Raw genomic sequence first — 111,491 nt, 5'->3', positions numbered from 1 at the left:
TGGGGGGGTGGTGGTGGTGCTCGGGGGGCGGGGGGGACCCCGCGTGGTGTTCCGGGGCGGGCCGCCGCCCGGGGCCGGGGCCGGGGACTTGGCGGGGGGGGGCCCCCCCGGGCCCCCCCCGCCCCTTACCCGTGCGTGCGGGATGTTCAGCCCTCGGCCGACATGCGGCGACGGCGGTTGGCGAGCACCAGGGCGGCGCCCGCGGCGAGCGCGGAGGCGCTGCCGGCCGCGAGCCAGGCGTTCTCGGCGTCGTCGGCGCCCGTGCTCGCGAGCCGGCCGGACCCGCCCGCCACGGTCAGGTTGCTGTTGCTGCCGCCCGTGCTCGTGCCGGTGCCGGTGCTCGTACCCGTCCCCGTGCCCGTCGTTACGACCTGGGTCGTGCCGGTGCCGGTGCCGGTTCCTGTACCCGTACCCGTGCCGGTCCCCGTGCCCGACTCCTCGGCGGCCTTGTCCTTCGCCCGTGCCTCGTGCTGGCCGGTCTTCAGGAACGCGGCGCGGTCCGTGGCCGTCCCCTTGAGCGCGGCGAGGGCGGCCTTCTTCAGCTCCGGTCCGGGGGTTCCGTTCAGCATCGAGGAGATCAGCACCTCGTTGTCCGTGTCGCGCAGCGCGTGCTGGGTGTTCTTCACGAACTCCCGCAGCTCGGCGTGGGACGGGTGCCCGTCGAGGAGCGCCTCGACGGCCGCCTTCAGGCCCGGTCCGGCATCGCGCAGCATCCGCGCGAGCTCGACGCGGTCGTCGCTCGCGCGGACCGAGTGCTGGCCCACCGCGACGAACTGGCGCACCTGTTCCGGCGTCCCGTCGCGCAGCAGCTTCACGACGGCCTCGCGGATGCCCCGGCCCGCGCCGTTCAGCATCCGGAACAGCTCCACCTGGTCGTCCTCGTACCGGGCCGTGTGCTGCCCGGTCGTCAGGAACTCCTTCAGCGCGGCGTGGGTGTTCGCCCGCAGGGCCTTCTCGGCCTCGCGCTTCACGGCGACACCGCCGGTGCTGTGGAGCTGGGCGACCCGGACCCGGTCGTCGGTGAACTGCTCCTTCTGCCAGATGACCTCGAGGAAGCGCCGCATGTCCGCGGCGGTCCCGTCAAGGGCCTTCTGCGCCGCCTCGCGCACACCCGGACCGCTGGCCGGGTCGGCCAGGATCGCCTTGATCGCGGCCCGGTCCTTCGCCGCCTGCTCGTCGTCCCCGGACTTCCCGTCCGCGGCCTTGCCGGTCCCGGTCCGGTCGGCACCGGTCTTGTCGGTGTCGGCCTTCGGGGTCTCGGCCTTCGGGGCGTCGGGCGCCTGGTCGGGCGCGGTCGGTCCCGACGGCGTGGCCGGTGACACGGCGTCGGCGGCGAAGGCGGGGGAGGAGAGCAGGACGGCCGGGGCCATCGCGGCGGCGGCGGCGACCGACGCGATCCGGGTCAGCTTCACAGGTCATCCATTCTTCACGGCGTCGATGATCTTTTAAATGATCTTCAATCATCGAGAAGAATAGAACGATCATCGGCCGCCAAAGCCTCGATTTTCAGTCGGAATCAGACACTGTGGCGGGAATCTCCACGGTCACGCCCTCCTCTGACGACCGGCGGGCCGCCTCCAGTACGTCGAGGCAGTTCGCGGCCTCGTGCGCCGTCACCGGCGCGGGCCCGCCCGTGCGCAGCGCGGCCGCCACCGCCGCGTAGTACGCCGGGTAGTCGCCCTGCTCGGTCGGAACCGGGATCCCGCCGCCGGTCAGCGGGGACTCGCCGGAGCCGAGGACTCCCCACAGGTGCGGGGGCTCCTCGCCCCAGGGCAGGTCCCCGTCCGGCCGCAGCCCCTCGCGCAGGGCGCCCTCCTGCGGGTCCAGGCCGTACTTCACGTAGCCGGCCCGCGAACCCAGGACGCGGAACCGCGGTCCGAGCTGGGCGGTGGTCGCGCTGACGTAGAGGTGGGAGCGGACCCCGTTCGCGTGCGTGATCGCGATGAACGTGTCGTCGTCGGTCTCGGCGCCCGGGCGGCGCAGGTCGGCCTCCGCGTAGACCCGTACGGCCGGGCCGAACAGCACCAGCGCCTGGTCCACGACGTGACTGCCGAGGTCGTACAGCAGCCCGCCGATCTCCTCCGGGGCGCCCGACTCGCGCCAGCCGCCCTTCAGCTGCGGGCGCCAGCGCTCGAAACGGGACTCGAAGCGCTGGACCTCGCCGAGTTCGCCGTCGGCGACGAGGCGGCGCACGGTGAGGAAGTCGTTGTCCCAGCGGCGGTTCTGGAAGACGGAGAGGAAGGTGCCGCTGCGGTCCGCGAGGGCGGCGAGCGTGCGGGCCTCGGCGGCGGTGGCGGCGAGCGGCTTGTCCACGACCACCGGGATACCGGCTTCGAGGGCGGTGGTGGCGAGCGGGACGTGCGTCCGGTTGGGGGAGGCGATCACGACCAGGTCGAGGTCCCGGTCCCACAGCTCGGCGGCGGTGGCGGCGATGTGCACGTCGGCGAACTCCGCGCGGGCCTGGGCCTGCCGGGCCGGGTCGGAGGTGACGACGGTGTCGAGGGCGAGCCCGTCCGTGGCGGCCACGAGGGGGGCGTGGAAGACGGAGCCGGCGAGTCCGTAGCCGATGAGGCCGACGCGGAGGGGGGTGGAGGGGGCGGGGGTGCTCATGGTGACCACTTTGGCGACAGTGTTGCCAAAGTGCAAGGAGGGTGGACAATGGGCGAGTGAACAGGGGTAGCGGGGAGAGTCGTGGCGGGGTGAACCTGCCGGCGCTGCGCGGGTACAACGAGGCGCTGCTGCTGGACCTGCTGCGCGGCGCCGGCCCGGCGGGCCTGGGCCGCGCCGAACTCGCGGCCCGTACGGGGCTCACCCCGCAGGCCGTCAGCAAGATCACGGCCCGGCTCGGCGCGGACGGGCTGGTCGTCGAGGCCGGCCGCGCGGCGTCCACCGGCGGCAAGCCGCGCACCCTGCTCCGGCTGGTGCCGGGTGCGCGTCACGCCGTCGGCGTGCACCTGGACCGCGACGAGCTCCGGGCGGTACGGGTGGACCTGGCGGGCCGCGTAGTCGCCGAGAGCGGTGGCCCGCTGGACTTCGGGGCCGGCCCGGAGGCGGCGGTGGAGGCGGTCGTACGGGCGGTCGCGAGGGTCGGAGATCCGACCGGGCTGCCGCTCCTGGGCGTCGGCGTGGCCGCACCGGGGCCGCTCGATCACCGGGCCGGGGCGATGGGGCGGGTGACGGGGTTCCCGAGCTGGAAGGGCTTCCCGCTGCGGGGGGTGCTGGAGGGGCGGCTGGGCCTGCCGGTGCTGCTGGACAAGGACACGAACGCGGGTGCGGCCGCGGCCGCCGGGGCGTGGCTCTGGGCCGCCTGGCCGGATGAGGATGCGGATCCGGATGCGTATACGGGGCGGGGCGCGGATGCCGGGCCGGATGCCGCTGCGGCCGTGGCTGCGGGCCCGTATGCCGGTGGCGGGTCCCGCACCTGCGTGTACCTGCACGTAGGGACCGGGCTCGGCGCGGGGTTGTGGCTGGGCGGCGGGGTCTACCGGGGTGCCCGCTCGGCGGCGGGGGAGTTCGGCCACCAGGTGCTCCTGCTGGACGGCCCGCCGTGCCGGTGCGGGGCGCGGGGCTGCGTGGAGGTGCTGTGCCTGGGGGCGGTGGCCCGAGGTGATCTTTCCGAGGCGGCACGGATCCTGGGCGAGGGTGCGGCCAACTTGGTCGCGCTGCTGGACGTGGACCGTGTGCTGCTCGGCGGGCGAGTGGTGGAGGCGGCACCGGAGGTCTTCGTGGCCGGGGTCGGGGCCGTTCTCGCGGCCCGCGCGCTGGATCCGGCCCGGCCGGTGGTCGCCCTGGCGGGGGCGGGTGTGGCGGAGGGGGCGGCGGAGCTGGCGCTGGCGCCGTTGTTCGGGCGTGCGGGGTGAGTGAGGCGGGGTGAGGGGTGCAGGGCGTGGGGTGCGGGGTACGGGGTACGGGGCGAGGGGTACGGCGCCACGCCGTTGCCCGGGGCCGGGCCCCGGCTCCTCGAACGGCGGTGAGGGATTTGACCTCATCCACCATTCGGGCGTAAACCGGAACAACTCAGGCGTGGCTCTCGGTGAGGGGTCGCGCGGGGGTGGCAGGGTGCGGGCAGTGCCGGGGTGATTGTCACCTCGTCCGATCATCGTCCCGTCCGGCGAGCAGCGAAGGTCTTCCATGCGACTGCGCAAAGCCCTTGCCCTCACCGCAGCCCTCTCCGCCGCGCTGGTCGCCACCACCGCGCCCACCGCCGGAGCCGACATCGGCGCAGGGGGCGGACGCCCCGCGCCCGCGCTGCCCTCGCGCGCGCAGGCCACCTGCGGCGACGGGAAGAGCACCGCCTTCCCCATCGGGGCGCGGATCCGCGGCGGCCCGGCCGTGTACCGCACCGGTGCCGGGCCGCAGACCTGGTACCTGGACCTGACCAACACCACCAACTCCGAGTGCACGGCCATCCACCCGATCGTCGTCTTCACGGACAAGGCCCGCGTCCTGCGCCCCGCGCACCTGCGCATGGAGTTCGACGCCCCGGGCGGCACCTTCCCCGTCAGCCTGGAGAGCAGCGACCGCGACGAGATCATCGCCATTTTCGACGGCGGCGACGCCTTCCCCGGCTTCACCGTCGGCCCCGGCGGCTCCCTGACCGTCAAGGTGGGCCTCTCCTTCGCCCCCGACGCGCCCGTCGGCGAGGTCGTCGCCGACGCCGCCCTCGTCCAGCGCAAGGGTGACGACGGCGACTGGATCGGCGAGGCGGGCGGCTACCGGTTCTCGGTCGAGGGGCCGGAGGATCCCGTCGAGGCGGGCTCCCTCGCCCACACAGGCCCGCGCGAGTGGGCGTACGGGACGGGTGCCGTGGCCGCGCTCGCCACCGGTGGCGGCCTGCTGCTGGGGGCCCGCCGACTGCGCCGTTCCGCACGCTGAACCGTCCGCAGACCGTCCGCAGGCCGCACGCTGAACCGTCCGCAGGCCGTCCGCAGGCCGTCCGCAGACCGTCCGCAGGACGGCCGCGTCCCGCTCGCACCACGGTGCGGCCTCGAACGCACCGCGCAGGGCTCGCCGTCCGTCAGCCGCCCGTGAATCGTCCGCGAATTCGTCCGTGAATCGTCCGCGCGCCGTCCGCGCCCCCGTCACCTCGCGGCGCCGGGCGCCCCGCATAGAGTCCCACCGTGGAAGAACAGACCCAGCGGCACCGCCCCGGCTCACCCGTGCGTTCCGGCATTCCCGAGCACGGCCGCATCCCCAAGTACTACGCCGTCAAGGCCCGCATCGCCGAGCTCCTCGACGAGCTCGGCGAGGGCGGCGCGCTGCCCACCGAGCGCGATCTCGCCGAGCGGTACGAGGTGTCCCGCGAGACCGTCCGCCAAGCCCTGCGCGAGCTGCTGCTGGAGGGCCGGCTGCGCCGCTCCGGCCGCGGGACCGTCGTCGCCGGCCCCAAGCTGGAGCAGCCGCTCTCCCTCGCCAGCTACACCGAGGGCGTGCGCCGCCAGGGCCGCCGTCCGGGCCGTCATCTCATCGGCCTGGAGCAGTTCCCCTGTCCGCCCGACGTCGCCCCCGGCATCGGGGCCGAGCCCGGGGAGCCCGTCTGGCACCTGGAGCGGGTCCTGCTCGCCGACGACGAGCGCGTCGGCCTGGAGAGCACGTACATCCGGGTGGCCCGGGTCCCTCGCCTGGACAGCGACTTCCAGCCGGACTCCTCCTTCTACGCCTACCTCCGCGACAGCCTCGGCATCTCCTTCGGCGAGGCCGACGAGAAGCTGGAGACGGTTCTGGCGACCCCGCGCGAAGCCCTGCTGATCGGCACCCCGCCCGCTCTTCCCATGCTGCTCATCCACCGCTTCTCGCGGGACCAGGACGGCCGGCCGCTGGAACGGGTGCGTTCGCTCTACCGTGGTGACCGGTTCAGCTTCACGACCCGCCTGCGGGCCGAATAGTCCAGGAGCTATCGGTCTGTAGCGGGCAGAACGGGACGCATTTTCATCACAGAAAGATAACGGGTCTAGTCCAAGTGTCGGGGGCTGTTCACCGGGTCGTCGCCGGACCGATCCTCCCGGGTCACGGACCCGACCCACCGTTGGCGGCGTGAGAGTCATAGTCGTCGGAGGCGGCGTGGTCGGCACCATGCACGCCTGGCAAGCAGTCGAACGCGGCCACGAGGTCGTCCAGATCGAGCGAGAAGCGGAGGCCCGCGGCGCGTCCCTGCGTAATTTCGGCCAGATCTGGGTCAGCGGACGGGCCGGGGGAGAAGAGCTCGACACCGCCCTGCGGGCCCGCGAGCTCTGGGAACGCATAGGCGCGGAGGTGCCCGGCCTGGGCTTCCGCGCCAACGGCTCCCTCACTCCCGTCCGCACCCCCCGCGAACTCGCGGTCGCCGAGGCGGCCCTGGCCCGCCCGGATGCCGCCGCCCGCGGCTACAAGCTGCTCACTGCGGCCGAGGCACGGGAGATCAACCCGGCCCTGCGCGGCGCGTTCGAGGCCGCACTGTGGTGCGAGCGGGACGCGGCCGTCGAGCCGCGCACCGCGCAGCTCCACCTCCGGGAGGCCCTGCGCACCCGCGCCGCCGGCCGCTACACCTTCCTCGCCGACCGCGAGGTCCGCGAGGTGGCCGGCCTCGGGTCCGGACCCGGAGGCGGCCTCGGAGGCGGACCCGGAGTTGGCCTCGGAGGTGGCTTCGGAGCAGGACCCGGAGCCGGCCTCGGGTCCGGCACCGCAGCCGTCCGCGACGACCACGGCGACGTCCACCGCGCCGACACGGTGGTCCTGGCCACCGGCGCCTGGCTGTCCGGCCTGGTCCGCGAACTGGTTCCCGACCTGCCCGTGCGCCGCGTCCGCCTCCAGATGATGCAGACCGACCCGCTCGGCGAGCCGCTGACCACCTCGGTCGCGGACGCCGACAGCTTCCGCTACTACCCCGCCTACAAGTCCCCCGCGCTCGACACCCTCAACGCCGAACAGGCGCAGGCGCCGATCGCCGCCGAGCACAAGATGCAACTGCTGATGGTCCAGCGCCGAGACGGCGGACTGACCATCGGCGACACCCACGAGTACGAGCACCCCTTCGCCTTCGACACCCTCGAAGACCCCTACGAGCACGTCGCCGCCGTGGCCGAATCCTTCCTCGGCCGCCCGCTGCCGAGGATCCGCCACCGCTGGGCGGGCGTGTACGCGCAGTGCACCGACACCACCCGCGTCGTCCACCGCCAGCAGGTGGCCGACGGCGTCTGGCTGGTGACCGGACCCGGCGGGCGCGGCATGACCTGCTCGCCCGCCATAGCCGAGACCACCGCGAACGAACTGGGCTGGTAAGTCAGATGAGCGATATCACGCACGAAACCGACGTCACCCGGCGCAAGTTGGTCGTCCTCGACATGGCCGGCACCACCGTCGCCGACGGCGGCCTCGTCGAGCGCGCCTTCGAGCGGGCCGCCGAGCGCCTCGGTGTCGAGCCCGGCACCCCCGACCACGCCGAGAAGCTCCGGTACGTCCTCGACACCATGGGCGAGTCCAAGATCTCGGTCTTCCGCCACCTCTTCGGTACGGAGGAACTCGCCCGGCGCGCCAACTCCGCCTTCGAGGAGGCCTACGGAACCCTCGTCGACGGCGGTCTCGTCACCCCGCTCCCCGGCGCCCGCGCCGCGATCGAGCAGCTCCGCGCCGACGGCCGCACCGTCGTCCTGACCACCGGCTTCGCCCGGGTCACCCAGGACGCCATCCTCGACGCCCTCGGCTGGCAGGACCTCGCCGACCTCACCCTCTGCCCCGCCGACGCGGGCGGCCGCGGCCGCCCGTACCCGGACATGGTGCTGACCGCTTTCCTGCGCACCGGCGCCGCGGCCGACGTACGCGACGTCGTGGTCGCGGGCGACACCGCCTACGACATGCTCAGCGGCCGCCGCGCCGGCGCCGGGACCGTGGCGGGCGTCCTCACCGGAGCCCACGACCGCGCGGCGCTCACGCGAAACGGCGCGACCCACGTCCTGGCCTCCGTCGCCGAACTCCCCGACCTCCTCGCCCTCCCCACCCCGCTCGTGGAGTCGCCGTGAGCGGTATCCGTTTCGACGGGGTCAGCGTCGCCTACGGCGGCAACACCGTCCTGGACTCCCTCGACCTGACCGTCGAACCCGGCGAGGTGATGGCCCTGCTCGGCCCCTCCGGTTCCGGCAAGACCACGGCCCTGCGCGCCGTCGCCGGTTTCGTACGGCCCGTCGCGGGCCGGGTACTGATCGGGGGCCGGGACGTCACCGCGCTCCCGCCCCACAAGCGCGGCATCGGCATGGTCGTCCAGCAGTACGCGCTCTTCCCGCACATGCGGGTCGAGGACAACGTCGCCTTCGGCCTCAAGGCCCAGAAGGCCCCCAGGGCCGAGATCCCCGGCCGGGTCGCCGAGGCCCTCGAACTCACCGGCATGGCCGCCTACGCGCGGCGCCACCCCCGCGAGCTCTCCGGCGGCCAGCAGCAGCGCGTGGCCATCGCCCGCGCCCTCGCCATCCGCCCCGGGGTGCTCCTGCTCGACGAACCGCTGTCCGCACTCGACGCGCAGCTGCGCTCCGGGATGCTCACCGAGCTGGCCCGGCTGCACCGCGAACTGCCCGGCGTATCGATTCTGTACGTCACCCACGACCAGGTGGAGGCGCTCACGCTGGCCGACCGGATCGCCGTCATGGACCAGGCCCGGCTGCGGGACTGCGGGACCCCGCAGGAGCTGTACCGGGCCCCGCGCACCGAGTTCACCGCCTCGTTCGTCGGCAACGCGAACCTGCTGCCGGTGACGGTCGCCGAGAGCGGCGCGGTCTTCGAGGGCCGGACGCTGACCCTCGACCGCGGGCGCGCGGCGCCGGGCTCGACGGCGACCCTGTGCGTACGGCCGCACCTGCTCGGCCTCGGCACCGGACCCAACGCGCTGAGCGGCACCATCGCCGAGGTCCAGTGGCGCGGCTCGACGCACCGGCTGTACGTGGACGTCGGCGGCCACCGCGTGAAGGCGGACCTCCCCGAGCTGCGGGAGACGCCCGCGCTGGGGGACCGGGTCACGCTGCACTTCGAGCCGCGGGACGCCGTGCTGCTGGCCGCTGGGGTGTCGGATGGCTGAGGCCACGCGGCGGGCGGCCGTGCCGGCTCAGGACCGGGGCTCCGCCCCGGACCCCGCGCCTCAAACGCCGGCGAGGCGGGATGGGTCCCCGGCGGGGCTGGAAGGTTCCCCGGTGGGGCAAGGGGGTCTGAGGGTGCCGCGCGGCGTATGGGTCCTGCCGCCCGTCGCCGTGCTCGCGCTCGTGTTCCTGTATCCGCTCGCGCTGGTCGTCCAGCAGTCGCTCAGCCCCGAGGACGGTGGCGGTGCCTTCGACGCGTACGCCTCCGTCTTCGCCTCGCAGAGCTTCCGCGAGGCCCTCGGGACCACCGTCTGGCTGGCCGTCGGTGCGACAGCCGGCTGCCTCGTACTCGGCTTCACACTCGCGCTGATCATCGCCTTCGTGCCCTTCCCCGGGGCCCGCGCCGTCGCCAAGTTCATCGATGTCTTCCTCTCCTTCCCCTCCTTCCTCATCACCCTCGCCCTCCTCTTCGTCTACGGAACGGTCGGCATGGCCAACGGCCTCGTCACCGACCTCACCGGCGCCGCCGAGGGGCCCTTCCACTTCCTCACCACCCCCTGGGGCGTCCTGCTCGCGGAGATCACGTACTTCACGCCCTTCGTGATGCGCCCGCTGCTCGCCGCCTTCTCCCAGCTGGACACCGCCCAGCTGGAGGTCGCCGCCGGCCTCGGCGCCCGGCCCGCCCGGATCGTCCGGCAGGTGATCCTGCCCGAGGCCCTCCCGGCCCTCGCCGCGGGCGGCAGCCTCGTCCTGGTCATGTGCCTGAACGAGTTCGGGATCGTCCTGTTCACCGGCGCCAAGGACGTCACGACCCTCCCGATGCTCATCTACGGCAAGGCCATCCTCGAGTCCGACTACGCGGCCGCCTGCGTGGTCGCCGTCGTCAACATCGCGATATCCGTCGGCCTGTTCGGCCTCTACCGGGTGGTGGGCAAGCGTGCTGGTGCATAGCAAGAGCGGCCGCTGGGCCGCCTGGGGCCTCTTCGGCCTCCTCTTCCTGCCGCTGTTCGCCCTGCCCCTGCTCGTCGTGGTCGCGGCCTCCTTCGCCACCCACTGGTCCGGGGCCTTCCCCTCCGGCCCCACCACCGAGAACTACGCGGCCGCCGTGCGCGGCGAATCCCTCCAGGCCCTGACCACCAGCCTGGTCACCGCCCTCGCCGCCAGCCTCCTCGCGCTCGCCGTCGGCACCTGGGCCGCGCTGGCCGCCGCCACGCTGAGGAAGCGGGCGAAGCGAATCCTGGACGCGCTGTTCATGCTGCCCGTCGCCGTGCCGTCCGTGGTCGTCGGCCTCGCCGTGCTCGTCGCCTTCAGCCGGCCCCCGGTCCTGCTGAACGGCACCAGCTCGATCGTCATCCTGGCGCACACGATCCTTGTCACGGCGTTCGCCCACCAGTCGGTCTCGGCGGCGATCGTACGGCTCGACCCCGCGTACGAGCAGGCGGCCGCCTCCCTGGGCGCCCGTCCCGCGTACGTCCTGTGGCGGGTCAGACTCCCTCTCCTGCTGCCGTCCCTCACGGCCGCGGCCGGTCTCTGCTTCGCCCTGTCCATGGGCGAGCTGAGCGCCACGATGATGCTCTACCCGCCGGACTGGATGCCCCTCCCGGTCCGCATCTTCACCGCCACCGACCGCGGTTCGCTCTACGGCGGCTCCGCCGTCGCCGTGGTCCTGATGGCCACCACCCTGCTGGTCCTCCTGGCCGTCTCCCGCGTCCGCACCAGGGCCTCCTACCGCTGAACCACCTGAACCACCTGATCCACCTGATCCACCTGAACCACCCTCCCCGTCCGACTCCTTCTCCGACTCCCTTTCCCCGTAAGGAAGTTCCATGACCGGCAAGAGACTCCTCCGCACCGCCACCGTCGTCACCGGCGGCCTCGCCCTCGCCTCCTCCCTCACCGCCTGCGGCGGCGGCTCCTCCGCCGCCGACTCCGAGGGCGGCGAGAAGGTCGTCACCGTCTACAGCGCCGACGGCCTCAAGAGCGAGAAGGGCGACGGCTGGTACGACAAGGTCTTCGCCGACTTCACCAAGAAGACCGGCATCGAGGTCAAGTACGTCGAGGGCGGCTCCGGCGAGATGGTGCAGCGCGCCGTCCGCGAGAAGACCAACACCCAGGCCGACGTACTGATCACCCTGCCGCCCTTCATCCAGCAGGCCGACGGCAAGGGCCTGCTCCAGCCCTACAAGCCGCAGGGCTCCGAGAAGGTCAACGGCGCGGACAAGGCCGCCGACGGCAAGTGGACCTCGGTCGTCAAGAACTACTTCGGCTTCGTCTACAACAAGAAGGAGCTCGCCGAGGCCCCCAAGACCTGGGAGGAGCTGCTGGACGCCAAGTACAAGGGCAAGCTGCAGTACTCCACCCCGGGTGTCGCGGGCGACGGCACCGCCGTGCTCATCAAGTCGATGCACGACTTCGGCGGCCAGGAGCCGGCGATGGAGTACCTGAAGAAGCTCCAGGCCAACAACGTCGGCCCGTCCTCCTCCACCAGCAAGCTGGCGCCCAAGACCGACAAGGGCGAGCTGCTCGTGGCCAACGGCGACGTCCAGATGAACTTCGCGCAGTCCAAGTCCATGCCGAACCTGGGCATCTGGTTTCCGGCGAAGGAGGGCGGCAAGCCCACCAGCTTCGCCCTGCCGTACGCGGCCGGCCTGGTCGACAAGGCCCCGCACACCGAGAACGGCAAGAAGCTCCTCGACTTCCTGCTCAGCGAGGAGGCCCAGCAGCTGGTCAGCGGAGTCGGCGGCGGCTTCCCGGCGCGCACCGACGTCAAGCCGACCGACGCCAACGCCGTGGAACTCACCAAGCTCATGACGGGCGTGGAGATCTTCGAGCCGAACTGGGCCGACATCGACAAGAACCTCACCGGCTACGTCGACGCGTGGAAGTCGGCAACCGGAAGCTGACCGGTTACTTCCTGGCCACCCCCGACCGGCAGAGTGACCTTTATATAACGGGTCTGGACCGAAGACCGCACCTTCGGTCCGGACCCGGCGCACACCGACACATACCGGAACGCACACCGGAACGCACACCGGAACGCACGCCGAAGGTCGAATCTCCCCCGCTCCTTTCGCCGCTCACTTGCTCCCAGGAGGAGTACGTGTCCCCTGTCCTGCCCAGACGTCGTGCCATCGCCGCGACCGCCGTCACCTCCGCCCTGATCGCCGTCGTCGCGGCCACCCCCGCCACCCCCGCCGGCGCCGCCGGCGCGGCGGCCAACACCGACAAGGTCCTCGTCATCGGCATCGACGGCGCGGTCCTGGACCGCGTCAAGGCCGCCAACGCGCCTCACCTGAACGGCCTGATGGCCCAGGGCCTGACCGCCCGCAGCACCCTCTACGCGAGCCCGATGGCCGCCACCTCCTCGGGCCCCGGCTGGTCCACCATCGCCACCGGGGTCTGGCCCGACAAGCACGGCGTGAAGGACAACTCCTTCACCGGCAAGAACTACGCCGCCTACCCGGACTTCCTGACCCGCATCGAGAACGCCAAGCCGGCGCTCAACACGTACGCGGCCGCCGACTGGGAGCCCATCACCTCCACCGACCAGAACGGCCCGATCTTCTCCCCGAAGGTCGACAAGCGCCTCTCCCTCAAGGGTGACCGGGACGGCTACCGCACCGAGGATCCGAAGGTCGCCGCGGCCGCCGCCGCCGAACTGCGCGACCAGAACCCGGACGCCGCCTTCGTCTACCTCGGCGAGATCGACGCGGCCGGCCACTCCTACGGCGCGGCCAGCCAGCAGTACCTCGACACCGTCGCCCGCGTCGACACCCTGGTCGGCCAGCTGCTCACCGCCGTCAAGAACCGCCCGACGTACGCCCAGGAGAACTGGAAGATCCTGGTCACCACCGACCACGGCCACACCGACTCCGGCGGCCACGGCGGCTCGACCATCCAGGAGCGCGGCACCTTCGTCATCGCCAAGGGCGCGGGCATCCCGGCCGGCTCCGTACGCGCCGACGTGAAGCTGGCCGACGTCGCCGCCATCGCGCTCGCCCAGGTCGGCGTCAGCGGCTCCGGCCTCGACGGCGTCCCGCTGAACGCCCCGGACGACGACCCCTTCGACACCCTGCGCCCGAACCTCCAGGCCCGGGTGGACGAGACGGGCATCCCGGCCGGGGTGAAGGGCTTCACGCACACCCCGCCCGCCGGCTGGTCCGTCGACAACTCCAGGATGGGCACGGGCGGTGTCACCGAGTGGGCCGGCTGGGCCTTCGCGACCGACGAGTTCTGGAGCCAGTCGCAGCGCGACCAGTGGCGCGAGCTGAACGTCCGCTCCCGTGACGTCTTCGCCGTCGCCGACTCCGACGAGTGGGACGACAAGAGCCACACCGGCACCTTCGACTCCACCCTCGTCACCCCCAAGTGGGCGGTCAGCGGCGGCAGCACGCGGAATCTGACCTTCCAGACGCACTACCGCCACGAGGCCGGCCAGACCGCCCAGGTCCTGGTCTCCTACAACGGCGCCGCCCCGGCCGTGGTGAAGACCTACACCGCCGACGCCCTCGCCAAGTCCGAGTCCCTCGCCCTCCAGGTCCCTGCAGGCGCCACCGACGTCCAGGTCCGCTTCCGCTACAGCGGCAACAACAACTGGTTCTGGACCGTCGACAACGTCCGCCTGGGCTGATTTCCTGGGCGGTCTCCTGGACTGATCGCCCCGCCCCGCGGTCCGGGTCCGGGCTGTGGACGGCAAGGACGTCCACAGCCCGGCCCCGATAGGGTGGTACAGACCAGAGTTCGCAGGTCACCGAGAGCGGAGAACAATCCAGTGGCAGAGCGCAAGCCGATCGAATCCTGGCTCACCGACATGGACGGGGTCCTCATCCACGAGGGCACCCCGATCCCCGGCGCCGATGCCTTCATCAAGCGGCTGCGCGAGTCCGGCAAGCCCTTCCTGGTGCTGACCAACAACTCGATCTACACCCCCCGCGACCTCCAGGCCCGCCTGAGCCGCATGGGGCTGCAGGTCCCCGTCGAGAACATCTGGACCTCGGCGCTGGCCACCGCGAAGTTCCTCGACGACCAGCGTCCGGGCGGCACGGCGTACGTCATCGGCGAGGCCGGCCTGACCACCGCCCTCCACGACATCGGCTACATCCTGACCGACCACGAGCCCGACTACGTGGTCCTGGGCGAGACCCGGACGTACAGCTTCGAGGCGATGACCAAGGCGGTCCGCCTGATCAACGCGGGTGCGCGCTTCATCTGCACCAACCCCGACGAGACCGGCCCCTCCACCGAGGGCCCGCTCCCGGCCACCGGCGCCGTCGCCGCGCTGATCACCAAGGCGACCGGCAAGAAGCCGTACTTCGCCGGCAAGCCGAACCCGCTGATGATGCGTACCGGCCTGAACGCCATCGGCGCGCACTCGGAGACCAGTGCGATGATCGGCGACCGGATGGACACCGACGTGCTGGCCGGTCTGGAGGCGGGCATGCAGACCTTCCTCGTCCTCACCGGCCTGACCACCGAGCAGGACACCGAGAAGTTCCCGTTCCGCCCGACCAAGACGGTCGCCTCGATCGCGGACCTGGTCGACCTGGTCTGACGCGTACGCCGTACCGCGCACCGCGCACCGCGCACGCGCATGCCGCGTACCCGCCTACGGCCGAACGGGCGTACCGCGTTTGGGGCGTACGGCCGACACGTACGGCGCCGCTCCGGATGCGCGGCGGCGCGCCGCGCGTGAATCTCCTTGTCGAGGAGGTTCACCATGCGCAGTGTTCCGATCGCTGTCCGCACCACCGCGATGGCCGTCGCCCTGGCGGCATTCTCGGCGGTGACCGCGCCGATCGCCCTCGCGGGCGAGGAGGACCGCAGTGACCGCGGAGACCGCGGCAGCGTCACGGTCGACCCGAACCCGGCTCACCCCGGAGCGCAGGTCAAGCTGCGCGTCCAGGGCTGTGACGGCACCCGCGGAGCCGCCAAGTCCGCCGTCTTCGTGTCGGACGTCGACCTGTACGGCCGGGACGGCGGCCGCAGCCCGCTCTACGGCGACGCGATGATCAGCTCGCACGCCTCGCCGGGCTGGCACTCCGTCCGGGTGACGTGCGACGGCCACGACAAGGTCAGCGGTTCCGTCCAGATCTCCGCGTACCGCCCGTCCCACCACGCCACACCCGTCTGGCCGGTGCACGCGGGCGGCGGCGGCATGTCCGCCGAACTCGCGGCGGAGTCGGCCAAGAAGGCCCACGGCGCCGACGGACCGGGGCTGCCGCACACGGTGATCGGCGCCGTCCTCGCCGCGGTCGCCACCCTGGCCGTCGCGGGCCGGGCGCTGGCCCTGCGCCGCCGCCGCGGGGAGTGAGGCCGGTGCGTGCCGGTGAGGGCCGGTGCGTGCCGGTGAGTGCCGGTGAGTGCCGGTGAGTGAGGACAAGGCCTCCGCCGGCGGCCGGCTGCTGACCTTCGCCGCCTGGGCGGTGCTGGTGCTCGGCCTGTGGCTGTGGGGCCACCAGCTCACCGTGGCGCCGGCCCCGCCCGCCGGTCAGGCCGGCGGGACGGTGGGTCCGGGGCTGCCGGCCGCGCACGCCCCGCTCGCCGCGGCCCCGCCCCAGCGCGTCGACGTGCCGTCCATAGGCATCCAGGCCCCGGTGATCTCCCGGGACCTGGACAAGGACGGGGCGATCGAGCCGCCCCCGTACGACCGGCCGGGCACGGTGGGCTGGTGGGGCCGGGGCACCCAGCCGGGGACGGCCGGGACGGCGCTGATGGTGGGGCACGTGGACACCCGGTCCAAGCCGGCGGTGTTCTACGGCCTGAGCTCCGCGCAGCCGGGCGACAAGGTGCGGGTGGTGCGGACGGACGGCTCGGTCGCCGAGTTCACGGTCGAGGACGTACGGGTCTACGAGCGCGCGGTCTTCGACGCGCACAAGGCCTACGGCCAGCGGGTCCGGGGCCGCGCCGAGCTGAGGCTGGTGACCTGTGGGGGCTCGTACGACAAGGCGGCCAAGGAGTACACGGCGAACGTGGTGGTCTCCGCCTACCTGACGGGCGTGGGAGCCCGCCCGGGCGCGCCGGGTACCGCGGCCTGAGCGGCCGCGCCGCAGGCGGGAAACGAAGAAGCCCCTCGCAGCTTTCGCTGTGAGGGGCTTCTTCCGTCTGTGCGCCGCCAGGGACTCGAACCCCGGACCCGCTGATTAAGAGTCAGCTGCTCTAACCAACTGAGCTAGCGGCGCTTGGTGACAGAGAAAACTCTACCCCACCTCCGGGGGTGCCCGTGACCAGGCCACGCCCACCTTGTCCGATTAGCCCATGTTTGAGGGGTTTATCGTGCACCATATGTCTGCGCGTGCCGCATCTGATGCTTCATCAGCTGTGGCTCCGGCCGACCGGTGGACGAGTGGACGAGCAGGGGAGTGGACGGAACCGCATGACGATGCAGCCTCCGACGCATGTGCAGATGCCGATGCCCGGTTTCGAGGAGTACGAGCCCGCGGGCGACTGCGTGTGCCGGGGCTGTGCCCAGCGCCGCCGCGCCCTCGCCCGCGCGCGGGCCATACCGCTCCGGGACGGGGGGCACCCGGCCGCACGCGGCGCCCGCCGGGCGCTGGTGCTGGCCACCGCCGCGGGAGTGGTCCTGGGCGGCAGCAGTACGACCGCGGCGGCCGTGACCACCCCGGCCCCGGGGTCGGTGGCCCTGGACGACCCGGGCTCCCCGCAGGGCGGCCGGACCCCGCTGCACGGCCCGCAGGGCGGGCCGGTGGGGAAGCCCGGCGCTCCGGCCAGGCCCGGCGCGGTGCGGCGGATCGACCGCGCGACGATCATCAACCGGGCGAAGCTGTGGCTGGACGCGCAGGTCCCGTACAGCATGTCCGAGTACTGGATGGACGGGTACCGGCAGGACTGCTCGGGCTACGTCTCCATGGTCTGGAACCTCGGGTCGAACGAATGGACCGGCAGCCTCGACAAGTTCGCCACCAAGATCACACAGGATGAGCTGCTGCCGGGGGACATGCTCCTCTTCCACAACCCGGCGGACCCCAACAACGGCTCGCACGTGGTCATCTTCGGCGGCTGGGTCGACTCGACGCACACGCACTACGTCGCCTACGAGCAGACGCGCCCGAACACGCGGAAGCTGGCCACGCCCTACGGGTACTGGAGCAACCCGACGAAGTACGTCCCGTACCGGTTCAACGGGGTGCCGGCCGGCATCCTGCCGGAGGCTCCGGACGTCCCGGACGCTCCGGCCGCTCCGGGCGCCCAGCCGCCGGCGGGCGCCAAGCCGGGGGACGCGACGGTCTTCCCGGGCGCGGACAAGTTCGGCCCCGGCGTCACCAACGACTACGTGGCCCAGCTCGGCCGGATGCTGATCGACCGCGGCGCGTACCGGTTCTACCCCAAGGGCGTGGCCGACCGGACGTGGAGCGACCACGACAAGCTCGCCACCGCGGCCTTCCAGCGCGCACAGGGCTGGACGGGCGCGGACGCCGACGGCATTCCGGGCACCCACACCTGGAAGCTGCTGGTCGAGAAGCAGGGCAAGAACATCCCGCCGACGGTGGCGGGCGCGCCGGGGCCGGGCGGGGTACGGGCCTACCCGGGCGCCGCGGTGTTCCGCCCGGGCCGGTCGCACGAGGCCATCAGGGCCCTCGGCCGTCAGCTGGTGAAGAAGGGCTTCGGCAAGTACTACACAACCGGTCCGGGCCTGCGCTGGAGCGAGGCCGACCGCCGCAACGTCGAGGCCTTCCAGCGTGCGCAGGGCTGGACCGGCGCATCGGCCAACGGCTACCCGGGCCCGGAAACCTGGCGCCGGCTGTTCGCATGACGGAGGTAACGATGTTCCCCACGCGCACCACCTCGACGACGGGCACCCTCCGAGTGCCGCCGCTGGCCGCCCCGGTGGCGGTCCGGGCTGCGGATCCCGCCCCTGCCCCTTCCCCTGCCCCCGCGCCCGCGCCTGCCCCCGCAGTCCTGCCGGCAGCCCACCCGGTGTGGGCCGCGGAGCCGGTGCCCCTGCCGGAGCCGGTGCGCGCGGCCGTCGCCGTCGCGGCGCCGCGCGAGGCCGCCCCGCCGAGCCCGCCGCCCGCCCTGGTCGGCAGCCCCGCCGCGCCGGAGCACGCCCTCGCCGCCGAGACCTCGTTCGGCTGGGCCGCGGCGCGGGCCGCCCGCCCGGCTCCCGAGCTGCCGCACGGGTGGGAGGTGCCGGCGGCCCGGGCCCATCCGTACGACGAGGCGGACCAGGGCGCCGCGGCCATCCCGCACCCGCAGGACGCGGAGGCTCCCGCCGGGGTGGCCACCCTGCGCCTGCGGACTGCCCAGGCCGAAGCCCAGGCCGAAGCCGAGGCCGACACCCAAGCCGAAGCCGCGGCCGAATTCGAGCCCGTAGCCGCACTCGAAGCGGAAGCGGAAGCGGAAGTCGAAGCCGTGCCCGAAGCGCCGGCCGAGGCCGAGGCCAAGCGCGCGCCCGAGCCCGAGCCCGTCACCGCTCCCGAACCCATGGACGCGGCGGCGCCGCCGCACTCCGGCATCCCCGGGCCCGGACCCGGATCCGTCGAGATCGTCGCCCAGGCGGTGGCCCGCGGCCTGGACGAGGGCGGCGCCGCGCCGGACCTCCCGCGCCCCGGAGCCCACCGGGGCACCTCGGTCACCGAGGTGCCGGTGCACCTCCCGTTCCGCGCTACGCAGCAGCTCCCGGCGGTACCCGCACCCGCACCCGCGCCCACCGCATCCGCCGCCCGTGCCCTGCGCCCCGCCCCCGGCCGCCGGGTCCCCCGTGGCGACGACCGGCTCCGGGAGCACCGCGGCCCGGTGCTGCCCGGCTGGGTCGGCGTGGCCGTCGGCGGGCTCGCCCTCGCCGGCTGCACGGCCGTGCTCTGGCGGGCCGGGGTCGTCCCCGCCGCCTTCGTGGCCGCCTTCGGCGCGACCCCCCGCGCCTACCACGGCCTGCGCGCGACCCACTGGCCGCCGCTCGCCTTCCTCGGGATCGTCGCCCTCGTGTCGCTCGGCGGACTCGGCCGGGCCCGCACCGGCCACGCCTGGGTGCTCACCCTCTTCGGCCGCTACCGCGGCACGGTCCGGCGTACCGGCCTGACCTGGGTGAGTCCCCTGCTCCTGCGCCGCCGGGTCGACGTCCGCCTGCGCCACTGGCGCAGCGACCCGATGCCCGCCGTGGACTCGGGCGGCCTCGCCCTCCAGGTCGTCGTCCAGGTCGTCTGGCAGGTCAGGGACACCGCGCGCGCCACCCTCGCCGTCGAGGACCACACGGAGTACCTCGCCGAGCAGGTCGAATCGGCGATGGCCCGCGTGCTGTCGCAGCTGCCCGCCGACGCCTTCCACGAGGACGCCCCGACCCTGCGCGACGCCGAGGCCGTCGGTGACGCGCTGACCCGGATGCTGGCGGCCGAGACCGAGGCGGTCGGGATCGAGGTGTTCTCGGCCCAGCCGACCCGGATCGAGTACGCGGCCGAGGTGGCCGAGGCCATGCGCCGCCGCCGCGTCGCGGCGATCGACGCCAAGCACCGGGACACCGTGCTGACCTCGGTCGTGGACGCCGTCGACGACACCGTCCACCGGCTGACCTCGCGCGGGCTGGTCGAGCTCGACGACTACGAGCGCAAGGCGCTGGTGAAGGACCTCACGGTCGCCTTCTACACGGGCCGCTCCGAGTAACGGGCGACAGGGGGAGTTCAGGAGAGTTCAGCAGAGTTCAGCGGTACGGGAGCGGGTGGCCGGAAGTTACCGGACCACCCGTTTTCCCATTGGTATGGACATGGCCAACTCTCGTCAATAGTCTGGGACTTGGTCTAGACCTAATCCCCACACGCGCGCGCTCTCGCCGAACTCCCCCCACGTTCAAGGAGCATCATGCGTCCCATCCGCATGCCCAAACGGGCCGGCGTCGCCGCGCTCGGCCTCGGCCTCGTCGCCGGAATCACCCTCGTCAGCGCCCCCGCCGCCAGCGGTCACGGCTACACCGACACCCCGATCAGCCGCCAGAAGCTCTGCGCCAACCGGACCGTCTCCGACTGCGGCGCGATCCAGTGGGAGCCGCAGAGCGTCGAGGGCTTCAAGGGGTTCCCGGCCGCCGGTCCCGCCGACGGGAAGATATGTTCCGGCGGACTCTCCCAGTTCTCCGAGCTCGACAACCCGCGCGGTGGCGCCTGGCCCACCACCAAGGTGACCAGCGGGCAGGGCTACTCCTTCCGGTGGCAGTTCACCGCCAACCACTCCACCACCGACTTCAAGTACTACGTCACGAAGAACGGCTGGACCGGCACCAAGGCACTCACCCGCGCCGACCTCGAACCCCAGCCCTTCCTCACGGTCGCCTACAACGGCGCCCGCCCCGCCATGACCACCGTCCACCAGGGCGCCATGCCGAGCGGCAAGACGGGCCGGCACCTGATCCTGGCCGTCTGGACCGTCAACGACACCCCGATGGCCTTCTACGCCTGCTCCGACGTTCAGTTCTGACGTATCGTCAGCTACCCTCCGGCGGCATGCGGACGACGACTGCACCCGAAACCGTCGCGGAGCTCATAGCGCGCCACTGGGGCGACCACCGGCCCGGGCTGAAACACGAGAACGGTGTCCTCACCCACCACCGGACCGCCCAGGAGGCCGCCGCGCGCGCCGCGCTCCTCGTCGATCTCATGCCTCCGGGGGCCGAGCCGCACCTCGGGGTCCTGCTCGACAACACCCCCGAGTTCCCGTTCTGGCTCGGCGCGGCGGCCCTCGCCGGGGCCGCCGTCGCCGGGATCAACCCCACCCGGCGCGGCCCCGAGCTGGCCCGCGACATCCTGCACACCGACTGCCGGATCCTGATCACCGAGCGCGCCCACCTGCCGCTGCTGCGCGGCCTCGACCTGCCCGGCGTACGCGTCCTGGTCACCGGCACCGAGGAGTACGAGGCCCTGCTCGCCCCCTACGCCGCCGCCAAGCCAGGCGAAGCCGCGCTGCGGGCCCCCGCACCCGACTCCCGCCTCCTCCTCTACTTCACCTCCGGCTCCACCGGCGCCCCCAAGGCCGCCATCTGCAGCCAGGGCCGGCTCGCGGCCGCCGGAGCCGCGCTGGCCCGCCGGTTCACCGTCACCCCGGACGACGTCCACTACATCTGCATGCCGCTCTTCCACGGCAACGCCGTCATCGCCGACTGGCTGCCGGCGCTCGTCGCCGGGGCCCCGGTGGCGCTGCGCCGCCGGTTCTCGGCCTCCGCGTTCCTGGACGACGTACGGGCGTACGGGGCCACGTACTTCACCTACGTCGGGCGGGCGGTCCAGTACCTCCTGGCCACCGAACCCCGCCCCGACGACCGCGCCCACACCCTGCGCCTCGGCTTCGGCACCGAGGCCGGGGCGGTGGACGCGGCCCGCTTCGCCGAACGGTTCGGGGTCCGGCTGGTGGAGGGCTACGGGGCCACCGAGGGCGGCGCCTCCGTCATGGGGGCACCTCCCAGCGGTAGCTGGGGGAGCACCCCGGACACCCCGCCGGGCGCCCTGGGCCGGGCGGGCGCGGGCGACGACCTGGCGGTGATCGACCCGGCCACCGGCGCGGAATGCCCGCCCGCGGTCCTCGCCCCGGACGGCCGCCTGCTCAACGGCTCGGCGGCGATCGGCGAACTGGTCAACCGCGGCCGCAGCCTGTTCGAGGGCTACTGGCGCAACCCGGACGCGGAGGCCGACCGCACCCGCGACGGCTGGTACTGGACGGGAGACCTCTTCTTCCGCGACGACGCGGGCTTCCTCTACTTCGCGGGCCGCACCGACGACCGGCTCCGCGTCGACAGCGAGAACCTCGCCGCGGCGTTGATCGAGAACATCCTGGCCCGCTGGACGGACGCGGCGGCGGTCGCCGTCTACGCCGTCCCGGACGAGGTGGCGGGGGACCAGGTCATGGCGGCCCTCGCGCTCCGCGAGGGCGCGGCCTTCGACCCGTCCGCCTTCGAGACCTTCCTCTCCCTCCAGCCGGACCTGGGCACGAAGATGGCCCCGCGCTACGTCCGCATCGTCGGGGCCATGCCGACCACGGCGACGAACAAGATCCACCGCGTCTCCCTCCGCCGCGATGGCTTCCGCTGCGAAGACCCCGTCTGGCACCGATCCCCGGCCGGGGGCTACGCCCGCCTGAACGCCCCGGCGCTGACCACCCTGCTCGCCGCATACGAAGCCCAAGGCCGTACGGACCTCCTGACCCCGTGACTCCCGCGCCTCAATCGCCGGCGGGGCTATTTTTCAGCCCCGCCGGCGATTGAGGCGCGGGCCGGGCCGGGCCGGGCCGGGCCCGGGGTGGGGCTGGGCATACCCGCGGACGCCCCCTGGGGTCATGGTCCGAGCGGGTGGCCCGCGGCTAGCGTTCCCGCATGGACGATCACCCCCGCACCCCCTGGGACGCCCTGGCCCGCGGCCGGTACCTGCGTTCCGCCTGGCCCCTGGCGGGCCGCCGGGTACCTCGCCGGGAGCGCCCTCACCGGGATCCCCGTGTGCCATCGAGGACCGCGATCCGGTCGGCCAATCCGGTCAGCCCGGACCCGGCGGCCGGATCCGCGCCGGGGTCCTGCTGCGCGAAGGGCTCGTCGGCCTGCTGACGCGGTTCGGCCACCGGGTGGCGGCCGCCGTCGGGGACGCGGACGGGCTCCGCGGCGCCGTGGCCGTCCACACCCCGGACATCGTCGTGACCGACGTGTGGTGTCCGAGGCGGCCGTCGGCAAACACGTCGGGAACATCCTGGGAAAGCTCGACCTGCCGCCCGCCGAGGACACCCACCGCCGGGTCCTGGCGGTCCTCGCGTACCTCCGCGGCTAATGGTTTTGAGCACCCCTGAGGACCAGGTAGTATTTTCTCTGTCAGCAGGCGCCGCTAGCTCAGTTGGTTAGAGCAGCTGACTCTTAATCAGCGGGTCCGGGGTTCGAGTCCCTGGCGGCGCACCTGTCCTTCGGGCGGTTTCCGGTTTCACCGGGAACCGCCCGAAGTGTTTTCCGGGCCCACTGGGTGTTTTCCGGGCCCACTGGCGCGCCCGCCGCTCCCACCACCCGCCCGTCCTAGAGCGTGAGCGACAGCAGCAGCGGTGCGGCCTTCCGGTTCAAGGTGTCCGCCGCGGCCCGCAGCCGGTGCGCGTGCTCGACCGGCATCGACAGGGCCAGACAGCCCACCGAGGCCCCGGCCGTGATCGGGACCGCCGCGCAGACCGTGCCCACGGCGTATTCCTGCAGGTCCAGCATGGGCACGGTGGCGGGCTGGGCGTCCAGCTTGGAGAACAGGATCCGCTCGTTCACGATCGTCTTCGACGTGAGCCGGGCGATCTTGTGCCGGGACAGGTGGTCGCGCCGCCCGTTCAGGTCGAGCTGCGTCAGCAGACACTTGCCGACCGCACTGGCGTGCGCGGCGGAGCGGAAGTCGACCCACTCGTGCACCTTCGGGGTGCGGGGACTGTCCGCGAACTGCGTGATCCTGACCTCGCCGTCCACGTACCGGCTGATGTAGACGGCCGCGCCGACCGAGTCGCGCAGCCGGTCCAGGGTCTCCTGGAGCTTGTCGGTGAGCGCCTGCTGCCGGTCGATGCCGGAGCCGAGCAGGACGAGGGAATCCCCTATGGCGTAAGCACCGTCGGACACCTGCAGGACATATCCCTCCCGGCGCAGCATGAGCAGCATCGGAGCGAGATGGGCTGCGGGCAGGCCGGTCTCACGCGCGATCTGCACGTCCGTCACACCGCCGGTGTGACGTGCGATCGTTTCGAGTACGCGTAGTGCGTACTGCACCGAGTGGAACGGCGCGGTCGGCTCGGGCTTCAGCGCCACGGTTTCCCCCTAGCAGGTTGTTACCGCTTGCCCTACCACGATAGCCATCAAGAGGGCCATGTGGAGCGCCTGTTGGAGAGATTGCTGGCTCAAAGATGTCTGTCTGCCTGGATCTACTCCGCTGGCATATGCCAGAGTCATGTCCATCACTCAGTGTCGCAGGGAATGCCCGGCGGCCGCCCACGGTTCGAGTTCTTCGTACGGTGTCGCACTGATGCCGTACGCCACAGGACAGCGAAACGGGAGCGGCGATGAGTGACGCAGGGGACGACGCACAGGGCGGCGCGAGCGGCGGCGGCGAGGCGAACCGGAACGCGCACGGGCACCCCGGCCGGAACACGAACGGGATCCGCGCCACCGCGCCGGGCCGGGCGACCGTACCGCTCTCCGTCCTGGACCTCGTCACCGTCGGCGCGGGCAGCACCGCCCACGCCTCCCTCCGTACGAGCGTCGAGATCGCCCGCCTCGCCGAGTCCCGCGGCTACCACCGCCACTGGGTCGCCGAGCACCACTCCATGCCCGGCGTCGCCAGCTCCTCGCCCGCCGTGATCCTGGCCCACCTCGCCGCGCACACCTCCCGCATCCGGCTCGGTTCCGGCGGGGTCATGCTGCCCAACCACGCCCCGCTGGCCGTCGCCGAGCAGTTCGGCACCCTGGAGGCGCTCGCCCCGGGCCGGATCGACCTCGGACTCGGCCGCGCCCCCGGCACCGACGGCCGCACCGCCGCCGCGCTGCGTGGACCCGGGCGCCTCGACGAGGCCGCCGACGAGTTCCCCCGGCAGCTCGCGGAGCTCACCCGCTTCCTCGACGACGACTTCCCCGACGGGCATCCGTACGCCCGCGTGCACGCCGTACCGGGCCCGGTCCAGGGCCCCGCCGGCCGGCCGCCGCTGTGGCTGCTCGGCTCCTCCGGCTTCAGCGCCCGCCTCGCCGGCGAGCTCGGCCTCCCCTTCGCCTACGCCCACCACTTCTCGGCGGCCGGCACCCTGCCCGCGCTCGACCTCTACCGCCAGAGCTTCCGCCCCTCCGCCGTCCTCGACGCCCCCTACGCCGTCATCGGGGTCTCCGCCCTCGCCGCCGACACCGACGAGGCGGCCCGCGCCCAGGTGCTCACGGGCGCGCTGTCGATGCTGCGCCTGCGCACCGGACGGCCCGGCCTGATCCCGACGCCCGAGGAGGCGGCGGCGTACGCGTTCTCCCCGCTGGAGCGGGAGTTCGTCGACGGCTGGCTCGCGAACGTCGTCCACGGCACCCCCGACGAGGTCCGCACCGGGCTGGACGACCTGGCGAAGCGGACGGGCGCGGACGAGCTGATGCTGACCACCAACGCCCACAGCGGGGCGGCCCGGTTGCGCTCGTACGAGCTCATCGCGGATGTGTACGGCATGCCGGTGGAGGCGCCCGCCGCCGATTGACCGTGTGCGAACGGCGTTTGGCTGGTTTGTTGCCGAAACCTTGCGCGGAGCTGCCTGAAGGCAGCCTTAAACCGCTCGTCACCCGGGGTGGCGAGCGGTTTCTGATGTGCGCTCAAGTCTCTGACTTGGGGAAATAGCGCCTGAGTGGTCTAGTCCTTCTTTGGTCCGAACCATTGACGTGGGGGTGGAGTGATCGCTATCACTTCTCTCACCCGAACCGCTTGATCTCCCCTCCCACCCCCACGGAGACAGCTCATGCACATCCGTAAACCTCTCATCGCTGCCGCCGCCACGGCCGCGCTGGCCGCCGGAGCGCTGGCCTCCTTCGCGGGACTCGGCACCGCCCAGGCCGCCGACGCCTCGGCCGGCGCCGCGGCGGGCGGCGTCCGTATCGCCTACTACGACCAGTGGAGCGTGTACGGCAACGCCTTCTACCCCAAGCACCTCGACACCCGCGGCATAGCGGGCAAGCTGGACGTCATCAACTACTCGTTCGGCAACATCCACCCCACCAACCTCACCTGTTTCGAGGCGAACAAGGCGGCGGGTGACGACAACAACCCCAACGCCGGTGACGGCGCGGGCGATTCGTACGCCGACTACCAGAAGTCGTTCAGTGCGGCCGACAGTGTCAGCGGAGTCGCCGACAAGTGGGACCAGCCGATCGTCGGCGTCTTCAACCAGTTCAAGCAGCTGAAGGCCAAGTACCCCCACCTGAAGATCAACATCTCGCTGGGCGGCTGGACCTACTCCAAGTACTTCAGCGACGCGGCGAAGACCGACGCCTCCCGCAAGAAGCTGGTCTCCTCCTGCATCGACCAGTACATCAAGGGCAACCTCCCGGTCGAGGGCGGCTACGGCGGCCAGGGCGTCGCCGCCGGCATCTTCGACGGCATCGACATCGACTGGGAGTACCCGGGCTCGTCCGGCGGCCACCTCGGCAACCACTACGCCCCCGAGGACAAGCAGAACTTCACGCTCCTGCTCAAGGAGTTCCGCGAGCAGCTCGACGCCTACGGCCAGGCCAACGGCGGCAAGAAGTACCTGCTGACCTCGGCCCTCCCGGCCGGCCAGGACAAGATCAAGTACATCGAGACGGACAAGATCGGCGCGTACCTCGACTACGCGAACATCATGACGTACGACATGCACGGCGCCTGGGACAGCGACGGCCCCACGTACCACCAGTCCCCGCTCTACTCCCCGGCGGGCGACCCGACCGACCCGATCGCGCCGGGCACCCAGAAGTACAGCATCGACAACGCCATCGACTCCTGGATCGACGGCAACCCGGCCTACGGGATCACCGGCGGCTTCCCCGCCGGCAAGCTGACGCTGGGCTACGAGTTCTACTACCGCGGCTGGAAGGGCGTCCCCGCCGGGGCGAACAACGGCCTCGCCCAGTCCGCGACCGGCGCCTCGGGCGCCCGGCCCACCAGCCAGCAGGCCGGCATCGCCAACTACAAGGAGCTCGGCGGCCTCGTCGACAACCCGGCGACCACCTTCTGGGACGACCAGGCCAAGGCCTCGTACTTCTACAAGGACGGCGAGTTCTTCACCGGCCTGAACCAGAAGTCGATCCAGGCCCGGGTCGACTACGGCAAGCAGCGCGGCCTGGCCGGCGCGATGATGTACTCCCTGCTCGGCCTGGACAACAACACCACGCTGCTCAACCAGATCTCGGACGCCCTCGGCGGCGCCACGGTCCCGCCGACCACCCCGCCGACGACGCCTCCGACCACCCCGCCCACGACCCCGCCGACCACGCCCCCGACCACCCCGCCGACGGGCTGCGGCTCGACCCCGGCGTACGTCGCGGGCACGGTCTACACGGCCGGCAACGAGGTCGCGCACAACGGCCGCAAGTACAAGGCCCAGTGGTGGACGCAGAACGAGACCCCGGGCACCACGGGTGAGTGGGGCGTCTGGAAGGACCTCGGCGCCTGCTGATCTCCCCCCACCCCGCGCCGAGCGACACCCCGCCCCGCACCCACTCTCCCGGGTGCGGGGCGGAGGTGTGTGACACGGTTGCGGGATTCTGGACATCGCTCCGTGTCGGTATCGCTACGCTCGGCCACAAGCTCGTTCTCCGCTTGGGGGTGCCGTCTCATGGCTCAGATCCGTGACATCGATCCCAGTGCCTCGCCGCTGGACTACTACAGCTACGAGCTGCGCCGGCTGAGAGAAGAGGCGGGCCTGAAGCAGGCGCAGCTGGGCGCGATCATCTTCTGCACGGGCTCCCTGATCGGCATGATCGAGAACGGCAAGCGGGTGCCGACCCGGGACTTCTCCGAACGGGTGGATGCGGCGCTCGGCACGGACGGACACTTCTCCCGCCTGGTGGGTCTGGTCCTGCGGAGCGTCCTGCCGACGTGGTTCCAGGCATACGCGGAGATGGAGGCCCGGGCGACGTTCATCTCCACGTTCCAGGCGCAGGTGGTCTATGGGCTACTGCAGACGGAGGCGTATGCGAAAGCCCTGGTGAGCGTGGAGTTTCCCGACCGGGCTGACGAGATCGCGGCGGCTCGAATGGAACGTCAGCGCATCCTGATGCGTGAGGAGCCGCCGGTGCTGCTGGTGGTGCTGGACGAGGCGCTGCTGCACCGGAAGGTCGGCGGCCGTGAAGTCATGCGCGACCAGCTGGCCCACCTGCTGAGCTTTGCCGACAGGCCATGGGTGCAGATTCAGGTGATGCCCTTCTCGGCTGGTGAACACACCGGAATGACAGGATCGTTCACCCTCCTTCGGTTCGACGGCGATCCCGACCTCTTCTACACGGAGAGCTACGACTCAGGCCATATGACGGCCAATCCGAAAGTGATCAAGGAACGCTCTGTCGGATACGCTCGCTTGCAAGCCGAAGCCCTTTCGCCAGCGGCCTCGGCCCTTCTAATCGCGCGCGTAATGGAGGAACGGTATGGGCACCAATCTGAACCTGACGGCCGTGCCGTGGCGTAAGTCGTCCTACAGCAGCACCAACGGTGGCGAATGCGTCGAGTGCGCCCCGCTCGGCTCCGCCGCCTGGCACAAGGCCTCGTACAGCGGAACCACCGGAGGAGGCGGCAAGGTCGCCGTGCGGGACTCCAAGAACCCCGACGGGCCGGTCTTCACGGTCACGGCAGCGGCGTTCGCCGCCTTCGTCCGGAGTCTCTGACCGTCAGAGCCAGCCCTGCTGGGCCGCCTTGAGGCCGGCTTCGAAGCGGCTCGTGGCGTGGAGGCGTTCCATGAGGGCGGACATCTGGCGTCTGACGGTGCGCATCGACACCCCGAGGCGCTTCGCGGCGGCCTCGTCGGTCATGCCGGAGGCCAAGAGCTTCAGTAGTTCGAGTTCGGTCGCGGTGGGGCGGGTGTCGCTGGGGCGGGGGCGGTCGGCTCCGAGGGGTACGGCGGCCGCCCACGTCTGCTCGAACAGGTTGGTCAGGGAGGCCACGATTCCGGGCGCGCTCGTGCACAGGGCGCCCAGACGGGAATGGTCGGGGTCGATCGGGACCACCGCCACGGCCCGGTCGAATATCAGGAGGCGGGGCGGCAGGAGCGGGCTGGTCCGCACCTGGCCGCCCTGTTCGGTCAGCCACCGCGCGTAGGCCAGCGTCGTCGGATCGTTGCGGGCGCTGTCCTGGTAGACCGAGCGCATCTCGATGCCGCGGGCCAGCGCGCGCCGGTCCAGCGGCCGGGAGGCCTCCAGGCTCGCCTCGGAGAGCGCGCCGCCCGGCAGGATCGCCAGACATTCCCGGGACAGTGCATGGGCGAGCTGCTCCAGCCGGCCCTGGATGGCGTCCATCCCCACGAGCCGTTCCGCGCCGTCGACCTCGGTGTTCGGGCTGAGTTCCGCGAATTCCGATACCACCTGCGCCGCGGCCGCCTTGCTGCGGGCCAGCTCCTGCTGCTGCCGGGCCAGTTCCTCCTCCTGGCGGCGCAGCAGCAGCTCCAGGCCCAGTTCGGGTCTCACCGCGCGCAGCCCGCCCGGGCAGTCCCGTGACGGTCTGAGCAGGTCGAGGTCTACGAGCCGGTCCAGGCCCTCGCGGACCTGGGTCTCGGTGAGGCCTAGTCGGCCACTCAGCTCGGCGACCCCTCCTGAAGGGTCGGCCAGCATGCCCCGGTACACGGCTTCCACGTCGGCCCCGAGGCCCAGTGTTTGCAGCAAGTCCCAGCCTCCCAGCAGCAGTTGGGCAGCACGGGTGAGCGCCGCCGGGCTGATCGTAGGCGAAGTCTGTCACCAAGGTGCCAGGCCCGTTGGTGACAGCCGCAACCTCTTCTTCACGGGTCCTGACCCCAGCAACATGGTGTTCACCGGGACGGCGGGGACGGAAGTCCCCGGCTCAGGCCAGAGCCGCAAGGACGATCCGGATCAGCGCGCAGCACACCGCACCGAACGCATCGCATCCGGCTTCCGACCTGGGGGAGAAACATGTCCCGCATCGCCCGCTCTGCCGCTGTCGCCGCCGTCTTCGCCGCCCTCTGCGCCGGCGCCGTCACCACCGCCTCGGCGACGGCCCCCGCCGAGAACCACCGCATCAGCGCCTCCGCCGACGGCAGCATCAACTGGGACACGGCGCCCGCCTCCGCCCGGGACAGCATCAACTGGGACTAGCGGGCATGCGCGTCGTCCGAGCCTCGCTCTCAGGGCCTACCGACCATCCGGACCAGGAGGGCGTGCTCGCGCTCGTTTCCGACCTGATCTGGGCCCACACCCCCGCCGCGCACGGCCTCGAACACCTGCGGGCCAAAGCCGCCCGCGACGGCGTGGACGTCTACCTCTTCCTGCGAGCCGCTTCCGAAGCCGCGGCCCTCACCCAGGCCCACGCCATCCTCGACGGCGCCCGGGCCCCGCTGCGGGCGCACGGCTACCGCACCACCGACCCGCACCGTGACCGTTCCTCAGGAGAACGCAGTGACCACCACCCTCCGCCAGGCTGCCCGTAAGAGCGCGGTAGCCGCCCTCACCACCGCCCTCGGCGCCGGCCTGCTCACCGCCGCGGCTGTCGCGACCGCCCCGGCCGCCGAGGCCGCGACCACGTGCAGCGGGACCGCCTCGATCTACGGGGTCCTTCCCGACGGCCGGCTCACCTTCAGCACCATCACCCCGGCCACCGGCGCGTTGAAGAAGGTGCGGGTCGGAGCGGCCCTGGGGTTCGAGCCCAAGGCGATGGCCACCCTCAACTTCAACACGGTGCTGGTGACCTCGACGACGGGCGCGCTCTACCGCCTCGACGTCCTCACCAATAACGAGTCCCTCGTCCTGGAACGCCCGCCCGTCAAGATCTTCGACAGCGGCTGGACCCACGACAAGCTCACCTACGACGGACACGGACACCTGTACGGCACGGCGGGCGGGCTCCTCCTCCAGTACCTGGTATCCCAGCCCAAGCCGACCGGCTCGGCGCACATCGGCCAGCGCAAGGAGATAGGCAGCGGCTTCGTCCTGAAGACGCTCACGGCCGCCGGAGACGACCGCCTCCTCGCCACCACGTCGGCCGGCGCGCTCTACTCCTACAAGATCAGCAGCGACGGCACTTGGGACCGCGACGACCTCAAGACCTCCGGCTGGTCCGGCTTCGACCAGGTCGTATCGCCCGGTGGGGGCCTCTACTACGGCCGGATCGAAGCCACGGGCGCCATGTACTGGTACAAGGACGCCGATCCGGCCGACGGCAGCGGCAGCGACATCGCCTACCACAACGACACCCCCGTCAACACCGGCGGCTGGACGCAGCAGCTGCTCTCCGCCCAGCCGGCGACCTTCAGCTGCACCACCACCGCGGACCCGCTCGACGGCACCGACATACCCGCCGTGAAGGCGGCCGGCCGCGACCTGATGAACAAGCACGACGGCGGCGCCTGGAACAGCACCACCCAGTGGAACTGCCTGGAGCAGCTCTGGGACCGGGAGAGCGGCTGGCGCTACTGGGCCGACAACCCGAACTCCACGGCCTACGGCATCCCCCAGGCCCTGCCCGGTTCCAAGATGGACGCCTTCGGCGATGACTGGCGCACCAACCCGGTCACCCAGATCAAGTGGGGCCTGTCCTACATCGACGGCCGGTACGACACGCCCTGCGGCGCCTGGACCCACTTCCTGAACAACAACTGGTACTGAGCGGCCCCCGAGTCACGCCCGCTCTCCCGTACTCCCTCCCCTCACCTCCCCGGCCCGACGCGCGTACGTCAGGGCTGCCCAGAATCCGGAGACACCCATGTTCTCGTCGTCCCTCAAGCGCCGCTTCGCCGCCACCCTGGCCGTCTCTGCCACCACCCTCGGCATGGTCACTTTCACCTCGGCGCCGGCTCAGGCCGCCGCGATCTGCGGCGGCAACGTGTCGATCTACGGCACCCTCCCCGACGGACGCCTCACCTACACGGCGATAGCCCCCAACACCGGCGACCGCGTCAAGACCCTGATCGGCGCGAACCTCGGCTTCACGCCCAAGGCGATGGCCACCCTCAACTTCAACACCGTCCTCGTGACGTCGACGGCCGGCGAGCTGTACCGCGTCGACATCCAGACCAACGACAGCGCCCTCGCCCTGGCCGGTGTCACCAAGATCTGGGACAGCGGCTGGACCTTCGACAAGCTGACCTACGACGGCGCCGGCCACCTCTACGGCACGGTCGCCGGTCAGCTCCACCGCTACAACGTCTCCCAGGCCAAGCCCAGCGGGCCCGCCCACATCGCCAAGCACGCGGTGATCGACACGGGCTTCGTCCTCAAGACGCTCGCCGCCGCGGGCGACGACGTCCTCATCGCCAGTACGGCCGACGGCCGGCTGCTCTCCTACCAGATCAACGGCGTCGGGGACTGGGAGAGCTCGGAGCTCAAGAGCTCCGGCTGGTCGGCGGTCGACAACCTGGTCTCGCCCGGCGGCGGCCTCTACTACGGCCGCACGAACGGCGGGATGTACTGGTACCACGATGCCGACCCCACCGACGGCAAGGGCGACGACATCGCCTACCACCCCGCCGACCCGGTCGACGCGAGCGGCTGGACCCAGAGCCTGCTCTCCGCCTTCGCCAACGACTGCACCTACCAGCCGCCGGCGCCCCCACCCCCACCCCCTCCACCAAGGGCGGGCAGATCGCCCGCAGCGAGATCATGAGCCGTGCCGTGAACTGGCTGAACCGCGACATCCCCTACAACCAGGGCGCCTACGCGTCCGACCCGGACGGCGACCACACCTACCGCACCGACTGCTCGGGCTTCGTCTCCATGGCCTGGCACGCCAGTACCAGCTACACGACCCAGAGCCTGCCAGGCATCGCCGCAACCATCTCCAAGTCCGACCTCCAGCCCGGCGACGCGCTGAACACCCTGGACGGGCACGTGGTGCTCTTCGAGAGGTGGGTCGACAAGGCGGCCGGGAAGTTCTCGTACATCCACGAGGCCAACACCAACGACGACATGATGCGCGGTCAGGACTACCTCAACGGCGGCAGTGACGGCCGCATCGCCGGCCACGCCGCCTCGGGCTACGTCGCCCTGCGCTACGACCAGGTCGTCAACGGATAGCCCGGCCGGACCGGACGTCCACGAGGAGGCCGGACCGCCCATCGGGCGGCCCGGCCATCTTGTCGTCAGACTTCGAACTGGCCGACCGTGATGAAGTGCCGAAGCTCCTCCGGGGTGCCGTTCAGCGCCTTCTCGGCCGCCGCGTACAGGGCCGGGCTGATGCCGGGGCGGGTCAGGATCCGCACGACGGCGACACGGTCGTCCTCCGCCTGCGCGAGCCGCAGGCCGGTCTTCAGGAAGGCGGTGCGGTCCGCCGGGGTGCCGTCGAGGGCCTTGTTCGCCTCGCGCTTGACGCCCTTTCCGGTGGCCGGGTTGGTGTGCAGGATCCGCAGGATGGCGACCTTGTTGTCGTCGTCCTGGGCCTTGGCGTAGCCGGTGGTCAGGAACGCCACGCGGTCGGCGGGGGTGCCGTCCAGGGCCTTGTTGGCCTCGCGGGTCACGCTCTTGCCCGGCTTGCCGAACAGGATCCGGAGGATGGTGACCTTGTTGTCGTCGTCCTGGGCCTTGGCGTAGCCGGTGGTCAGGAACGCCACGCGGTCCTCGGGGGTGCCGCTGAGGGCGGCGTTGGCCTCGCGGATCACGGACTTGCCGCTCGCCGGGTCCGCCAGGATCTTGGCGATGGCGGCGGCGTTCTCCGTGTCGGAACCCAGCGCCGCGCCGGCCGGCGCGGTGACCGACGCCTTGACCGGCGCGGCGGCGGCCGAGCCGGCCGCGAGGGCCGGGGTGGCGAGCAGCAGGGCCGGAGCGAGGGCGCCGGCGGTCAGGGCGAGCGCGGTACGGGTGAGCTTCATGGTGGTTTCCCCCACAGATCAAGGAACTTGGTCAAGAACCTTTGGCCTGAGGATCGTTACAGGGGGGTTTGGGGCTGTCCAATGATGAAAGATCCCCTAGAAGCCCGCGGAACGGCCAAGCGGAACGGCTAGCAGGGGTGTTCCGCACCCGGCTTGGTGCCGATCATCTCGGCGATCCGTTCCGGGGCCACCGCCCGGGAGTAGAGCCAGCCCTGGCCCGTGTCGCAGCCCACGCGCCGCAGCCGTGCCGCCTGTCCGGCGGTCTCCACGCATTCCGCGGTCACCGTCAGGCCGAGCCGGTGCGCGAGCTGGACCAGGGCCTCGACGATCGTCTCGTCGGCCGGGTTCGGGTGCGTGCCCTCCTCGTAGCGGAATCCGCGCACGAAGGAACCGTCCAGTTTCAGAACTGATACAGGAAGTCTGCTGAGGTAGGCGAGGTTCGAGTAGCCGGTGCCGAAATCGTCGATCGCGATCCGCACGCCCATGTCGCTGAGCGCCTGAAGGGCCTGGAGGGGGCGCCCGGCCGAGCCCATCACCGCGGACTCGGTCAGTTCCAGCTGCAGCAGCTGTGGGGCGAGGCCCGTCTCGGCCAGGATCTCCGCGACGTCGCCGACCAGATCCGAGTCCCAGACCTGCCGGACGGCGACGTTCACCGACACGAAGACGGGGGAGTCGCTGGGCTGTTCGATCTGCCAGCGGCGGGCCTGCCGGCAGGCGGTCCGCAGGACCCACTGGCCCAACTGGACGATGGACCCGTCCTCTTCGGCGATTCCGATGAACCGATTCGGCGTGAGCGTGCCGAACTGCGGGTGGTTCCAGCGCACCAGGGCCTCGACCCCGCGCACCGCGCCGCTCTCCAGGTCCACCAGGGGCTGGTACTCCAGCTCGAACTCCCCCCGTTCCACGGCCGGCCGGAGCGTGGAGGAGAGTGCCTGGCGGGTCATCCGGTGCGCGTTGCGCTCCGGGTCGAACAGCGTCCAGCGGGCCTTGCCGTCCGCCTTGGCCCAGTACAGGGTCGTGTCGGCGGCCTGCATCAGGCCGGTCGCCGAGGTGCCGTCCGCCGCCCGCTCCACGACCCCGATCGAGGCGGAGACGGACAGCCGCTGCCCGGCCAGGTCGAAAGGTTCCTGTACGGCGGCCAGGACGCTCCGGGCCAGGTCCGCGAGCTGTTCGGTGCCGGTGGAGTCCTCGACCAGCAGGGCGAACTCGTCGCCGCCGAGGCGCGCGACCAGGTGCCCGCCCGTGCGCCCGTAGCCGGACTGGTCGGCGCACTGGGTGAGCCGGGCGGCGACGGCGGTCAGCAGCCGGTCGCCGACCCGGTGGCCGAGGGTGTCGTTGACGGCCTTGAACCCGTCGAGGTCCAGGTAGCACAGCCCGATCCGGCCGGTGCCGCCGCCGTGTTCGTACGAGGCGGCCTCCAGGGCGGAGGAGAGCCGCTCGAAGAACAGGGCGCGGTTCGGCAGGCGCGTGACCGGGTCGTGCATCTGGAGGTGGCGCAGGCGGGCCTGGAGGTCGCGGCGGTCGCTGATGTCGGCCACCGACAGCAGGACGTCCGCGGTGCCGGGGACGGGTCCGAGCGTGACCTCGGTCCAGAGCGAGTGCCCGTCGGGGTGCTTGAGGCGGCGGGTGCAGCGCAGCCGGGCCTGCCGGCCGCGGAGCACCTCCTGGTACGCGGCCCAGGTGCGGGCCTCCGCGGCCAGGTCGACCAGGTCGGCGGCGGACCGGTGGACGAGCGCGTGCGGTTCGCTCCCGAGCAGCCCGGCGAAGGCCTGGTTGGCGGCGACCACGTAGCCCTCGCGGTCGACGACGGCCATGGCGAGGTGGGCCGCGTTGAAGGCGGCCCGGTAGTCGCGCAGGTCGGAGTCGGCGCGGTACGACGACGCCGGCGCGGCCTGGGTGGCCGATGCCGACGGCACTGCCGGCACTGCCGGGTGACGCTCCGTAATGGCCGATCGGAAGCTGTCGGCCGCCGAACCGGTTCCTTCTGAGGTTCCGCTCACCGTTGGCTCCCGCAATGTTCGTGAGTGTCCGCGCAGGAAAGTGTGCCGATCATAGAGGCTGCCGGGAGGCTCTATCCAGCGGCGCCACCGGTTGAGACGGTTCAGTTCGGCGTGATGACGGATCGGCGGCGAAAGTCCGGGCGATCGTTTCTGCGCGGCTCTGAGCGTGCGGGGGCCCCTGCTGATCTCAGGTGATCGGTCGTGACGTTCTGTAGGCAGAGGCGTGAAGTTCGAGGGTCACCGACTTGCCGTATCACTCACTCGTGTGGGGCAGTGAAACAGGGCATTAGTAAGACAATCGCCTCAAGGTGGATGAACAGGCACGAATCCACCACCGGAGGTCGATGTGGCGCGACAGCAGACACCCGGGGGAGTGGAACGCTCCCGCATCCGAAGTACCGCCGCGGCGCTCACCTCCCTGACGGCGCTCGCCGCCATGTCGCTCGTCGCCGGCCCCGCGGTGGCCGACCCGGGATCCGCGCCCTGCGCGCTGACCCGCACCTCGGCGCACCACTCCCTCGGCCTGGACACCTGGAACGGCGCCTACCCCAAACCCGAGCGCACGCTCAACGCCGTCATGGTCTTCCTCTCCTTCCCCGACCACCGCAGCGCCCTGAAGGCCGAAGAGATCGTCGGCGACTACTTCCCCGCCACCAGCGACTTCTTCGAGCAGGCCTCGTACGGGCGGTTCCGGCTGGTCCCGCACCCGCAGAAGCGGTGGATCCAGATGCCCAAGCCGTCCACCGCGTACGGGATAAAGCGGGACTGGGCCGCCGGTGACCGGGCTGCCTACCTGCGGGACGCGGTCACCACCGCGGACGCCCAGGTGGACTTCCGCAAGTACGACGTCGTCTACTTCGTCGCCGACCCGGACGCGCCCGGCGTGGACTCCGACGCCACGAAGGTCGTCAACTTCGAGAACCCGATCGTCGCGGACGGCACGGAACTGCGGCGGATCGTCACCGTCTTCGAGCGCCATCCGCCGGACCGGAACGTGCTGGCCCACGAGACCGGGCACGTCTTCGACCTGCCCGACCTCTACCACCGGCCCACGGACGGCAAGGGCGACTGGGACACGTACGTCGGGGACTGGGACGTCATGGGCAGCCAGTTCGGCATGGCCCCGGACCTCTTCGCCTGGCACAAGTGGAAGCTGGGCTGGCTGGACGCCTCCCAGGTCGACTGCGTGCAGTCGGGCTCCTCGCTGCACACCCTGCAGCCGCTGGCCCAGGCCCCGCCGAGCGGCGGAACGGGCGGCACCCGGCTCGCGGTGATCCGTACGGGCCGCGGCAGCGCGATCGCCGTCGAGGCGCGGGGCTCCGCCGGCAACGACGGGGACACCTGCACGGAGGGCGTCCTGGTCTACCGGGTGCGCAACGAGGCCTCGTCGGGCGGCGGCCCGATCGAGGTGCTGGACGCGCACCCGTCGACGGAGGCGTGCTGGGACCGCTCGGTGTACCCGCCGCTGGCGGACGCGCCGCTGGAGGTGGGCGAGACGTACACCGTGCCGGGGGAGCGGATCACCATCGAGGTGGCGGACCGCACCCGGTCCGGCGCGTACACGGTGAAGATCACGACGTGACCGCCGGGCGCGCCGCGGGGCGGACCGCGGCGCGCCCGGCCGGACAACGAAGAAGGCCCCCACTCGCGTGGGGGCCTTCTTTCGTCTGTGCGCCGCCAGGGACTCGAACCCCGGACCCGCTGATTAAGAGTCAGCTGCTCTAACCAACTGAGCTAGCGGCGCTTGCTGACGAGGAAGACATTAGCAGGAGGATCGGCGGAACGAAAAATCGATATCCCCAGGTCCGGTCGGTGCGGGGCTCCGGGCCGCCCGTACGAAGGCCCAGAGCAGGGCCTCAGGCCCGGGAAGCCAGGGCTCACGCGCGTCGGGGGCCACGAGCCACCGGGACTGCCCGGGCGTGGCGGCCAGCGGCGGCACGGTGACGGCGTCGCCGCGGCCGTGGCACAGCGGCGCCGGGGCGGTGCGGGAGCCTCCCCACTCCTCCCACGCCAGCAGGGCGGGCAGCCGGTGCGCGGTGCCGGGGGCGGCGAAGAGCAGCATCCGGCCGCGGTGCACGGCGACCGGCCCGGACCCGGGACCTTCGGCCCAGAGCAGGTCGAGGATGCGGCGCCCGAGGACGAGCGGGACGTTGACGACGTCGAAGGGATCGCCGCAGGGCAGCGTGGCGGGCAGCCCCGGCCGCGCCTCCCACACCGCGAGGGTGCGCCGGGGGTGGGCGGCCGCGGAGGTGAGCCAGGCGGCGCCCTGGGGGGTGACGTGGGTGGCGGGTGCGGTGCGGGTGTGCTCGCCGCGCGCGTGGAGGGCGGTGCAGCCGGGAGCCTTCGTCAGCGTCGTCATATGCCACTGTCTACCCGCCGTAGCGAACCAGTATCCGCGAGTTACCGAAATCGGGGACGGCGGGGCTCCCGCCGGAGTATGGTGCGCTCCTCGTACGCCGGGAGGGGCCGGATTTCCGGCCCCTCCCGGCGTTCACGGGGTACCCGCGCCGCGCTGGAGGGTCTCGCCGAATTCGATCATCTTGCGGGCGTAGTCCTCGGTCCATTCCGCCTGCTCGGCGATCAGGGCCGGTGAGAGCCGGTCGAACCGGCGGGGATCCGCCAGCTGGGCCGCCGCCAGGGCCTGGAACTCCACCGCCCGCTCCTGCGCGGCCCGGAAGGCCAGCGTCAGCTCGGTCGCACGGGCCAGCAGCTCCCGCGGGTCCTCGATCGACTCCAGGTCGAAGAAGTGCTCCGGGTCCGCCACGGACTCGGAGGGCTCGAAGAGCAGAGGCGCCGGCCGCAGCCGCCGCTCGGTCCGCTCGGGCTCTGCCATGCGTGTCCTCCTGCTGCGCGTGCGAAGTGATTCCGGGCCACCGTCCATTGTCCAACGGCACGCAAGACCCCTGCGCGATGGGCTGGAACACCCGTACGGCCGATGGGATGCACGAGCAGATCGACAGGCTCAGTGACGAGGGAGTCGCACGGGCGATCGGCCGGCGCCGGCATCTGCACCGCAATCCCGGGCTTCCCCACCGCGAGGCGGGCACCGCCCGGCTCGTCGCCGGGTGGTGGAGGCGGGCGGCACCCTCGGCTACGACGACGTCTCGGAGCCGGTCTCCCGCTTCGGCGGGCTCTACGCGATGCCCGGCGTCCAGGACACCGCCCTGGACCCGGCGACCGGCGAGCCCGTCGCGGTGCCGGGCGGGCGGGGGCTGGTGGGCCCACCAGCCCGCCTTCCACGCCGACGACGACACGCTGCTCACCGGCGTACGGCTGCACGCGCACGCCGCGTACGACCACCTGGTGGGGAGTCAGCTCACACCGTGACGGCCTCGGCGGCGCGCCGCGCCGCCAGTTCGGCCACGTCGTCCAGGACCCCGGCGAGCTCGCCCGCGAGCGTTTCCGGGGCCTGGAAGCCCTCGGGGCCGAGCAGCTTGGGGATGCCCGGGATCGCGACGGAGCGCTCGGCGGGCAGCATGCCGAGGCGGGTGAGGACCGGCAGCAGCATCTCGGCGGCCGGGGCGCCGCCGGTCGGGCCGGCGCTGTAGCTGACGATGCCGACCGGCTTGCCCTTCCACTCGTTGTAGAGGAAGTCGATGGCGTTCTTGAAGGGGGCGGTGAAGCCGCCGTTGTACATCGGCAGGACGAAGAGGAAGGCGTCGGCCGAGTCGACCAGGGCGCTCCAGTCGCGGGTGTGCTGGTGCGCGTAGTTGCCGGTGGAGGCGTATTCGGGCTCGTCGAGGAAGGGCAGGGCGATCTCGGCGAGGTCGACGGGGGTGACGTCGAAGCCGCCCCGCTCGCGGGCCTGCTCGGTGACCCAGCGGGCGAGGGGGCGGCCGGCGGAGGTGGGGCGGGTGGCGGCGGAGATGACGTGCAGGCGGGTCATGGTGAGTACTTCCGGTTCGATGCGGTTGTTGATGTGTCACCTAATGAAACCCGGGATCTGAATGACGTGTCAACCAGATAAGTGATGTGTCACCGACCTGGCTAGAGTGGCGGACATGACCCCCGCACCGGAGCCCGGGCCCCGCTGGCTCACCGAGGCCGAACAGGACGCCTGGTACGCGTGGCGGCGGATGTTCCCGCTGGTCAACGCCGAGATCGCGCGCGACCTCACGCAGGACAGCGGACTGTCCGAGGCCGACTACGACGTCCTGTCGGTACTCGGCTCCACGAACGGCCACCGTATGCGCATCAGCGCCCTGGCCGAGCTGATGCGCTGGTCCCGCAGCCGGCTGTCCCATCAGCTCACCCGCATGGAGCAGCGCGGCGCCGTCCGCCGCGAGGAGGTGGCCACCGACGGCCGGGGGGCGGAGGTGGTCCTCACCGACGCCGGCGTCACCATGATCACGGAGGCGGCCCCGCTCCACGTGGAGTCCGTCCGCCGCCACCTGATCGACGCGCTGACGCCGGAGCAGCTGCGCACGCTGGCCGAGGTCGGCGAGGTGCTCCGCGAACGGCTGGGCGCCCGGCGGAAGGCGTGACCGTCCGGAGACTGGGCCGATGTTCACGGCATCCGCGACCCGGGGCGGCGCCTCGGGTCGCGGCCTCGACCGGATGGGGCAGCGCTGTCCGGGTGCAGTGGAAGAGCCCCGTCACGTCGACCCGGGTCATCGGTGAGGTGCGACCCCTGCTCGCCGGGCGAGGATGCACCATCAGCCCTGGAGTGCGGCTACGGACCCTGGACGAATGTGCGCGATCCTTCGACCGGAAGTCGCCGGCGATCCATGCGGGGTGCGGTATCAGTGCGGCGCGCTGAGGTAACGCTCCAAGCCCACTACTTCGATTCTTTCGAAGACGATGGGACTGATTGCTGCGGAGATTGCACCACCGATTGCCCCGAGAACAGCCACGGTCGACTCATCCATGCCCGGAATGTCGCGGAGACCTGCGTATGCGCCGAGAACTGCGCCAACCATCACCTGTGGTCGGGGGTCGCCTTGCTCGACGATGTCCGCGAGCGCCACCGCGAGGGCGCTGGCGCCGGCCCGCTGCTTGATCTTGGTTGACTGCTCCGTGACATCGGCACCCTCGAAGGCGAGGCGACCGAGCTCACGCAGGTCCTTTACCTCCTCCTGGGTAAGGCCGACAGTGGTCAGCCGCAGGAGGTGATAGTGAAGCCTCTGTTGTTGGACGTCGCTGTGGATGAAGCTGCGCACGAAGCCGAATTGTGCACCGGCCTCACGGGAAACGTCCTCGGAAATGGTCATGGACGTTCGCCACCCTTTCGTCAATTGCTCAGGAGCGCCGGGTCGTATCGGCGCTGTCTTGCGCACTGCTGGACGGGATACGGAAGCCGGCGCCGTCGGCCGAGGGGCTGACGGCCAAGCAGGGGGTGTTTCCGGGACACCGTGAGCCGCGGGTGTCGCCTCAGGCGGTGATGCGGTCCAGGGCGGCGTCGCCCGACTCGCCCTTGTATGACAGCAGGTACGACACATCGCTCACCTGGACGGGGGCGAACGAGGTCCACCCCGGCGTCCACTCCTGACGCCGGGTTTCCGTGAGTTTCATGCCAGGAGAGTCTCACTTTGAGTGCATTCGGGATCAAGCGACCGAATGGGCGGATCTCCGAACCCACCCTCCCAGCCGGGCGGACCGGCACGGCCAGGGTCCGTCGCCGAACTCCAGGGCGACGCAACCGGCGACCGCTGGGAGGCACCACGGCCCGGGCGCTCAGTCCCGGCTACGCCGCGGATGCTCCTGGACGAAGTGACCGGGCCCTGAGGGCCTTCCCTAAGGCCGCCACGGGACGCGGTGCTCGGCCAGATGGGCGAGGACCGAGTGGTTCGCTTCCCAACCATCTGGGAATTTGACCGTTACGCCCAGTTGGACCGGTTCTGTTGAGGGATGGTCGTCCAGCAGCTCCGCTATGCCCGCCCGGGCCACCACCACGCACGCGTGCCGGTGCCGGGAGGCCAGCACGCACAGGCGGCCCGTCTCCAGGTGGAAGGCCGTCGCGTCCGGACGGCCCGACAGCGGGTGGAGCACCACCGTGAGGTCGTACTCGCGGCCCTGGAGCCGGTTCGCCGTGTCCACCGTGACCCCCGTGACCCCGAGCGAGGCCAGCGCCGCGCGGACCGCGGCCGCCTGGTCGCGGTGCGCCGTGCCCACCGCGATCCGGTCCGCCGTCAGCGGCGCCGGATCGGGAGACTGCTCGTCCGAGGTCACCGCCCCGCGGTCCAGGGCCCGGCGGACCACCAGGGCCACCGCCCGCACCGCCTCCGGGTCCGTGCGCGGGGTGTGCCGCGCCGGCAGCTCCAGCAGGCCCCAGCCCGCCTCGGCCGCCTCGTCCAGCACCCGGTCCGGGCCCGACCCGTCCGAGGGCACCCCGTACGACAGCCGCCGCTCGCCCGGGCCCGTACCGCTGCGGAACTGCGTGTACGGGTAGAAGGCGCGGGAGACCAGCGGCGCCGCCGTCGCCGGGAGCCGCCAGGACACCGGCAGCCGGTGCTGCGGCAGTTGCGGGTTGTGCGCGAGCAGGGTGCTCACCGCCGAGGCGGAGGGGTCGTAGGACAGGCCCGCCCACTGTTCCGCGCCGACCACGCTGAACGGGTCCAACTGCCCCGGATCGCCCACGAACAGCGCCCGCTCGAACAGCCCGGCCACGGCCAGCAGCGCGTCCGAGCGCATCTGGTACGCCTCGTCGACGATGGCGTGCTGCCAGGGCTCCACGTCCTTGACGAAGGCCCACTTGGCCGCCGTGGAGATGGTGATCGGCAGCTCCGCCAGGTCCTTAGGCTTGGCCGACAGGGTCACCGAGGGCAGCTCGCGCAGCGCCGGGTCGTAGGCGTCCCCGTCACTGCTGTGCAGCCGGCCCACCTTCAGCTCCGGGTCCTTGTCGGCGAGACGCAGCACCAGGTCGTCGACCTGCGCGTTGGTCTGCGCCACCACCATCAGGCGGCGTCCGGCAGCGGCCAGCTCCCGGGCCGCGCGGACCACGAGCGTGGACTTGCCGGCTCCGGGCGGGGAGTCGACGACCACGCCCCGCTCGGTCCCGTGCAGGGTGTCGGCCAGGATCGCGGCGGTCGCCCGGGCGGCCGCCGCGCCCGGGTCGAAGGGGGCGGTCGTGGTCACAGCAGGTCCTCGTCGGTCACGGAGTCGGGCAGGGGAAGGGCGCCCGCCGATCCCGGCGGGCCACCGTGCGTCCACGGGGTCTGCTCGGGCTCCGGGAGTTTCGGGCCGCCGCGCGCGTCGTGCTCGAAGAGCGTCCAGCAGAGCTGATCGCCCTTCTCCGGGACCGTCCCCGGCTCGGGGTCCCGGCCGCGGCCCATCTTGTCCAGGAGACGCAGCACCAGCCGCCCGTCCTCCTCGAAGCGGACGAACTGCGCGCTCTGCGGGCGCCCGTCCAGCGAGCGGAACACCTTCCCGCCGCCCTCATCGGCGAGCTGCGGCCGGTCCTCCGTCACCACGGTCACCAGCGGGCGCGGACTCGGCCGCTTCGACTCCGTCCACTCCATCACCACCTCGGTGACCTCACCGGCGAAGGCCTCGCCCGTCAGCCGACGGCCCGCCATCACCAGGGGGTCGTCCAAGGCCTCCTGGGCGTCGAGCCGCACCTGTTCGGTCTCCCGCGTGGCCAGCTTCTGGGCCGCCGTCACCGCGTCGTCGCGGCGCGGCTGCGGCGGCTCGCCCGCCCGTACGCGGTCCCGGTGGCCGGTGTAGGACCAGCGGTCGCGCGTCCAGCGTTCCTCCGCGCGCTCGCCCGGCGGCAGGGCGCGCAGCAGGTCGATCGCCTCCCAGGTCTTCCACCAGGTGCCCGACAGCTGGGATTCGACCAGCCGGTGCACCTCCTGCTCGGCCGCCCGGACAGGGCGGTCGTCGTCGCCGGGGCCGGCCGCGAGGGCCGTGCGCGCGGCGTCGTAGCGGGCGATGGAGGGAGCCAGCAGCTTGTTGTCGAAAGCCGGGTCGGTGGCCGGACCGGCGGGCGGGCACAGCAGCTGGCCGTCCTTGTCACGGCCCAGCTCGGCCCGGTGGGCCTCCTCGGCGCCCGACCGGCCCGCGGGCGGATCGATCCAGCCCAGGAGCGCGCCCAGGTGCTGGTCCTCCAGATTGCTCTGGCCGGTGGCCCAGTGCCGGGACAGCAGGTCGGTGGCCGACAGCAGCATCGAGGAGCCGGGCACCCGCGCGCGCTCGGCGAGGTGGGTGAACCAGCGGCCGAGCATCGGTACCTGCGAGGGCGCCGGATACGGATTGTCCGGGTCCTCCTCGGCGGTGCGCCGGAACCGCATCGAGCGCCCCAGCAGCCGTACGTACTCGATGCCCGCCCGGCTCGGCACGATCAGCTGCGGCGCGTCCACGCACAGCTCGGTCTCGACCTTGACCCGCTTGCCCGTCTCCGGGTCGGTCTCGCTGCGTTCGGCCGGCTCCACGACGTCCGCGTACGCGTCGATGTGGGCTAGCGCCTGCACGGCGAGGTCCGCGAGGAAGGCCCAGCGCCGGTCGCGGTCGCGCGGCTGGGGTATCACGAACACCCGCGGCTCGTGGCGGTCGGTGCCGACCATGGCGCCGAGCGGGGCGCCCGCCTCACCGGCCGTGGTCAGCGGCACGAAGACCATCGGGCGCTCGCTCAGGTGGCGGTGCCGCACGGTCGCGAGCGGCTGGGCGCGGCCCGCGCGTACGGCCTCCAGCCGGGCCAGGGTGCTCAGCAGGGGCATGCGGGGGTCTCCGGGACGTGGTGCGGCGGACGGGCGGCGGCCAGTTCCAGGGCCTCGGCGCGCAGCCGGGCGGCGCGGTGCAGCGCGGCGGCGGTCGGATCCTCGGCGCAGCCGGCCCCGGCGGCCGCCGCGAGGGCGGCCTCGACCGTGGTCAGCGCGCCCAGCTCACCCCGTACCGACCGGCCCAGCGCGGTGACCTGGTCGGCGGCGCGGGCCCGGTCACGGCAGTGGAAGGCGAGCTCGCAGGCGGCCAGGCACTCGGGGGCGTAGGCGGCGTCGACCGCCGACACCGCCAGGGCGAGCTCCTCGGCGGTCCGCGTCGCCGGGTCGAAGCTGAGGCCCTCGGGCAGGGCGGCGGCCAGCTCCTCGACGCGGGTCAGCCGGTCCAGCTGGCGGCGGGTCACGGAGCGCTCGCGGCGGATGTCGACGGGGGAGGCGGTGGGCAGGTTGGAGAAGTCCTTGGGGCAGACCAGCAGCACGGTGTGCCCGACCTCGGCGCCGGGCAGTTTCGCGGCGGTCTTCTCCAGGGCCAGGACGTAGACGGCGGCCTGCCGGGCGGCGGCGCCCACCTTCGCGGCGTCGGCGGCGCCGTCGATCATCGGGAACGACTTGATCTCCACGACCGTCCAGCGGCCGTCGGGGTGGACGACGACGGCGTCGGGCTCCAGGTAGGCGGGGGAGCCGGCCACCTCCAGCGCGAGCATCGGGTGGTCCAGCAGTGTCCAGGCCCCGCTGTCCAGGCCGGCGGCGGTCGCCTCGCGCAGGGCGAGCGCGGTCCGGGCGGCGCGGCCCTCGGGACCGGCGGCGGTCAGGTCGGGGACGCGGGCCCCGGCCCCGGGGGACCCGGGGGGCTCGGCGGCGGGCGCGAGGTGCGCGTGCACCAGCCGCAGCAGCTCGGCCCCGCCGTCGCCCTTGACCTTGGCCTCGAAGGAGTTCCCGCGGACTATGGCGAACTGCGACTGCCCGAAGGAGGCGGGGGAGCCGAGCGCCGAGGCGAGGGCGGTCTTGTCCACACCGGCGCCGTCGAGCAGGGCGCGTCTGCCGCAGCCGGGATTGGCGGCGAGGGCCGCCAGTGCCCGGGCGTCGAGCGGACGGGGCGGCACGGCGGGGCCGCGCAGACCGGCGAGCCGCTGCCGCAGAGTCGTCGGCTGCGCGGGGCTGCTGGGCGGGTAGGAGCTCACCCGCGGAAGTGTCCCATCCGCCACTGACAATCGTGGACCTAGTGCGGAAACCGGCCGTGGGAGCGGGTGATGGATGATGGACGGACCTCGAACGAACCGGGAGAATTCACATGGCCCCCCGCATCCTGCTGGCCCGCCACGGCCAGACGGCGTGGTCCCAGCTCGGCAAGCACACCGGACGCACGGACGTGCCGATGCTGGAGGAGGGCAAGCTGGGCGCGAAGCTGCTCGGCGAGCGGCTGGCCCGTGACCCGTGGCGGGGGCTGCCGGGCGTGGAGGTCCGCACCAGCCCGCTGGTGCGCGCGAGCGAGAGCTGCGACCTGGCGGGCTTCGGCGCCCGGGCCGAGCCGTGGGACGCGCTGATGGAGTGGGACTACGGCGACTACGAGGGCATGACCCCGGCCGAGATCCAGGCCGTCCGGCCGGGCTGGCTGATCTGGCGCGACGGGGTCCCGGGCGGTGAGTCCGTGGCGGACGTCGCGGCCCGCGCGGACGAGGTGGTCGCCTGGGCCCGCTCGGCGGAGCGCGACGTCCTGGTCTTCGCGCACGGCCACATCCTGCGGACGCTGGCCGCGCGCTGGCTGGGCTTCGAAGCCTCCTTCGGAGCCCGCATCCGGCTGGAGCCGACCTCCCTCTCGGTCCTGGGCTGGGCCTACGGAGCGCCGGCGCTGGAACGCTGGAACGACACGGGTCACCTCGCGTAGCGGCGCGGGCCCTGCCGGCTGCCCTGCGGGCGGCTCGGCGGTATGCGGCTCGGGCCGTCTGCCGGGTGCTGCCCGGACCCGCGCCTCAAGCGCCGGCGGGGCTGAAGGTGCGGGTCCGTGCCTCGGTGGGTGGCGGGTTTGTCGGCAAGGCGTCGGGGTGGGGTGCCGTGGCGGGGTGTCTCCTCGGCTCGGCGCGTGCGGGTTTGTCTCGGCTGTGCGCGGTGGTTGCGCGCTCGTCCTGCGGGGACACCCCGCCCCGTCCCCCCGCCCCTCGGGCCGTCTCTGTCGGAGCCCTGCCGTGGGGCGGGGACACGCAGGAGGGTCCCCGCAGGACGAGGCGCGACCGCGGCCGTCTGGCCGTGACAAGCCCGCGCGCGCCGAGCCGAGGAGACCCTCGTGCGGGGTACCGACCCACACCACCAAGCCCCGCCGGCGATTGAGGCGCCCCACCCGGGCAGGGGAGCCGCCGTCGAGCCTCGTCAAACGGCCGCGTGGCGGGTCAGGAAGGACCCGACCCTGGGGCTGCGCTGGTGGGGGACGAGGGTGCCGGCCGTTTCCGAGAGCATCGACCGGACCCGCGTCGACTGGACCTCCGCCAGGAGGTCCAGCACGCGGCCCCCCGCCCACGCGGCCTCGTCCGGGGCACCCGCGCGGGCCAGGTCGCCGGCCAGTTCGGCGGTGTAGAGGGCCACGTTCCGGGCGAAGTGCGGGTCCTGGAGGTCGGCGGCGCGCCGCGCGTGCCGGGCCGCGCGGGCGTGCTCGCCGAGGGCCGACCAGCAGCGCGCCTTCAGGAACTCCAGCTCCGCCTGCCCGAAGAACGACATCCACTCGGGGTCGGCGTCCGACTCGCCGCGGGAGAACTCCGTGTGCGCCCGGGTCAGCGCCTCCTCGCAGGCCTTGCGGTCGGCCAGCCCCGCCCAGCCGCCCGCCTCCCGCAGTGCGAGCAGGGACAGCAGCCGCGGGGAACCGAGGGAGCGGGCGGCGCGGCGGCCCGCCTGGGCGGCCCGTACCGCCTCGCGGGAGCGGCCGCAATCCCGGGCCAGGAAGGCCATGTTGCTGAAGGCGTGCGCCTCCAGGCCCGCGTCCCGCGCGACCCGGGCCGTCGCCAGGGCCTCCGCGTAGTGCGAGCGGGCGTCGTCGAAGCGGCCCGAGTCGTGGGCCAGCCAGCCGACGGAGACGGCCAGTTCACCGGCGCCCGAGTGCAGCCGGTCCTCGGTGGACTGCCGGGTGGCTCCCGCGTCGAGCAGCGCGTAGGCGGTGCGCAGGGGTTCGGCGGCCCGCCGGTACAGGGCGTCGGCGCCGTGCCGGTCGTCCAGCAGGCGGATCTGGCGTACCGCGTCCTCGACGGCGGCGGCCTCGGACTCGCCGGCGCGGGAGGGGAGCCGGCGGGTGTCGCCGAGCAGGGTGAGGCTGAGCGTCGCGGCCGCCACGGTCGCGGAGCCGCCCGCCATGAACGCGCGACGCAGCACGTCGCTCTCCTTGGCACTGGAAGGGGAACGGTGGAAGGGGACGGAGAGGGGATCGCGCTGGGCCGAGCGCCCACGGACGCTCTCGCGGGGGGAGAAGCCCAGATCGGCCAGGGCGCGGCCGGGGAACATGTGGAGGAAGACCCGCTCGTAGGCGTAGTTGGGGCAGCGGATCTCGCCGGACTCGACCCGGCCGATGTAGCGCGCGTCGCAGGAAACCGTTTCTCCGATCTCCTTCGCGGCTCGGCGTACCAGGGCCGCGAACTCGGCCGGGGAGTGCTGCCCGCGCAGCCGCCGGAACGTGGAGTTGGGTGAGTGGGGGGACGCCGCCATGGACGTGACCTCTCTGGCAAGGAACGCAGCACCGGTGCTGTGACTGGGGGTCCGGCGCGCATGAACGTACCGCCAGCGAGGGGGTGTTCATGCGATGTTTAGCTACAAAACGGATATCTCACCCGCGATCCGCCATGAACTGCCATCCTTTGCGGCGTCTTGCCACCGCACCCGTTGACGTTCCCGTGCGTTGAACCCATGCGGATACGGATCGAGGAGGGGTTCCCTTGTTGGAGGGCGGCATGGAGAGCACTGGAACGAATACCGCGTCCGAGCCCGGCGCGGCCCCGGACCTGGACCTGGTGACCGTTCCCACCCGGCAGGGGCTGGAGGCGGTGGACATCATCCGCCGCGCCGCCAGCCAGGCCGGCGGGGTCGGGCCCGTCCTGCACGACGGATCCGGCGACACCCTCGGCTTCCTCGTGCCGTCCGGCACGGCCGACGCGTGGGACCTGCCGGGCAGCGCGTGTACGCAGACCAACGGGCGCGGCATGCGCTTCGGCGACGCCGCCTCGCCCGCCGCGGGCGCCACCGGCTGGCTGCTCCCGCCGGAGGCCGTCGGGCCGGTCACCGATCCGGAGGTGCTGCGGGCGGCGCTCGGCGAGGCGGCCCGGCTGATCGAGGCCGCGGACAACTGCCGCTGACCCGTCACCCCGCTGACCGGTGACAATGGGGTGGTGGCAGGCAAGGACAGGAACAAGGGCAAGCAGCGCGGACGCGGCAGCGCCGAGGCGGTCGTCGGTCAGGTGGACGGCGGCCGGGCGGAGCTGGAGCCGGACCGGGAGCGGGCCGGCGCCTGGACCCTGCTGATCGACGGGGCCCCGCAGTCGCACGTGGACCTGAACGATCCCGGGTACCTGGACTTCGCGTACCAGCGGCGGATCGGCCACCTGATCGACCTCGTCGCGCCCGCCCGGCAGCCCCTGAACGTGGTGCACCTGGGCGGCGGCGCCTTCACCCTCGCCCGCTACACCGCCGCCTCCCGCCCCCGCTCCACCCAGCAGGTCGTGGAGATCGACGCCGCCCTGGTGGCCTTCGTACGGGAGCACCTGCCGCTGGACCCCCAGGCGCGGGTGCGGGTCCGGGCGGTGGACGCGCGGGCGGGCCTGGCCAAGGTCCCGGACGGCTGGGCGGACCTGGTGATCGCGGACGTGTTCAGCGGGGCGCGTACCCCGGCGCACCTGACGAGCACCGAGTTCCTGGACGACGTACGCCGTGCCCTCGCGCCCACCGGGTGGTACGTGGCCAATCTGGCGGACGGTCCGCCGCTGACCCATCTGCGGAGCCAGATCGCGACGGCCGCGTCCCGGTTCACGGAGCTGGCGCTGGCCGCCGATCCGGTGGTGTGGCGGGGGAAACGGTTCGGCAACGCCGTCCTGGTGGCGGCCGACCGCGAGCTGCCCGTCGCGGAATTCACCCGCCGGGTCGCGAGCGACCCGCACCCGGGCCGGGTCGAGCACGGCCGCGCCCTGGCCGACTTCGCGGGCGGCGCGGCCCCGGTCGCGGACGCCTCCGCGGTGGCCTCGCCGCAACCGCCGCCCTCCGTCTTCCGCTAGACCGTCTCTTTCGCGACCGGCACCGGGCCCGGACCGGGGGCCGCGGGGTGGCCGCCACCGGAGCCGTGGTGTTCGGCGAGCAGCCGCTTGCGATGGCGGCTGCGGCGGACGGCGGACGGCGGACGGCGGACGGCGGTGACGAGGGCGAGGACCTCCTGGATGGTGCGCGCGGTCGGACCCCGCTTGATGAGACGGCCGTTCGGTGTCCGTCTCGGCACCAGCGCCTCCGCCCAGTAGGCCGGCGCCAGGCGGCCGAGGCCGGCGACCGGGTGGCCGGCGAGTTGCTCCCACGTCACGGAGTCGAGGCCCGCCGAGGCGGCGGCCACGGCGTACAACACGCGCTCGGTGATCCCTCGCGGAGAGGGGAGCCGTACGGTGTGGGCCGGGATCCGAAGGGGTCCCGGCCGTTCCCGACCGGGCCGGGGCGGTCTCGGCGGCCGCCTCAGGGGTCGACGATCTCGACCATCGGCGGGTGGTCGTGCCAGGTGCAGAAGACCGACACCTCGCGGCCGTCCTTGGTGAAGGTGACCCGGATCCAGAAGTCCTGCTTCCACACCTGCATCCGCCAGTCGGCCGCCGGGGTCGCCGAGACCAGCTCCGCGGAGGACGCGCCCAGGGAGAAGACGACCCGGCCGCCGGACACGGGATAGGCCTGCACCTTGCCCGCGTCCTGGCCCTCCGTCCGCTGGTACGGGCCGGGGGTGGCCGACGGCTGCGGGGACTTCTCCGGGGAGGCCCCGGCGGTCGGCGACGCTTCCGGGGCGGGCGACTCCGAGGGCGACGGGGACGCGGACTCCGAGGGGGACGGGGACGGCTGCGCGCTGTGCGTCGACGAGGACAGCGGATGGCCGGTCAGGGGTACCGCGAGCGGCGGATCGTAGGCCGTTCCCGACATGACGGTGTGCACGCCCCACCACGACAGCGTCACCGCCGCGCCGGTCGCCAGCATCCAGGCCATGGCATGAAGAAGTCCTCGTCGCATCAAGGCACATACTGCACCACCCGCCACAAGAGTGGCCCGACACCCCGCTGAGTCGCCCGGATGGACTACGGTGCGGGCCATGGCAAGTGTGCTCGTGGTCGAGGACGACCAGTTCGTACGTTCCGCCCTCATCCGGCACCTGACCGAGGCCTCGCACACCGTGCGGAGCGTCGGCACGGCCCTGGAGGCCCTGCGCGAGGTCGCGCACCACCGCTTCGACGTGGTCATCCTCGACCTCGGACTGCCCGACCTGGACGGGTCCGAGGCGCTCAAGATGCTGCGCGGCATCACCGACGTACCTGTGATCATCGCCACCGCGCGCGACGACGAGGCGGAGATCGTCCGGCTGCTCAACGACGGCGCCGACGACTACCTGACCAAACCTTTCTCCGTGGAGCACCTCTCCGCCCGGATGTCCGCCGTCCTGCGCCGCGCCCGGGCCGCCGCCGGCGCCGAACCGCCCTCGCGCGTCCTGCGCGTCGGCGGGCTCGCCATCGACCCGCTGCGCCGCCAGGCCGAGCTGGACGGGGCCGTACTGGACCTCACCCGCCGGGAGTTCGACCTGCTGGCCTTCCTCGCCGGCCGGCCCGGGGTGGTCGTGGCCCGGCGCGAACTGCTCGCCGAGGTCTGGCAGCAGTCGTACGGGGACGACCAGACCATCGACGTCCACCTGTCCTGGCTGCGCCGCAAACTCGGCGAGACCGCCGCCCGGCCGCGCTACCTGCACACGCTGCGGGGGGTCGGGGTCAAGCTGGAGCCGCCCCGGTGAGCGCGCGATGAGATGGGCGCTCGTCAAGGTGTGCCTCGCGGTCACGGCCATGGTGGTCGTGGCCTTCGCCGTGCCGCTGGGCCTCGTCGTCCAGGAGATGGCCAGCGACCGGGCCTTCTCCAACGCCGAGCGGCAGGCCGCCAGCATCGGGCCGACGCTGTCCATCACCACCGACCCCGTGCAGCTGCGCAAGGCCGTGGAGTCCACCCAGATGGGCGCCGCCCGGCGGATGGCCGTCCACGTGCCCGCGATCGGCGACAGCCCGCCGGTGGACATCGGCCGGGGCCGGGCCGGGGAGCGCGCCGTCGCGGAGACCCGGCGGATGGGACGGGGCACGACCGCCTCGGTGGCGGGCGGCGGCTCGGCGCTGCTCCAGCCGACGGCGCTCGGTTCCGGGGACATCGCCGTGGTGGAGATCTTCGTACCGGAGAGCGAGGTCAGCAACGGCGTCGCGACCGCCTGGCTGGTGCTCGCGGGCGTCGGGCTGGCCCTGATCATCGGCTCGGTCGGGGTCGCCGACCGGCTCGGCGCCCGGCTGGTCCGGCCCGCCGAACGGCTCGCGGACGCCGCCCACCAGCTCGGTGAGGGCAGGCTCGGCGCCCGGGTGCCCGAGGACGGGCCGAAGGAACTCCGCTCGGCGGCCGCCGCGTTCAACGCGATGGCGGACCAGGTCGTCGAACTCCTCGCCAACGAGCGGGAACTGGCCGCCGACCTCTCGCACCGGCTGCGGACCCCGCTGACGGTGCTGCGGCTCAACACGGCCTCGCTCGGCGACGGTCCGGCGGCCGAACAGACCCGGGCCGCCGTGGAGCAGCTGGAGCGCGAGGTCGACACGATCATCCGTACCGCCCGGGAGCAGCGCCCGGCCACCGGCCCGGGGGCCGGGGCGGGCGCGGGCTGCGACGCCTCCGAGGTCATCCGCGACCGGATGGCCTTCTGGTCGGCGCTCGCGGAGGACGAGGGCCGCGAGGTGCGACTCGCGGGCGTGGACCGTACGGTACGGATCCCCGCGGCGCGGCCCGAACTCGCCGCCGCCCTCGACGCCATGCTCGGCAACGTCTTCCGGCACACCCCCGAGGGCACCCCCTTCGCGGTGGACGTCCACGACGCGGGCGACGCCGTCATCGTGCTGGTCTCGGACGCGGGTCCCGGCATCTCCGACCCGGACGCGGCCCTGCGCCGCGGCAACGACGGCGGCCGCGACGGCTCGACGGGCCTCGGCCTGGACATCGTTCGGCGGGTCGCGGAGTCGACCGGCGGCGACGTACGGCTTGGGCGCTCGGTGCTCGGCGGGACCGAGGTCCGGGTCTGGATCGGCCTGGACGGCCGGAGCCTCGGCGGTCCCGGCACGGGACGGACCGGGCGCGGCCGACGCGGCAACCGACGTAACCGGGGGCGCGCCTCGCAGGCGTGATGCCACCGCCTCGGTACGGTCCGCGGCATGGACACCCTGATCTTCGGCGGGCTCCTCGCCACGCTGATCGCCCTGTACCGGGGCGCGTCCCGGATGGTCGTGCTCGGCACGTGGTGGGCGGTGCTGATCGCCGTCACCCTGCTGACGGCACACCACATCACCAGCGGCCTCGCCCTGAAGCTGAGCTACTGACCGTGGCCGCGACGATGCACAGCCTCGTGCCGGACGCCCCGCCGGAGAACGGCCTGCTGAGCCGGGTCCAGTACTGGTTCGCCTGCTTCTTCGCCCTCGGCTGGTCGGCAGTCGTCTGCGCCGGTCTGTACCACCAGTTCGGCCGGGGGGACATCCCGTGCCCGCTGTGCGTCGCGCAGCGGATGTTCATGCTGCTGGCCGCCCTGGGCGCGGCGTACATCATCCGCTCGGCGCTGATCAGCGGCACCGTGACGGGTCGCGTCTACATGACGGGCTGGGGGCTGTCCCTGGTCGCGGCGATCGGGGGCTCCTTCGCGTCCTGGCGGCAGACCATGCTGCACATCCTGCCCGGGGCCAAGGGGTACGGGAGCGAGGTGCTCGGCCTGCACCTGTACGTATGGGCGTGGATCCTCTTCCAGCTGTCGGTGGTCGCCATCGGTGTCGCCCTGGCCTTCGCCCATGTGACGGCCGACCGCGCCGTCCCGGCGGTCCGTCCGGGGGCGCTGCGCACGGCGGGCATGTGCGCGCTGTGGTTCCTGGGCATGGTCATCGCCGTGAACCTGCTGGCGGTCTTCCTGGAGGAGGGCTTCCACTGGTTCCTTCCGGACGCCCCGAACCGGTACCGGTTCTTCTACGATGTCGGGATCCTGGGCTGACCGGTCCCGGGATGGGCCGGGGCGGCCCGGCCTCCGTTCGACGAATGGATCTCCGCAATGCGCTACGCAGTCCTCGGCACCGGGATCGTCGGCCGTACGGTGGCCGCCCGGCTCGACGGCCTGGGCCACCAGGTGGTCATCGGCACCCGGGATCCGGAAGCCACCCTCGGCCGCTCCGAGTACGCGCAGTGGCAGGAGGCCCACCCCACCGTCGGACTGGCCGCGTTCGCGCAGGCGGCGCGGGACGGCGAGACCCTGGTCAACGCCACCGGCGGGCAGGCCAGTATCGCCGCCCTGACGGAGGCGGACGCCGCCCACCTCGACGGCAAGGTCCTCATCGACATCGCGAACCCGCTGGACTTCTCGGGGGGCTTCCCGCCGGTCCTGGACCCGGTCAACGACGACAGCCTGGCCGAGCTGATCCAGCGCACCTTCCCGCGGCTGCGGGTGGTCAAGACGCTGAACACGATGAACTGCCAGATCATGGTGGACCCGGCGCGGGTCGCCGGCGAGCACCACGTCTTCCTCTCGGGCGAGGACGCGGACGCCAAGAAGTCCGTGCGCGAACTCCTGTACGCCTTCGGGTGGCCGGAAGCGAGTGTCCTCGACCTCGGGGGCATCGAGACGGCCCGGGGCACCGAGATGCTGCTGCCCGTCTGGCTCCGCCTGATGGGTGCGCTCGGCCACGCGGACTTCAACTTCCACATCCAGGGCGCCTGAGGCCCGCCCCGGACGGGGGCGCACATGTTGCCGTGCCTCCGACCCCGGCCGAGGGTGGGCGTGACGGAAGGAGCCAGGCATGAGAGTCATGCTCAGGGCGCACATGGACACGGCCGCCACCAACGAGGGCATCAAGACCGGCGCGCTGCCCCAGGCCATCAAGACCCTGATGGAGAAGGTGAAGCCGGAGGCGGCCTACTTCGGCCTGCACGAGGGCGTGCGCTCCTGCTGGATCGTCTTCGACCTGCAGGACAGCGCGCAGATGCCGCCGCTGATGGAGGACCTGTTCCTGCAGTTCAACGCCGAGATCGAGGTCGCTCCGGTGATGAACGCCGAGGACCTGGCGAGGGGCCTGGCGGCGATGGGAACCGCGCCCTGACCGGCTGACTGGCTGACCGGCTGACCTGCTCCTGACCGCTACTGGACGCTGAAGCCGTGCGGGTGGGACGGGTCTCCGGGGCAGGCGAAGACGTTGAGCTTGCCGTGGTTGCCGACGACCACCCCGGTCGGGTTCCGCGGCCCGTCCTCCAGCGGGATCCAGCTCCGGGTGTCCGCGTGCCATTCGTTCGTCGCGACGGTCAGCAGCAGCTCCATCGGGCACCCGCAGCCCTCGCAGTCCATGGTCCCGGGCCCGGTGAGGTTCCAGGCAGGGTGCCCGCCGGCCTTCCAGCCCGGGGCGAGGGACAGGTCGCTCTGGTAGCTCGGCAGCCAGGCCTCCCCGCCGCCCTCCTCCCGGCTCTCCTCCGCCGCCTCCTGGGCCTCGTAGACGGCCTCCTCCTGGGCGTCCTCCCACTCCTCGACCGCCGCGCCCAGCTCCCCGGTGAGCAGCTCGATGTACGGGTATTCGGTGACCTGCTCCGGGTGCAGCACGCACGGCTCGGGCACGTACCCGGAGAAGCCGACGGCCGCCGGCGCCGGCTGCTCCGCCGCCACCGCGCGGACCTCCGCCGCCCGCCGCCACCGCAGGTGCGTGTACATGCCGGAGCCGGTGGGCCCGTGGGCGTCGAAGGGGCACCAGAACACCTGGAGCAGATCGCAGCCGTCCGGGCCGGCCGGCAGGTCCGGCACGTCCCGGGCGTGGAGCTGGGCCAGGGCGAGCAGCGGCAGCGGTCCCGGTTCCGGGGCGCGCCGGTGCGGGCTCGCGCACACCGGCCACGGCTCGTCGGCGGGCCACAGCAGCGGCCCTCCTACGTGGCTGTCGTGCGGCCCGGGCGTGCCCGGGCGCGGGTGCAGCCGGGTCGCGGTACGGCGGTGGGCGGCCAGGCCGGGGAAGAGGGACTCCACGTCCAGGGGGCGCGGGGGCGTGGTGCGGGTCGGTCCGTCGGCTGGGTGCATCGTCATCTCCGGTGGCGGGGCCCTCAGATGAGGGAGTCGATCCAGCGTTCCAGGCGCTGGGCCTCGGTGGTCATGAGGTCCGGGTCGCGGAAGGTGTTGGTGAGCAGGGAGATGCCCTGGTAGGCGGCGATCAGGGCGACGGCGAGTTCGCGGGCGTCGGCCCGGCCCATCTCCGCGAACTGCCGCTCGGCCCAGTCGAGCAGGACCCGCATGACCTCCGCGATCGAACGGTCGAGGCCGTCGGCGCGCTTGTCGAGTTCCGAGGCGAGGGTGCCGGTGGGGCAGCCGTACCGGGTGGTGAGCTCGCGCTGCTGGACCCAGCCGGACAGCAGGGCCTTCAACCGCTCCTCAGGGGTGGGGAGTTCGTCGAGGGCGGTGATCAGGCCCCGGAGGGTCTGGGCGTGCGCGTCGATCGCGGCCTCGACGAGCTCGTCCTTGGTCTTGAAGTAGTAGTAGACGTTGCCCACCGGGACCTCGGCCGCCTGGGCGATGTCCGCGAGCGTGGTCTGGGCGACGCCTTGCGCGTGGAGGACCTGCGCCGCGGCGGCCGCCAGCCGCTCCCGCTTGCCGGACGTCCGCCGGACCTTCTTTGAGTCAGTCACCTGACTGACTCTAGACGAGTGATCGGGAAGGGGCTATGGTCCTCATTAAGTCAGCCGACTAACTCACAAGGGGGATCGTCATGATCGTAGTGACCGGTGCGACCGGGAACGTGGGCCAGGAACTCGTACGGATCCTCACCGAGGGCGGCGAGCGCGTGACCGCCGTCTCCCGGCGGCCCGCGCACATGCCCGAAGGGGTCCGTCACCACCAGGGCGACCTCGCCGAGCCGCAGGGCCTCGGCCCCGCGCTCGAAGGGGCCGGCGCGCTGTTCCTGCTCGTCGCCGGCGAGGACCCGCAGGGCATCCTGCACCGCGCCGCGGCCGCCGGGATCCGCCGGGTCGTCCTGCTCTCGTCCCAGGGCGTCGGAACCCGCCCCGAGGTGTACGCCCACCCCGCACGGTTCGAGGACGCCGTCCGCCGCAGCGGCCTGGAGTGGACGATCCTGCGCTCCGGCGGCCTCAACTCCAACGCCTACGCCTGGGCCGAGAGCATCCGAACGCGGCGCACGGCCGCCGCGCCCTTCGGCGACGTCGGGCTCCCGACCGTCGACCCGGCGGACATCGCCGAGGTCGCGGCCGCCGTCCTGCGCGAGCCGGGCCACGCGGGCCGGACCTACGAGCTCACCGGGCCCGCCCCGGTCACCCCGAGGGAGCGGGCCGAGGCGATCGGCGCGGCCCTGGGCGAGCCCGTCCGCTTCGTCGAGCAGACCCGGGAGGAGGCCCGCGCCCAGATGCTGACCTTCATGCCCGAACCGGTCGTGGAGGGCACCCTCGGGATCCTCGGGGAACCCCTGCCCGCCGAACTGGAGCCGAGCCCCGCCGTACGGCAGATCCTCGGCCGGGCGCCCCGCCCGTTCGCGGACTGGGCGGCCCGCTCGGCCCCGGCCTTCCGCTAGGAGGCTTCGTCTAGAACCCCTCGTCCCCGTAGGTGAGGAAGCTCCCCTTCCGGGCCAGACGGGCGTACCAGTGGGCGCTGGAGCGGGGGGTGCGGGCCTGGGTCTCGTAGTCGACCTGCACGATGCCGAAGCGCTTGCTGTACCCGTAGGACCACTCGAAGTTGTCCATCAGCGACCAGAGGAAATAGCCCTCCACCGGGGCGCCGTCCGCCAGGGCGCGGTGGACTGAGGCGAGGTGGGCCTCCAGGTAGCCGATGCGCTGGGGGTCGTGCAGGTCCGGGGCGTACGCCGCGCCGTTCTCGGTGACCAGAAGCGGCAGCCCGGGCGCCTCGCGGGTGAAGCGCATCAGCAGGTCGTAGAGGCCGGTGGGGTCGATCGACCAGCCCATGTCGGTCCGCTCGCCCGGGGGTTGGTGGAAGGCGACCGACTCCGCCGCGGGCCAGGGGGAGTGCGTCGCCGCCCCGTGCCCGTCGGCGCGCGGGCCGTTCCCGCCGGGGGCGGCCGAGACCACCGCCGGGGTGTAGTAGTTCACCCCGAGGAAGCCCAGCGGCTGGTGGATCAGCGCCTCGTCGCCGTGGCGGACGAAGGACCAGTCGGTCACCGCGGCGGTGTCCGCGAGCAGGTCCTGCGGGTAGGCCCCGTGCAGCAGCGGGCCGGTGAAGACCCGGTTGGCCAGGGCGTCGATCCGGCGGGCCGCGTCCAGGTCGGCCGCCGAGCCGGTCAGCGGCCGTACCGCGCTGGGGTTGAGCGCGATACCGGCCCTGGCCCGGGCCGGCAGGGCCGCGGCGGCCAGTCCGTGGGCCAGATTGAGGTGGTGGGCGGCGCGCAGCGCGTCGGCGGGGGAGGTGCGGCCGGGGGCGTGGACCCCTGAGGCGTAGCCGAGGAAGGCGCTGCACCAGGGCTCGTTGAGGGTGGTCCAGAGCTCCACCCGGTCGGCGAGCGCCGCCGTGACCTGCCCGGCGTACCGGGCGAAGGCATAGGCCGTCTCCCGCTCGGGCCAGCCGCCCGCGCTCTCCAGCTCCTGCGGCAGGTCCCAGTGGTACAGGGTCACGCAGGGCCGGATCCCGTACGAGAGCAGCTCGTCGACCAGCGCGTCGTAGAAGCCGATCCCGCCGGCGAGGACCCGCGGCCAGGACACCGAGAACCGGTAGGCGCCGAGCCCGAGCGAGGCCATCAGCCGGACGTCCTCCCGCCACAGCCGGTGGTGGTCGACGGCCACGTCGCCCGTGTCACCGCCGTGCACCTTGCCCGGCGTACGGCAGAAGGTGTCCCAGATGGACGGTCCGCGCAGGGTCGCGGCGCCCTCGATCTGGAAGGCCGCCGTGGCCGTGCCCCACAGGAACCCGTCGGGGAAGCGCAGTTCCCGCGCGCCGCCGTCCGGGTCCGTGTCCGGGGCCGTGTTCGTGTTCGTCGGGAGTTGGGTCATCCCTTCACCGCTCCTTGCATGATGCCGCCGACGATCTGCCGGCCGAAGACGAGGAACACCAGCAGCAGCGGGAGCGTGCCCAGCAGCGCGCCCGCCATGATCACCGACTGGTCGGGGATGTAGCCCCGGCCCAGCCCGGTCAGGGCCACCTGCACCGTCGGGCTGCCGTTCTGGGTCAGCGCGACGATCGGCCAGAAGAAGTCGTTCCAGGCCATGACGAAGGTCAGCATCCCCAGCACCGCCATGGCGGGCCGGGCGGCGGGGAACACCACGTGCCACAGGACCCGCAGCGAACTCGCCCCGTCCGTGCGTGCCGCCTCCACCAGCTCCATCGGCAGCGCGTGCACCAGGTACTGGCGCATGAAGAACACCCCGAAGGCGCCCACCAGGGTCGGCAGGATCACCGCCTGCAGCCGGTCGGTCCACGACAGCTTCGCGATCAGCATGTAGAGCGGCACCACGCTCAGCTGCGGCGGGATCAGCATCGTCCCGATCACCAGCGCCAGCAGCGGCCGGCTGCCGCGGAAGCGGAGCTTGGCGAAGGCGAAGCCGGCGAGCGTGGAGAAGAACACGGTGCCCGCGGCGACCGTGCCCGCCACGATCACCGTGTTCAGCAGGGCCGTCCCCATGTTGGCGTCGGTCCACGCGACCTGGAGGTTGCGCCCCAGGTTCCCGCCGAACCAGAACGGCGGCGGGGTCTGGGCCAGACGCGTATTGCTCCGGGACGCCGCGATCGCCGTCCACACGAGCGGGAAGAGCGAGCCGGCCGTGAACAGGGCGAGCACCACGTACGTGAGCCGGCCCGCGCGCAGTGACCTCATCGGGAGTCCTTCCGTCCGCGCAGCAGCCGCGCCGCCCCGGCGATCAGCAGCAGGATCAGGAACATCGCCCACGCGATCGCCGAGGCCCGCCCGAGGTGCAGGTTCACCCAGCCCTGCTCGTACAGGTACAGCCCGAGCGTCTGGAACTGGTGGTCCGAGCCGCCCGTCGCGCCCGCCCCGCCGTTGAACAGCAGCGGCTCGCCGAACAGCTGGGTGGCCCCGATCGTCGACACCACACAGGTGAAGAAGATCGTCGGCCGCAGCGAGGGCACCGTGACGTGGAGGAACTGCTGGAAGCGCGAGGCGCCGTCCAGCGCGGCGGACTCGTACAGCTCGCCCGGCACGGCCTGCATGGCCGCCAGGTAGATCAGCGCGTTGTAGCCGGTCCACCGCCAGATCACGATGGTGGAGACGGCGAGCTGGGAGGCGAAGGTGCCGTTCTGCCAGTCGACCGCCTCGAAACCCACCGCCGAAAGCGCCCAGTTGACCATCCCGTAGTCCCGGCCGAAGAGCAGGACGAAGACGAGGGTGGCCGCCGCCACCGAGGTCGCGTACGGGGTGAGCACCGCGACCCGGAAGAACGCCGAGCCCCGCAGCCGGTAGTTGAGGAGGTGGGCCAGGCCCAGCGCGATCGCCAGCTGCGGCACCGTGGACAGCAGCCCGATGGTCACCGTGTTGCGCAGCGCGTTCCAGAAGAACTCGTCGTCCCACAGCCGGGTGAAGTTCCGCAGCCCCACCCACGTCATGCTGCCGGGATCGGTCAGCTCCACCTGGTGCAGCGCCGCCCAGCCCGTGTAGAGCAGCGGGAACAGCCCGAAGGCGGCGAAGAAGAGGAAGAAGGGCGCCACGAAGGCGTACGGGCTGAAGCGCAGGTCCCAGCGGTAGCGGCGCGAGCGCCACACCTGGCCCGGCCGGCCCCGGCCGCCCCCCTCCGCCGCCGGCCGCTCCGGGCCGACGGCGGAGGGGGACAGCACAGCCGTCTCGTCCGTCACCGGTACCTCACTGGTCCAGGGCGTTGTCGATCGCCTTCACCGCGGCCTCCCAGCCCTCCTGCGGGCTGCGGCCCTTCTGGTCGACCTGGAGCATCCCGATGTCGGCCAGGTTCTGCGCGATCACCAGGTCCTTCGGGCCGACCACGGTCACCGGCACGCCCTCGGCGGCCTTCGCGAAGATCTCGCCGATCGGGGCGCCGCCGAAGTACGCGTGCTGTGCGCCCGACACGGCCGGCAGCTTGTACGCGGCGCTCGCGCTCGGGAAGCTGCCCCGCTTCTCGAAGAGCTTCGCCTGCTGCGCCGGAGCCGTCAGCCAGGCCGCCAGCTTCGCCGCCGCCTCGGCGCGCTTGCCCGCCTTCGGCACCACCAGGAAGGACCCGCCCCAGTTGCTGGGCTTCGGCGCCTGCGCCACGTCCCACTTGTCCTTGCCCGCCGGGCCCGCCTTGTCCTGGATGTAGCCGAGCATCCAGGCCGGGCAGGAGACCGTGGCGAAGGAGCCGTTGGAGAAGCCCTGGTCCCAGGCCGGGGTGAACTGCTGCAGCTTGGCGCTCAGCCCGTCGGTGGCGAAGGAGGCCGCCAGGTCGAAGGCGCCGCGCACCGCCGGGTTGGTCTTGTAGACGACCTTGCCCTGGTCGTCGTAGAAGCGCTGCGCGCTGCTCCCGGTCACCGCCGCCATCACGCCCGACGCCGAGTCCACGAAGGCCTTCCCCTCGCCGGCCTTCGCCTTGTACGTCCGGCCCGTCTCCAGGTACTTGTTCCAGTCGCCCGCCCACAGGGCCCCGACCGCCGTCCGGTCGGTGGGCAGCCCGGCCGCCTCGAAGAGGTCCTTGCGGTAGCAGATGCCCTGCGGGCCGATGTCCGTGCCGAGGCCGACCGTGGCCCCGCCCTTGGCCGCGCTCGCCGTGCCCTGGGCCCACTTCCAGGGCAGGTACGCGGCCTTGTCCACGCCGGGGGCCTTGGCCAGGTCCACCAGCTTGTCGGCCTGGGTCGCGGTGATCTCGGCGATGTTGTTGACCTCGACGGCCTGGATGTCGGCGAGCCCGCTGCCCGTGCCCAGGTGGGTGAGGAGCTGGGGGTAGTAGTTCTCGTTCCGCTCGATGGAGGTCTGCTCGATGCGGATCCCGGGATTCTGCGCCATGTACTCGTCGTAGAGCCCGGCCTCCTGGAGCCCGAAGGCCCCGAAGACGCCGACGGTGAGGGTGGTCTGTGCGGCGCCGCCGGACGTGCCGGTGGCGGGGGCGCCCTGGTCGGGGCTCTCGTCGGGGTCCTGCGCGCACCCCGCGAGCAGCAGGGCCGCGGTTCCGGCCGCGGCGACGGTCGTGACGAGAGTTCTTCGGACGCGGGCTCGGGCTCGGACGCGCATGTGCTTCCTCCCAGAAGGACGAAACGTGCCAGGTGTCGTGTGACACAGTGTGGGAGCGCTCCCACAGTCGTCAAGAGGTAGATTCACAACCGGGAGGAAGTCATGAACTGGCACGGGCGCAGTGGGGGACGACCGACCCTGGAGGAGGTCGCGGCGCGCGCCGGAGTCGGGCGCGGCACGGCCTCCCGGGTGATCAACGGATCCTCCAAGGTCAGCGAGCACACCAGGGTCGCCGTCGAGGCGGCCGTGGCCGAGCTGGGGTACGTACCGAACCGCGCCGCGCGCGCCCTCGCGGCCAACCGCACCGACGCCATAGCCCTGGTGATCCCCGAGCCCGAGGCCCGCTTCTTCGCCGAGCCCTACTTCTCCGAAGTGGTCCGCGGGGTCGGCGCCGAGCTCGCCGACACCGAGGTCCAGCTCGTCCTCACCCTGGCGGGCAGCGACCGCGAGCGCCGCCGGCTCGCCCAGTACCTGTCCGGGCACCGCGTCGACGGGGTGCTGCTGGTCTCCGTCCACGCCGGGGACCCGCTGCCGGAGCTGCTGGCCGAGCTCGGCATCCCGACGGTGATCAGCGGCCGCCGTTCCGCCGACGAGACCCTGCCCTGCGTGGACTCCGACAACCTGGCGGGCGCGGCCGAAGCCGTACGCCACCTCCTCGACCGGGGCCGCCGCACGATCGCCACGATCACCGGACCGCTGGACGTGTACGGGGCCCAGTGCCGCCTCGACGGCTACCGGCAGGCCCTGGCCGCCGCCGGACACCCCGCCGACGAGCTGCTGATCGCGGTCGGCGACTTCACCGAGGAGGGCGGCCGGCGGGCCATGCGCGCACTGCTGGAGCGCCACCCCGGGCTCGACGCGGTCTTTGCCGCCTCGGACGTCATGGCGGCGGGCGCCCGGCGGGAGCTGCGCGCGGCCGGCCGCCGGATCCCGCGGGACGTGGCGCTGGTCGGCTTCGACGACTCGGTGGTGGCCCGGCACATGGACCCGCCGCTGACCAGCGTCCGGCAGCCGATCGAGGAGATGGGCCGGACCATGACGCGGATGCTGCTGGGGCGGATCGCGGGGGAGACGGGCGAGGCGGCCGCCGTGCTGCCGAACCGGCTGGTGGTCCGGGAGTCGTCCTGACGGCTCCGGCCGGGCGGAAGGCCCCGACCGGGCGGAAGCCCTGGTCATGCAGAAGGCCTGGTCATGCAGAAGGCCCCGGTCCGCTTTCGCGAACCGGGGCCTTCCCACAGGGTGAGTGACGGGACTTGAACCCGCGGCCACCTGGACCACAACCAGGTGCTCTACCAACTGAGCTACACCCACCATGTCCGGTCGGAAAACCGACCGGCCGAAGAAAAGGGTACAGGGTCCGGGAGGGTGCTCGCTCCCCCCTTTCCCTGCGCCCGCCTCCGGAGGGGCCCGGCCTGAGCTACGCGCCCGGCACGACGTGTTTGGCGGCGATGCTGCGGGCCGTGTCCGAGTCGGGCCCGGGCTGCGGTACGAAGACCGCCTCCCGGTAGTAGCGCAGCTCGGTGATGGAGTCCTTGATGTCCGCCAGCGCCCGGTGGTTGCCGTTCTTCGGCGGGCTGTTGAAGTACGCCCGCGGGTACCAGCGGCGCGCCAGCTCCTTGACCGAGGACACGTCCACGATCCGGTAGTGCAGGTAGCTCTCCAGCGCGGCCATGTCGCGCAGCAGGAAGCCGCGGTCGGTGCCGACCGAGTTTCCGCAGAGCGGTGCCTTGCGGGGCTCCTTCACGTGCTCCCGCACGTACGCCAGGACCTGCGCCTCGGCATCCGTGAGGGTGGTTCCGCCGGCCAGCTCGTCGAGCAGGCCGGAGGCGGTGTGCATCTCGCGCACCACGTCGGGCATGGTCTCCAGCGCGGCGTCCGGCGGGCGGATCACGATGTCCACGCCTTCGCCGAGCACGTTGAGCTCCGAGTCGGTGACCAGTGCGGCCACCTCGATAAGTGCGTCGTCCGTCAACGAGAGCCCGGTCATCTCGCAGTCGATCCACACCATGCGATCGTTCATGTGTCCCACCTTATGCGGTCCCCCGGGGCGCGGACCGCATATGCGGAAGGTCCCCCATCGGCGGTGGCCGATGGAGGACCCTCGTGCGTCGTACTCAGTTCGAGGTCAGGCGTGTTCCCGCATGACCCGGCCCGGGGCGTACAGCTCCGTCACCGTGGGACCCGACGCGGCCAGGGCCGCCGCCGCCCGGTGGGGCTGCGGAGTGCGCTGGTGCGGAACCGGACCCGCGTTGATCTCGGCCACCTGTGCCACGTCGGCCTGCGGCCGGCGTGCCCGGTAGGCGGAGCGGTAGGCGGCCGGGGAGGACCCCAGCTGCCGCCGGAAGTGACCCCGCAGGGCGACCGGCGAGCGGAACCCGCAGCGTCCGGCGACCTCGTCGACCGAGTAGTCGGAGGTCTCCAGCAGCCGCTGTGCCTGGAGCACCCGCTGGGTGATCAGCCACTGGAGCGGAGCGCTGCCGGTGAGCGAGCGGAACCGCCGGTCGAAGGTGCGCCTGCTCATGTAGGCGCGGGCGGCCAGCGTCTCCACGTCGAACTGCTCGTGGAGGTGTTCCAGTGCCCAGGCGACGACCTCGGCCAGCGGGTCGGCGCCGATCTCCTCCGGCAGTGACCGGTCGAGATAGCGTTCCTGGCCGCCGGTGCGGCGCGGTGGCACGACGAGCCTGCGGGCCAGGGCCCCGGCCGCCTCGCTGCCGTGGTCCGTGCGCACGATGTGCAGGCACAGGTCGATTCCGGCCGCCGTGCCGGCGGACGTGAGCACGTCGCCGTCGTCGACGAACAGTTCGCGCGGATCGACATGGACGGACGGGTACCGCTTGGCCAGCGTCGGCGCGTACATCCAGTGCGTCGTCGCGGGCCGGCCGTCCAGCAGACCGGCGGCGGCGAGCACGAAGGCTCCCGTGCACAGTCCGACGATCCGGGCCCCCTCCTCGTGCGCCAGACGCAGTGCGTCGAGCGCCTCCGGCGGCGGCGGTGAAGTGATGGAGCGCCAGGCGGGAACGACGACCGTTCCTGCCCGGGCGATCGCCTCCAACCCGTACGGCGCGGTCAGTTCGAGCCCGCCGGTGGTCCTGAGCGGACCGTCCTCACCGGCGCACACGAGCAATCGATAGCGTGGAACTCCCGCGTCCTGCCGGTCAATGCCGAACACGGAAAGTGGAATGGAGCTCTCGAAGATCGGTCCGCCGCTGAAGAGCAGCACCGCGACGATCTCCCTGCGGCGACGCCCCGCGAGCTTCCGGCCGGCGTCTGCTGTGACGACGGCGGTGGAATCCTGGCTCATGGCGCTAAGCCCCCCTTGGGTGTCGCGACTCCTTGGTCTGGTCGCACCTGCACGTTTCCCCTCGGCCTTGCACGTGGATCCCCCGCCGTAAATACATGATCGAATCTACTGCGTCCCGTGGTGTCGGCGTGACAAGTTCAGCACGCAGCGCTATGTCGACTTCTCAACTTGGCGAAAAGCATTCGATCAGTAAGCGTTCCACTCCGCTACCCGAACAGGAAGCGCGCTCCCCGGCCATGGCCAGTACCTGTAGGGCCAGAACGCCCCCCGCGGTCTGTCGTCGCTGGTGGTGAGGGGGGCGGGGGGACATTCCGGCAAGGAGGGCACCCTGCCGGGAAGTTGGCTGAAAACATGCGTGTGTGGGTGTGCGAATGAGTCAGTCCTGCGGGGAGACCGGGCCGGAGCCCCGGCAACCGCGGCGCATCCCGGCGCCGGTGCGCGAGTGCCGGCCGCGGTGCGCGGGCGGAAGATGCACCTCCACGGGCACCCGGGCCGCAGCCCTCCGGGTCTTCTCCGAGTGGCGCAGCAGGACCCGGCACGCGGCCGTGACGGCGAGCAGGCCGAGGGTCGCGACGGCGGCCCCGCCGAAGGAGGTTCCGTAGACGACGAGGACCACGGGGACGAGCAGGCAGCTGAAGGCCGCCCAGCGCACGACGTCACCCGCGGGGTCGTCGTGCGGGTGTCCGGCGGAACGCACGGACGGGTGAAGGGCCGACCCGGGGGACGGGGTGAAGTGCGGGGCGGGGTCGGCGTTCTGGAGGGACCGGACGGACTGCGTCGGCTGAGCTGGCTGGACGGGGTGAACCGGATGACCGGGCACGGCGTGCTCCCTGCGGGCTCTTACCTGAAGGTCGGACGCATGTCCCAACGCCCGGCGGCTGGCTCGGTCACTGCGCCAACGGGTGGCGCCTGCCTGGCTCGTCACTGGCTGTAGGGGACAGCGGCCATTGCCAAGGCGCGCTCGCTCCGGCATGCTCCCTGGGACGCTCTCCAAGGGCGGCATGCCCTGTGCAGGACAGGAGTGTCGCCGTACCCTGGTGGGTATGGGCTTGGGAAGATGCTTCCCGGACAGAGCTCCGTCACACTGCGTCGCCGATTTCGCCCCCTGTTGCTTCCTCCAAGGACCTCTTCGCCGAGATACCCATGGCCGGTCACGAATTCTCCGAACCCGCGGACCGCAAGCGCAAACGCGTCGTCGACCCCGCGTCGGCCGCCGATCTGCGCGCGGTGGAACAGACACGCGTGCACTGCGATCCGGCCTTCCGGCACGGGGTCGTTGTGGGATTCGACGGATCCACCTCCAGTGAGCGCGCGCTCGCCTATGCGATCGGCATGGCCCGTCGCTCCGGATCCGGTCTGATCATCGTCCATGTCGCGAACCGCCTGCCCACCACGGTGTGGGCCGGCTGCGAGCCGCCCGTCTTCGTCGACGTGCCGGACCACCGCACCGAGGTGCTCGGGCTGGAGCTCGCCTGCGCGGACTATCTGGCCGAAGTGCCGTGGATCCTGGTCGAGCGCGGTGGTGACATCTGCCATGAGCTGGAGGAGGTCGGCCGGGAGTATTCGGCCGACGCCATCGTGGTCGGGTCCACACACGGGATCGTGGGCCGGATCTTCGGATCGGTCGCCGGCCGGCTGGCCAAGCGCGCACAGCGACCGGTCGTTGTCATTCCGTGACCGCTTGTTAAGTCGCTTGTGCGGTTGTGCCCTCGTGTAAAGGGTAGATAAATGCTGCTGGGACGCAGCAAACAACTGCAGATCGAAGGGAGCCCGCCGTGGACAATGGTGTCTCTGCGGGAAGCACGGCCTCGACTTCGACCCTCGGGAACATCGCCCTGGGTCTCACCCTTCTCGCATTCGGTATCGGCCACACCGGTGTCATCGACGGCGTGTCCGCTGCCAACTCCGTGTCGCTCGCGATGTACGTAGGCGGCGCGGCCCTGTTCCTCCTCGGTCTCCTGGAGTACCGCGGCGGCAACGGGTTCAACGGCACCGCGTTCGCGGGCCTCGGCATCTTCTGGTTCACGTGGGCCAAGGGCGCGGGCGGTTCGGTCTCCGACGAAGCCGCCGGAACGTTTCTTGTCCTGTTCGCGATGCTCGCGCTGACCCTCACGGTCGCCGCCGCGAGCGGTCTGTTCAGCCAGGGCGTCTACGCCCTGCTGACCCTGTCGCTGCTCCTGCTCGCCACAGGCGCGTTCGTGGACAACGGCACGCTCGCGAAGGCGGGCGGCTGGGTCGCCGCCGTCTCCGGACTGCTGGCCTGGTACGGCGCCACCGCGGCGCTGGCGCACTGGCCGATGGCCTTCGGCAGGGCCCGCAGCGGCGGCGCGGTCGCCGCGAGCTGACCGCCACCCCGCCATACGGCTCCCCGGACCGTCCGGGGGGCCGTACGCGTGTGCGCCGGGGAACGGCGCCCGCCCGTCAGGCCTCGAAGCGGCGCCGGGAGGCCTCGATGTCACCGAGGAAACGGTGGGTCCAGTCGCACAGTCCGTCGATCGTCACGCGCAGCACCCGGCCCGGCTCGGTGAGGGTGTACTCGACCCTTGGCGGAACGACGGGGTGCACCGTGCGCTCCACCAGGCCGTTGCGTTCCAGCATGCGCAGGTTCTGGGTGAGCATCTTGTGGCTGATGCCCCCGATCCCGTCACGCAGCTCGCCGAAGCGCAGGGTCCGTTCGCCCAGGGCCTCGATGATCAGGAGCGCCCATTTGTTGGCGATGTCCGAGAAGATCTCCCGCGCCAGGGAGTCGGCGCGCCTCAGGTCGGCCTCGTCGGGCGAACCCGTGAACTGCTTGGTCACCATTAGGTTCCCCAGTCACCGAAAAGTGCGTTCTTCCATGTCAGCGCACACTCTCCTACGGTGCCCGAGTAACCACAAGAGAGCACCGGAGGCAGGAACATGGCCATTACCCTCGTGAACCCGACCAGCTTGCCGACGGTCGACGCCTACCGGCAGGTGTCGGTCGCGACCGGGTCGAAGCTGGTCTTCGTGGCCGGGCAGGTCGCCTGGGACGCCGGCGGAGCCACCGTCGGCGAGCGCGACCTCGCCGCTCAGGTCGAGCGGTGTTACCTCAACGTCGCCGACGCGCTGGCCGCGGCCGGGGCTTCCTTCGGCGACGTGGCGAAACTGACCGTGTACGTCGTCGACTGGACCCCCGACAAGATGCCGCTGCTGGTGCAGGGGATCGCGCGTGCCGCCGCGAAGCTGGGGTTCACCCCGGTTCCGCCGGCCACGCTCGTCGGCGTCGCGGCACTGGACGTCCCCGAGCATCTGGTCGAGGTCGAAGCCACCGCCGTCGTCGACTGAACGGCCCGCCCCGGGCCGGACCCCCGCGGACGGCCGGTCGCCCGCTCCGGCGGGGAACGGGGACGCCCCCGGGACCGTGGGTCCCGGGGGCGTCCGCGTGCGGCGAGGGGGCGATTACTCGACGGTGACCGACTTCGCCAGGTTGCGCGGCTTGTCGATGTCCCGGCCCATGGCCAGGGCCGTGTGGTACGCCAGCAGCTGGAGCGGGATGCCCATGAGGATCGGGTCCAGCTCGTCCTCGTTCTTCGGGACCAGGATGGTGTGGTCCGCCTTCTCCTGCTCGCGGTGGGCGACCGCGAGGATCCGGCCGCTGCGGGCCTTGATCTCCTCCAGCGCCGCGCGGTTCTTCTCCAGCAGGTCGTCGTCCGGGACGATCGCGACCGTCGGCAGCGAGGGCTCGATCAGCGCCAGCGGACCGTGCTTGAGCTCGGAGGCCGGGTAGGCCTCGGCGTGGATGTAGGAGATCTCCTTCAGCTTGAGGGAGGCTTCCAGCGCCACCGGGTAGCCGCGCACCCGGCCGATGAACATCATCGACTTGGCCTCGGCGAACTCGGCCGCCAGCTTCTTGATGTCCTCTTCGCCGTCGAGGATCTCCTGGATCTGCGCGGGCAGCTTGCGCAGGCCCTCGATGATCCGCTTGCCGTCGGTGACCGAGAGGTCCCGGATGCGGCCCAGGTGCACGGCGAGCAGCGCGAAGGCCACGACCGTGTTGGTGAAGCACTTGGTGGAGACGACGCAGACCTCGGGGCCGGCGTGCACGTACACGCCGCCGTCGGCCTCGCGGGCGATCGCGGAACCGACCACGTTGACCACGCCGAGGACGCGGGCGCCCTTGCGCTTGAGCTCCTGCACCGCCGCGAGGACGTCGTACGTCTCACCGGACTGGGAGACCGCGATGTAGAGGGTGTCGGGGTCCACGACCGGGTTGCGGTAGCGGAACTCGGAGGCCGGCTCGGCGTCCGCGGGGATCCGGGCCATGCCCTCGATGAGGCCGGCGCCGATGAGGCCCGCGTGGTAAGAGGTGCCGCAGCCCAGGATCTTGACCCGGCGGATGCCGCGCGCCTCGCGCGGGTCCAGGTTCAGGCCGCCCAGGTGCACGGTGTTGAAGCGGTCGTCGATCCGGCCGCGCAGCACGCGGTCGACCGCGTCGGGCTGCTCGGAGATCTCCTTGTGCATGTAGGTGTCGTGACCGCCCATGTCGTACGAGGCGGCCTCCCACTCCACGGTCTCCGGGGTGGCGTTGGTCGTCGTGCCGGAGGTCGTGTAGGTGCGGAAGTCGTCGGCCTTGATGGTGGCCATCTCGCCGTCGCCGAGGGTGACGACCTGGCGGGTGTGGGCGACCAGCGCGGCGACGTCCGAGGCGACGAACATCTCCTTCTCGCCGATGCCGAGGACCACGGGGGAGCCGTTGCGGGCGACGACGATGCGGTCGGCGAAGTCGGCGTGCATGACGGCGATGCCGTAGGTGCCGTCGATGACCTTGAGCGCCTCGCGGACCTTCTCCTCCAGGGAGTCGGCCTCGGAGCGGGCGATCAGGTGGACGATGACCTCGGTGTCGGTGTCCGAGACGAAGACGACGCCTTCGGCCTCGAGCTTGGCGCGCAGCTCGGAGCAGTTGTCGACGATGCCGTTGTGGACGACCGCGACCTTGTTCTCGGGGTCCAGGTGCGGGTGGGAGTTGATGTCGCTCGGGGCGCCGTGCGTGGCCCAGCGGGTGTGGGCGATGCCGGTGGTGCCGGCGAAGCGCTTGGGAACGCGGGACTCCAGCTCGCGGACGCGGCCCTTGGCCTTGACGACCTTCAGGGCCGGGGTCTTCGGGGTGTTGACCACGATGCCCGCGGAGTCGTATCCGCGGTACTCCAGCCGCTGCAGGCCTTCCAGCAGCAGCGGTGCCACGTCACGCTTGCCGATGTAACCGACGATTCCACACATACGGTTCTGCCCCTCCTGAAGTTCGGTTCTGTACTCGTCCGGGGCCGCGTGCGGCGGCCGCCGGCTCAGCCGTAGACGATGCGGCGCAACTGCCGGAGCGAGAGCTCCGGCGGCGCCACGGCGCGGTGCGGCAGCTCGGCCGCGATCCGCTCGAAGATCTCCGCGTTCACCGCTCCGCCGGACTGCAGTTCCCGGTGGCGGCGGCGGACGAATTCCTCGGTCGTCTCGTCGAAGTAGGCGAGCACGTCCAGTACCACCCGGGCTGCCTCACCGCGCTGCAGCGCGGTGCTGCGCACCAGGTGGTCGACGAGGTCGTCATGCGACGGGCGGCGATCGAGCACTCGTAGATATTGGCGGCTAACAGCGATGAACGCAAAGATCCTGCCCGATTTCGGGCAGGATCCCTCTGGTCTGGACCAGCGAGACGTTCGGTGTGCCCTCCTTCGGATGATTTCCGCCCGTCCTGGATTCACTCACCGGACGGGACGGCCCGCTTGGCCTATACCTGTGCGCATGAGAGTCCTGCGACGCACGCTCGGCGCCCTCCTCGCCTTCGCCGCGGCCCCGGCCCTGGTCACGGCCTGCACCTCCGCCCACGGTGACGACGCCAGACCCGGGGACGACCCGCCGGTGGCCCTCGCCCCCTTCGAACGGCTGCTGCCCGCGCCCGTCTCCGCGCGCGCCGAAGGCCCCGGGTACTCCTTCGGCGCGGGCACGGTCATCCGTACCGGCCGGGGCCCGGACGAGGAGGTCCGCCGGGTGGGCGAGCTCCTCGCCGAGCAGCTGCGCGGCCCGAGCGGGCTGCCCCTGCCGGTGGTCGACGGGGCTCAGGGGGACGGGATCCGGCTCAGGATCGACCAGGGGGCGCAGGGGGTGGGCGACGAGGGGTACCGGCTGGAGTCCGGCCCGACCGGGGTCACCCTCACCGCGCGGACGCCGGCCGGGCTCTTCCACGCGGGGCAGACGCTGCTCCAGCTGCTGCCGGTGGTGGGTCCGGGCACGGTGCCGGGCGGGACGGTCACCGACCGGCCGCGCTTCGCGTACCGGGGGGCCATGGTCGACATCGCGCGCCACCACTTCTCGGTGGACCAGGTGAAGAGGTACGTGGACCAGCTCGCCCAGTACAAGGTCAACACCCTGCACCTGCACCTGACCGACGACCAGGGGTGGCGTCTCGCGATCGACTCCTGGCCGCGGCTGGCGGAGTACGGGGGCGGCAGCGAGGTCGGTGGCGGGCCCGGCGGCCACTGGACGAAGGACGAGTACCGGGAGCTGGTGGCGTACGCGGGGCAGCGGTACGTGGACGTGGTCCCCGAGATCGACATGCCGGGGCACGTGAACGCGGTGCTCGCCTCCTACGCCGAGCTGAACTGCGACGGGAAGGCCCCGGAGCGGTACACCGGCGTCAAGGTGGGCTTCAGCTCACTGTGCGTGGCCAAGGAGCGGACGTACGAGTTCATCGACGAGGTCCTCGGCGAGCTGGCGGAGCTGACCCCGGGCCGCTACCTGCACATCGGCGGAGACGAGGCGAACGCGACGCCGGCGGCGGACTACGCGGCCTTCATGGACCGGGCGCAGACGGTGGTGGGGCGGTACGGCAAGACGGTGGTGGCCTGGCACCAGCTGGCGGCGGCCCGCCCGGCCCGGGGCGCGGTGCTCCAGTACTGGGGCCACGACAGGACCGCGGCCGCGGACAAGGCGGCCGTGGCGGCGGCGGCGAAGGCGGGGCACCCGCTGATCCTGTCGCCGGCGGACCGGCTGTATCTGGACATGAAGTACGACCCGGCGACGAAGCCGGGCCTGGCCTGGGCGGGGTACGTCCCGGTGCAGCGCGCCTACTCCTGGGACCCGGGGGCGTACCTGGCCGGGGTCCCCGAGTCGGCGGTGCTGGGCGTGGAGGCCCCGCTGTGGACGGAGACCGTCGCGACGCGCGGCGACTGGGAGCTGATGGCCTTCCCGCGGGTGCTGGGCCTGGCCGAACTGGGCTGGTCGCCGGCGGCCGCGCTCGACTGGACCTCCTACAGCCGCCGCCTGGCCGCGCAGGCGCCCCGGCTGGACGCGCAGGGCATCGGCTTCTTCCGGGCGCCGGACGTCCCCTGGCAGTGACCGGTGGGGGACGGGGTCAGGGACCCGAGCAGCTGGTGGCGGCCCCGCCGGCCCCGTCGGCCGCCGAACCGGCCTCTATGTCGAAACCGGCACCGGTGGCGAATTCCAGGCCGAGGTCGCGCCCGTAGAGCTCCGTGAATTCTCGTGCGCTGACGAATTCGAGGGTGAGCTGCTTCGCCTGTCCGTCCTCGCCCTTGGTGAAGCACGATCCCATCAACTCGTAACCCGCCACCGGTTCGGGCTCGAACCGCCAGCCGTCGGCCTCGGCAGCCTTGCGGTAGTGGTCGAGGACCTCTTGGCGGGTGCCGGGGTACGTGTAGATGCGCCCGGCGGACAGCCAGGCGTCGCCGCTGTCGTCCGCGCACTCGGAGTGGACCCCGTCGAAGCTGCGGGGGGCACTCGCGCCGGGCGGCGGCGAGGCGAGCAGGGGCAGCGACTCCAGCTCCTTCATCCGCGCCTCCGTCCCTTCGCAGGTGGTGAACGGCGACAGGAAGGAACAGCCGGACAGCCCCCCGGCGACGAGCGCGGCCGACAGGAGCACGGCGGCCGTACGGCCGGGGCGGATCCGGAACGGCATACGGGCTCCCAGACGTTCGGGCCGCGTGCTCCGGCCACGGGGGCGGACACACGAAGGCGTGACCGCGAAGAGGGCCAATTGTTGCTTCGCAGTCACGCCGTCGGGATTTCGGGGTGGGGCGGGGGAGGCATCGAGGGACCGTATCGATGCCTCCCCCGCCCCGTGTGTCACCGCCGGGCGAAGGCCGCGACGGGGTTCTTGAGGTTGCCGATCAGCTGGAGGGCCGCCGCCGGGTCGGCGAGGTCGACCATCTGCTTGTTGTTGCGCAGCTGGAGGCGGTTCAGGCAGGACAGCTGGAACTCCTGCGCGAACAGGTCGTACCGCTCGAAGCGCTCCGCGAGCTGCGGCATCGACTCCTGGTATGCGTGGCCGCAGTCCGCGACCGCCTGCCAGAAGGTGTCCTCGTCGCAGATGCCCTCGTCCGCCAGGATCGCGCCGAGGAAGCGGAAGAAGCAGTCGAAGACATCGGTGAAGATCGACAGGAGCTTCATGTCCTCGGGGATGTCCGCCCGGACCCGCTCGACCGCGGGCGGCAGCACCGCGTCCGCGTCCATGATGACGATCTCCTCGGCGATGTCCTTGAAGATCGCCCGCTTCACCAGGCCGCCCTCGATGACGAGGATGGTGTTCTCGCCGTGCGGCATGTACGCGAGGTCGTACTGGTAGAAGCAGTGCAGCAGCGGCACCAGGTAGGCACGCAGGTAGTGGCGCAGCCACTCGGCCGGGGTCAGACCCGATTCCGCGATCAGCGCGCCGACGAAGGACTTGCCCTCGGCGTCCACGTGCAGGAGCGAGGCCATCGTGGCGAGGCGCTCGTCGCCCTGGATCGAGTTCACCGGGGACTCGCGCCACAGCGCGGCCAGCATCTTGCGGTACGGGGAGTACCGGTCGGTGGCGCGCTCGTACTGGCGGTGGTGGTAGCCGATCGCCGCGCGCTCGCGGATGATCGAGAAGTCCACCGACTTGAGGACCTCGTCGCCCTCGATCAGCTGGTGCAGCCAGTCGTTGATGGCCGGGGTGGCCTCCATGTACGCGGCCGACAGGCCTCGCATGAAGCCCATGTTCAGGACCGAGATGGCGGTCTTGACGTAGTGCTTGTGCGGCGCGCTCCGGTTGAAGAACGTGCGGATCGACTGCTGCGCGAGGTACGCGTCCGGGCCCTCGCCCAGCAGCACCAGGCGGCGATTGGCGATCTCGGCCGCGAAGGTGACCGTGGTCTTGTTCCACCACTGCCACGGGTGCACGGGGAAGAGGTGGAAGTCGGCCAGGTCCAGGCCCAGCGCGGTCATCCGCTCGGCGAAGACGCCGATGGTCTCGTCGCCGAGCTCCTCGCGCATGAAGGAGTCGTGGTCCAGGCCGGCGCCCGCCGTGAAGGTGGAGACGTCCTTGCGGGCGGCGACCCACACGAGGTGGACGGGGCTGGCGGTCTCCGGGGCGTACGAGAGGTACTCGTGCACGCCGAAGCCGAGCCGGCCGTTGTTCGCGACGAAGCAGGGGTGGCCCTCGGTCATGCCCGTCTCGATGTCCTGGAAGGAGGACTTCGCGAGGACGTCGGAGGAGACCTGCGGCTTCGTGTACTTGTAGCCGGTGCCGGCCAGGGTGGAGGAGATCTCCTCCAGGTAGACGGGCAGTACCTCGGGGCTCAGGCCCAGGGCCTCGCGCAGCTCGATGTGGAAGTCGAGGGCGTCCAGCTCCAGCTCGGCGCCGTCCCGGTGGCGGGTGATGGAGGCCTCGTCGACCGACCAGTGGTCGAGGGCGTGCAGGACGGCCTTGAAGCGGTACTCCACGGTGGAGTCGTCGCTGAGGACCGAGTAGAAGCCCTCGCCCAGCGGCTTCGGGGTCAGCAGGCGCTCGTGGGAGAACTCCGCGAGGCCCTTGCGGACCAGGGCGCGGTTGGCGCGGGCCCACAGCTCGGGGGAGAGGTGGGCGACGGCGTCGGCGAGGCTCATATGGAGACCCCCTGGGCGGCCGTGGCGGCCTCGAACCGGGCGCGGGTGCAGAAGCTCAGCAGGGCTTCCTTCTCCGGCTTGGTGACCTGGCGCTCCGGTACGAAGCCGACGGCCTCGTTCAGGGCGTGCACGGCGGTGTTGGCGACGTCCGGCTCGACGACGACGCGCTCGGTGGCGGGGTCGGTGAAGATCGCGGCCATCACCGTGGTGATGACGGCGCGGGTGAAGCCGTGCAGCGGGGTGTCGCTCGGGGCGACGAGGAAGTGCATGCCGACATCGCCGGGCTGGGCGTCGTAGAGGCCGACCAGCTCCAGCTCGGACGGGTCGTAGGTCTCCATGAGGAAGGCGGGACGGCCCTCGTGCAGGCCGATGAAGGCCTGGTGGTGCTCGTGGGCGGCGATCCGCATGTACTCGCGCTCGACGTCCGGCAGGGACGCGTCCTGCATCATCCAGAACGAGGCCTTCGGGTGGGTGACCCAGCCGTGGAGCAGCTCCGCGTCGGCGAAGGGGTCCAGGGGGCGCACGGCGAAGGAGCCGAGTTCCGTGTCGGTGCGGGAGAAGAGGAGTTCGGTGGTGCTCATCAGAGGGTGCCTTCCGGGGCGGCGAACTGCTGGAACGCGATGGACTTCTCGACCTTGTAGTGCTCGCGGCCGAGGAGCTCACCGACGATGTACGCGTTCCGGTACGCCGCCATGCCCAGGTCGGGCGAGGTGAGGGAGTGGTTGTGGGTGGTGCCGTTCTGCAGGTAGACCCCGCGGCCCGTGGTGTCGATGCTGTAGTTGCGGGCGGCGTCGAGACGGCCGTGCCCGTCGAAGTTCAGCCGGTCGCGCACCGGGTTCAGGAACTCCGGGAACGTGTACTTGTAGCCGGTGGCCAGCACCAGGCCCTCGGAGGCGAGGGAGAAGTCCCGCTCCTGCTCCTCCTGGCGCAGCCCCAGCGTGTACGTGCCCGTGGTGGTGTCGTACGCGGTGCTGTTCAGGGAGGTGTTGGTCAGCAGGGTGGTCGGGACCTGGCCCGGCATGCTGATCTTCTTCTGGTAGAGCAGGTCGAAGATGGCGTTGATCAGGTCGCCGTCGATGCCCTTGAAGAGGTTCTTCTGCTGGGTCTCCAGCCGGTACCGGGTGTCCTCGGGGAGCGCGTGGAAGTAGTCCACGTACTCGGGGGAGGTCATCTCCAGGGTCAGCTTCGTGTACTCCAGCGGGAAGAACCGCGGTGAGCGGGTGACCCAGTTGAGCTGGTAGCCGTGGACGTCGATCTCGGCGAGGAGGTCGTAGTAGATCTCGGCCGCGCTCTGGCCGGAGCCGATGAGGGTGATCGACTTCTTCTTCTGCAGCTCCGCCTTGTTCTGCATGTAGGCGGAGTTGTGCAGGAAGTCGCCGCCCAGGCCCTCGCAGGACTGCGGGACGTGCGGCGGGGTGCCGGTGCCCAGGACCAGGCGGGGGGCCCGGTGGGTCTCGCCCTTGTCCGTGTGGACCTCGTACAGGCCGGCCTGCTCGTCGTAGGTGACCTCGGTGACCGAGGTGGACCACCGGACGTTGTCGAGGCGGTCGGCGGCCCAGCGGCAGTAGTCGTTGTACTCGGCCCGCAGCGGGTAGAAGTTCTCCCGGATGTAGAAGGAGTACAGCCGGTCCTTGTCCTTCAGGTAGTTCAGGAAGGAGAAGGGCGAGGTCGGGTCGGCGAGCGTGACCAGGTCCGACATGAAGGGCGTCTGCAGGTGGGCGCCGTCCAGGAACATTCCGGCGTGCCACTCGAAGTGCGGCTTCGACTCGATGAAGAGACCGTCGATCTCGTCGAGCGGGGCGGTCAGGCAGGCGAGTCCCAGATTGAACGGACCGACGCCGATGCCGATGAAGTCGTGGGTCTTAGCGGTGGAGGGCAAGGGATTCTCCCAGGAACTGCTCGGCATGTGCGGCGAGAAGGTCGAGGACGGCAGCGATGTCGGCCGTCGTGGTCTGCGGGTTGAGGAGGGTGAACTTCAGGTACTGCTTCCCGTCCACCTTGGTGCCGGCGACGACGGCCTCACCGGAGGCGAACAGGGCCTTGCGGGCGTGCAGGTTGGCCTCGTCGACCAGGTCGCCGCGGACGTCCTCGCCCTGCGGGACGTAGCGGAAGACGAGGGTGGAGATCTGCGGCTTGACGACGACCTCGAAGCGCGGGTCGGCGTCGATGATGTCCCAGCCGGCCGCGGCCAGGTCGATGACCTCGTCGAAGAGCGAGCCGACACCGTCGGCGCCCATGACGCGCAGGGTCACCCAGAGCTTGAGCGCGTCGAACCGGCGCGTGGTCTGGATGGACTTGTCGACCTGGTTGGGGATGCGCTCCTCGGCCATGCGGCGCGGGTTGAGGTAGTCCGCGTGGTACGTGGCGTGCTTGAGGGTGTCGCGGTCGCGCACCAGGATGGCGCTGGAGCTGACCGGCTGGAAGAACGACTTGTGGTAGTCGACCGTGACCGAGTCGGCGCGCTCGATGCCGTCGAGGAGGTGGCGGCGGGTCGGGGACGCCAGCAGTCCGCAGCCGTAGGCGGCGTCCACGTGCATCCACGCGGAGTGCTCGTCGGCCAGGCGGGCGATCTCGGGGAGCGGGTCGATGGACCCGAAGTCGGTGGTGCCGGCGGTGGCGACGACGGCCATCGGGAAGAGGCCCTCGGAGGCGCACTCCTCCAGTTCCAGGGCGAGCACCGCGGTGTCCATCCGGCGGTTGCGGTCGACCGGGACGGAGATGACGGCCTCGTAGCCGAGTCCGAGCATGGCGGCCGACTTCTGGACGCTGAAGTGGCTGGCCTCGGAGGTGAAGATGCGCAGCTTCGGCAGGAGTTCGGCCTTGGTGAGCTCGCGTCCCTCGTCGAGGGCCTTCTTCATGACCAGGCGGCAGGCCTCGTCACGGGCGAGGAGCAGTGCGTGGAAGTTGGACTGGCTGCCGCCGGAGGTGAAGATGCCGTCCGCGGCGGGGCCGAGGCCGATGCGCTCGGTGGTCCAGTCGATGAGGCGGCGCTCGATGAGCGTGCCGCCGATGGACTGGTCCCAGGTGTCGAGCGAGGAGTTGACGGCCGAGAGGATCGCCTCGCCGAGCACGGCGGGGATGACGACCGGGCAGTTGAGGTGGCCCAGGTAGCGCGGGTGGTGGAAGTACACCGCGTCGCGCAGGTAGACGTCCTCCAGCTCGTCCAGGACGGCGGCCGCGTCGGCGAGCGGCTTGTCCAGGTCGATCCCGTTGATGACCGGGGCGAGTTCGTCGACGGATATACCGGTGTGGGGCCGCTGCGTCGTCGCGAGTTTGGCGGCGACGCGGTCGACGCCCTCGGTGACGGAGCGCCGGTAGAGGTCCGCGGTCGTCTCGTTCAGCAGATGCGAGCGCATCAACTTTCCTCCGGGCAGGGGGTGGAGAAGGGGTGGGGTGTGGCGTGCGTGGATTAGGTTAGCCTAACCTTAGTATTTCGCCAAATGCAGACAGGCCCTGGCTGAAAAGCCAGGGCCTGCGGCAACTGCTCTATGGGGTAAGGGAACTGACTACAGCTCGGACGTCGGGTCCTCGCTGGGAGCCTTGCCCGCGTACGCCTCGGCGAGGAGCTGTTCCTCGCTCGCGCCGAGCCGCCAGTAGCCGGTGAAACGCACAGCGCGGCGGTCGACGGATCGTTCCTGCACGAAGTGCCGGCGGACCGCGCGAATCGTGCCCGCCTCGCCCGCCAGCCAGACGTACGGGGCAACGGCCGCGTCGGGTCCGGCCGCGCGCAGCGCGCTCAGCACCTGCTCCGTCCGCTCCCGGCCGTCGCTCTCGCGCACGATCCAGGTGATGTCGGCGTCGGCGGGCGCCCTGAGGTCGAGCCGGTCGTCCTCGTGCGGGACCTCGAACCAGGCCCTGACCCGGGTCCCGGCGGGCAGCCGGTCCAGGATCGCGGCCGCGGCCGGCAGGGCGGTCTCGTCCGCGTACATCCAGATCTCGTCGGTGTCGGCCGGCGGCTGGAAGCGTACGGACTTGTTCTCCGCGACGGCCGGTCCGATCGCCATGATCCGGCGGCCGGCCACCGCCCGCCCCGCCCAGCGGGACGCGGGGCTCGTGTCCCCGTGGAGGACGAAGTCGATGTCGACCTCGTCCGCCCCCTCGGGCGTACGGCGCTGCTCGCGCACCGTGTAGGAGCGCATCACCGGCCGCTCCTCGTCCGGCATTGCGCGCCAGGCGGTGAACCAGGTGTCCTCGTCCGTGGACGGGAGCACCGTGTGCTCCTGGCCGGACGCGGGCAGGAAGAGCGACAGGCTCTGGTCGAAGCCGCCCGAACGGAAGCCCGCGAGGGACTCCCCGCCGAACGTGACCCGCAGGAACGAGTGGCCCAGACGGCGCGTGCGGAGCACTTCGAGCTCGAAGAACCGGAAGTGTGCGACGGCCGGGGCGTCGGATGCGGTGGCGGTCATGCGGAGAGGTCCCCCTGGGAATCAGCCGGAGTGAAAGGCGGTCAGCCGAGCTTCTTGGCGTTCTGGATGGACTTCGCGAGGTCTTCCAGGATCTGCGCGCACTTGTCGTACGAGTAGATCGGCTCGGTCACGCGCGAGACGACCTGACCGGCCTTGACGGCGGGCAGCTCGTTCCAGGTCGGCTTGGCCTTCAGCTGCTCGGGCTGCAGGGTGCCGGTGCGGTTGTCGAGCAGGATGACGTCGGCCTTGTACTTGCCGGCGTTCTCCCAGCTGAGGGCCTCGAAGAAGCCGCTCTCGTCCAGCTTCTCGGGGGTGACGAACTCGACGCCGAGCTCCTTGAAGTACTTCAGGTCGGCCGCGGTGTCCGGGGTGGACGCGTAGAACAGGGCGTCGGCCCCGGAGCCGGCCAGCACCTTGACGCCGGGGTTCGCCTTGGTGGCCTCGCGGACCTTGGCGGTGGCGGCCTCGAAGCGCGCCTTGGAGTCGACGACGTTCTTGGCGCCCAGGTCGGCGCCCAGGGACTTGGCCAGGTCGGCCGTGCGCTCCAGGGCCTTGGGCATCGAGGTGTCGCCGCCCACGGAGACGGCGGCGGCCGGGGCCAGCTGCAGGATCTTGTCCTTGGAGGCCTCCGGGACGTACCAGTAGGTGCCGTCCCAGGTGTTGGTGACGAGGAGGTCGGGCTGGAGCGAGGCGTACTTCTCGACGTTGAACTGGTCGAAGACGTTGCCGAGGATCTCGACCTTGGTGACGTCGAGCGAACCGGCCTGGACGTCGGGCTTGCCGTCGGCGGTCGTGGTCGGGCCGAACACGCCCTTGACCGGGACGCCGTAGTCGTGGAGCGCGGCGGCGGTGCCGGTGAAGCCGACGATGTTCTTCGGCTTGGCCTTGGTGGTGACGTCCTTGCCGAGGTCGTCCTTGAAGGTCCAGGAGCCGGAGGTCGCGGCGCCGTTGTCCTTGCCGCCGTCACCCTTCGCCGAGTCGGTGCCACCGCACGCGGCGAGCGCAGCCACGAGGCCGAGGGCGCCGCCCGCCGCGATGAAACCGCGACGAGTGAAGGAAGAGGTTCGGGACTTGGGCATGTCGATGTCCGCTTTCGTGCGTGCCGGGGCGACCACTGGGCCGTTCGGTGAGAAGGTTAGCCTAACCTAAGACATTGTCCAGCGGTGGTCCAAGATCCGATCGTGAGGTGGATCACCCTCATCGAAGTCCGGGCCGACCGGCCGCAATCCCCATCACCCGCCGGTGAACCGGGCGTTCGCCCGGATCGCGCCGGCCGTCCCGCACCGAGGGACGCCGCTCAGGTGACGCCGATCATGAGCATGAATACTGGGCGCATGCGAAGGCAATGGTGGATAACCGCAGGAGTGAACCTGCTGATGGGAGTGCCGGCCGTCGTGCCGGTCTGGCTCCTTTGGTACATCGCCGTCAACGGGCCGCTCGCCGACCTCGGCTGGACCGTCCGGGAACCCACGGAGAACGACGGCATGATGCTGGTGATCCTGGTCCCGATCGTGACCGCGTCCGTGCTGCTGTGGTGGCTCGCCAACCACTTCGTACGGCGATGGAACACGGCGGCGGCCCGGGTCTACTGGCCCGTGTGCGCCCTGGTGACCCTGGTTCCCACGTTCGCGCTCATGGCCCTTCTGTGACCGCCCGCCGACATGCCGAAGTCCGGCGCGGGCACGGGGCCCACGCCGGACGTCGTCATCGGGTGCCTCAGCCGGCGAAGCCCAGCTCGCGCGCGATCAGCATGCGCTGCACCTCGCTCGTGCCCTCGCCGATCTCCAGGATCTTGGAGTCCCGCCACATGCGGGCCACCGGGTACTCGTTCATGAAGCCGTAGCCGCCGTGGATCTGGGTCGCCTCGCGCGCGTTGTCGACGGCGACCGTCGAGGAGTACAGCTTCGCGATCGCCGCCTCCTTCTTGAACGGCTCCCCGGACACCAGCCGCGACGCCGCGTCGCGCCAGCCGATGCGGGCCATGTGGGCGCGCATCTCCATGTCGGCGAGCTTGAACTGGATCGCCTGGTTGTCGCCGATCGCCTTGCCGAAGGCGTGCCGCTCCTTGGCGTACTTCACCGACTCGTCCACACAGCCCTGCGCGAGACCGGTCGCGAGCGCGGAGATGGCGATCCGGCCCTCGTCGAGGATCCGCAGGAACTGCGCGTAGCCGCGGCCCTCCTGGCCCACCAGGTTGGCCAGGGGGACCCGTACGCCGTCGAAGGACAGCTCACGGGTGTCCGAGGAGTTCCAGCCCACCTTGGAGTACGGCGCGGCCACCGTGAAGCCCGGGGTGCCGGACGGGACGATGATCGAGGAGATCTCCGGGCGGCCGTCCGCCTTGCGGCCCGTCACCGCGGTGACGGTGACCAGACCGGTGATGTCCGTACCGGAGTTGGTGATGAAGCACTTCGAGCCGTTGATGACCCACTCGTCGCCGTCCTTGACGGCGGTGGTGCGGGTGCCGCCCGCGTCGGAGCCGGCGCCGGGCTCCGTCAGGCCGAAGGCGCCGAGGATCTCGCCGGAGCACATCTTCGGCAGCCACTCGCTCTTCTGCTCCTCCGAGCCGAAGAGGTAGATCGGCATGGCGCCGAGGGAGACCCCGGCCTCCAGGGTGATGGCGACCGAGGAGTCGACGCGGGCCAGCTCCTCCAGGGCGATGCCGAGGGCGAGGTAGTCCCCGCCCATGCCGCCGTACTCCTCCGGGAAGGGCAGGCCGAACAGGCCCATGCGGCCCATCTCGGCGACGATCTCGTACGGGAACTCGTGCCGCTCGTACAGGTCGCCGATCTTCGGGGCGACGACGTCGTGCGCGAACGCCTCGACGGTGCGGCGGAGTTCCTCGTGCTCAGGGGTGAGCCGGTGGTCGAGGGACATGGTGTGACTACTCCTTGTGGGAGAGGGCGCGGACGGTACGGGAGGGGCTGGGGCGTCCCAGCTGTTCGGCCATCCACACGCTCGTGGCGGTGAGGGCGGCCAGATCGACCCCGGTCGCGATGCCGAGGCCGTCGAGCATCCACACCAGGTCCTCGGTCGCGAGGTTGCCGGTGGCGCTCTTCGCGTACGGGCATCCGCCGAGGCCGCCCGCGGAGGCGTCGACGGTGGTCACGCCGTGCTGGAGCGCGGCGAGGGTGTTGGACAGGGCCTGGCCGTAGGTGTCGTGGAAGTGCACGCCGATCCGGTCGGTCGTGACCCCGGCCTCGTTCAGTGCGGCGAGCAGGGCCTGGACATGGCCCGGGGTGGCCACACCGATCGTGTCGCCGAGGCTCAGCTCGTCACAGCCGAGGTCCAGCAGGGCCTTGGCGACGGAGACGACCTGATGGACCGGGACCGGGCCCTCCCAGGGGTCGCCGAAGCACATCGAGAGGTAGCCGCGGACGTGCGCGTCGCCCTCCTTGGCCCGGGCCACGACGGGCTCGAACATGGCGAGGGACTCGGCGACGGTGCGGTTGAGGTTGCGGGACGCGAAGGTCTCGGTCGCCGAGCCGAACACCGCGATACGGGTGGCCCCGAGGGCGAGCGCACGGTCGAGGCCGCGCTCGTTCGGGACGAGGACGGGCAGGTCCGCGGCGACGTCGGCGAGCTGCGGGAACAGCTCCTCCGCGTCCGCCAGTTGGGGCACCCACTTGGGGTGCACGAAGCTGGTGGCCTCGATGGTCGTCAGCCCGGCGGCGGCGAGGCGGTGGATGAACTCCGCCTTGACGGCCGTGGGGACGGCGCCCTTCTCGTTCTGCAGCCCGTCGCGGGCGCCGACCTCGTGGATACGGACCCGGGCCGGGAGGCCGGCGGCCGGGACGTTCATGGGCAGCCTGTTCACGCGGCGTCCTCCTTGCCCTCGTTCGCGTCCTCGTCCGGGGTGACGACGGCCAGGATCTGGTCCATGGCGACCGTGCTGCCGGGGGTCACGTCCAGCTCGGTGACGGTGCCGGCGTGCGGGGCGGAGATGACGTGCTCCATCTTCATCGCCTCGACGACGAGGAGGCTCTGCCCGGCCGCGACCTTGTCACCGACGGCCACCTTGACCACGGTGACGGTGCCGGGCATCGGGGCGGCGAGGGTGTCGGCGCCCGCGCTCGCCGCGCCGTGGGCGGACACCGGGTCGTGGTGCTGCACGTGCCAGGAGTCGGCGTCGCGGCCGAGCCAGGTCCCCTCCGGGGAGGTGGCGTGGCTGAAGCGGTGGGTGACGCCGTCGAGTTCGACGGTGACGGCATCGGGGGTGCGGCTGATGATCCGGGCTCGCGCCGGTGTGCCGGGGCTCTGCCCCAGACCCCGCGCCTCAATCGCCGGCGAGGCTGGATCGGCCCCGGCCTCATCGATCAGCAGCTCGTGGCCGGTGCCCTGGGCGCGGGATCGGACCGTCACCGGGTCTTGGCCGGGAAGGCGGAAGTGGTGGACCGTCCATGCGGGCGTGCCGCCCAGGCGCCAGCCGCTGGCGGCGTCGAACGGGTCGACCCACTGATTCAGCCCGTCCGGCGTTCGAGGACCGGGGGCCGGGGCGGAGCCCCGGTTTCGGGAAGGGGCGGGGTGGGGGATGTCCAGCAGCGCAGCGGCCGCGTACACCTCGGCCGGTACCCCCTCCGGGAGGAGCCCGGAAAGGTCCCGCTCGACCAGGCCGGTGTCCAGGTCGCCGGAAACGACGTCCGGGTGGGCCAGCAGCCTGCGCAGGAAGCCGGCGTTCGTCTGGACACCCAGGATCACGGTGTCGGCCAGCGCCGCCCGCAGCATGCGCAGGGCCGTCGGGCGGTCCGGGCCGTGGACGATGACCTTCGACAGCATCGGGTCGTAGGTGGAGCCCACCGGGACGCCCGCCGTCAGGCCGGAGTCCGTGCGTACCGCACCGCCCGAGGGCTCGGACAGGGCCAGCACCGTGCCGCCGGACGGCAGGAACCCGCGCGCCGGGTCCTCCGCGCAGACGCGGGCCTCGATGGCGTGCCCGGTCAGCGTCACCTCGGACTGGTCGAAGCCGAGAGGCGCGCCCGCCGCGACGCGCAGCTGCTGCTCCACCAGGTCCAGCCCGGTGATCAGCTCCGTCACCGGGTGCTCGACCTGGAGGCGGGTGTTCATCTCCATGAAGTAGTAGGAGGAGGGGTCGCCGCCCGGGACGATGAACTCCACCGTGCCCGCGCCGACGTACCCGCAGGAGCGGGCCGCGTCGACCGCTGCCGCGCCCATCGCCGCCCGGGTCTTCTCGTCGAGCAGGACCGACGGGGCCTCCTCGATGACCTTCTGGTGTCGGCGCTGCAGCGAGCACTCGCGCTCGCCCAGGTGCACCACGTTCCCGTGGGCGTCCGCCAGCACCTGGATCTCGATGTGCCGCGGCCGGTCCACCCACCGCTCGACCAGCAGGGTGTCGTCGCCGAAGGAGGACCGCGCCTCGCGGCGGGCCGCCGCGATCTCCTCGGCCAGCACCGCCTCGTCGCGTACCAGCCGCATGCCCTTGCCGCCGCCGCCCGCCGAGGGCTTGAGCAGCACCGGCATACCGATCTCCATCGAGGCGGAGACCAGTTCGGCGTCGGTCAGGCCGCTGCCCGAGGAGCCCGGTACGACGGGCACGCCCGCCGCCTTCACGGTCTCCTTGGCGCGGATCTTGTCGCCCATCAGGTTGATGGCGCTCGCCGGCGGCCCGATGAAGGCGAGGCCGGCGTCGGCGCAGGCCTGCGCGAAGGCCGCGTTCTCGGCGAGGAAGCCGTAGCCGGGGTGGACGGCCTCGGCGCCCGTCCGCTTCGCGGCATCCAGCAGCCGCTCCACCGACAGATAGCTCTCGGCGGCCGCGGCCGGGCCGATCCGGACGGCCGTGTCGGCCTCCCGGACATGGCGGGCGTCCGCGTCGGCGTCGCTGAAGACGGCCACGGAGCGGATGCCGAGCTGCCGCAGGGTGCGGATGACCCGGACCGCGATCTCGCCCCGGTTCGCCACCAGAACAGTGCTGAACATCAGTGAGGTCCTCACGTCACATACGGAAGATGCCGAAGCCCGAGTCGCCCAGCGGGGCGTTCGCGCACGCGGTCAGGGCCAGTCCCAGCACCTGCCGGGTTTCCATCGGGTCGATGACCCCGTCGTCCCACAGCCGCGCGGTGGCGTAGTAGGCGTTGCCCTGCTCCTCGTACTGCGCGCGGACCGGGGCCTTGAAGGCCTCCTCGTCCTCGGCGGGCCATTCCTGGCCCGCGCCCTCGATCTGGTCGCGCTTGACCGTGGCGAGCACCGAGGCAGCCTGCTCCCCGCCCATCACGGAGATCTTGGCGTTGGGCCACATCCACAGGAAGCGGGGCGAGTACGCCCGGCCGCACATCGAGTAGTTGCCGGCGCCGTACGAGCCGCCGACCACCACCGTCAGCTTCGGCACCCGGGTGCAGGCCACCGCCGTCACCATCTTGGCGCCGTGCTTGGCGATGCCGCCGGCCTCGTAGTCCTTGCCGACCATGAAGCCGGAGATGTTCTGGAGGAAGAGGAGCGGGATGCCGCGCTGGTCGCACAGCTCGATGAAGTGCGCGCCCTTCTGCGCGGACTCGGCGAACAGGATGCCGTTGTTGGCGATGATCCCGACCGGGTGTCCGTGGATCCGGGCGAAGCCGGTGACCAGCGTCTGGCCGAACTCGGACTTGAACTCCTGGAAGCGGGAGCCGTCCACGATCCGGGCGATGATCTCGCGGGCGTCGTACGGGGTGCGCGAGTCGACGGGGACCGCGCCGTACAGCCCGTCCGGATCCACCTTGGGCTCTTCCGGCGCCTCGACCGACCAGGGCAGGGCCCCGCGCTCGGGCAGGGTCGCCACGATGTTCCGTACGATCCGCAGCGCGTGCGCGTCGTCCTCCGCGAGGTGGTCGGTCACGCCGGAGATCCGGGAGTGGACCTCGCCGCCGCCGAGCTCCTCGGCCGTGACCACCTCACCGGTGGCGGCCTTCACCAGCGGCGGGCCGCCGAGGAAGATCGTGCCCTGGTTGCGGACGATGACGGCCTCGTCGCTCATGGCCGGTACGTACGCCCCGCCCGCCGTGCAGGAGCCGAGGACGGCGGCGATCTGCGGGATGCCGGCCCCGGACATGCGGGCCTGGTTGTAGAAGATGCGGCCGAAGTGCTCCCGGTCGGGGAAGACCTCGTCCTGCATGGGGAGGAAGGCGCCGCCGGAGTCGACCAGGTAGAGGCAGGGGAGACGGTTCTCCAGGGCCACCTCCTGGGCGCGCAGGTGCTTCTTGACCGTCATCGGGTAGTACGTGCCGCCCTTGACGGTGGCGTCGTTCGCCACGATCACGCACTCGCGGCCGCTGACCCGGCCGATGCCCGCGATGACCCCGGCGGCGGGGGCCGCGCCCCCGTACATGCCCTCGGCGGCCAGCGGGGCCAGCTCCAGGAAGGGTGACCCCGGGTCGAGGAGGGTGTCCACGCGGTCGCGCGGGAGGAGCTTCCCGCGGGCGGTGTGGCGGGCGCGGGCCTTCTCGCCGCCGCCGAGCCGGGCCGCGTCGAGCCGGGCGCGCAGCCCCTCGGTCAGCTCGCGGTGGGCGGCCTCGTTGGTCCGCCAGGCCTCGGACGCCGGGTCCGCGGCGCTCGTCAGCACTGGTGCCTGCTGCATCGGTCGAGCTCCCTTGCTCGTTCCACTTGCTCGGTGCACGCTGTTAGTGAGCGTTAACGTGTATGGACAGGTTAACGACCGCTAACGGCCCTGTCTAGAATGGTTTCCCATGAGCACCAGAGCGGCCGCCCCCACCCGTCGCGAGCAGATCCTCAGTGAGGCCGCTCGTCTCTTCGCCGCGCGTGGATTCCACGGCGTGGGCGTCGACGAGATAGGGGCCGCGGTGGGCATCAGCGGCCCCGGCCTGTACCGGCACTTCGCGGGCAAGGACGCCATGCTCGCCGAACTGCTCGTCGGCATCAGCGAGCGGCTGCTGACCGGAGGCCGGCACCGCGTGGCGGAGGCGGCGGGCGACCCGGCCCGGGTGCTGTCCTCCCTCATCGACGGCCACATCGACTTCGCGCTCGACGACCGGGCCCTGATCACCCTCCACGACCGCGAGCTCGACCGGCTCCGGGACGCCGACCGCAAGCTCGTACGGCAGCTGCAGCGCCAGTACGTGGAGCTGTGGGTGGAGGTCGTACGGGAACTGCACCCGGAGGTCGCCGAGGCGGAGGTACGGGTCTCCGTGCACGCGGTCTTCGGCCTGCTCAACTCCACCCCGCACCTGGCGGCCTTGGGGCGCGAGGCGGTGGAATCGCTGCTGCGGCGCCTCGCGCACGGGGCGTTCGGGGCGCTGTCGGCATGACCCGCGGCGTCCGCCGACCGGAATGGACGCGCCGCCTCCGCCCCGGCGGCGGCAGAATGGCCCGTATGCCGAAGCCGATAGAGACGCCCGTACCCACCCGCGCCGAACTCATCGACCACCTGGTCCGCACGCGGATCGCGGGGCAGGTCGCCACGCCGCGCGACAACAACCTCAGTCACTACCGCAAGCTCGCCAACGGCGACCGGCACTACTGGCTCGGCCTGGAACTGGGCGACCGCTGGACGGACGAGCAGGACGTGCTCGCGGTGATGGCGGAGCGGTGCGGCGTCGTGGACGACCCCGAGGTCCGGTTCGGCCAGGACACCATCGACCCCGAACTGACGGTGGCCGGCCTGGACCGGCTGGCGGCGCGGGTGCGCAAGGCGGCGCTGGACCGGCAGAGCGTGCTCTTCGCCACCGGTCACCCGGGCGGCCTCCTGGACGTCCACCGCGCCACGGCGGCGGCCCTGCGGGCGGCGGGCTGCGAGATCGTCGTCATCCCGCAGGGGCTGGTGGCGGACGAGGGTTCGGTGTGGCAGTTCGCGGACGTCGCGGTCCTGGAGCGGGGCGCGACGCTGTGGCACACCCACTCGCCGGAGCCGATGGCCGCGATCCTGGACGGCCTGACGGCCCAGAACCGCCCGCTGCCGGACCTGGTCGTGGCCGACCACGGCTGGGCGGGCTGCGCGGCGCAGCGCGGCCTGGACGCGGTGGGCTACGCGGACTGCAACGACCCGGCCCTGTTCATCGGCGAGGCGGAGGGCACCCTCCAGGTGACGATCCCCCTGGACGACCACGTCCGCGACCCGCGCTACTACGACCCGATGGTGGCGTACTTCCTGGACGCGGCGGGCCTGTTGGGGGAGTAGCGCGGAGGAGCACAGGGAAAAGCCCCGGCCGGGAGCATCCGGCCGGGGCTTCCTCATGCGGCCAGTGTCACGATCAGGCAGACGACGAAAAAGATGACAGAGGCGAATTCCGGTGCGAGGCTGGACCGCTGCTGGCGCATCGGCCCTCCCGGCGCCCCGGACGCGGCATGTCGCATGGCTTCCATGTCGGCCAAGAGCTGCATTCTCGCATTTTTTCCGCCCAGGACCCTTTGAAAGGCCCGAGGGTGAAATTCCCCGTCCCCGCCGGCTGATCTATTCGCCAGACAAAGGTGATGCCCAAGGGGAGTTCGCTGCCATGTCATTTCGGAAATCTCCGACCACGGAACCCATACCGTGCGATAGGGTTCGCGGACAACGAGATACTCCTTCTCCGTGCGCAAACCAGGGGCGAAATGGAATCGCCATACGATGCACACGAAGACGGGGCAGGCCATCAACGCCGCGGCCAGTGGGCGGTAAGAGTCGTGCGTCGAGCTGATGGCCTCGACCAAGACGATCGCCGGAATGGCGAGGAATATTCCAGAATAGAGGAGGCCTTTCAGTGTACTGCTTGTCGACCTCTTCATCGTTGCCAAAATCCCCTGTACCCCCAAGCGCTCACGACCCTGTCGGTTATATTCTGCGCAATGGCCACGTCGCCAGCAAGTAAGAAAGCAGACCGACTGCGTCCCCCACGAGTGGCCGTACTGTCCCGCTTGTGGCGGTGGTTGTCAGTGGCCGTGGTTACGGTCGCCGTATGCCGAAGTCTCCGAAGGCGCGCAACCCGCTGTCCGTCCTGGCCGAGGATCCCCAAAGGCGGGCCCTCGGGCTTGAGTTGCCGCGCGGTGCGCTGATCGACCGGCCCGGCCGGCGGGGGTGGTGGAGGGAGCCCGAGCCATTGCTGTGGGTGTCCGACGAGGCCGTGGGGGTCGGGGCGCTCGCCGCGTACCGGAGTCCCGCGCTCGCGGCCGCCGGGCTGCAGGCCGTGCTGCTCCAGGGGCGGCGCGGGCTGGAACGGTGGTGGCAGGACCGGGAGTTCATGCCGGAGCGGATGTCCGACCCCGACGACCACCACGTCGAGCCGGTGCTGCGCGAGTTCTGGAGCAGAGTGGTTCCCGATCCGGAGGAGGTGGAGGAGGGCGAGGAGCTCATCGCGCCCTTCGGCAGGGACTGGCCCGGGCTCGCGGAGGACGGGCCGGACGGCTCGGACGATCCGGACGCCCTGGCCTGCGAGCTCGCGGACGCGCTGATCGCGAGCGGCTTCCTGCCGAGCCCGCGGCTCGCGCTGGTCCCCGCGGGCCGCGGGGCCGACGTACCCACCGCCGTGGGTTGGTGCGGCCCGACCAACCACGAGAACGACACCGCCTTCATCAGCACGGTCCTGCGCTCCTGGGAGGACCGCTTCGGCGCCCGCGTCGTCGCCCTCGGTTTCGACGAGCTCCACGTGTCCGTGGCGGCCCCGCCCCGTACGCTCGCCCGCGCGCTCCCCGTCGCCGCGGAGCACTTCGCCTTCTCGCCCGACAACATCTGGCAGGGCTCCGGGAGCATCCGCGCCTACGCCGACGAGGCGGTCACCGGCAGCAACCACTGGGGGTTCTGGTGGGACTGAGCGGCCAGGCGGACGTCACGCACGCGGGACGCGTACGACACCCTCCTGGATGACCGTCACGGCCAGCCGGCCGTCCTGCGTCCAGATGCGGGCCTGGCCGAGGCCCCGGCCCGCGGCCGCCGAGGGCGACTCCTGGTCGTACAGCAGCCACTCGTCCGCGCGGAACGGCCGGTGGAACCACATCGCGTGGTCCAGCGAGGCGCCGACCACGTCGCCCACCGCCCAGCCGCCGCGCCCGTGCGCGAGCAGCACCGAGTCCAGCAGGGTCATGTCGGAGACGTAGGTGGCCAGGCAGGTGTGCAGCAGCGGATCGGCGCTGTCCAGCTTGCCGGCCGTACGGAACCACACCTGCGAGCGCGGCTCCACCGGCTCGCCGATGCTGCCCCAGGGCGGGGTCGTCGCGTAGCGCAGGTCCACCGCCTCCCGCGTCTCGATCAGCCGCTCCACCGTGCCGGGGTCGCGGAAGATCTCGCGGTACGCGGGCAGCGACTCGGCCGCGGTGGGCAGGGACTCCGGGTCCGGGGCGGACGGCATGGCGACCTGGTGGTCGAGGCCGTCCTCGTACGTCTGGAACGACGCGGAGAGGTGGAAGATCGGCTGGCCGTGCTGGACGGCGACGACCCGGCGCGTGGTGAAGGAGCGCCCGTCGCGGATCCGGTCCACCGAGTAGACGATGGGCGCGGAGGTGTCCCCGGTGCGCAGGAAGTAGGAGTGCAGCGAGTGCGCGATGCGGTCCGCGGGGACGGTCCGGCCGGCCGCGACCAGGGCCTGGGCCGCGACCTGGCCGCCGAAGACGCGCGGTACCAGCGAAGGACGGCTGGTACCGCGGAAGATGTTCTCCTCGATCTGCTCGAGGTCGAGCAGATCGAGGAGCGTCGTCAGTGCCTGGTTCATGGGGGAAGGGTAGGTGCCCGGATTCCTTACAGGCCCATGGACTTGGCGATGATGGACTTCATGACCTCGCTGGTGCCGCCGTAGATGCGGTTCACGCGGTTGTCGGCGTACAGGCGGGCGATCGGGTACTCGTTCATGTAGCCGTAACCGCCGTGCAGCTGGAGGCACTTGTCGATGACGCGGTGCGCGACCTCGGTGCAGAACAGCTTGGCGGAGGCGGCCTCGGCGGCGGTCAGCTCACCGGCGTCCAGGGCCTCCAGGGCGCGGTCGGCGACGGCCTCGGCGGCGTCCACCTCGGCCTGGCAGGAGGCCAGCTCGAACTTGGTGTTCTGGAAGTGGGCGACCGGCTTGCCGAAGACGGTGCGCTCGGTCACGTACTGCTGGGCGAACCGGATGGCGGCCTTGGCCTGCGCGTAGGCGCCGAAGGCGATGCCCCAGCGCTCGGAGGGCAGGTTGGCGCCGAGGTAGTAGAAGCCCTTGTTCTCCTCGCCGAGCAGGTCCTCGACCGGGACCTTCACGTCGACGAACGCCAGCTCGGCGGTGTCGGAGGTGCGCAGGCCCAGCTTGTCCAGCTTGCGGCCGATGGAGTAGCCCTCGGACTTGGTGTCCACGGCGAAGAGGGAGATGCCGAAGCGGCGGTCCTGCTCGCTGGGGGCGGAGGTGCGGGCGCAGACGATCACGCGGTCGGCGTGGACGCCACCGGTGATGAAGGTCTTGGAGCCGTTGAGGACGTAGTGCGTGCCGTCCTCGGAGAGCTTGGCGGTGGTCTTCATGCCCGCGACGTCGGAGCCGGTGCCCGGCTCGGTCATCGCGAGGGCCCACATCTCCTCGCCGGAGACGAACTTCGGCAGGTAGCGCTTCTTCTGCTCGATGTCGGCCAGCATCTTGATGTAGGGGAGGGCGAGCAGCACGTGCACGCCGGAGCCGCCGAAGTTGACGCCCGCGCGCGAGGTCTCTTCGTAGAGGACGGCCTCGAACTTGTGGGTGTCCAGGCCCGCGCCGCCGAACTCCTCGGGCACGTTGATGCCAAAGACGCCCAGCTCGCCGAGCTTGTAGTAGAAGTCGCGCGGCGCCTGACCGGCTGCGAACCACTCGTCGTAGACCGGGACGACCTCGGCCTCGATGAAGGCGCGGATGGTCTCGCGGAATGCCTCGTGGTCCTCGTTGAAAACGGTACGGCGCACAGCCGGCTCCCTTCGGTTGCGGCGGTCCGCCGCCATGCCTAAGCGCTTGCTCAGGCTAAGTTACCGGCCAGTCAAACTAGCTGTCCAGAGCGGAGGCCCTGCAGAAAGGGTGGGGTGGCTCACCCCGGCCCTCCGGAAGCGACCCCCGGCGGTGACCCCGGCGGTGACCCCGGCGGAGGGGGTTCGTCCGCGCCGCGGTGGCCGAAATGTGGCCGGAATGCGCTCAAGAATGCCTTGTTCGTGGTCTCACGTACCGATTCGCCCTCCCCTAATCTGCCCGGCATGCCACTTTTCCGGAGAGCGAAAAAGGCCGGCGCGGGTGTGGGCGGGGGGTCGGGCGGCGGACCGGGCGGGGGGCGCGGCGGGTCGGAGCCGTCCCCGGTACCGGCCTGGTGCGCGTGGTTCAGCCCCGCCGACTGGCACGCCTTTGAGGCGCTCCTCAACGATGTCTTCCTGGACGGGAACGCGAGCGGGCCGCCCATGCGCTTCGGTGAGCACCGTCACCTCTCGCGCGCCGCCGAGGGCGAGCCGGTGCACCGCTGGACCTCGCGGAGATAGCCGAACTGGTCCGGGCACTGCCGCACACGAACTGGCGGTCGGCCACCGTCTCCTTCCTGAACCAGAAGCAGCGGCTCGCCGAACGGCGGCGCGAACTGCACCGGGCGGGCTTCGCCGAGGTCCGCCACCTGCTCATGCCGAGGCTGGTCACCGTCGACTCGGTGGGCGAGGGGCACGCGGTGGCGACGGCCCTCACCGAGGAGCTCGCGGCCGTCGTGATGATCCACGTGGGCGGCGACTTCTCCGCCCCCGTACCGCCCGACCAGTTCCGCTCCTGGCAGGTGGACGAGTCCGAGGTGTGGGCCGCCGCCATGGCCAACCTCGACGCCGCGCCGGTCTCCCTCCAGTACAACGAGGACGAGAACCCGCTGGTGAACGTCGAGGGCGAAGGCGGCTACACCTCGACCCACCTGCTGCGCGCCGCCGACCTCGTCGACCGCCCGGCGCCCCACGGCATCCTCGCGATGGTCCCCTTCCACGGCCACCTGATGCTGTGGGCCGTCGAAGGGCCGGAGCTGCACACCTGCGTGATCGCCTACGGACCGCTCGTCCGGAAGATGTGGGAGGACGCACCGGAGGGGTACCGGCTGAGCTCGCGCCTGCTGTGGATCGGGGAGGACGGGATCGAGTCGGTCGGGGTCGAGCCCGCCCCGCCCGGCAGCAAGGAGCCCGGGGTGATCACCGGCTCCGCCGCCTTCGTGGAGATGCTCTCCGCCTTCCGCCCGCCGGACGGCCACCGCGGCTGAGCGGGATCCTCGCCCTCACCCGGCGGCGACGCGCAGCGCGAACCACAGCTCCATCCGCACGTCCGGGTCGTCCAGGTCCCGGGCCAGCAGTCCGGCGGCGCGGCCGACGCGCTGGCGGACGGTGTTGCGGTGGACGCCCAGGGCCGTGGCCGTGCGGTCCCAGTTGCCGTGGTGGGCCAGCCAGCCGCGCAGGGTCTCCCGCAGGGCGGGGGAGAGCGGCCCCAGCAGGGCCTCGGCATGGGCGCGCGCCTCGGCCTCGCCGACCAGGCCCGCGAAGCCGGGGTCGGTGTGGCGGGCCAGCGGGGTACGGGCGGCCTCCGCGCGCTGAAGGGCCCGCGCGGCCTGGGCGTCGGCCGTGGCCAGGGCGGCGGGCGCGGAGGGCGCGGCCGGGGCGCTCACCCCGAGCCGCCAGCCGGGCTGCGCGGCGGGCTCCCGGTCCGTGAGCAGCCGCAGGCCGCCCTCGTGCGGGTCCAGCAGTACGGTGCCCAGCGCGGCCGCGAGGGCCTGCGGATCCCCGGACCCGCGGGCGTGGACGGCGTACCAGGGCCCGGCCGTCAGGGCCGCGGCCGGATTCCCGTCGAGCAGCAGCCGGGTCAGGGCCGCCGCCTCCGCCCCGGCGGGCCGCTCGGCGGTGAGCAGGGCCAGCAGGACGGCGGCGATGGAGGCGATGGTGTGGTCGCCCGGGGTCCGGGCCGCCGTGGCCAGGGCCAGCACCCGGCCCCCGCCCACGGCGTACGCGGCCAGGCTCGTGGCGCCGACGGCGTCGGTGGCGGTGGCGGCGGACCCCGGGGCCACGCGGCGGGCCAGGGTGTCCACCGCGTCGAGCGCGTCCGTGCCGGGAGCCGTACCGGCGGTGAGGGCGCCGGGAGCTCCGGTCGTCCCGGCGGTCCGAGGCGGGACCTCGGCCCGCCCACCGCCCCCGCCCCCCGGTGTGAGCAGGGCGGCCCAGCCGCCGATGCTCGCCGCCAGCCGGGACAGGACCGCCGGGACCGGGTCCGGGCGGGCGGCGGCCGCCGCCAGGGCCTGCTGGGCCTCGGCGACCCGGCGCAGCTCCCGCGTACGGGCTTCCGCCATCAGCCGCCCGACGGTACGGGCGACCGCGGTGAAGGGGGTCCCCGGCGGGACCTCCACGAGCGGCAGGCCGTACCGCTCGCACGCCTCGGCCAGGCCGGGCGGGACCACCTCGTGCACCGGGGTCACGCCGAAGCCGAGCGCGGCGGCTCCGGCGCGGGCGAGCCGGCTGACGTAGGCCGCCGCTCCGGCCTGCGCCAGCGAGGCCCCTGCCGTCAGCAGCAGCTCGCCGCCCAGCAGGTACGGGGACGGGTCCGCCATCTCGGAGGCGTGTACCCCGTGCACCTCCGCCGTCCGCGGCCCCGCGAGATGCCGCAGCCCGAGCGCCCGCTCCCCGAGCAGCCCACCGAGCAGCACGGGCGGCGTCATCGGCTCCCCGGCGGGAGCTCCGGGCCCGGCTCCTGCCGGAGCCCCCGCCGGAGCCCCCGCCGGAGACTCCGCGGGAGACTCCGCGGGAGGCCCCGCCGGTCCCTCCGTGGGCCCGGCCCCCGCCGCCGAGCCGTTGCCGGGTTCCGGGTCGCCGGGAAAGGTAGCCATGGATGCTCCGTACATATCAGCTGCATCAGATGGATGAAACGTACACTCCCCACCCCTGGGTGGCCCGCTTACGCTCGAAGTACCGCACACGTCAGGCCAGAGAAAGAGGCACAGCCATGAGCACGCAGCCGCGCGGCCCCGTCGACTCCTCCCGCATCCCGCGCTACGCGGGCCCGGCGACCTTCGCCCGTCTGCCCCGCCTCGACGAGGTCGGCTCCGCCGACGTCGCCGTCGTCGGCGTGCCCTTCGACTCCGGCGTGTCCTACCGCCCCGGCGCCCGCTTCGGCGGCAACGCCATCCGTGAGGCCTCGCGCCTGCTGCGCCCGTACAACCCGGCCCAGGACGCCTCCCCGTTCGCGCTCGCCCAGGTCGCCGACGCCGGTGACATCGCCGTGAACCCCTTCAACATCAACGAGGCCGTCGAGACGGTCGAGGCCGCCGCCGACGAGCTGCTCGGCGCGGGCTCCCGTCTGATGACCCTGGGCGGCGACCACACCATCGCCCTGCCGCTGCTCCGCTCCGTCGCGAAGAAGCACGGCCCGGTCGCGCTGCTCCACTTCGACGCGCACCTGGACACCTGGGACACCTACTTCGGCGCCGAGTACACCCACGGCACCCCGTTCCGCCGCGCCGTCGAGGAGGGCATCCTCGACACCGAGGCGCTCTCCCACGTCGGTACCCGCGGCCCGCTGTACGGCAAGCAGGACCTGGACGACGACGCCAAGATGGGCTTCGGCATCGTCACCTCGGCCGACGTCTACCGCCGCGGCGCCGACGAGGTCGCCGACCAACTGCGCCAGCGCATCGGCGACCGCCCGCTGTACATCTCCATCGACATCGACGTGCTCGACCCGGCGCACGCGCCCGGCACCGGCACCCCGGAGGCGGGCGGCATGACCTCCCGCGAGCTGCTGGAGATCATCCGCGGTCTGTCCTCCTGCAACCTCGTTTCCGCCGACGTCGTCGAGGTCGCCCCGGCGTACGATCACGCCGAGATCACCTCGGTCGCGGCCTCGCACACCGCGTACGAGCTGACCACGATCATGTCGCGACAGATCGCGCAGGCGAAGGGCAAGTAAGCGAAGTGACGCACGACCACGACCTGGTACTCCGTCCCACCGAAGCCCAGAAGGCGGCCGCGCTCGCGCCGCCGCCCGGGCGGACGGGCGGGGACCTGGTCGTGGAAACGCTGCGCTCGCTCGGCGCGAACACCGTCTTCGGCCTGCCCGGCCAGCACGCGCTCGCCCTCTTCGACGCGGTCGGCCGCTCCGACCTGCGCCTCGTGGGGCTGCGCACGGAGAACAACGCGGGCTTCGCGGCCGACGCGTACGGCCGGATCACGGGCGAGGCGGTGCCGCTGCTGCTCTCCACCGGCCCGGGCGCGCTGATGGCGCTGCCCGCCCTGGCGGAGGCGGCGGCCGCCTCGGCCCCGGTCCTCGCGATCTCCTCCCAGGTCCCGGTGGCGGGCCTGGGCGGCGGGCGGCGCGGGCACCTGCACGAGCTGCGCGACCAGTCGGCGTCCTTCCGGGACGTGGTGAAGTCCGTCCACACGGTCCGCACCCCCTCCCAGCTCCCCTCGGTGATCGCGGAGGCCTGGGAGTCGGCCCTGACCGCCCCGCACGGCCCGGTGTTCGTCGAGATCCCCGAGGACGTGCTGCGGGCCGAGACCGTCATCCCGCAGGTCACGGGCGTGGACGCGACCCCGCACGAGCTGGCCCCGCGGCCCGAGCTCACCGCCGTGGCCGCCCACTGGCTGGAGAACGCCACCCGTCCGGTGATCATCGCGGGCGGCGGTGTCGTCCGCTCCGACGCGGCCGGCAAGCTCAAGCAGCTCGCCGAGCGCCTGAACGCACCCGTCGTCACCACCTTCGGCGGCAAGGGCGCCTTCCCGTGGACCCATCCGCTCTCCCTCCAGTCCTGGCTGGAGGACCGCCACATGACCGACTTCCTGGAGGACGCGGACGTCCTGCTGGTGGTCGGCTCGGGCCTCGGTGAGCTCTCGTCGAACTACCACACGTTCTTCCCGACGGGCCGGGTCGTCCAGATCGAGGCGGACCTCGGCAAGCTGGAGTCGAACCACGCCGGCCTCGGCATCCACGCGGACGCCCGGCTGGCGCTGCAGGCCCTGCTGGAGACGGTGTCCGAGCGCGAGGACCCGTCCGCCCCGGAGCGCGTCCGGCTGGTCCTCGCGGACATCGCGGCCCGCCTCGCCACCCAGGACGTGGCCCTCGAACAGGAGCTCCTCGGCTCGATCCGGGCCGCCCTCCCGGCCCGCTCCCCGTCCTTCTGGGACATGACGATCCTGTCCTACTGGGCCTGGTCCGCCTTCGACCCCAAGCACCCCAACACCATGCACTCGGCGCAGGGCGCGGGCGGCCTCGGCTACGCCTTCCCGGCGGCCCTCGGCGCGTGCGTCGCGGAACCGGACACCCCGGTGCTGGCGGTGTCCGGCGACGGCGGCGCGATGTACTCGGTCGCGGACCTGGCCACGGCGAGGCAGCACGACCTCGACGTCACCTGGCTCATCGTGGACGACGGCGGCTACGGCATCCTGCGCGAGTACGGCTGCGGCACCGGCACCCAGCTGGCCGGCCCCGACTTCGTGGCGCTGGCACAGTCCTTCGGCGTCCCGGCCTCCACCACCACCCCGGAGTCCCTCCGCGAGGACCTCGCGAAGGCCCTCAAGACCCCGGGCCCCTCGGTGGTGGTCCTTTCGGCCACCTTGCGGATCTTCGCCCCGACCCACGTCGAGGCTCCGGACACGGCTGGCTAAGGTAGCGGCGCCGGCACAGATCGTCCGGCGGGAGCCGACCAGGGGGAGCGATGTCGTTCGAGGGCGAATGGAGCCGGCAGAAACAGACCGCGGCAGAAGGCCCCCCGCCGCAGATGCGACTGAATCAGCTCCCCGCAGACCCGGGCGGCTCCCCGGCGCCCGGCAGCGGTAGCGGATACGGGGTGCTGGCCACGGCCCCGCCCGAGAAGAAGAAGGCGGCCAACACCATCGAGAACGTCCTGCAGCCCGGCACCACCAAGGCGGCGGACGCGGCCGACGAGCCCACCAAGAGCGCGGTCAAGGCCTTCAGCGGCTGGGATACGGCGGCGGGCCTGTCGAAGGCGCACACGCACTGGGACGACCAGGTGAAGCGCCTGATGGGACGGCTGAACTCGGAGAAGACGGCCCTGCGCGGCGCGTCGAACCTGTTCACCGGGAACGACCAGCTGACGGGCAGCAGCTTCCAGCCCGTGCAGTCCAAGGTCGCGGGACTGTAGGGGGAGACGTGCCGAACTACTCCGAGATCATGCAAACGGACCTGTCCGCGCTCACCACGGCCGCCGACGGCTGGAAGGCCATGGCGACGCAGTTCAAGACCATGGAGGACGTCTACAAGGACGAGGTCCAGAGCGTCTCCGCGGGCAACGGATGGCTGGGCTCCAGCGCCACGACCGCCGCCACCAACTCCTCCATGACGCGCAAGGAGTTCGCGGCGGCGCAGAAGGAGGCCCTGGCCATGGAGTCGCTGCTCCGTGACGCGCACGCCCGGTTCACGGACCTCAAGGGCCGGGTGGTGTCGGCCGTGGCGGACGCCAAGACCGCAGGAATGAAGGTCTCGGACGCCGGCATCGCGAGCTACGACTTCTCCAAGGCCGACCCGGCCAGCGTGAATGCGATCCGCCACGACCCCGACCTCCCGGAGATCGAGCGGTCCTGGACGAGCCGGATCAGCGACACGGTCAAGGCGGTCACCGAGTTCGACCAGGACGTCAAGACGGCCCTGCTGAACGCGTCGGGGGCCGACGGAACCTCGATGTTCGGCTTCAACTCCACGCCCGTCAACGACGTCGAGGCCGTGGAGGCGCTGGCCCTCACCCAGAAGATCCGTGACGGCAAGGCCTCGCCGGAGGAGCTGCGGCACTACAACGACGTCCTCAAGCAGAACTCCGGGGACAAGCACTTCAGCGAGGCGTACCTGCACGCGCTGGGGCCGAAGGACACCCTGCTGCTGGCGGACCAGATGAACCTGGCGTCCAACGACCGCGGCGCGTCGGCGGCCGACAAGAAGCTCTACGAGTCGATCAATTCCGGCCTCGCGGGGACGATCGCCTCGGGCACCAAGGACCCGGCCGGCTACGCCTACAAGCCGTTCGTGGACGGCCTCAAGGAGCAGGGCCCCGAGCTGGTTGCCAAGGGCCTGCGGCCGACGTACGGATACCAGGCGCTGGTCACCCTCATGTCGAACGGCAACGGCTACGGCAAGCAGTTCCTGAACGACCTCGGCGACGGCATGATCGAGGCCGAGAAGTCGAAGCCGCACATGTACTCCCACGCCTACGACTCCCAGCGCCCGAACCTCGTCTCCGACCCGCTGGACGGTCTGCTGGGCATCATGGCCAAGGACCCGGACTCGGCGACGTACTTCCTCGACCCCGAAGCGCCGGGCAACAAGAACGAGCACCTGAAGTACATGCTCACCGACCGCGACATGCCGGACCCCTGGATCTCGACCGGCGTCGGCCCGCCGATCGAGATGGACGGGGACAAGACGGCGGGCCTGGGCGCGGCCATCCAGGCGGCGGCCACCGGGCATGTGGACGGCGAGAAGCTGGGCCCGCCCGGCCCGCACACCGAGGGCCAGGCGCGGGTGATGCACAACGCCATCCGGCTCCTCGACGACGAGATGGGCGGGGACGAGTTCCCGGAGGACCTGGAGGGCCTCCGCCAGCCGATGGCGAAGGCCCTGGTCGACTACGTGGCCGACACCCACATCATCTTCAACGGTCAGCAGTCCGATTACGGCAGTGCGGCGGGCAGCGATTCCATCTTCGGATCGGGCGACAAAGCGCACATCGCGGTGGGCCAGGGCAGCCTGGTGCGTGTGGTCCGAGGCATCGCGGACGACGGACCGGCCTTCGCTCTGATGGTCGAGGCGGAGCGGGCGTACTCGGCGGACCAACTGGCGACGGCCCCCGAGTACTCGGGCGACTCCAAGCACGGAGCCAGCTCGAACTGGGACCACCGGAGCAAGGAGATCGGCACGGCGGCGGGCGCCCTCAACGGCATCGGTGCCGACGTCTACAAGGACAAGGAAGACGACCAGGTCCAGTGGGCGGAGGGAACAGCCGAGCACACAGCGGCGGGCCTGAACGGATTGATCGGCGAGATCCCGGTCGTGGGCACGGTCGGAGGCTCGTTGATCGACTCGGCCAAGTACGAGTGGGTCGAGGGGGTCAAGAGCGAGGTCGAGGATCAGGGGAAGCAGGATTCCAGCAAGAACTACGGGCAGGGCCTCGACGCGACCAACAAGCTCTTCGACGAGTGGGGCAAGCAGAGAGGCATCACGGGAGATGGTCCGTTCACGTCGGCGAAGGACAACGCTGGTGGCGGATACGAGGACGGACGGAACGCGGCTCGTGCGCATCTCAGGTCATAGTGGGGCCGGCAGGGCCGTCAAGCGATCGATTGCTGCCCTCGTGTGCGTGGCGGCGGTTTCCTCGTGTTCCGGGGAGAGCCCTGCGCCACGCGCTGATGACCTGTGCAGTGTCGCCGAGTCCTCGGACGAGGCCGCGGCGCTGCGGCAGATCATCGGTTCCGGAGACTACGAAACCCAGGTCGACTCGACCACCGATGCTCTGACGAGCCGGTTGAAGAAGGACTTGCGTGAGCGCAAGACCGACGACTGGACCACTCCTGCCGACATGTGCTCGTACGTCCCCGCGAACCAGTCAAAGCCGCACCGGGTGCGGGTGGAGTTCGGCTGGACTCCGCCCGCTGGGGCACAGGGGGCCAGGCCTGCGGTGAAGGACGCCAGCCGGTACGAGGTGAACGGCGCGCTCATCGAGACGGACGACATTGCGTCGCTGCTCCGCATTCGGTGTGATCTGCCGGGAGAGCTCGGAGCACCGTCGAAGCAGGTGTTGCTCTACGGGGACGTTTCCTACTCGATCAACATCCCGCGGACGGATATCGACCAGGCGGCCAGGGACCGGCAGACCACCTTCGCCTACCTCATGACCCGGCGTGTCACCGAGGCCCTCGGCTGTGAGAACAAGCCGCTGGACCAGGCTCCCGTGGTGAAGCCGGCGCCCAGCCCGTGAGGTGAGGGGCGGCCCTGACCCCGTCCGCCTCTGGCGCGGTCAGGCCGTCTCGTCCTGCGGAGCGGTGAACGCGACCGTGGATGTCCGGGCTCTCGGAGAAGTCCTCGGTGACGTCCTTGTCCCGGGTGAGTTTCCATCGTGCGTGGCTGCTCACCTTCCGGAAGGCGGTCGGCAACGCAATCCGCAGGCAGGGGGCGAGCCGGTACGGAATGCGAACAAAGGTGCGATCGAAGCGCTTGGGCCCGGGCTCCCCCATTCCGTTGTCGAGTGTCCTGAGTGCGGTTCGCCAAGCGTCGCTCGGCGGCACCGAGAAGGCAGCGCCCGAGATCGTCGCCGGGGTGCTCGGGCCGGCGGCCGGGGCGTCCGACCGTGTGCTCCCTCGGAGGTCCCGGCGGCGCCGGGCGTGTCAGCCGCCCGGCCGCCCTTCCTCCTCCTCGTAGGGATGGAGGAGGAGGCTGACCACGGCCACCCCCAGCGCCGTCCCCAGTCGTACCCACGGGTTCTCGGTCAGCAGTGCCACGATCTTCGCCGCGAGCAGTGCGATCAGGAACGCAGTGATGTAGGGGACGGCGGCGCGGACGGTGCGCTGCATGAAGCTGCTGCTGGTCGGCTGTTCGTGAGTGGACATGGTCCTCGATCCCTTCGCTGCGCCACCGGGGTCGGAGGGTGGCCGACTTCCAGCATCGGGGGCGCGGCCCGGTGGGCACAGATCCGGAAAGTCGGGACTTGACAGGTCCCGGCACGTCCCACTCACCGCCGCCGCCCCGCTCCCCCGTCGCCTCCCCACCCCGGTCGGACGCGGTCCGCGCGCCCCCGCCGTACGGCAGTGCGATTGTTGCGGCGGGATGAAATCCGCCGGTCGGAGCGTTGGCGCTTCCGGCAGGACAGGACGAACGGGGAGGCCTCACGTGGCGGCGGCAGAGACAGCGGCTGGGGAGAAACAGGGCTGGGGCAAGCGGCTGACGGCCTACACCTGGCGGTACAGGACCAATGTGCTGCTCGCGCTCGGCTCCTCGCTGGCCGGCATGGCCGTCATGGCGGTCGTGCCGCTGGTCACCAAGGTGATCATCGACGACGTCATCGGGGACCGGACCAAGCCCATGACGCCCTGGGCCGGGGCGCTCATAGCCGCGGCCCTGCTCGTGTACGTGTTCACCTACATACGCAGGTACTACGGCGGGCGCCTCGCCCTCGACGTGCAGCACGACCTGCGCACCGACATGTACGCCACGATCGCCCGCCTCGACGGGCGTCGGCAGGACGAGCTGAACACCGGCCAGGTCGTCGGCCGCGCCACCAGCGACCTGCAGCTGATCCAGGGCCTGCTCTTCATGCTGCCCATGACGATCGGGAACTTCCTGCTCTTCGGGATATCCCTCGGGATCATGCTCTGGCTCTCGCCGCTGCTGACCCTCGTCGCCCTGCTCATGGCCCCCGCCCTGTGGTTCATAGCCAAGCGCAGCCGCAAGAAGCTCTTCCCCGCCACCTGGTGGGCCCAGGGCCAGGCCGCCGCCGTGGCGACCGTCGTCGACGGGGCCGTGACCGGCGTCCGCGTCGTCAAGGGCTTCGGCCAGGAGGAGCAGGAGACCGGCAAGCTGCGCGAGGCCGGCCGCCGGCTGTTCGCCGGGCGGATGCGGACCATCCGGCTCAACTCGCGCTACACCCCCGCCCTCCAGGCCGTCCCCGCGCTCGCCCAGGTCGCCATGCTGGCCCTCGGCGGCTGGATGGCCACCAAGGGCCAGGTCACCCTCGGCACCTTCGTCGCCTTCTCCACCTACCTCGCCCAGCTCGTCGGACCCGTCCGCATGCTCGCCATGGTCCTCACCGTCGGACAGCAGGCCCGGGCCGGCGTGGAGCGCGTGTTCGAGCTCATCGACACCGAGCCCGAGATCCACGAGGGCACCCACGAGCTCCCCGCCGACGCGCCCGCCACCGTCGAGTTCGACGACGTCCGCTTCGGCTACGACCCCGAGCGGCCCGTCCTCGACGGGTTCTCGCTCTCCGTGGCGCAGGGCGAGACCGTCGCCGTCGTCGGGTCCTCGGGCAGCGGCAAGTCCACCGTCGCGCTCCTGCTGCCCCGGTTCTACGACGCCGACGGCGGCGCCGTCCGCGTCGGCGGCCACGACGTCCGCGAGCTGACGTACGACTCCCTGCGCGGCGCGATAGGCCTGGTCCCCGAGGACTCCTTCCTCTTCTCCGACACCATCCGCGCCAACATCGCCTACGGGCACCCCGGCGCCACCGAGGAACAGATCGAGGCCGCCGCCCGCGCCGCCCAGGCCGAGGGGTTCATCCAGGCCCTGCCCGCCGGGTACAACACCAAGGTCGGCGAGCAGGGGCTCACCCTCTCCGGCGGTCAGCGCCAGCGCATCGCCCTCGCCCGCGCCATCCTCACCGACCCCCGGCTGCTGCTCCTCGACGACGCCACCTCCGCCGTGGACGCCCGCGTCGAGCACGAGATCCACGAGGCCCTGCGCTCCGTCATGGCGGGCCGGACCACCCTGCTGATCGCCCACCGCCGCTCCACGCTCGCGCTGGCCGACCGGATCGCCGTACTCGACCGCGGGCGGCTCGCCGACATCGGGACGCACGAGCAGCTGGAGAGCCGGTCCGCGCTCTACCGCAGGCTCCTCACCGACCCGGACGCGCTCGGCGCCGCCTCGCCGCGGACCCCGGACGCCCGGGGGATGACCGAGTTCGAGCGCGAGCTCGACCGGGACCTCGAACGCGGCATCGAGCTCGAGGCCGAGATCGACTCGGAGCCCGTCAACGCCAAGCGCCGGGTCGCCGGCGGGGTCACCCCCGAGCTCTGGCGCCGCCAGGACGAGCCCGACGGCACGGCCGCCCCCGCTCCCGGCGCCGCGCCCGCTCCCGCCCCCGCTCCCGGCGCCGCGCCCGCTCCCGGCGCCGCCCCCGCCGCCGCGGGTGGCGCGCCCGGAGCCGGGCATTCCATGGCCGGGTCCGTCTCCGGCATGCCCGCCACCCCCGAACTGCTCGCGCAGGTGGCCGCGCTGCCGCCCGCCGACGACGTGCCCGAGGTGGACGAGACCCGCGCCGCGGCCGCCGAGGAGAGCTACGGCCTGCGCCGCCTGCTCCGCGGGTTCTGGGCGCCGCTCGCCGTCAGCCTCGGCCTCGTCGCCGCGGACGCGGGGGCCGGACTGCTGCTGCCGATCCTGATCCGGCACGGCATCGACCAGGGCGTGGAGCAGGCCGTGCTCGGCGCCGTCTGGGTGGCCGCCGGGCTCGCCCTCGCCCTCGTCGTCGCGCAGTGGGCCGCGCAGTTCGCCGAGACCCGCATGACGGGCCGTACCGGCGAGCGCGTGCTGTACGCACTGCGCGTCAAGATCTTCGCCCAGCTCCAGCGACTCGGCCTCGACTACTACGAGCGCGAGCTGACCGGCAAGATCATGACCCGGATGACCACCGACGTGGACTCGCTGAGCTCCTTCCTGCAGACCGGGCTCGTCACCGCCGTCGTCTCCGTCTTCACCTTCTTCGGCATCCTGATCGCGCTCCTCGTCCTGGACGTCGAGCTCGCGCTGATCGTCTTCGCGACCCTGCCCGTCCTGGTCTTCGGCACGATCGTGTTCCGCCGCAGGTCCGTCGCCGCCTACGAGCTCGCCCGCGACCGGGTCAGCCTGGTCAACGCCGACCTCCAGGAGTCCGTCTCGGGCCTGCGCATCGTCCAGGCCTTCCGCCGCGAGGGCTCGGGCGCCAAGCGCTTCGCCGAGCGCAGCCACTCGTACCGCGAGGCCCGGGTCCGCGGCCAGTGGCTGATATCCGTCTACTTCCCCTTCGTGCAGCTGCTGTCCTCGGGCGCCGCGGCCGCCGTGCTGATCGTCGGCGCGGGCCGGGTGGAGGCCGGGACGCTCACCACCGGCGCGCTGGTCGCGTACCTGCTCTACATCGACCTGTTCTTCGCGCCCGTCCAGCAGCTCTCCCAGGTATTCGACGGCTACCAGCAGGCCACGGTCGCCCTCGGCCGCATCCAGGGGCTGCTGCGCGAGCCCACCACCACCCCGCTGCCCGAGCGGCCGCGGGCGGTGGAATCGCTGGGCGGGGAGATCGCCTTCGAGAACGTCCGCTTCCAGTACGGGACGGCCGAGGAGCGCGGCGAGAAGGCCGAGGCCCTGGCCGGTATCAGCCTGCGGATACCCGCCGGGCAGACCGTCGCCTTCGTCGGCGAGACCGGAGCCGGAAAGTCCACGCTGGTCAAGATGGTGGCCCGGTTCTACGATCCGACCTCCGGCCGGGTCACCGCCGACGGCGCCGACCTGCGCGAGCTGGACCTGACGGCGTACCGCCACCGCCTGGGCGTCGTTCCCCAGGAGGCCTACCTCTTCCCGGGGACGGTCCGTGACGCCATCGCCTACGGGCTCCCCGGCGCGAGCGACGCCGAGGTGGAGGCCGCCGCCCGCGCGGTCGGCGCCCACGACATGATCGCCACCCTCGACGGCGGCTACCTGCACACCGTCGCCGAGCGCGGCCGCAACCTCTCCGCGGGCCAGCGCCAGCTGATCGCACTGGCCCGGGCCGAGCTCGTCGACCCGGACGTGCTGCTGCTCGACGAGGCCACCGCCGCCCTCGACCTGGCCACCGAGGCCCAGGTCAACCAGGCGACGGACCGGCTCGCGGGCAAGCGCACGACCCTGGTGGTCGCGCACCGGCTGACCACCGCGGCGCGCGCCGACCGGGTCGTGGTCATGGACCGCGGCCGGGTCGTGGAGGACGGCACCCACACCGAACTCCTGGCGCGCGGCGGCCGGTACGCCGAACTGTGGCGCGCCTTCGTCGGCGAGGACGAGCGCGCCGCGGCCTGAACGGACCGCCTGTCGGAGGACGCCCCGGGATCAGAACTCGCCGAAGAGCAGGTTCCCCGGGGCGTCCTCGTCGGTGCCGGTGTAGTACTCGCGTACCGCGGCGAGCAGTTCGTCGACGCTGAGGCAGCCGTCCCCGTTCGCGTCGATGCGGCGGAAGAGCGCCTCGGTGTCGGCGGGGCTCAGCCGCGTGTCGAAGGCCTCCTGCGCCCGGTGGAACTCCTGTGGACTGATGAGCCCGTCGCCGTCGGTGTCGACGATCGTCAGGATCGCGCTCATCATCGGGCGGAACGAGCGGTCGTAGGCGGGCCCGCCCTGTGCGTACAGGCGGGTCATGCCCTGCTTGTACTCCTCGGGCGTGACCTTGCCGTCCCGGTCGATGTCCAGCTCGGTGAACAGGTCCTGCCAGAAGTCGGCCAGCCCGCCCATCACCAGCTCCGCCCTGGGCGAGCCGGCCGGCTCCGCGAGGGCCGTCAGCAGCCGGGAACCGAGCGCGATGATGTCGTCGGCGTCGATCACGCCGCTCCTGTCGGCGTCCAGGTGCGTGAAGGCGCGCGCCAGCTTGCGGTCGAGCAGGTCGTTCGTCATCTCATGGCCTTTCACGGCTGCAGCCCCGGCTGCGGTCACGGCGAGCGGGGTGTGGGTCACCTAGCGTAATCGCCGTCCTGGGGGTGAACTCCCGCTGCTGCGCCGGGGGGTGGCGGATGCACCCGTACGAGGGAGGCGGCCCGGTGTGGCTGCCCGGTGCCGGCGGGCCGGACCCTTGCGCGCGGCAACCATCCGAGGGGTTCGGGCGTCGTACGTGCGTGCGTGCACTGTACGTACGGCCGATCGGGGGACAGGGTGTTGCAGGGATGGAGGAGGCGCGGCCGCCGGGTCGCGTCCCTGGGGGTGTTCACGGCGGCGCTGTGGCTCTCGGTGGGCGGGCTGTGCACGTCGTCGGCGGCGCAGGCCGCGACCGAGGGCTGCGGGGGGCGGCTGACCCGGACGGTGGCGTTCGAGACGGGTGAGGTGCGGGTCTACAAGAGCCGTAACCAGGCTTGCGCGATGACCGTGGCGCGGGTCTCCGGCGAGCGGCGCCGGATGGCGGTGAGCATTCAGCCGCGCGGCGGTGCCCCGGTGCGTGACGCCGGGCGATTCACCCGATATGCCGGGCCTGTCACTGTGGGGGCGATCAACCGCTGCGTGTATGTAAAGGGGGGCGTGGGGGCCGGATCTGCGGATTCCGGCTGGATCCTGTGCTGACGGACAGGCCCAACTGGGTCTGGTCAGTGGTGCGTTGACCCGGCTAGGTTCACGGCGACCGAAGTGAACTCAAGGGGAGGGTGAATGCGCAAGACGCTCGGATGGCTGCTGTCGCTCGTGGTGCTCATCGGCACCATGGGGGCGGCCGGCTCCACGGCGCAAGCGGCCGCAGCCGCGCAGCCCGCGGCCGCCACGGACATCAAGGACCAGATCCTCGGCATTCCCGGGATGAGCCTGATCGAGGAGAAGCCGTACCCCGGCTACCGCTTCTTCGTACTGAACTACGAGCAGCCGGTGGACCACCGGCAGCCGTGGAAGGGCACCTTCAAGCAGCGCCTGACCCTGTTGCACAAGGACGTCTCGCGGCCGTCGGTGTTCTTCACCTCCGGCTACAACGTCAACACCAACCCGCGCCGCAGTGAGCCGACGACCATCGTCGACGGCAACCAGGTGTCCATGGAGTATCGATTCTTCACTCCCTCCCGGCCCGACCCGGCCAACTGGTCCAACCTGGACATCTGGCAGGCCGCCAGTGACCAGCACCGCATCTTCACCGCCCTGAAGAAGATCTACAAGAAGAACTGGCTGGCCACGGGCGGCAGCAAGGGCGGCATGACGGCGACGTACTACGAGCGCTTCTACCCGCGCGACATGGACGGTGTCGTCGCGTACGTCGCGCCCAACGACGTCGTCAACAACGAGGACTCGGCCTACGACCGGTTCTTCGCCAAGGTCGGCACCAAGGAGTGCCGCGACAAGCTGAACGCCGTCCAGCGCGAGGCACTGGTGCGCCGCGAGCCGCTGGAGGCCAAGTACGCGGTCGCCGCCGCCGAGAACGGCTGGACCTTCACCACCGTCGGCGACCTCGACAAGGCCTACGAGGCCGTCGTGCTCGACTACGTGTGGGCCTTCTGGCAGTACAGCCTGCTCGCCGACTGCGCCTCCGTCCCGGCCGCCGCCACCGCGAGCGACCAGCAGATCTGGGACACCATCGACGCGATCTCCGGCTTCTCGGCCTACGCCGACCAGGGACTGGAGACGTACACGCCGTACTACTACCAGGCGGGTACGCAGCTCGGCTCCCCGGACATCAAGCAGCCGCACCTGAAGGGCCTGAGCCGCTACGGCTACCAGCCGCCGCGCAACTTCGTGCCCCGCGACATCCCCATGGCCTTCCAGCCGGGGGCGATGGCGGACGTGGACAGGTGGGTGCGCGACAACGCCCACCAGATGCTCTTCGTGTACGGCCAGAACGACCCGTGGGGCGCCGAGCCGTTCCGCCTCGGCTACAACGTGCGCGACAGCTACGTGATGATCGCGCCGGGTGCCAACCACGGGGCGAACGTCGCCAAGCTGATGGACGGCGAGAAGGCGCTCGCCACCGCGAAGATCCTGCAGTGGGCCGGGGTGGCCCCGGCCGCCGCGCTCGCCGACGCGGGGAAGGCGGCGCCGCTGGCGGCGCCGGACGCGCAGCTCGACCAGCGTGACCCGGAGCGCGAGCCGCAGCTGCGGCCGTAATGCTCCGCCGGGCCACGGGCCGGGCGTACGACTAGTACGTCAGCCCGTGGCCCAGCAGGTAGCGGCCCGGGACCGGGACGGGCAGGCGGCCGGCGGGCCGCAGCGCCCCGGTGAGCACCCGGGCCGCCGCCCGCATCTCCACGTCCGTCCAGGAGTACGTCGCCAGTTCCGCCGCGCAGGCCGGCAGCCGGGCCGGGTCGTACGGGTTGCGGACCGCCAGCGAGACGACCGGGACGCCGGAGGCGATCAGCTCCGCCACCAGCGTGCGCTGCGGACTCTCGCCCTCCGGGACGTTGTACGTGCACACCAGCACCGCCGCGTGACCGGCCGCGGCGGCCACGGCGCGGGCGGGCGGCACCGCTGTGGCCCGGCAGCCCAGGGCGGTCAGCTCCCGGGCCAGTACGGCCGTAGGGGGGCCGGTCGTACCCGTGGGGGAGACCGGGTCCGCCCCGGTGACCAGCAGGCGTGGCCCGGCCGTCGCATCGAACGGCACCAGCCCGCGGGGATTGGCCAGCAGGGTCGTCGTGGCGGCCGCGATCGCGTCGGCGGCGTCGAGATGCTCCTGGACGCCCACGGCGGCGTCCACCTCCCGGACCGTGGTGTACGCCTCGTCGAACAGCCCCCGGCGGGCCTTCAGTTCCAGGATCCGCAGCACCGATTCCTCGATGCGCGCCTCCGTCAGCTCGCCCGACTCCACGGCCGCCCGCACACTGCGGTGCGCGAGGTCCAGGTCCGGCGGGTTCAGCAGCTGGTCGCAGCCCGCCAGCAGGGCCAGCACCGGGACGCGGTCGTCCCCGTACTTCTGGCGGACTCCGGCCATGTCCAGGGCGTCGGTGACCACCACCCCCTCGAAGCCGAGGCGTTCGCGCAGCAGACCGGTGACGATCGGCCGGGAGAGGGTCGCCGGGTCCCCGGAGGGATCGAGCGCGGGGAAGACGATGTGCGCCGTCATGACGGCGTCCACGCCCGCCTCCACCGCGGCCCGGAAGGGCGGCTCGTCCAGCTCCTCCCAGGCGGCCCGGGTGTGCCGCATCACCGGCAGCCCGACATGGCTGTCCGTCTCGGTGTCCCCGTGGCCCGGGAAGTGCTTGGCGGTGGCGGCGACCCCGGCCCCCTGGTAGCCGCGGACCTGGGCGGCGACGAGCTCCGCCACGGCGTGCGGGTCGGAGCCGAAGGACCGTACGCCGATCACCGGATTGGCCGGGTTGACGTTCACATCGGCCACCGGCGCGTAGTCCTGCCGGATGCCCATGGCGGCCAGCTCGGAGCCCGCGATGCGCGCCGCCCGCAGGGCGTGGGCGGTGGAGCCTGCCGCACCGAGCGCCATCGCCCCCGGGAGCAGGGTCGCGGGCTTGCCGATCCGGGCGACGGCGCCGTGCTCCTGGTCGGTGGAGAGCAGCAGGGGGATCCGGGCACCGGTGGTGAGGGCGGCCTGCTGGAGGCCGACCGAGAGCGCGGCGATCTGCTGCGGGCCGCGGGTGTTGTGGGCCCAGGCGAAGTAGATGATCCCGCCGAGGTGGTAGCGGGAGACCAGCTCGGCGGCGGTGCGCACCCCGAACGCCGCCAGGTTCTGCTCGGCGTCCGCCGGAGCGGGGTCGGTCGCCGAATGCCCGTAGGCCCGTGAGACGAAGAGCTGCCCGACCTTCTCGTCGAGGCTCATCCGGTCCACGAGGGCGCGCAGCCGCGCCCGGCCGGGGCGGCGGCCGGGCGGCCGTGAGTCGTCGGGGGCGTGGTGGGAGCCCGCCGCGGCCGAAGCCGCCCCGGCGGCCGTGACGGCGACCATGGCGGCTGCGGCGAGCAGATTCCGGCGCGAGGCGTGGTTCGGCACGCGCCGGACCCTACTGCCGGGGTACGCCCGGGGGGTGACGGACACTCGGAAGGTCCCCCGGACGAGGCCCCGGGCCGACACTGCCTACGCCTCCTGCCGGTCCGCCCAGTGCTCCTGCAGGCTCCGCACGGCCTCGGTGATCGCGGGGCGCCGGGCGGCCCCGGTCCGCCACAGGGCGTACAGCCTGCGTACGGGGCCCGGCTCCAGCGGCACGGCCACGGCCCCCGGAGGCAGCGCGCCGGTGCCCAGCCGGGGGACGACGGCCACCCCGAGCCCGGCCGCGACCAGGGCGACGATGGTGTGGTTCTCCTCCGCGACATGTGCGATGTCGGGCTCGAACCCGGCGGTGCGCAGGGTCCGTACCAGCCAGTCGTGGCAGACCCGGCCGGGCGGCTGGCAGACCCAGCGCTCGCCGCCGAGGTCGGAGCGCCGGATGACCCGGCGCGCGGTGAAGGGGTGCCCGGCCGGTACGACCAGGTCGCAGAGGTCGTCCCCGATCACCGCCTGCTCGATCCCCTCCGGCGCGGGCAGCGGGGCGATGTCCCAGTCGTGGGCCACCGCGAGATCGGTGACCCCCCGGGCCACCAGTTCCACGGACAGGTGCGGGTCCACCTCGGTGAGCCGGACGTCCAGCGCCGGATGCCGGCGGGCCAGGTCGGCCAGCACCTGCGGCAGCAGCCCGCGCGCCGCCGAGGCGAACGCGGCCACCGTCAGCAGCCCGCTGGGCTGCCCGCGCCGCTCCTCCAGGGTGGTCTCGGTGCGCTCCACGATCGCCAGCAACTCCTGGGCGGCGTCGGCCAGATGGCGGGCCTCCTCGGTGAGCGCGACCCCGCGTCCGCGCCGCTCCAGCAGGGTGGTGCGGGTCTCCCGTTCCAGCTTGGAGATCTGCTGGGAGACCGCCGAGGGGGTGTAGCCGAGGGCGGCCGCCGCCCCCGCGACCGAGCCGTGGACGGAGACGGCGTGCAGGGCGCGCAGCCGGGCGAGATCGAGCATGCCTCCATCGTGGCACTGCGGGTACCCGTAAGCAATGCTTCATCCATCCCGGGAAGACATCCGCGCTGGTGCTACATGGTGGGGCAGCCGATGCTCGAAGCATGCGTCCCGTACACACCGCCCTCGCCGTGCTCGTCGCCGCCGTCT

The 111,491-nt window shown here is 72.0% G+C and carries 105 protein-coding genes, 4 tRNA genes and 2 pseudogenes; 59 read left to right on the top strand and 52 right to left on the bottom strand.

Annotated elements, in window-relative coordinates:
- Positions 1-146: 146 nt before the first annotated feature.
- Both ACFY04_RS04530 and ACFY04_RS04525 read right to left on the bottom strand, forming a co-directional pair.
- Positions 147-1,412 (bottom strand): ALF repeat-containing protein, encoded by a 1,266-nt coding sequence (locus tag ACFY04_RS04530; RefSeq protein WP_389114167.1) that lies wholly within the window; start codon positions 1,410-1,412, stop codon positions 147-149.
- A gap of 94 nt (positions 1,413-1,506) precedes the next feature.
- Positions 1,507-2,610, bottom strand: coding sequence for a Gfo/Idh/MocA family oxidoreductase (locus ACFY04_RS04525; protein WP_389114166.1), 1,104 nt, complete (start codon positions 2,608-2,610; stop codon positions 1,507-1,509).
- Positions 2,611-2,666: 56 nt separating this feature from the next.
- Between ACFY04_RS04525 and ACFY04_RS04520 the strand changes: the two genes are divergently transcribed.
- The 13 genes from ACFY04_RS04520 (at position 2,667) to ACFY04_RS04460 (ending at position 16,072) form a co-directional block, all read left to right on the top strand.
- On the top strand, positions 2,667-3,860 hold the full coding sequence (locus ACFY04_RS04520; RefSeq protein ID WP_389114165.1) for an ROK family protein: 1,194 nt from the start codon (positions 2,667-2,669) through the stop codon (positions 3,858-3,860).
- Positions 3,861-4,131: 271 nt separating this feature from the next.
- Positions 4,132-4,875, top strand: coding sequence for a hypothetical protein (locus tag ACFY04_RS04515; protein ID WP_389114164.1), 744 nt, complete (start codon positions 4,132-4,134; stop codon positions 4,873-4,875).
- A gap of 245 nt (positions 4,876-5,120) precedes the next feature.
- Positions 5,121-5,885 carry a GntR family transcriptional regulator gene (locus ACFY04_RS04510; RefSeq protein WP_389114163.1) on the top strand — a complete coding sequence of 255 codons (765 nt, stop codon included), beginning with the start codon at positions 5,121-5,123 and terminating at the stop codon, positions 5,883-5,885.
- Positions 5,886-6,033: 148 nt separating this feature from the next.
- A complete protein-coding gene (locus ACFY04_RS04505; protein ID WP_389114162.1) occupies positions 6,034-7,257 on the top strand; it encodes a TIGR03364 family FAD-dependent oxidoreductase in 1,224 nt (407 codons plus the stop codon).
- Positions 7,258-7,262: 5 nt separating this feature from the next.
- Entirely contained in the window at positions 7,263-7,994 is a 732-nt protein-coding gene (locus ACFY04_RS04500) for a phosphonatase-like hydrolase (protein WP_389114161.1), read from the top strand.
- The gene (locus ACFY04_RS04495) at positions 7,991-9,040 is read left to right on the top strand and encodes an ABC transporter ATP-binding protein (protein WP_389114160.1); all 1,050 of its coding nucleotides are present in this window, start codon (positions 7,991-7,993) and stop codon (positions 9,038-9,040) included. Before ACFY04_RS04500 ends, ACFY04_RS04495 begins: the two co-directional genes overlap by 4 nt.
- Positions 9,033-9,989, top strand: coding sequence for a 2-aminoethylphosphonate ABC transporter permease subunit (locus ACFY04_RS04490; protein ID WP_389114159.1), 957 nt, complete (start codon positions 9,033-9,035; stop codon positions 9,987-9,989). Before ACFY04_RS04495 ends, ACFY04_RS04490 begins: the two co-directional genes overlap by 8 nt.
- Positions 9,976-10,773, top strand: a complete 798-nt coding sequence (locus ACFY04_RS04485; protein WP_389114158.1) for an ABC transporter permease — start codon at positions 9,976-9,978, stop codon at positions 10,771-10,773. Before ACFY04_RS04490 ends, ACFY04_RS04485 begins: the two co-directional genes overlap by 14 nt.
- 91 nt (positions 10,774-10,864) lie before the next feature.
- Positions 10,865-11,941, top strand: a complete 1,077-nt coding sequence (locus tag ACFY04_RS04480; RefSeq protein WP_389114157.1) for a 2-aminoethylphosphonate ABC transporter substrate-binding protein — start codon at positions 10,865-10,867, stop codon at positions 11,939-11,941.
- A gap of 197 nt (positions 11,942-12,138) precedes the next feature.
- Positions 12,139-13,668 carry an alkaline phosphatase family protein gene (locus ACFY04_RS04475; protein WP_389114156.1) on the top strand — a complete coding sequence of 510 codons (1,530 nt, stop codon included), beginning with the start codon at positions 12,139-12,141 and terminating at the stop codon, positions 13,666-13,668.
- Between the two features lie 141 nt (positions 13,669-13,809).
- Positions 13,810-14,589, top strand: a complete 780-nt coding sequence (locus ACFY04_RS04470; protein WP_030016791.1) for an HAD-IIA family hydrolase — start codon at positions 13,810-13,812, stop codon at positions 14,587-14,589.
- Between the two features lie 165 nt (positions 14,590-14,754).
- A complete protein-coding gene (locus ACFY04_RS04465; RefSeq protein ID WP_389114155.1) occupies positions 14,755-15,348 on the top strand; it encodes a hypothetical protein in 594 nt (197 codons plus the stop codon).
- A gap of 55 nt (positions 15,349-15,403) precedes the next feature.
- Positions 15,404-16,072: a class F sortase gene (locus ACFY04_RS04460; protein ID WP_389114154.1), complete on the top strand. Its 669-nt coding sequence runs from the start codon at positions 15,404-15,406 to the stop codon at positions 16,070-16,072.
- A gap of 70 nt (positions 16,073-16,142) precedes the next feature.
- Here ACFY04_RS04460 and ACFY04_RS04455 read toward each other — a convergent pair.
- A tRNA-Lys gene (locus ACFY04_RS04455) sits at positions 16,143-16,216 on the bottom strand.
- 224 nt (positions 16,217-16,440) lie between these two features.
- On the opposite strand from ACFY04_RS04455, the gene ACFY04_RS04450 reads away from it, so the two are divergent.
- From ACFY04_RS04450 to ACFY04_RS04435, 4 genes are all read left to right on the top strand, one after another.
- Positions 16,441-17,808, top strand: a complete 1,368-nt coding sequence (locus ACFY04_RS04450; RefSeq protein ID WP_389114285.1) for a peptidoglycan-binding protein — start codon at positions 16,441-16,443, stop codon at positions 17,806-17,808.
- Positions 17,809-17,819: 11 nt separating this feature from the next.
- On the top strand, positions 17,820-19,652 hold the full coding sequence (locus tag ACFY04_RS04445; protein WP_389114153.1) for an SPFH domain-containing protein: 1,833 nt from the start codon (positions 17,820-17,822) through the stop codon (positions 19,650-19,652).
- A gap of 210 nt (positions 19,653-19,862) precedes the next feature.
- Positions 19,863-20,456, top strand: a complete 594-nt coding sequence (locus ACFY04_RS04440) for a lytic polysaccharide monooxygenase (protein ID WP_389114284.1) — start codon at positions 19,863-19,865, stop codon at positions 20,454-20,456.
- Positions 20,457-20,482: 26 nt separating this feature from the next.
- Positions 20,483-22,180 (top strand): AMP-binding protein, encoded by a 1,698-nt coding sequence (locus tag ACFY04_RS04435; protein ID WP_389114152.1) that lies wholly within the window; start codon positions 20,483-20,485, stop codon positions 22,178-22,180.
- Positions 22,181-22,445: 265 nt separating this feature from the next.
- Here the strand turns inward: ACFY04_RS04435 and ACFY04_RS04430 are convergent, their stop codons facing one another.
- Positions 22,446-22,637: a hypothetical protein gene (locus tag ACFY04_RS04430; protein WP_389114293.1), complete on the bottom strand. Its 192-nt coding sequence runs from the start codon at positions 22,635-22,637 to the stop codon at positions 22,446-22,448.
- Here ACFY04_RS04430 and ACFY04_RS04425 point away from each other — a divergent pair.
- Together ACFY04_RS04425 and ACFY04_RS04420 are read left to right on the top strand one after the other, a co-directional pair.
- Positions 22,560-22,783, top strand: a pseudogene (locus tag ACFY04_RS04425) (DNA-binding response regulator). The gene ACFY04_RS04430 and the pseudogene ACFY04_RS04425 sit on opposite strands and share 78 nt — an antisense overlap.
- Positions 22,784-22,831: 48 nt before the next feature.
- A tRNA-Lys gene (locus tag ACFY04_RS04420) sits at positions 22,832-22,905 on the top strand.
- A 114-nt stretch (positions 22,906-23,019) separates the two neighbouring features.
- Here the strand turns inward: ACFY04_RS04420 and ACFY04_RS04415 are convergent.
- Positions 23,020-23,778 carry an IclR family transcriptional regulator gene (locus tag ACFY04_RS04415; RefSeq protein ID WP_030012142.1) on the bottom strand — a complete coding sequence of 253 codons (759 nt, stop codon included), beginning with the start codon at positions 23,776-23,778 and terminating at the stop codon, positions 23,020-23,022.
- Between the two features lie 251 nt (positions 23,779-24,029).
- On the opposite strand from ACFY04_RS04415, the gene ACFY04_RS04410 reads away from it, so the two are divergent.
- From ACFY04_RS04410 to ACFY04_RS04395, 4 genes are all read left to right on the top strand, one after another.
- Positions 24,030-25,193: an LLM class flavin-dependent oxidoreductase gene (locus ACFY04_RS04410; RefSeq protein ID WP_389114151.1), complete on the top strand. Its 1,164-nt coding sequence runs from the start codon at positions 24,030-24,032 to the stop codon at positions 25,191-25,193.
- A 255-nt stretch (positions 25,194-25,448) separates the two neighbouring features.
- On the top strand, positions 25,449-27,143 hold the full coding sequence (locus tag ACFY04_RS04405) for a glycosyl hydrolase family 18 protein (protein ID WP_389114150.1): 1,695 nt from the start codon (positions 25,449-25,451) through the stop codon (positions 27,141-27,143).
- A 159-nt stretch (positions 27,144-27,302) separates the two neighbouring features.
- On the top strand, positions 27,303-28,151 hold the full coding sequence (locus ACFY04_RS04400; protein ID WP_389114149.1) for a helix-turn-helix transcriptional regulator: 849 nt from the start codon (positions 27,303-27,305) through the stop codon (positions 28,149-28,151).
- Complete coding sequence (locus ACFY04_RS04395; RefSeq protein WP_389114148.1) at positions 28,111-28,347, top strand: DUF397 domain-containing protein; 237 nt, start codon at positions 28,111-28,113, stop codon at positions 28,345-28,347. The genes ACFY04_RS04400 and ACFY04_RS04395 overlap by 41 nt, the downstream gene beginning before the upstream one ends.
- A 3-nt stretch (positions 28,348-28,350) precedes the next feature.
- Here ACFY04_RS04395 and ACFY04_RS04390 read toward each other — a convergent pair whose 3' ends face one another.
- Positions 28,351-29,337 carry a LuxR C-terminal-related transcriptional regulator gene (locus tag ACFY04_RS04390; protein ID WP_389114147.1) on the bottom strand — a complete coding sequence of 329 codons (987 nt, stop codon included), beginning with the start codon at positions 29,335-29,337 and terminating at the stop codon, positions 28,351-28,353.
- 264 nt (positions 29,338-29,601) lie between these two features.
- On the opposite strand from ACFY04_RS04390, the gene ACFY04_RS04385 reads away from it, so the two are divergent.
- The 5 genes from ACFY04_RS04385 (at position 29,602) to ACFY04_RS04365 (ending at position 32,697) form a co-directional block, all read left to right on the top strand.
- The gene (locus tag ACFY04_RS04385; RefSeq protein WP_389114146.1) at positions 29,602-29,784 is read left to right on the top strand and encodes a hypothetical protein; all 183 of its coding nucleotides are present in this window, start codon (positions 29,602-29,604) and stop codon (positions 29,782-29,784) included.
- A gap of 5 nt (positions 29,785-29,789) precedes the next feature.
- Positions 29,790-30,116 carry a hypothetical protein gene (locus ACFY04_RS04380; protein WP_389114145.1) on the top strand — a complete coding sequence of 109 codons (327 nt, stop codon included), beginning with the start codon at positions 29,790-29,792 and terminating at the stop codon, positions 30,114-30,116.
- On the top strand, positions 30,085-31,290 hold the full coding sequence (locus ACFY04_RS04375; RefSeq protein WP_389114144.1) for a peptidase S1 and S6: 1,206 nt from the start codon (positions 30,085-30,087) through the stop codon (positions 31,288-31,290). The genes ACFY04_RS04380 and ACFY04_RS04375 overlap by 32 nt, the downstream gene beginning before the upstream one ends.
- A gap of 97 nt (positions 31,291-31,387) precedes the next feature.
- Positions 31,388-32,287 carry a tachylectin-related carbohydrate-binding protein gene (locus ACFY04_RS04370; RefSeq protein ID WP_389114143.1) on the top strand — a complete coding sequence of 300 codons (900 nt, stop codon included), beginning with the start codon at positions 31,388-31,390 and terminating at the stop codon, positions 32,285-32,287.
- A gap of 8 nt (positions 32,288-32,295) precedes the next feature.
- Complete coding sequence (locus ACFY04_RS04365; RefSeq protein WP_389114142.1) at positions 32,296-32,697, top strand: hypothetical protein; 402 nt, start codon at positions 32,296-32,298, stop codon at positions 32,695-32,697.
- 65 nt (positions 32,698-32,762) lie between these two features.
- Here ACFY04_RS04365 and ACFY04_RS04360 read toward each other — a convergent pair whose 3' ends face one another.
- Both ACFY04_RS04360 and ACFY04_RS04355 read right to left on the bottom strand, forming a co-directional pair.
- The gene (locus ACFY04_RS04360; protein WP_389114141.1) at positions 32,763-33,488 is read right to left on the bottom strand and encodes an ALF repeat-containing protein; all 726 of its coding nucleotides are present in this window, start codon (positions 33,486-33,488) and stop codon (positions 32,763-32,765) included.
- 128 nt (positions 33,489-33,616) lie between these two features.
- Positions 33,617-35,488, bottom strand: coding sequence for a putative bifunctional diguanylate cyclase/phosphodiesterase (locus ACFY04_RS04355; RefSeq protein WP_389114140.1), 1,872 nt, complete (start codon positions 35,486-35,488; stop codon positions 33,617-33,619).
- Between the two features lie 346 nt (positions 35,489-35,834).
- On the opposite strand from ACFY04_RS04355, the gene ACFY04_RS04350 reads away from it, so the two are divergent.
- Positions 35,835-37,070, top strand: coding sequence for a M6 family metalloprotease domain-containing protein (locus ACFY04_RS04350; RefSeq protein ID WP_389114139.1), 1,236 nt, complete (start codon positions 35,835-35,837; stop codon positions 37,068-37,070).
- Positions 37,071-37,158: 88 nt separating this feature from the next.
- Here ACFY04_RS04350 and ACFY04_RS04345 read toward each other — a convergent pair.
- From ACFY04_RS04345 to ACFY04_RS04330, 4 genes and pseudogenes are all read right to left on the bottom strand, one after another.
- Positions 37,159-37,232 (bottom strand) — tRNA-Lys (locus ACFY04_RS04345).
- Positions 37,223-37,847, bottom strand: a pseudogene (locus ACFY04_RS04340) (bifunctional DNA primase/polymerase). The gene ACFY04_RS04345 and the pseudogene ACFY04_RS04340 overlap by 10 nt, the downstream one beginning before the upstream one ends.
- A gap of 132 nt (positions 37,848-37,979) precedes the next feature.
- Entirely contained in the window at positions 37,980-38,321 is a 342-nt protein-coding gene (locus tag ACFY04_RS04335) for a hypothetical protein (protein WP_314252651.1), read from the bottom strand.
- Between the two features lie 483 nt (positions 38,322-38,804).
- Positions 38,805-39,374 carry an NADPH-dependent FMN reductase gene (locus ACFY04_RS04330; protein WP_389114138.1) on the bottom strand — a complete coding sequence of 190 codons (570 nt, stop codon included), beginning with the start codon at positions 39,372-39,374 and terminating at the stop codon, positions 38,805-38,807.
- A gap of 115 nt (positions 39,375-39,489) precedes the next feature.
- Here ACFY04_RS04330 and ACFY04_RS04325 point away from each other — a divergent pair, with 115 nt between their 5' ends.
- Positions 39,490-39,972 carry a MarR family winged helix-turn-helix transcriptional regulator gene (locus ACFY04_RS04325; protein WP_389114137.1) on the top strand — a complete coding sequence of 161 codons (483 nt, stop codon included), beginning with the start codon at positions 39,490-39,492 and terminating at the stop codon, positions 39,970-39,972.
- A gap of 258 nt (positions 39,973-40,230) precedes the next feature.
- Here ACFY04_RS04325 and ACFY04_RS04320 read toward each other — a convergent pair whose 3' ends face one another.
- The 5 genes from ACFY04_RS04320 to ACFY04_RS04300 all read right to left on the bottom strand — a co-directional run bounded on the left by ACFY04_RS04320 (position 40,231) and on the right by ACFY04_RS04300 (position 45,323).
- Entirely contained in the window at positions 40,231-40,698 is a 468-nt protein-coding gene (locus ACFY04_RS04320) for a hypothetical protein (protein ID WP_389114136.1), read from the bottom strand.
- A 160-nt stretch (positions 40,699-40,858) separates the two neighbouring features.
- The gene (locus tag ACFY04_RS04315) at positions 40,859-40,999 is read right to left on the bottom strand and encodes a hypothetical protein (RefSeq protein WP_389114135.1); all 141 of its coding nucleotides are present in this window, start codon (positions 40,997-40,999) and stop codon (positions 40,859-40,861) included.
- Positions 41,000-41,221: 222 nt separating this feature from the next.
- Positions 41,222-42,562 (bottom strand): AAA domain-containing protein, encoded by a 1,341-nt coding sequence (locus tag ACFY04_RS04310; RefSeq protein ID WP_389114134.1) that lies wholly within the window; start codon positions 42,560-42,562, stop codon positions 41,222-41,224.
- Complete coding sequence (locus ACFY04_RS04305) at positions 42,559-44,142, bottom strand: hypothetical protein (protein ID WP_389114133.1); 1,584 nt, start codon at positions 44,140-44,142, stop codon at positions 42,559-42,561. Before ACFY04_RS04305 ends, ACFY04_RS04310 begins: the two co-directional genes overlap by 4 nt.
- The gene (locus tag ACFY04_RS04300; protein ID WP_389114132.1) at positions 44,130-45,323 is read right to left on the bottom strand and encodes a hypothetical protein; all 1,194 of its coding nucleotides are present in this window, start codon (positions 45,321-45,323) and stop codon (positions 44,130-44,132) included. Before ACFY04_RS04300 ends, ACFY04_RS04305 begins: the two co-directional genes overlap by 13 nt.
- Before the next feature lie 110 nt (positions 45,324-45,433).
- Here ACFY04_RS04300 and ACFY04_RS04295 point away from each other — a divergent pair, with 110 nt between their 5' ends.
- Positions 45,434-46,027 (top strand): histidine phosphatase family protein, encoded by a 594-nt coding sequence (locus tag ACFY04_RS04295; RefSeq protein WP_314252622.1) that lies wholly within the window; start codon positions 45,434-45,436, stop codon positions 46,025-46,027.
- Between the two features lie 479 nt (positions 46,028-46,506).
- On the opposite strand, the gene ACFY04_RS04290 is transcribed toward ACFY04_RS04295, so the two are convergent.
- A complete protein-coding gene (locus ACFY04_RS04290) occupies positions 46,507-47,826 on the bottom strand; it encodes a tetratricopeptide repeat protein (protein ID WP_389114131.1) in 1,320 nt (439 codons plus the stop codon).
- A gap of 242 nt (positions 47,827-48,068) precedes the next feature.
- On the opposite strand from ACFY04_RS04290, the gene ACFY04_RS04285 reads away from it, so the two are divergent.
- The gene (locus tag ACFY04_RS04285) at positions 48,069-48,470 is read left to right on the top strand and encodes a hypothetical protein (RefSeq protein ID WP_389114130.1); all 402 of its coding nucleotides are present in this window, start codon (positions 48,069-48,071) and stop codon (positions 48,468-48,470) included.
- A gap of 33 nt (positions 48,471-48,503) precedes the next feature.
- Positions 48,504-49,382 carry a spermidine synthase gene (locus ACFY04_RS04280; RefSeq protein ID WP_389114129.1) on the top strand — a complete coding sequence of 293 codons (879 nt, stop codon included), beginning with the start codon at positions 48,504-48,506 and terminating at the stop codon, positions 49,380-49,382.
- Here the strand turns inward: ACFY04_RS04280 and ACFY04_RS04275 are convergent.
- Together ACFY04_RS04275 and ACFY04_RS04270 are read right to left on the bottom strand one after the other, a co-directional pair.
- Complete coding sequence (locus tag ACFY04_RS04275; RefSeq protein ID WP_389114128.1) at positions 49,379-49,720, bottom strand: hypothetical protein; 342 nt, start codon at positions 49,718-49,720, stop codon at positions 49,379-49,381. The genes ACFY04_RS04280 and ACFY04_RS04275 overlap by 4 nt on opposite strands.
- 104 nt (positions 49,721-49,824) lie before the next feature.
- A complete protein-coding gene (locus ACFY04_RS04270; protein ID WP_389114127.1) occupies positions 49,825-50,364 on the bottom strand; it encodes a hypothetical protein in 540 nt (179 codons plus the stop codon).
- 79 nt (positions 50,365-50,443) lie between these two features.
- Between ACFY04_RS04270 and ACFY04_RS04265 the strand changes: the two genes are divergently transcribed.
- From ACFY04_RS04265 to ACFY04_RS04240, 6 genes are all read left to right on the top strand, one after another.
- The gene (locus tag ACFY04_RS04265; protein WP_030010722.1) at positions 50,444-51,133 is read left to right on the top strand and encodes a response regulator transcription factor; all 690 of its coding nucleotides are present in this window, start codon (positions 50,444-50,446) and stop codon (positions 51,131-51,133) included.
- A 7-nt stretch (positions 51,134-51,140) separates the two neighbouring features.
- Positions 51,141-52,547, top strand: a complete 1,407-nt coding sequence (locus tag ACFY04_RS04260) for a sensor histidine kinase (protein WP_389114126.1) — start codon at positions 51,141-51,143, stop codon at positions 52,545-52,547.
- A gap of 27 nt (positions 52,548-52,574) precedes the next feature.
- The gene (locus ACFY04_RS04255) at positions 52,575-52,739 is read left to right on the top strand and encodes a DUF5993 family protein (protein WP_389114125.1); all 165 of its coding nucleotides are present in this window, start codon (positions 52,575-52,577) and stop codon (positions 52,737-52,739) included.
- A gap of 2 nt (positions 52,740-52,741) precedes the next feature.
- Positions 52,742-53,395 carry a disulfide bond formation protein B gene (locus tag ACFY04_RS04250; RefSeq protein WP_389114124.1) on the top strand — a complete coding sequence of 218 codons (654 nt, stop codon included), beginning with the start codon at positions 52,742-52,744 and terminating at the stop codon, positions 53,393-53,395.
- A 57-nt stretch (positions 53,396-53,452) separates the two neighbouring features.
- Positions 53,453-54,115 carry an NADPH-dependent F420 reductase gene (locus tag ACFY04_RS04245; RefSeq protein WP_389114123.1) on the top strand — a complete coding sequence of 221 codons (663 nt, stop codon included), beginning with the start codon at positions 53,453-53,455 and terminating at the stop codon, positions 54,113-54,115.
- Between the two features lie 79 nt (positions 54,116-54,194).
- Complete coding sequence (locus ACFY04_RS04240) at positions 54,195-54,494, top strand: hypothetical protein (RefSeq protein WP_389114122.1); 300 nt, start codon at positions 54,195-54,197, stop codon at positions 54,492-54,494.
- Between the two features lie 38 nt (positions 54,495-54,532).
- Here the strand turns inward: ACFY04_RS04240 and ACFY04_RS04235 are convergent, their stop codons facing one another.
- Both ACFY04_RS04235 and ACFY04_RS04230 read right to left on the bottom strand, forming a co-directional pair.
- Entirely contained in the window at positions 54,533-55,450 is a 918-nt protein-coding gene (locus tag ACFY04_RS04235) for a hypothetical protein (protein ID WP_389114121.1), read from the bottom strand.
- A gap of 23 nt (positions 55,451-55,473) precedes the next feature.
- The gene (locus ACFY04_RS04230; RefSeq protein ID WP_389114120.1) at positions 55,474-56,052 is read right to left on the bottom strand and encodes a TetR/AcrR family transcriptional regulator; all 579 of its coding nucleotides are present in this window, start codon (positions 56,050-56,052) and stop codon (positions 55,474-55,476) included.
- An 80-nt stretch (positions 56,053-56,132) separates the two neighbouring features.
- On the opposite strand from ACFY04_RS04230, the gene ACFY04_RS04225 reads away from it, so the two are divergent.
- Positions 56,133-56,948 (top strand): SDR family oxidoreductase, encoded by an 816-nt coding sequence (locus ACFY04_RS04225; protein WP_389114119.1) that lies wholly within the window; start codon positions 56,133-56,135, stop codon positions 56,946-56,948.
- 10 nt (positions 56,949-56,958) lie between these two features.
- Here ACFY04_RS04225 and ACFY04_RS04220 read toward each other — a convergent pair whose 3' ends face one another.
- The 4 genes from ACFY04_RS04220 to ACFY04_RS04205 are packed head-to-tail and all read right to left on the bottom strand — an operon-like array spanning position 56,959 to position 61,550.
- Complete coding sequence (locus ACFY04_RS04220; RefSeq protein ID WP_389114118.1) at positions 56,959-58,374, bottom strand: GH1 family beta-glucosidase; 1,416 nt, start codon at positions 58,372-58,374, stop codon at positions 56,959-56,961.
- Positions 58,371-59,195 carry a carbohydrate ABC transporter permease gene (locus tag ACFY04_RS04215; protein WP_078851150.1) on the bottom strand — a complete coding sequence of 275 codons (825 nt, stop codon included), beginning with the start codon at positions 59,193-59,195 and terminating at the stop codon, positions 58,371-58,373. The genes ACFY04_RS04220 and ACFY04_RS04215 overlap by 4 nt, the downstream gene beginning before the upstream one ends.
- Positions 59,192-60,187 carry a carbohydrate ABC transporter permease gene (locus tag ACFY04_RS04210; RefSeq protein WP_389114117.1) on the bottom strand — a complete coding sequence of 332 codons (996 nt, stop codon included), beginning with the start codon at positions 60,185-60,187 and terminating at the stop codon, positions 59,192-59,194. Before ACFY04_RS04210 ends, ACFY04_RS04215 begins: the two co-directional genes overlap by 4 nt.
- A 7-nt stretch (positions 60,188-60,194) precedes the next feature.
- A complete protein-coding gene (locus ACFY04_RS04205) occupies positions 60,195-61,550 on the bottom strand; it encodes an ABC transporter substrate-binding protein (protein WP_389114116.1) in 1,356 nt (451 codons plus the stop codon).
- 102 nt (positions 61,551-61,652) lie between these two features.
- Here ACFY04_RS04205 and ACFY04_RS04200 point away from each other — a divergent pair, with 102 nt between their 5' ends.
- On the top strand, positions 61,653-62,678 hold the full coding sequence (locus ACFY04_RS04200; protein ID WP_389114115.1) for a LacI family DNA-binding transcriptional regulator: 1,026 nt from the start codon (positions 61,653-61,655) through the stop codon (positions 62,676-62,678).
- Between the two features lie 110 nt (positions 62,679-62,788).
- Here ACFY04_RS04200 and ACFY04_RS04195 read toward each other — a convergent pair.
- From ACFY04_RS04195 to ACFY04_RS04180, 4 genes are all read right to left on the bottom strand, one after another.
- Positions 62,789-62,861 (bottom strand) — tRNA-His (locus ACFY04_RS04195).
- 106 nt (positions 62,862-62,967) lie between these two features.
- Complete coding sequence (gene orn / locus ACFY04_RS04190; protein ID WP_389114114.1) at positions 62,968-63,570, bottom strand: oligoribonuclease; 603 nt, start codon at positions 63,568-63,570, stop codon at positions 62,968-62,970.
- Between the two features lie 105 nt (positions 63,571-63,675).
- Positions 63,676-64,851: a helix-turn-helix domain-containing protein gene (locus ACFY04_RS04185; protein WP_033222383.1), complete on the bottom strand. Its 1,176-nt coding sequence runs from the start codon at positions 64,849-64,851 to the stop codon at positions 63,676-63,678.
- Between the two features lie 376 nt (positions 64,852-65,227).
- A complete protein-coding gene (locus ACFY04_RS04180; protein ID WP_389114113.1) occupies positions 65,228-65,671 on the bottom strand; it encodes a hypothetical protein in 444 nt (147 codons plus the stop codon).
- A 323-nt stretch (positions 65,672-65,994) separates the two neighbouring features.
- Between ACFY04_RS04180 and ACFY04_RS04175 the strand changes: the two genes are divergently transcribed.
- Positions 65,995-66,528 (top strand): universal stress protein, encoded by a 534-nt coding sequence (locus ACFY04_RS04175; RefSeq protein ID WP_030008732.1) that lies wholly within the window; start codon positions 65,995-65,997, stop codon positions 66,526-66,528.
- A gap of 98 nt (positions 66,529-66,626) precedes the next feature.
- Positions 66,627-67,196, top strand: coding sequence for an acetate uptake transporter (locus ACFY04_RS04170; protein WP_389114112.1), 570 nt, complete (start codon positions 66,627-66,629; stop codon positions 67,194-67,196).
- A gap of 76 nt (positions 67,197-67,272) precedes the next feature.
- Here ACFY04_RS04170 and ACFY04_RS04165 read toward each other — a convergent pair whose 3' ends face one another.
- Entirely contained in the window at positions 67,273-67,653 is a 381-nt protein-coding gene (locus ACFY04_RS04165) for a winged helix-turn-helix transcriptional regulator (RefSeq protein ID WP_389114111.1), read from the bottom strand.
- A 96-nt stretch (positions 67,654-67,749) separates the two neighbouring features.
- Here ACFY04_RS04165 and ACFY04_RS04160 point away from each other — a divergent pair, with 96 nt between their 5' ends.
- The gene (locus tag ACFY04_RS04160) at positions 67,750-68,157 is read left to right on the top strand and encodes a RidA family protein (RefSeq protein WP_389114110.1); all 408 of its coding nucleotides are present in this window, start codon (positions 67,750-67,752) and stop codon (positions 68,155-68,157) included.
- 114 nt (positions 68,158-68,271) lie between these two features.
- Here the strand turns inward: ACFY04_RS04160 and glmS are convergent, their stop codons facing one another.
- Together glmS and ACFY04_RS04150 are read right to left on the bottom strand one after the other, a co-directional pair.
- Positions 68,272-70,089, bottom strand: a complete 1,818-nt coding sequence (gene glmS, locus ACFY04_RS04155) for a glutamine--fructose-6-phosphate transaminase (isomerizing) (RefSeq protein ID WP_389114109.1) — start codon at positions 70,087-70,089, stop codon at positions 68,272-68,274.
- A 65-nt stretch (positions 70,090-70,154) separates the two neighbouring features.
- Positions 70,155-70,430, bottom strand: a complete 276-nt coding sequence (locus ACFY04_RS04150; RefSeq protein WP_030008735.1) for a hypothetical protein — start codon at positions 70,428-70,430, stop codon at positions 70,155-70,157.
- A gap of 172 nt (positions 70,431-70,602) precedes the next feature.
- Here ACFY04_RS04150 and ACFY04_RS04145 point away from each other — a divergent pair, with 172 nt between their 5' ends.
- The gene (locus ACFY04_RS04145; protein WP_389114108.1) at positions 70,603-72,195 is read left to right on the top strand and encodes a beta-N-acetylhexosaminidase; all 1,593 of its coding nucleotides are present in this window, start codon (positions 70,603-70,605) and stop codon (positions 72,193-72,195) included.
- Positions 72,196-72,211: 16 nt separating this feature from the next.
- Here the strand turns inward: ACFY04_RS04145 and ACFY04_RS04140 are convergent, their stop codons facing one another.
- The 7 genes from ACFY04_RS04140 to ACFY04_RS04110 form a co-directional block, all read right to left on the bottom strand.
- Positions 72,212-72,772 carry a hypothetical protein gene (locus ACFY04_RS04140; protein WP_389114107.1) on the bottom strand — a complete coding sequence of 187 codons (561 nt, stop codon included), beginning with the start codon at positions 72,770-72,772 and terminating at the stop codon, positions 72,212-72,214.
- Between the two features lie 167 nt (positions 72,773-72,939).
- Positions 72,940-74,721, bottom strand: coding sequence for an IucA/IucC family protein (locus ACFY04_RS04135; protein WP_389114106.1), 1,782 nt, complete (start codon positions 74,719-74,721; stop codon positions 72,940-72,942).
- Positions 74,718-75,302, bottom strand: a complete 585-nt coding sequence (locus ACFY04_RS04130) for a GNAT family N-acetyltransferase (protein ID WP_389114105.1) — start codon at positions 75,300-75,302, stop codon at positions 74,718-74,720. The genes ACFY04_RS04135 and ACFY04_RS04130 overlap by 4 nt, the downstream gene beginning before the upstream one ends.
- Positions 75,302-76,600 (bottom strand): lysine N(6)-hydroxylase/L-ornithine N(5)-oxygenase family protein, encoded by a 1,299-nt coding sequence (locus ACFY04_RS04125; protein ID WP_389114104.1) that lies wholly within the window; start codon positions 76,598-76,600, stop codon positions 75,302-75,304. Before ACFY04_RS04125 ends, ACFY04_RS04130 begins: the two co-directional genes overlap by 1 nt.
- A complete protein-coding gene (locus ACFY04_RS04120) occupies positions 76,584-78,077 on the bottom strand; it encodes a pyridoxal phosphate-dependent decarboxylase family protein (protein ID WP_389114103.1) in 1,494 nt (497 codons plus the stop codon). The genes ACFY04_RS04125 and ACFY04_RS04120 overlap by 17 nt, the downstream gene beginning before the upstream one ends.
- 150 nt (positions 78,078-78,227) lie before the next feature.
- The gene (locus ACFY04_RS04115) at positions 78,228-79,127 is read right to left on the bottom strand and encodes a siderophore-interacting protein (RefSeq protein ID WP_389114102.1); all 900 of its coding nucleotides are present in this window, start codon (positions 79,125-79,127) and stop codon (positions 78,228-78,230) included.
- 41 nt (positions 79,128-79,168) lie between these two features.
- Positions 79,169-80,206 carry an ABC transporter substrate-binding protein gene (locus tag ACFY04_RS04110; protein WP_389114101.1) on the bottom strand — a complete coding sequence of 346 codons (1,038 nt, stop codon included), beginning with the start codon at positions 80,204-80,206 and terminating at the stop codon, positions 79,169-79,171.
- Positions 80,207-80,461: 255 nt separating this feature from the next.
- Between ACFY04_RS04110 and ACFY04_RS04105 the strand changes: the two genes are divergently transcribed.
- Positions 80,462-80,776 (top strand): hypothetical protein, encoded by a 315-nt coding sequence (locus ACFY04_RS04105; RefSeq protein WP_389114100.1) that lies wholly within the window; start codon positions 80,462-80,464, stop codon positions 80,774-80,776.
- A 67-nt stretch (positions 80,777-80,843) separates the two neighbouring features.
- Here ACFY04_RS04105 and ACFY04_RS04100 read toward each other — a convergent pair whose 3' ends face one another.
- From ACFY04_RS04100 to ACFY04_RS04085, 4 genes are read right to left on the bottom strand one after another with little or no spacing between them, the layout of a single operon-like run.
- A complete protein-coding gene (locus ACFY04_RS04100) occupies positions 80,844-82,004 on the bottom strand; it encodes an acyl-CoA dehydrogenase family protein (protein ID WP_389114099.1) in 1,161 nt (386 codons plus the stop codon).
- A gap of 7 nt (positions 82,005-82,011) precedes the next feature.
- Positions 82,012-82,929, bottom strand: coding sequence for a hydroxymethylglutaryl-CoA lyase (locus ACFY04_RS04095; protein ID WP_389114283.1), 918 nt, complete (start codon positions 82,927-82,929; stop codon positions 82,012-82,014).
- Between the two features lie 11 nt (positions 82,930-82,940).
- Positions 82,941-85,061, bottom strand: a complete 2,121-nt coding sequence (locus ACFY04_RS04090; protein WP_389114098.1) for a biotin carboxylase N-terminal domain-containing protein — start codon at positions 85,059-85,061, stop codon at positions 82,941-82,943.
- Positions 85,062-85,077: 16 nt separating this feature from the next.
- Positions 85,078-86,694: a carboxyl transferase domain-containing protein gene (locus ACFY04_RS04085; protein ID WP_389114097.1), complete on the bottom strand. Its 1,617-nt coding sequence runs from the start codon at positions 86,692-86,694 to the stop codon at positions 85,078-85,080.
- Between the two features lie 109 nt (positions 86,695-86,803).
- Between ACFY04_RS04085 and ACFY04_RS04080 the strand changes: the two genes are divergently transcribed.
- Both ACFY04_RS04080 and ACFY04_RS04075 read left to right on the top strand, forming a co-directional pair.
- Positions 86,804-87,382 (top strand): TetR/AcrR family transcriptional regulator, encoded by a 579-nt coding sequence (locus ACFY04_RS04080; protein WP_389114096.1) that lies wholly within the window; start codon positions 86,804-86,806, stop codon positions 87,380-87,382.
- 56 nt (positions 87,383-87,438) lie between these two features.
- Complete coding sequence (locus ACFY04_RS04075; RefSeq protein ID WP_389114095.1) at positions 87,439-88,251, top strand: phosphatase; 813 nt, start codon at positions 87,439-87,441, stop codon at positions 88,249-88,251.
- Between the two features lie 53 nt (positions 88,252-88,304).
- On the opposite strand, the gene ACFY04_RS04070 is transcribed toward ACFY04_RS04075, so the two are convergent.
- Complete coding sequence (locus tag ACFY04_RS04070) at positions 88,305-88,454, bottom strand: hypothetical protein (protein ID WP_389114094.1); 150 nt, start codon at positions 88,452-88,454, stop codon at positions 88,305-88,307.
- A gap of 554 nt (positions 88,455-89,008) precedes the next feature.
- Between ACFY04_RS04070 and ACFY04_RS04065 the strand changes: the two genes are divergently transcribed.
- Positions 89,009-89,860 carry a DUF4253 domain-containing protein gene (locus ACFY04_RS04065; protein ID WP_389114093.1) on the top strand — a complete coding sequence of 284 codons (852 nt, stop codon included), beginning with the start codon at positions 89,009-89,011 and terminating at the stop codon, positions 89,858-89,860.
- A gap of 15 nt (positions 89,861-89,875) precedes the next feature.
- On the opposite strand, the gene tesB is transcribed toward ACFY04_RS04065, so the two are convergent.
- Together tesB and ACFY04_RS04055 are read right to left on the bottom strand one after the other, a co-directional pair.
- Positions 89,876-90,754 carry an acyl-CoA thioesterase II gene (tesB, locus tag ACFY04_RS04060; protein WP_189737169.1) on the bottom strand — a complete coding sequence of 293 codons (879 nt, stop codon included), beginning with the start codon at positions 90,752-90,754 and terminating at the stop codon, positions 89,876-89,878.
- Between the two features lie 26 nt (positions 90,755-90,780).
- Positions 90,781-91,938: an acyl-CoA dehydrogenase family protein gene (locus ACFY04_RS04055; RefSeq protein ID WP_351158536.1), complete on the bottom strand. Its 1,158-nt coding sequence runs from the start codon at positions 91,936-91,938 to the stop codon at positions 90,781-90,783.
- A gap of 282 nt (positions 91,939-92,220) precedes the next feature.
- Here ACFY04_RS04055 and ACFY04_RS04050 point away from each other — a divergent pair, with 282 nt between their 5' ends.
- Entirely contained in the window at positions 92,221-92,496 is a 276-nt protein-coding gene (locus ACFY04_RS04050; protein WP_389114092.1) for a hypothetical protein, read from the top strand.
- A gap of 134 nt (positions 92,497-92,630) precedes the next feature.
- Complete coding sequence (locus ACFY04_RS04045; RefSeq protein ID WP_389114091.1) at positions 92,631-93,242, top strand: hypothetical protein; 612 nt, start codon at positions 92,631-92,633, stop codon at positions 93,240-93,242.
- A 15-nt stretch (positions 93,243-93,257) separates the two neighbouring features.
- On the opposite strand, the gene ACFY04_RS04040 is transcribed toward ACFY04_RS04045, so the two are convergent.
- Entirely contained in the window at positions 93,258-94,682 is a 1,425-nt protein-coding gene (locus ACFY04_RS04040; RefSeq protein ID WP_389114090.1) for a helix-turn-helix domain-containing protein, read from the bottom strand.
- Positions 94,683-94,966: 284 nt separating this feature from the next.
- Here ACFY04_RS04040 and speB point away from each other — a divergent pair, with 284 nt between their 5' ends.
- The 5 genes from speB to ACFY04_RS04015 all read left to right on the top strand — a co-directional run bounded on the left by speB (position 94,967) and on the right by ACFY04_RS04015 (position 100,943).
- Positions 94,967-95,929, top strand: coding sequence for an agmatinase (speB, locus tag ACFY04_RS04035; protein WP_030013156.1), 963 nt, complete (start codon positions 94,967-94,969; stop codon positions 95,927-95,929).
- 5 nt (positions 95,930-95,934) lie between these two features.
- Complete coding sequence (locus tag ACFY04_RS04030) at positions 95,935-97,623, top strand: thiamine pyrophosphate-binding protein (RefSeq protein ID WP_389114089.1); 1,689 nt, start codon at positions 95,935-95,937, stop codon at positions 97,621-97,623.
- Positions 97,624-97,736: 113 nt separating this feature from the next.
- A complete protein-coding gene (locus tag ACFY04_RS04025; RefSeq protein WP_389114088.1) occupies positions 97,737-98,120 on the top strand; it encodes a hypothetical protein in 384 nt (127 codons plus the stop codon).
- An 8-nt stretch (positions 98,121-98,128) separates the two neighbouring features.
- Positions 98,129-100,279, top strand: a complete 2,151-nt coding sequence (locus tag ACFY04_RS04020) for a hypothetical protein (protein ID WP_389114087.1) — start codon at positions 98,129-98,131, stop codon at positions 100,277-100,279.
- Complete coding sequence (locus ACFY04_RS04015; RefSeq protein ID WP_389114086.1) at positions 100,260-100,943, top strand: hypothetical protein; 684 nt, start codon at positions 100,260-100,262, stop codon at positions 100,941-100,943. Before ACFY04_RS04020 ends, ACFY04_RS04015 begins: the two co-directional genes overlap by 20 nt.
- 406 nt (positions 100,944-101,349) lie before the next feature.
- Here ACFY04_RS04015 and ACFY04_RS04010 read toward each other — a convergent pair whose 3' ends face one another.
- Positions 101,350-101,571, bottom strand: a complete 222-nt coding sequence (locus tag ACFY04_RS04010; protein ID WP_389114085.1) for a hypothetical protein — start codon at positions 101,569-101,571, stop codon at positions 101,350-101,352.
- A gap of 280 nt (positions 101,572-101,851) precedes the next feature.
- On the opposite strand from ACFY04_RS04010, the gene ACFY04_RS04005 reads away from it, so the two are divergent.
- Positions 101,852-105,763, top strand: a complete 3,912-nt coding sequence (locus ACFY04_RS04005; protein WP_389114084.1) for an ABC transporter ATP-binding protein — start codon at positions 101,852-101,854, stop codon at positions 105,761-105,763.
- 30 nt (positions 105,764-105,793) lie between these two features.
- Here the strand turns inward: ACFY04_RS04005 and ACFY04_RS04000 are convergent, their stop codons facing one another.
- Positions 105,794-106,348, bottom strand: coding sequence for an EF-hand domain-containing protein (locus tag ACFY04_RS04000; RefSeq protein WP_389114083.1), 555 nt, complete (start codon positions 106,346-106,348; stop codon positions 105,794-105,796).
- 303 nt (positions 106,349-106,651) lie between these two features.
- Here ACFY04_RS04000 and ACFY04_RS03995 point away from each other — a divergent pair, with 303 nt between their 5' ends.
- Positions 106,652-107,005, top strand: a complete 354-nt coding sequence (locus ACFY04_RS03995; RefSeq protein WP_389114082.1) for a hypothetical protein — start codon at positions 106,652-106,654, stop codon at positions 107,003-107,005.
- A gap of 84 nt (positions 107,006-107,089) precedes the next feature.
- Positions 107,090-108,523, top strand: a complete 1,434-nt coding sequence (locus ACFY04_RS03990) for a S28 family serine protease (protein WP_389114081.1) — start codon at positions 107,090-107,092, stop codon at positions 108,521-108,523.
- A 31-nt stretch (positions 108,524-108,554) separates the two neighbouring features.
- Here the strand turns inward: ACFY04_RS03990 and ACFY04_RS03985 are convergent, their stop codons facing one another.
- Entirely contained in the window at positions 108,555-110,306 is a 1,752-nt protein-coding gene (locus ACFY04_RS03985; protein ID WP_389114282.1) for a glycoside hydrolase family 3 N-terminal domain-containing protein, read from the bottom strand.
- Between the two features lie 129 nt (positions 110,307-110,435).
- Complete coding sequence (locus tag ACFY04_RS03980) at positions 110,436-111,344, bottom strand: LysR substrate-binding domain-containing protein (protein ID WP_389114080.1); 909 nt, start codon at positions 111,342-111,344, stop codon at positions 110,436-110,438.
- Between the last annotated feature and the right edge of the window lie 147 nt (positions 111,345-111,491).

The organism is Streptomyces sp. NPDC001549 (genome assembly GCF_042894025.1).
In the GTDB taxonomy this organism is placed as follows: Bacteria; Actinomycetota; Actinomycetes; order Streptomycetales; family Streptomycetaceae; genus Streptomyces; species Streptomyces kutzneri.
The sequence above is the reverse complement of the archived record's forward strand: the minus strand, read 5'-3'. Positions and strand labels throughout refer to the sequence as shown.

What these genes read in the sequence shown, in the direction of transcription:
- ACFY04_RS04525 (WP_389114166.1), bottom strand. Translation starts at nt 2,610, where the DNA reads ATGAGCACCCCCGCCCCCTCCACCCCCCTCCGCGTCGGCCTCATCGGC.
- ACFY04_RS04515 (WP_389114164.1), top strand. Translation starts at nt 4,132, where the DNA reads ATGCGACTGCGCAAAGCCCTTGCCCTCACCGCAGCCCTCTCCGCCGCG.
- ACFY04_RS04500 (WP_389114161.1), top strand. Translation starts at nt 7,263, where the DNA reads ATGAGCGATATCACGCACGAAACCGACGTCACCCGGCGCAAGTTGGTC.
- ACFY04_RS04490 (WP_389114159.1), top strand. Translation starts at nt 9,033, where the DNA reads ATGGCTGAGGCCACGCGGCGGGCGGCCGTGCCGGCTCAGGACCGGGGC.
- ACFY04_RS04480 (WP_389114157.1), top strand. Translation starts at nt 10,865, where the DNA reads ATGACCGGCAAGAGACTCCTCCGCACCGCCACCGTCGTCACCGGCGGC.
- ACFY04_RS04465 (WP_389114155.1), top strand. Translation starts at nt 14,755, where the DNA reads ATGCGCAGTGTTCCGATCGCTGTCCGCACCACCGCGATGGCCGTCGCC.
- ACFY04_RS04450 (WP_389114285.1), top strand. Translation starts at nt 16,441, where the DNA reads ATGCCGATGCCCGGTTTCGAGGAGTACGAGCCCGCGGGCGACTGCGTG.
- ACFY04_RS04445 (WP_389114153.1), top strand. Translation starts at nt 17,820, where the DNA reads ATGTTCCCCACGCGCACCACCTCGACGACGGGCACCCTCCGAGTGCCG.
- ACFY04_RS04440 (WP_389114284.1), top strand. Translation starts at nt 19,863, where the DNA reads ATGCCCAAACGGGCCGGCGTCGCCGCGCTCGGCCTCGGCCTCGTCGCC.
- ACFY04_RS04435 (WP_389114152.1), top strand. Translation starts at nt 20,483, where the DNA reads ATGCGGACGACGACTGCACCCGAAACCGTCGCGGAGCTCATAGCGCGC.
- ACFY04_RS04410 (WP_389114151.1), top strand. Translation starts at nt 24,030, where the DNA reads ATGAGTGACGCAGGGGACGACGCACAGGGCGGCGCGAGCGGCGGCGGC.
- ACFY04_RS04405 (WP_389114150.1), top strand. Translation starts at nt 25,449, where the DNA reads ATGCACATCCGTAAACCTCTCATCGCTGCCGCCGCCACGGCCGCGCTG.
- ACFY04_RS04400 (WP_389114149.1), top strand. Translation starts at nt 27,303, where the DNA reads ATGGCTCAGATCCGTGACATCGATCCCAGTGCCTCGCCGCTGGACTAC.
- ACFY04_RS04395 (WP_389114148.1), top strand. Translation starts at nt 28,111, where the DNA reads ATGGGCACCAATCTGAACCTGACGGCCGTGCCGTGGCGTAAGTCGTCC.
- ACFY04_RS04385 (WP_389114146.1), top strand. Translation starts at nt 29,602, where the DNA reads ATGTCCCGCATCGCCCGCTCTGCCGCTGTCGCCGCCGTCTTCGCCGCC.
- ACFY04_RS04380 (WP_389114145.1), top strand. Translation starts at nt 29,790, where the DNA reads ATGCGCGTCGTCCGAGCCTCGCTCTCAGGGCCTACCGACCATCCGGAC.
- ACFY04_RS04370 (WP_389114143.1), top strand. Translation starts at nt 31,388, where the DNA reads ATGTTCTCGTCGTCCCTCAAGCGCCGCTTCGCCGCCACCCTGGCCGTC.
- ACFY04_RS04360 (WP_389114141.1), bottom strand. Translation starts at nt 33,488, where the DNA reads ATGAAGCTCACCCGTACCGCGCTCGCCCTGACCGCCGGCGCCCTCGCT.
- ACFY04_RS04335 (WP_314252651.1), bottom strand. Translation starts at nt 38,321, where the DNA reads ATGGCAGAGCCCGAGCGGACCGAGCGGCGGCTGCGGCCGGCGCCTCTG.
- ACFY04_RS04330 (WP_389114138.1), bottom strand. Translation starts at nt 39,374, where the DNA reads ATGACCCGCCTGCACGTCATCTCCGCCGCCACCCGCCCCACCTCCGCC.
- ACFY04_RS04325 (WP_389114137.1), top strand. Translation starts at nt 39,490, where the DNA reads ATGACCCCCGCACCGGAGCCCGGGCCCCGCTGGCTCACCGAGGCCGAA.
- ACFY04_RS04320 (WP_389114136.1), bottom strand. Translation starts at nt 40,698, where the DNA reads ATGACCATTTCCGAGGACGTTTCCCGTGAGGCCGGTGCACAATTCGGC.
- ACFY04_RS04315 (WP_389114135.1), bottom strand. Translation starts at nt 40,999, where the DNA reads ATGAAACTCACGGAAACCCGGCGTCAGGAGTGGACGCCGGGGTGGACC.
- ACFY04_RS04305 (WP_389114133.1), bottom strand. Translation starts at nt 44,142, where the DNA reads ATGCCCCTGCTGAGCACCCTGGCCCGGCTGGAGGCCGTACGCGCGGGC.
- ACFY04_RS04295 (WP_314252622.1), top strand. Translation starts at nt 45,434, where the DNA reads ATGGCCCCCCGCATCCTGCTGGCCCGCCACGGCCAGACGGCGTGGTCC.
- ACFY04_RS04290 (WP_389114131.1), bottom strand. Translation starts at nt 47,826, where the DNA reads ATGGCGGCGTCCCCCCACTCACCCAACTCCACGTTCCGGCGGCTGCGC.
- ACFY04_RS04285 (WP_389114130.1), top strand. Translation starts at nt 48,069, where the DNA reads ATGGAGAGCACTGGAACGAATACCGCGTCCGAGCCCGGCGCGGCCCCG.
- ACFY04_RS04270 (WP_389114127.1), bottom strand. Translation starts at nt 50,364, where the DNA reads ATGCGACGAGGACTTCTTCATGCCATGGCCTGGATGCTGGCGACCGGC.
- ACFY04_RS04265 (WP_030010722.1), top strand. Translation starts at nt 50,444, where the DNA reads ATGGCAAGTGTGCTCGTGGTCGAGGACGACCAGTTCGTACGTTCCGCC.
- ACFY04_RS04260 (WP_389114126.1), top strand. Translation starts at nt 51,141, where the DNA reads ATGAGATGGGCGCTCGTCAAGGTGTGCCTCGCGGTCACGGCCATGGTG.
- ACFY04_RS04255 (WP_389114125.1), top strand. Translation starts at nt 52,575, where the DNA reads ATGGACACCCTGATCTTCGGCGGGCTCCTCGCCACGCTGATCGCCCTG.
- ACFY04_RS04245 (WP_389114123.1), top strand. Translation starts at nt 53,453, where the DNA reads ATGCGCTACGCAGTCCTCGGCACCGGGATCGTCGGCCGTACGGTGGCC.
- ACFY04_RS04240 (WP_389114122.1), top strand. Translation starts at nt 54,195, where the DNA reads ATGAGAGTCATGCTCAGGGCGCACATGGACACGGCCGCCACCAACGAG.
- ACFY04_RS04235 (WP_389114121.1), bottom strand. Translation starts at nt 55,450, where the DNA reads ATGCACCCAGCCGACGGACCGACCCGCACCACGCCCCCGCGCCCCCTG.
- ACFY04_RS04225 (WP_389114119.1), top strand. Translation starts at nt 56,133, where the DNA reads ATGATCGTAGTGACCGGTGCGACCGGGAACGTGGGCCAGGAACTCGTA.
- ACFY04_RS04220 (WP_389114118.1), bottom strand. Translation starts at nt 58,374, where the DNA reads ATGACCCAACTCCCGACGAACACGAACACGGCCCCGGACACGGACCCG.
- ACFY04_RS04215 (WP_078851150.1), bottom strand. Translation starts at nt 59,195, where the DNA reads ATGAGGTCACTGCGCGCGGGCCGGCTCACGTACGTGGTGCTCGCCCTG.
- ACFY04_RS04205 (WP_389114116.1), bottom strand. Translation starts at nt 61,550, where the DNA reads ATGCGCGTCCGAGCCCGAGCCCGCGTCCGAAGAACTCTCGTCACGACC.
- ACFY04_RS04200 (WP_389114115.1), top strand. Translation starts at nt 61,653, where the DNA reads ATGAACTGGCACGGGCGCAGTGGGGGACGACCGACCCTGGAGGAGGTC.
- orn (WP_389114114.1), bottom strand. Translation starts at nt 63,570, where the DNA reads ATGAACGATCGCATGGTGTGGATCGACTGCGAGATGACCGGGCTCTCG.
- ACFY04_RS04185 (WP_033222383.1), bottom strand. Translation starts at nt 64,851, where the DNA reads ATGAGCCAGGATTCCACCGCCGTCGTCACAGCAGACGCCGGCCGGAAG.
- ACFY04_RS04175 (WP_030008732.1), top strand. Translation starts at nt 65,995, where the DNA reads ATGGCCGGTCACGAATTCTCCGAACCCGCGGACCGCAAGCGCAAACGC.
- ACFY04_RS04165 (WP_389114111.1), bottom strand. Translation starts at nt 67,653, where the DNA reads ATGGTGACCAAGCAGTTCACGGGTTCGCCCGACGAGGCCGACCTGAGG.
- ACFY04_RS04160 (WP_389114110.1), top strand. Translation starts at nt 67,750, where the DNA reads ATGGCCATTACCCTCGTGAACCCGACCAGCTTGCCGACGGTCGACGCC.
- glmS (WP_389114109.1), bottom strand. Translation starts at nt 70,089, where the DNA reads ATGTGTGGAATCGTCGGTTACATCGGCAAGCGTGACGTGGCACCGCTG.
- ACFY04_RS04145 (WP_389114108.1), top strand. Translation starts at nt 70,603, where the DNA reads ATGAGAGTCCTGCGACGCACGCTCGGCGCCCTCCTCGCCTTCGCCGCG.
- ACFY04_RS04140 (WP_389114107.1), bottom strand. Translation starts at nt 72,772, where the DNA reads ATGCCGTTCCGGATCCGCCCCGGCCGTACGGCCGCCGTGCTCCTGTCG.
- ACFY04_RS04135 (WP_389114106.1), bottom strand. Translation starts at nt 74,721, where the DNA reads ATGAGCCTCGCCGACGCCGTCGCCCACCTCTCCCCCGAGCTGTGGGCC.
- ACFY04_RS04130 (WP_389114105.1), bottom strand. Translation starts at nt 75,302, where the DNA reads ATGAGCACCACCGAACTCCTCTTCTCCCGCACCGACACGGAACTCGGC.
- ACFY04_RS04120 (WP_389114103.1), bottom strand. Translation starts at nt 78,077, where the DNA reads ATGCGCTCGCATCTGCTGAACGAGACGACCGCGGACCTCTACCGGCGC.
- ACFY04_RS04115 (WP_389114102.1), bottom strand. Translation starts at nt 79,127, where the DNA reads ATGACCGCCACCGCATCCGACGCCCCGGCCGTCGCACACTTCCGGTTC.
- ACFY04_RS04110 (WP_389114101.1), bottom strand. Translation starts at nt 80,206, where the DNA reads ATGCCCAAGTCCCGAACCTCTTCCTTCACTCGTCGCGGTTTCATCGCG.
- ACFY04_RS04105 (WP_389114100.1), top strand. Translation starts at nt 80,462, where the DNA reads ATGCGAAGGCAATGGTGGATAACCGCAGGAGTGAACCTGCTGATGGGA.
- ACFY04_RS04100 (WP_389114099.1), bottom strand. Translation starts at nt 82,004, where the DNA reads ATGTCCCTCGACCACCGGCTCACCCCTGAGCACGAGGAACTCCGCCGC.
- ACFY04_RS04095 (WP_389114283.1), bottom strand. Translation starts at nt 82,929, where the DNA reads ATGAACGTCCCGGCCGCCGGCCTCCCGGCCCGGGTCCGTATCCACGAG.
- ACFY04_RS04090 (WP_389114098.1), bottom strand. Translation starts at nt 85,061, where the DNA reads ATGTTCAGCACTGTTCTGGTGGCGAACCGGGGCGAGATCGCGGTCCGG.
- ACFY04_RS04085 (WP_389114097.1), bottom strand. Translation starts at nt 86,694, where the DNA reads ATGCAGCAGGCACCAGTGCTGACGAGCGCCGCGGACCCGGCGTCCGAG.
- ACFY04_RS04080 (WP_389114096.1), top strand. Translation starts at nt 86,804, where the DNA reads ATGAGCACCAGAGCGGCCGCCCCCACCCGTCGCGAGCAGATCCTCAGT.
- ACFY04_RS04075 (WP_389114095.1), top strand. Translation starts at nt 87,439, where the DNA reads ATGGCCCGTATGCCGAAGCCGATAGAGACGCCCGTACCCACCCGCGCC.
- ACFY04_RS04070 (WP_389114094.1), bottom strand. Translation starts at nt 88,454, where the DNA reads ATGCAGCTCTTGGCCGACATGGAAGCCATGCGACATGCCGCGTCCGGG.
- ACFY04_RS04065 (WP_389114093.1), top strand. Translation starts at nt 89,009, where the DNA reads ATGCCGAAGTCTCCGAAGGCGCGCAACCCGCTGTCCGTCCTGGCCGAG.
- tesB (WP_189737169.1), bottom strand. Translation starts at nt 90,754, where the DNA reads ATGAACCAGGCACTGACGACGCTCCTCGATCTGCTCGACCTCGAGCAG.
- ACFY04_RS04050 (WP_389114092.1), top strand. Translation starts at nt 92,221, where the DNA reads ATGCCACTTTTCCGGAGAGCGAAAAAGGCCGGCGCGGGTGTGGGCGGG.
- ACFY04_RS04045 (WP_389114091.1), top strand. Translation starts at nt 92,631, where the DNA reads ATGCCGAGGCTGGTCACCGTCGACTCGGTGGGCGAGGGGCACGCGGTG.
- ACFY04_RS04040 (WP_389114090.1), bottom strand. Translation starts at nt 94,682, where the DNA reads ATGACGCCGCCCGTGCTGCTCGGTGGGCTGCTCGGGGAGCGGGCGCTC.
- speB (WP_030013156.1), top strand. Translation starts at nt 94,967, where the DNA reads ATGAGCACGCAGCCGCGCGGCCCCGTCGACTCCTCCCGCATCCCGCGC.
- ACFY04_RS04025 (WP_389114088.1), top strand. Translation starts at nt 97,737, where the DNA reads ATGCGACTGAATCAGCTCCCCGCAGACCCGGGCGGCTCCCCGGCGCCC.
- ACFY04_RS04010 (WP_389114085.1), bottom strand. Translation starts at nt 101,571, where the DNA reads ATGTCCACTCACGAACAGCCGACCAGCAGCAGCTTCATGCAGCGCACC.
- ACFY04_RS04000 (WP_389114083.1), bottom strand. Translation starts at nt 106,348, where the DNA reads ATGACGAACGACCTGCTCGACCGCAAGCTGGCGCGCGCCTTCACGCAC.
- ACFY04_RS03990 (WP_389114081.1), top strand. Translation starts at nt 107,090, where the DNA reads ATGCGCAAGACGCTCGGATGGCTGCTGTCGCTCGTGGTGCTCATCGGC.
- ACFY04_RS03985 (WP_389114282.1), bottom strand. Translation starts at nt 110,306, where the DNA reads ATGGTCGCCGTCACGGCCGCCGGGGCGGCTTCGGCCGCGGCGGGCTCC.
- ACFY04_RS03980 (WP_389114080.1), bottom strand. Translation starts at nt 111,344, where the DNA reads ATGCTCGATCTCGCCCGGCTGCGCGCCCTGCACGCCGTCTCCGTCCAC.